The organism is Rhizobium sp. NPDC090279 (assembly GCF_044769665.1).
In the GTDB taxonomy this organism is placed as follows: domain Bacteria; phylum Pseudomonadota; class Alphaproteobacteria; order Rhizobiales; family Rhizobiaceae; genus Rhizobium.
In genome coordinates this window covers 1-111,404 of sequence record NZ_JBIVYI010000004.1, presented here as the reverse complement: position 1 = coordinate 111,404, position 111,404 = coordinate 1, and the positions used below count along the sequence as shown (strand labels likewise).

At 60.4% G+C, this 111,404-nt stretch carries 110 protein-coding genes, 1 pseudogene and 2 riboswitches (1 of these 113 running past the window's edge); of the genes and pseudogenes, 61 read left to right on the top strand and 50 right to left on the bottom strand.

Features of this window, described 5'->3' with window-relative positions:
- Nucleotides 1–4,053, bottom strand: the 5' portion of a protein-coding gene (locus ACIQWP_RS11245; RefSeq protein WP_402786439.1) for a hypothetical protein. It extends 2,841 nt beyond the left edge of the window; the window shows 4,053 of its 6,894 coding nt (coding positions 1–4,053); its start codon is at nt 4,051–4,053; the stop codon falls past the left edge of the window.
- A 493-nt stretch (nt 4,054–4,546) separates the two neighbouring features.
- Between ACIQWP_RS11245 and ACIQWP_RS11240 the strand changes: the two genes are divergently transcribed.
- Nucleotides 4,547–4,915 (top strand): Hpt domain-containing protein, encoded by a 369-nt coding sequence (locus ACIQWP_RS11240; RefSeq protein ID WP_402786436.1) that lies wholly within the window; start codon nt 4,547–4,549, stop codon nt 4,913–4,915.
- A 149-nt stretch (nt 4,916–5,064) separates the two neighbouring features.
- Nucleotides 5,065–5,385, top strand: a complete 321-nt coding sequence (locus ACIQWP_RS11235) for a 2Fe-2S iron-sulfur cluster-binding protein (protein WP_402786433.1) — start codon at nt 5,065–5,067, stop codon at nt 5,383–5,385.
- A gap of 456 nt (nt 5,386–5,841) precedes the next feature.
- Here ACIQWP_RS11235 and ACIQWP_RS11230 read toward each other — a convergent pair whose 3' ends face one another.
- A complete protein-coding gene (locus ACIQWP_RS11230; RefSeq protein ID WP_402787568.1) occupies nt 5,842–6,453 on the bottom strand; it encodes a DUF922 domain-containing Zn-dependent protease in 612 nt (203 codons plus the stop codon).
- A 92-nt stretch (nt 6,454–6,545) separates the two neighbouring features.
- Between ACIQWP_RS11230 and folP the strand changes: the two genes are divergently transcribed.
- The 3 genes from folP to folK all read left to right on the top strand — a co-directional run bounded on the left by folP (nt 6,546) and on the right by folK (nt 8,359).
- Nucleotides 6,546–7,415, top strand: a complete 870-nt coding sequence (gene folP, locus ACIQWP_RS11225) for a dihydropteroate synthase (RefSeq protein ID WP_402786430.1) — start codon at nt 6,546–6,548, stop codon at nt 7,413–7,415.
- Between the two features lie 61 nt (nt 7,416–7,476).
- Entirely contained in the window at nt 7,477–7,848 is a 372-nt protein-coding gene (gene folB, locus ACIQWP_RS11220; protein ID WP_402786427.1) for a dihydroneopterin aldolase, read from the top strand.
- Nucleotides 7,841–8,359, top strand: a complete 519-nt coding sequence (folK, locus tag ACIQWP_RS11215; RefSeq protein WP_402787565.1) for a 2-amino-4-hydroxy-6-hydroxymethyldihydropteridine diphosphokinase — start codon at nt 7,841–7,843, stop codon at nt 8,357–8,359. Before folB ends, folK begins: the two co-directional genes overlap by 8 nt.
- A gap of 68 nt (nt 8,360–8,427) precedes the next feature.
- Here the strand turns inward: folK and ACIQWP_RS11210 are convergent, their stop codons facing one another.
- From ACIQWP_RS11210 to ACIQWP_RS11195, 4 genes are all read right to left on the bottom strand, one after another.
- The gene (locus ACIQWP_RS11210) at nt 8,428–8,979 is read right to left on the bottom strand and encodes a hypothetical protein (RefSeq protein ID WP_402786424.1); all 552 of its coding nucleotides are present in this window, start codon (nt 8,977–8,979) and stop codon (nt 8,428–8,430) included.
- A gap of 104 nt (nt 8,980–9,083) precedes the next feature.
- Complete coding sequence (locus ACIQWP_RS11205) at nt 9,084–10,175, bottom strand: YcjF family protein (RefSeq protein ID WP_402786421.1); 1,092 nt, start codon at nt 10,173–10,175, stop codon at nt 9,084–9,086.
- Nucleotides 10,172–11,647, bottom strand: a complete 1,476-nt coding sequence (locus ACIQWP_RS11200) for a YcjX family protein (protein WP_402786418.1) — start codon at nt 11,645–11,647, stop codon at nt 10,172–10,174. The genes ACIQWP_RS11205 and ACIQWP_RS11200 overlap by 4 nt, the downstream gene beginning before the upstream one ends.
- A 120-nt stretch (nt 11,648–11,767) precedes the next feature.
- A complete protein-coding gene (locus ACIQWP_RS11195; protein WP_402786415.1) occupies nt 11,768–12,259 on the bottom strand; it encodes a SixA phosphatase family protein in 492 nt (163 codons plus the stop codon).
- Nucleotides 12,260–12,539: 280 nt separating this feature from the next.
- Between ACIQWP_RS11195 and dksA the strand changes: the two genes are divergently transcribed.
- Nucleotides 12,540–12,959, top strand: a complete 420-nt coding sequence (dksA, locus tag ACIQWP_RS11190; protein ID WP_402787562.1) for an RNA polymerase-binding protein DksA — start codon at nt 12,540–12,542, stop codon at nt 12,957–12,959.
- 93 nt (nt 12,960–13,052) lie between these two features.
- Here dksA and ACIQWP_RS11185 read toward each other — a convergent pair whose 3' ends face one another.
- Nucleotides 13,053–13,979, bottom strand: a complete 927-nt coding sequence (locus ACIQWP_RS11185; protein ID WP_402786412.1) for a flagellar biosynthetic protein FliO — start codon at nt 13,977–13,979, stop codon at nt 13,053–13,055.
- A 393-nt stretch (nt 13,980–14,372) separates the two neighbouring features.
- On the opposite strand from ACIQWP_RS11185, the gene cckA reads away from it, so the two are divergent.
- A complete protein-coding gene (gene cckA, locus ACIQWP_RS11180) occupies nt 14,373–16,991 on the top strand; it encodes a cell cycle histidine kinase CckA (RefSeq protein WP_402786409.1) in 2,619 nt (872 codons plus the stop codon).
- A 247-nt stretch (nt 16,992–17,238) separates the two neighbouring features.
- The gene (gene trpS / locus ACIQWP_RS11175) at nt 17,239–18,258 is read left to right on the top strand and encodes a tryptophan--tRNA ligase (protein WP_402786406.1); all 1,020 of its coding nucleotides are present in this window, start codon (nt 17,239–17,241) and stop codon (nt 18,256–18,258) included.
- A gap of 61 nt (nt 18,259–18,319) precedes the next feature.
- On the opposite strand, the gene ACIQWP_RS11170 is transcribed toward trpS, so the two are convergent.
- Both ACIQWP_RS11170 and ACIQWP_RS11165 read right to left on the bottom strand, forming a co-directional pair.
- Complete coding sequence (locus tag ACIQWP_RS11170) at nt 18,320–19,246, bottom strand: pseudouridine-5'-phosphate glycosidase (protein WP_402786403.1); 927 nt, start codon at nt 19,244–19,246, stop codon at nt 18,320–18,322.
- 46 nt (nt 19,247–19,292) lie between these two features.
- Nucleotides 19,293–20,237 (bottom strand): carbohydrate kinase family protein, encoded by a 945-nt coding sequence (locus tag ACIQWP_RS11165; protein WP_402786400.1) that lies wholly within the window; start codon nt 20,235–20,237, stop codon nt 19,293–19,295.
- Nucleotides 20,238–20,476: 239 nt separating this feature from the next.
- Here ACIQWP_RS11165 and recA point away from each other — a divergent pair, with 239 nt between their 5' ends.
- The 3 genes from recA (at nt 20,477) to ACIQWP_RS11150 (ending at nt 25,385) form a co-directional block, all read left to right on the top strand.
- Nucleotides 20,477–21,562, top strand: coding sequence for a recombinase RecA (recA, locus tag ACIQWP_RS11160; protein ID WP_112797567.1), 1,086 nt, complete (start codon nt 20,477–20,479; stop codon nt 21,560–21,562).
- Nucleotides 21,563–21,736: 174 nt separating this feature from the next.
- Nucleotides 21,737–24,397 (top strand): alanine--tRNA ligase, encoded by a 2,661-nt coding sequence (gene alaS / locus ACIQWP_RS11155; RefSeq protein WP_402786396.1) that lies wholly within the window; start codon nt 21,737–21,739, stop codon nt 24,395–24,397.
- 136 nt (nt 24,398–24,533) lie between these two features.
- Nucleotides 24,534–25,385 carry a GyrI-like domain-containing protein gene (locus ACIQWP_RS11150; protein ID WP_402786393.1) on the top strand — a complete coding sequence of 284 codons (852 nt, stop codon included), beginning with the start codon at nt 24,534–24,536 and terminating at the stop codon, nt 25,383–25,385.
- 46 nt (nt 25,386–25,431) lie between these two features.
- Here the strand turns inward: ACIQWP_RS11150 and ACIQWP_RS11145 are convergent, their stop codons facing one another.
- Together ACIQWP_RS11145 and ACIQWP_RS11140 are read right to left on the bottom strand one after the other, a co-directional pair.
- Nucleotides 25,432–26,058, bottom strand: coding sequence for a glutathione S-transferase family protein (locus ACIQWP_RS11145; RefSeq protein ID WP_402786390.1), 627 nt, complete (start codon nt 26,056–26,058; stop codon nt 25,432–25,434).
- Between the two features lie 121 nt (nt 26,059–26,179).
- Nucleotides 26,180–27,394 carry an NADP-dependent isocitrate dehydrogenase gene (locus tag ACIQWP_RS11140; RefSeq protein ID WP_402786387.1) on the bottom strand — a complete coding sequence of 405 codons (1,215 nt, stop codon included), beginning with the start codon at nt 27,392–27,394 and terminating at the stop codon, nt 26,180–26,182.
- Between the two features lie 222 nt (nt 27,395–27,616).
- On the opposite strand from ACIQWP_RS11140, the gene ACIQWP_RS11135 reads away from it, so the two are divergent.
- The 14 genes from ACIQWP_RS11135 to ACIQWP_RS11070 all read left to right on the top strand — a co-directional run bounded on the left by ACIQWP_RS11135 (nt 27,617) and on the right by ACIQWP_RS11070 (nt 40,214).
- The gene (locus ACIQWP_RS11135) at nt 27,617–28,222 is read left to right on the top strand and encodes a hypothetical protein (protein ID WP_402786384.1); all 606 of its coding nucleotides are present in this window, start codon (nt 27,617–27,619) and stop codon (nt 28,220–28,222) included.
- 224 nt (nt 28,223–28,446) lie between these two features.
- Nucleotides 28,447–29,289: an RNA methyltransferase gene (locus ACIQWP_RS11130; protein WP_402786381.1), complete on the top strand. Its 843-nt coding sequence runs from the start codon at nt 28,447–28,449 to the stop codon at nt 29,287–29,289.
- On the top strand, nt 29,270–30,070 hold the full coding sequence (gene murI / locus ACIQWP_RS11125; protein ID WP_402786379.1) for a glutamate racemase: 801 nt from the start codon (nt 29,270–29,272) through the stop codon (nt 30,068–30,070). The genes ACIQWP_RS11130 and murI overlap by 20 nt, the downstream gene beginning before the upstream one ends.
- A gap of 3 nt (nt 30,071–30,073) precedes the next feature.
- Nucleotides 30,074–30,538, top strand: a complete 465-nt coding sequence (locus ACIQWP_RS11120) for a GNAT family N-acetyltransferase (RefSeq protein WP_402786376.1) — start codon at nt 30,074–30,076, stop codon at nt 30,536–30,538.
- 72 nt (nt 30,539–30,610) lie between these two features.
- On the top strand, nt 30,611–31,756 hold the full coding sequence (locus tag ACIQWP_RS11115; protein WP_402786373.1) for an alpha-hydroxy acid oxidase: 1,146 nt from the start codon (nt 30,611–30,613) through the stop codon (nt 31,754–31,756).
- Nucleotides 31,757–31,886: 130 nt separating this feature from the next.
- Nucleotides 31,887–33,404, top strand: coding sequence for a helicase HerA domain-containing protein (locus ACIQWP_RS11110; protein ID WP_402786371.1), 1,518 nt, complete (start codon nt 31,887–31,889; stop codon nt 33,402–33,404).
- A gap of 67 nt (nt 33,405–33,471) precedes the next feature.
- Complete coding sequence (locus ACIQWP_RS11105) at nt 33,472–33,807, top strand: hypothetical protein (protein WP_402786368.1); 336 nt, start codon at nt 33,472–33,474, stop codon at nt 33,805–33,807.
- Nucleotides 33,808–33,810: 3 nt separating this feature from the next.
- Nucleotides 33,811–34,626, top strand: coding sequence for a hypothetical protein (locus tag ACIQWP_RS11100; protein ID WP_402786365.1), 816 nt, complete (start codon nt 33,811–33,813; stop codon nt 34,624–34,626).
- Between the two features lie 232 nt (nt 34,627–34,858).
- A complete protein-coding gene (rpsD, locus tag ACIQWP_RS11095; protein ID WP_402786362.1) occupies nt 34,859–35,476 on the top strand; it encodes a 30S ribosomal protein S4 in 618 nt (205 codons plus the stop codon).
- Nucleotides 35,477–35,548: 72 nt separating this feature from the next.
- Nucleotides 35,549–36,478 carry a glutaminase gene (locus ACIQWP_RS11090; protein WP_402786359.1) on the top strand — a complete coding sequence of 310 codons (930 nt, stop codon included), beginning with the start codon at nt 35,549–35,551 and terminating at the stop codon, nt 36,476–36,478.
- Nucleotides 36,479–36,539: 61 nt separating this feature from the next.
- Nucleotides 36,540–37,427, top strand: coding sequence for a tRNA 2-thiocytidine(32) synthetase TtcA (gene ttcA, locus ACIQWP_RS11085; RefSeq protein ID WP_402786357.1), 888 nt, complete (start codon nt 36,540–36,542; stop codon nt 37,425–37,427).
- Nucleotides 37,428–37,500: 73 nt separating this feature from the next.
- Complete coding sequence (locus ACIQWP_RS11080) at nt 37,501–38,328, top strand: inositol monophosphatase family protein (RefSeq protein WP_402786354.1); 828 nt, start codon at nt 37,501–37,503, stop codon at nt 38,326–38,328.
- 16 nt (nt 38,329–38,344) lie between these two features.
- Nucleotides 38,345–39,169 carry an inositol monophosphatase family protein gene (locus ACIQWP_RS11075; RefSeq protein ID WP_402786351.1) on the top strand — a complete coding sequence of 275 codons (825 nt, stop codon included), beginning with the start codon at nt 38,345–38,347 and terminating at the stop codon, nt 39,167–39,169.
- A gap of 115 nt (nt 39,170–39,284) precedes the next feature.
- The gene (locus ACIQWP_RS11070; protein ID WP_402786348.1) at nt 39,285–40,214 is read left to right on the top strand and encodes an adenylate/guanylate cyclase domain-containing protein; all 930 of its coding nucleotides are present in this window, start codon (nt 39,285–39,287) and stop codon (nt 40,212–40,214) included.
- 19 nt (nt 40,215–40,233) lie between these two features.
- Here the strand turns inward: ACIQWP_RS11070 and ACIQWP_RS11065 are convergent, their stop codons facing one another.
- From ACIQWP_RS11065 to grxD, 3 genes are all read right to left on the bottom strand, one after another.
- Complete coding sequence (locus ACIQWP_RS11065; protein ID WP_402786345.1) at nt 40,234–41,517, bottom strand: multidrug effflux MFS transporter; 1,284 nt, start codon at nt 41,515–41,517, stop codon at nt 40,234–40,236.
- Nucleotides 41,518–41,530: 13 nt separating this feature from the next.
- Entirely contained in the window at nt 41,531–42,763 is a 1,233-nt protein-coding gene (locus ACIQWP_RS11060) for a multidrug effflux MFS transporter (RefSeq protein WP_402787559.1), read from the bottom strand.
- A 140-nt stretch (nt 42,764–42,903) separates the two neighbouring features.
- Entirely contained in the window at nt 42,904–43,239 is a 336-nt protein-coding gene (gene grxD / locus ACIQWP_RS11055) for a Grx4 family monothiol glutaredoxin (protein ID WP_402786342.1), read from the bottom strand.
- A gap of 382 nt (nt 43,240–43,621) precedes the next feature.
- On the opposite strand from grxD, the gene ACIQWP_RS11050 reads away from it, so the two are divergent.
- On the top strand, nt 43,622–43,924 hold the full coding sequence (locus ACIQWP_RS11050; protein WP_402786339.1) for a hypothetical protein: 303 nt from the start codon (nt 43,622–43,624) through the stop codon (nt 43,922–43,924).
- Between the two features lie 223 nt (nt 43,925–44,147).
- Nucleotides 44,148–45,347 carry a hypothetical protein gene (locus ACIQWP_RS11045; RefSeq protein WP_402786336.1) on the top strand — a complete coding sequence of 400 codons (1,200 nt, stop codon included), beginning with the start codon at nt 44,148–44,150 and terminating at the stop codon, nt 45,345–45,347.
- Here ACIQWP_RS11045 and ACIQWP_RS11040 read toward each other — a convergent pair.
- From ACIQWP_RS11040 to ACIQWP_RS11025, 4 genes are all read right to left on the bottom strand, one after another.
- The gene (locus tag ACIQWP_RS11040) at nt 45,333–45,566 is read right to left on the bottom strand and encodes a BolA family protein (RefSeq protein WP_004108912.1); all 234 of its coding nucleotides are present in this window, start codon (nt 45,564–45,566) and stop codon (nt 45,333–45,335) included. The genes ACIQWP_RS11045 and ACIQWP_RS11040 overlap by 15 nt on opposite strands.
- Before the next feature lie 15 nt (nt 45,567–45,581).
- Entirely contained in the window at nt 45,582–47,813 is a 2,232-nt protein-coding gene (purL, locus tag ACIQWP_RS11035; protein WP_402786332.1) for a phosphoribosylformylglycinamidine synthase subunit PurL, read from the bottom strand.
- 171 nt (nt 47,814–47,984) lie between these two features.
- On the bottom strand, nt 47,985–48,593 hold the full coding sequence (locus tag ACIQWP_RS11030; RefSeq protein ID WP_402786329.1) for an acyloxyacyl hydrolase: 609 nt from the start codon (nt 48,591–48,593) through the stop codon (nt 47,985–47,987).
- 122 nt (nt 48,594–48,715) lie between these two features.
- Complete coding sequence (locus ACIQWP_RS11025; RefSeq protein WP_402786326.1) at nt 48,716–50,134, bottom strand: PLP-dependent aminotransferase family protein; 1,419 nt, start codon at nt 50,132–50,134, stop codon at nt 48,716–48,718.
- Between the two features lie 42 nt (nt 50,135–50,176).
- Here ACIQWP_RS11025 and ACIQWP_RS11020 point away from each other — a divergent pair, with 42 nt between their 5' ends.
- A complete protein-coding gene (locus ACIQWP_RS11020) occupies nt 50,177–50,485 on the top strand; it encodes a DUF1127 domain-containing protein (RefSeq protein ID WP_402786323.1) in 309 nt (102 codons plus the stop codon).
- Nucleotides 50,486–50,528: 43 nt separating this feature from the next.
- Here ACIQWP_RS11020 and ACIQWP_RS11015 read toward each other — a convergent pair whose 3' ends face one another.
- From ACIQWP_RS11015 to ACIQWP_RS10985, 7 genes are all read right to left on the bottom strand, one after another.
- A complete protein-coding gene (locus tag ACIQWP_RS11015) occupies nt 50,529–51,062 on the bottom strand; it encodes an AAA family ATPase (protein WP_402786320.1) in 534 nt (177 codons plus the stop codon).
- Nucleotides 51,063–51,142: 80 nt separating this feature from the next.
- Nucleotides 51,143–51,550 (bottom strand): hypothetical protein, encoded by a 408-nt coding sequence (locus ACIQWP_RS11010; protein WP_402786317.1) that lies wholly within the window; start codon nt 51,548–51,550, stop codon nt 51,143–51,145.
- A gap of 122 nt (nt 51,551–51,672) precedes the next feature.
- Nucleotides 51,673–52,344, bottom strand: coding sequence for a phosphoribosylformylglycinamidine synthase subunit PurQ (purQ, locus tag ACIQWP_RS11005; protein WP_402786314.1), 672 nt, complete (start codon nt 52,342–52,344; stop codon nt 51,673–51,675).
- Entirely contained in the window at nt 52,341–52,898 is a 558-nt protein-coding gene (locus tag ACIQWP_RS11000; protein WP_402787556.1) for an RNA 2'-phosphotransferase, read from the bottom strand. Before ACIQWP_RS11000 ends, purQ begins: the two co-directional genes overlap by 4 nt.
- Nucleotides 52,899–52,906: 8 nt before the next feature.
- Nucleotides 52,907–53,149 (bottom strand): phosphoribosylformylglycinamidine synthase subunit PurS, encoded by a 243-nt coding sequence (gene purS / locus ACIQWP_RS10995; RefSeq protein WP_069613006.1) that lies wholly within the window; start codon nt 53,147–53,149, stop codon nt 52,907–52,909.
- A 17-nt stretch (nt 53,150–53,166) separates the two neighbouring features.
- Nucleotides 53,167–53,931 carry a phosphoribosylaminoimidazolesuccinocarboxamide synthase gene (purC, locus tag ACIQWP_RS10990; RefSeq protein ID WP_004108877.1) on the bottom strand — a complete coding sequence of 255 codons (765 nt, stop codon included), beginning with the start codon at nt 53,929–53,931 and terminating at the stop codon, nt 53,167–53,169.
- A gap of 267 nt (nt 53,932–54,198) precedes the next feature.
- Nucleotides 54,199–54,753 carry an alpha/beta hydrolase gene (locus ACIQWP_RS10985; protein WP_113229915.1) on the bottom strand — a complete coding sequence of 185 codons (555 nt, stop codon included), beginning with the start codon at nt 54,751–54,753 and terminating at the stop codon, nt 54,199–54,201.
- Nucleotides 54,754–54,921: 168 nt separating this feature from the next.
- Here ACIQWP_RS10985 and ACIQWP_RS10980 point away from each other — a divergent pair, with 168 nt between their 5' ends.
- Both ACIQWP_RS10980 and ACIQWP_RS10975 read left to right on the top strand, forming a co-directional pair.
- Nucleotides 54,922–55,722, top strand: a complete 801-nt coding sequence (locus tag ACIQWP_RS10980) for a DUF2189 domain-containing protein (protein ID WP_402786307.1) — start codon at nt 54,922–54,924, stop codon at nt 55,720–55,722.
- 85 nt (nt 55,723–55,807) lie between these two features.
- Nucleotides 55,808–56,182: pseudogene (locus tag ACIQWP_RS10975) on the top strand (low affinity iron permease family protein); the annotation flags it as partial.
- An 88-nt stretch (nt 56,183–56,270) separates the two neighbouring features.
- Here the strand turns inward: ACIQWP_RS10975 and ACIQWP_RS10970 are convergent.
- The 5 genes from ACIQWP_RS10970 to ACIQWP_RS10950 all read right to left on the bottom strand — a co-directional run bounded on the left by ACIQWP_RS10970 (nt 56,271) and on the right by ACIQWP_RS10950 (nt 60,675).
- A complete protein-coding gene (locus ACIQWP_RS10970) occupies nt 56,271–56,681 on the bottom strand; it encodes a hypothetical protein (protein WP_402786305.1) in 411 nt (136 codons plus the stop codon).
- 215 nt (nt 56,682–56,896) lie between these two features.
- Nucleotides 56,897–58,198, bottom strand: a complete 1,302-nt coding sequence (gene purB, locus ACIQWP_RS10965; RefSeq protein WP_402786302.1) for an adenylosuccinate lyase — start codon at nt 58,196–58,198, stop codon at nt 56,897–56,899.
- Nucleotides 58,199–58,317: 119 nt separating this feature from the next.
- Nucleotides 58,318–58,731 carry a hypothetical protein gene (locus ACIQWP_RS10960; protein ID WP_402787553.1) on the bottom strand — a complete coding sequence of 138 codons (414 nt, stop codon included), beginning with the start codon at nt 58,729–58,731 and terminating at the stop codon, nt 58,318–58,320.
- Between the two features lie 94 nt (nt 58,732–58,825).
- Nucleotides 58,826–59,512 carry a ribulose-phosphate 3-epimerase gene (gene rpe, locus ACIQWP_RS10955; protein WP_402786299.1) on the bottom strand — a complete coding sequence of 229 codons (687 nt, stop codon included), beginning with the start codon at nt 59,510–59,512 and terminating at the stop codon, nt 58,826–58,828.
- 80 nt (nt 59,513–59,592) lie between these two features.
- Nucleotides 59,593–60,675 carry an ABC transporter substrate-binding protein gene (locus tag ACIQWP_RS10950; protein ID WP_402786296.1) on the bottom strand — a complete coding sequence of 361 codons (1,083 nt, stop codon included), beginning with the start codon at nt 60,673–60,675 and terminating at the stop codon, nt 59,593–59,595.
- 168 nt (nt 60,676–60,843) lie between these two features.
- On the opposite strand from ACIQWP_RS10950, the gene ACIQWP_RS10945 reads away from it, so the two are divergent.
- From ACIQWP_RS10945 to ACIQWP_RS10915, 7 genes are read left to right on the top strand one after another with little or no spacing between them, the layout of a single operon-like run.
- Nucleotides 60,844–61,338 carry a flavin reductase gene (locus tag ACIQWP_RS10945; RefSeq protein ID WP_402786293.1) on the top strand — a complete coding sequence of 165 codons (495 nt, stop codon included), beginning with the start codon at nt 60,844–60,846 and terminating at the stop codon, nt 61,336–61,338.
- A 19-nt stretch (nt 61,339–61,357) separates the two neighbouring features.
- The gene (locus ACIQWP_RS10940; protein ID WP_402786290.1) at nt 61,358–62,287 is read left to right on the top strand and encodes an AAA family ATPase; all 930 of its coding nucleotides are present in this window, start codon (nt 61,358–61,360) and stop codon (nt 62,285–62,287) included.
- A gap of 3 nt (nt 62,288–62,290) precedes the next feature.
- Nucleotides 62,291–63,538: a VWA domain-containing protein gene (locus ACIQWP_RS10935; RefSeq protein ID WP_402786287.1), complete on the top strand. Its 1,248-nt coding sequence runs from the start codon at nt 62,291–62,293 to the stop codon at nt 63,536–63,538.
- Between the two features lie 7 nt (nt 63,539–63,545).
- Complete coding sequence (locus ACIQWP_RS10930) at nt 63,546–63,875, top strand: XdhC family protein (RefSeq protein WP_047633158.1); 330 nt, start codon at nt 63,546–63,548, stop codon at nt 63,873–63,875.
- On the top strand, nt 63,875–64,582 hold the full coding sequence (locus tag ACIQWP_RS10925; protein ID WP_402786283.1) for an XdhC family protein: 708 nt from the start codon (nt 63,875–63,877) through the stop codon (nt 64,580–64,582). The genes ACIQWP_RS10930 and ACIQWP_RS10925 overlap by 1 nt, the downstream gene beginning before the upstream one ends.
- Entirely contained in the window at nt 64,579–66,213 is a 1,635-nt protein-coding gene (locus ACIQWP_RS10920) for an NTP transferase domain-containing protein (RefSeq protein ID WP_402786280.1), read from the top strand. The genes ACIQWP_RS10925 and ACIQWP_RS10920 overlap by 4 nt, the downstream gene beginning before the upstream one ends.
- A 3-nt stretch (nt 66,214–66,216) precedes the next feature.
- Nucleotides 66,217–66,537: a TfoX/Sxy family protein gene (locus tag ACIQWP_RS10915; RefSeq protein WP_402786277.1), complete on the top strand. Its 321-nt coding sequence runs from the start codon at nt 66,217–66,219 to the stop codon at nt 66,535–66,537.
- A gap of 59 nt (nt 66,538–66,596) precedes the next feature.
- On the opposite strand, the gene ACIQWP_RS10910 is transcribed toward ACIQWP_RS10915, so the two are convergent.
- The 6 genes from ACIQWP_RS10910 to ACIQWP_RS10885 all read right to left on the bottom strand — a co-directional run bounded on the left by ACIQWP_RS10910 (nt 66,597) and on the right by ACIQWP_RS10885 (nt 72,223).
- Nucleotides 66,597–67,229, bottom strand: a complete 633-nt coding sequence (locus ACIQWP_RS10910; RefSeq protein ID WP_402786274.1) for a DapH/DapD/GlmU-related protein — start codon at nt 67,227–67,229, stop codon at nt 66,597–66,599.
- A gap of 69 nt (nt 67,230–67,298) precedes the next feature.
- Nucleotides 67,299–67,721 (bottom strand): NUDIX domain-containing protein, encoded by a 423-nt coding sequence (locus ACIQWP_RS10905; protein ID WP_402786271.1) that lies wholly within the window; start codon nt 67,719–67,721, stop codon nt 67,299–67,301.
- A gap of 36 nt (nt 67,722–67,757) precedes the next feature.
- A complete protein-coding gene (locus ACIQWP_RS10900; protein ID WP_402786268.1) occupies nt 67,758–69,278 on the bottom strand; it encodes a DEAD/DEAH box helicase in 1,521 nt (506 codons plus the stop codon).
- 197 nt (nt 69,279–69,475) lie between these two features.
- A complete protein-coding gene (locus ACIQWP_RS10895) occupies nt 69,476–70,792 on the bottom strand; it encodes a peptidoglycan DD-metalloendopeptidase family protein (RefSeq protein WP_402786265.1) in 1,317 nt (438 codons plus the stop codon).
- Nucleotides 70,793–70,905: 113 nt separating this feature from the next.
- The gene (locus ACIQWP_RS10890; protein ID WP_402786262.1) at nt 70,906–71,736 is read right to left on the bottom strand and encodes a ferritin-like domain-containing protein; all 831 of its coding nucleotides are present in this window, start codon (nt 71,734–71,736) and stop codon (nt 70,906–70,908) included.
- Between the two features lie 4 nt (nt 71,737–71,740).
- A complete protein-coding gene (locus tag ACIQWP_RS10885) occupies nt 71,741–72,223 on the bottom strand; it encodes a peroxiredoxin (RefSeq protein WP_402786259.1) in 483 nt (160 codons plus the stop codon).
- Between the two features lie 128 nt (nt 72,224–72,351).
- On the opposite strand from ACIQWP_RS10885, the gene ACIQWP_RS10880 reads away from it, so the two are divergent.
- Nucleotides 72,352–75,771 (top strand): DUF3971 domain-containing protein, encoded by a 3,420-nt coding sequence (locus ACIQWP_RS10880; RefSeq protein WP_402786256.1) that lies wholly within the window; start codon nt 72,352–72,354, stop codon nt 75,769–75,771.
- A gap of 55 nt (nt 75,772–75,826) precedes the next feature.
- Here the strand turns inward: ACIQWP_RS10880 and ACIQWP_RS10875 are convergent, their stop codons facing one another.
- Nucleotides 75,827–76,153, bottom strand: a complete 327-nt coding sequence (locus ACIQWP_RS10875; RefSeq protein ID WP_402786253.1) for a hypothetical protein — start codon at nt 76,151–76,153, stop codon at nt 75,827–75,829.
- 173 nt (nt 76,154–76,326) lie between these two features.
- Here ACIQWP_RS10875 and ACIQWP_RS10870 point away from each other — a divergent pair, with 173 nt between their 5' ends.
- The gene (locus ACIQWP_RS10870; protein WP_402786251.1) at nt 76,327–77,196 is read left to right on the top strand and encodes an alpha/beta fold hydrolase; all 870 of its coding nucleotides are present in this window, start codon (nt 76,327–76,329) and stop codon (nt 77,194–77,196) included.
- Between the two features lie 188 nt (nt 77,197–77,384).
- A complete protein-coding gene (locus ACIQWP_RS10865) occupies nt 77,385–78,041 on the top strand; it encodes a Type 1 glutamine amidotransferase-like domain-containing protein (RefSeq protein ID WP_402786248.1) in 657 nt (218 codons plus the stop codon).
- A 104-nt stretch (nt 78,042–78,145) separates the two neighbouring features.
- Here ACIQWP_RS10865 and tyrS read toward each other — a convergent pair whose 3' ends face one another.
- A complete protein-coding gene (gene tyrS / locus ACIQWP_RS10860) occupies nt 78,146–79,402 on the bottom strand; it encodes a tyrosine--tRNA ligase (RefSeq protein WP_402786245.1) in 1,257 nt (418 codons plus the stop codon).
- A 297-nt stretch (nt 79,403–79,699) separates the two neighbouring features.
- Here tyrS and ACIQWP_RS10855 point away from each other — a divergent pair, with 297 nt between their 5' ends.
- Complete coding sequence (locus ACIQWP_RS10855) at nt 79,700–82,072, top strand: caspase family protein (protein WP_402786242.1); 2,373 nt, start codon at nt 79,700–79,702, stop codon at nt 82,070–82,072.
- A gap of 179 nt (nt 82,073–82,251) precedes the next feature.
- Nucleotides 82,252–82,767, top strand: coding sequence for a GNAT family N-acetyltransferase (locus ACIQWP_RS10850; protein WP_402786239.1), 516 nt, complete (start codon nt 82,252–82,254; stop codon nt 82,765–82,767).
- A 13-nt stretch (nt 82,768–82,780) separates the two neighbouring features.
- Here ACIQWP_RS10850 and ACIQWP_RS10845 read toward each other — a convergent pair whose 3' ends face one another.
- Nucleotides 82,781–83,458, bottom strand: coding sequence for an alpha/beta hydrolase (locus ACIQWP_RS10845; RefSeq protein WP_112797490.1), 678 nt, complete (start codon nt 83,456–83,458; stop codon nt 82,781–82,783).
- Nucleotides 83,459–83,691: 233 nt separating this feature from the next.
- Here ACIQWP_RS10845 and ACIQWP_RS10840 point away from each other — a divergent pair, with 233 nt between their 5' ends.
- The 9 genes from ACIQWP_RS10840 (at nt 83,692) to ACIQWP_RS10800 (ending at nt 91,898) form a co-directional block, all read left to right on the top strand.
- Entirely contained in the window at nt 83,692–84,858 is a 1,167-nt protein-coding gene (locus ACIQWP_RS10840; RefSeq protein ID WP_402786235.1) for a cysteine desulfurase family protein, read from the top strand.
- Nucleotides 84,859–85,004: 146 nt separating this feature from the next.
- Nucleotides 85,005–86,474 carry a Fe-S cluster assembly protein SufB gene (gene sufB / locus ACIQWP_RS10835; protein WP_402786232.1) on the top strand — a complete coding sequence of 490 codons (1,470 nt, stop codon included), beginning with the start codon at nt 85,005–85,007 and terminating at the stop codon, nt 86,472–86,474.
- Entirely contained in the window at nt 86,474–86,842 is a 369-nt protein-coding gene (locus ACIQWP_RS10830) for an ADP-ribosylation/crystallin J1 (protein ID WP_402786229.1), read from the top strand. Before sufB ends, ACIQWP_RS10830 begins: the two co-directional genes overlap by 1 nt.
- A gap of 64 nt (nt 86,843–86,906) precedes the next feature.
- Nucleotides 86,907–87,662: a Fe-S cluster assembly ATPase SufC gene (sufC, locus tag ACIQWP_RS10825; protein WP_402786226.1), complete on the top strand. Its 756-nt coding sequence runs from the start codon at nt 86,907–86,909 to the stop codon at nt 87,660–87,662.
- Nucleotides 87,663–87,684: 22 nt separating this feature from the next.
- Nucleotides 87,685–88,959: a Fe-S cluster assembly protein SufD gene (gene sufD, locus ACIQWP_RS10820; RefSeq protein WP_402786223.1), complete on the top strand. Its 1,275-nt coding sequence runs from the start codon at nt 87,685–87,687 to the stop codon at nt 88,957–88,959.
- A gap of 15 nt (nt 88,960–88,974) precedes the next feature.
- Entirely contained in the window at nt 88,975–90,216 is a 1,242-nt protein-coding gene (locus tag ACIQWP_RS10815; RefSeq protein ID WP_402786220.1) for a cysteine desulfurase, read from the top strand.
- 11 nt (nt 90,217–90,227) lie between these two features.
- Nucleotides 90,228–90,608, top strand: a complete 381-nt coding sequence (locus ACIQWP_RS10810) for an SUF system Fe-S cluster assembly protein (RefSeq protein ID WP_402786217.1) — start codon at nt 90,228–90,230, stop codon at nt 90,606–90,608.
- Between the two features lie 76 nt (nt 90,609–90,684).
- Entirely contained in the window at nt 90,685–91,074 is a 390-nt protein-coding gene (sufA, locus tag ACIQWP_RS10805; RefSeq protein ID WP_402786214.1) for a Fe-S cluster assembly scaffold SufA, read from the top strand.
- 131 nt (nt 91,075–91,205) lie between these two features.
- Nucleotides 91,206–91,898, top strand: a complete 693-nt coding sequence (locus tag ACIQWP_RS10800; protein WP_402786211.1) for a ZIP family metal transporter — start codon at nt 91,206–91,208, stop codon at nt 91,896–91,898.
- Nucleotides 91,899–91,925: 27 nt separating this feature from the next.
- On the opposite strand, the gene ACIQWP_RS10795 is transcribed toward ACIQWP_RS10800, so the two are convergent.
- From ACIQWP_RS10795 to gcvT, 5 genes are all read right to left on the bottom strand, one after another.
- Nucleotides 91,926–92,192: an addiction module antidote protein gene (locus tag ACIQWP_RS10795; protein ID WP_402786208.1), complete on the bottom strand. Its 267-nt coding sequence runs from the start codon at nt 92,190–92,192 to the stop codon at nt 91,926–91,928.
- Between the two features lies 1 nt (nt 92,193).
- Nucleotides 92,194–92,814 (bottom strand): alpha/beta hydrolase, encoded by a 621-nt coding sequence (locus ACIQWP_RS10790; protein ID WP_402786205.1) that lies wholly within the window; start codon nt 92,812–92,814, stop codon nt 92,194–92,196.
- 147 nt (nt 92,815–92,961) lie between these two features.
- Nucleotides 92,962–95,826, bottom strand: a complete 2,865-nt coding sequence (gene gcvP / locus ACIQWP_RS10785; RefSeq protein ID WP_402786202.1) for an aminomethyl-transferring glycine dehydrogenase — start codon at nt 95,824–95,826, stop codon at nt 92,962–92,964.
- On the bottom strand, nt 95,826–96,188 hold the full coding sequence (gene gcvH, locus ACIQWP_RS10780; protein ID WP_402786199.1) for a glycine cleavage system protein GcvH: 363 nt from the start codon (nt 96,186–96,188) through the stop codon (nt 95,826–95,828). The genes gcvP and gcvH overlap by 1 nt, the downstream gene beginning before the upstream one ends.
- A 27-nt stretch (nt 96,189–96,215) precedes the next feature.
- Nucleotides 96,216–97,352 carry a glycine cleavage system aminomethyltransferase GcvT gene (gcvT, locus tag ACIQWP_RS10775; protein ID WP_402786196.1) on the bottom strand — a complete coding sequence of 379 codons (1,137 nt, stop codon included), beginning with the start codon at nt 97,350–97,352 and terminating at the stop codon, nt 96,216–96,218.
- A gap of 71 nt (nt 97,353–97,423) precedes the next feature.
- A riboswitch (glycine riboswitch) is annotated at nt 97,424–97,501 on the bottom strand.
- A gap of 3 nt (nt 97,502–97,504) precedes the next feature.
- Nucleotides 97,505–97,588, bottom strand: a riboswitch (glycine riboswitch).
- 168 nt (nt 97,589–97,756) lie between these two features.
- Between gcvT and ACIQWP_RS10770 the strand changes: the two genes are divergently transcribed.
- The 8 genes from ACIQWP_RS10770 to ACIQWP_RS10735 all read left to right on the top strand — a co-directional run bounded on the left by ACIQWP_RS10770 (nt 97,757) and on the right by ACIQWP_RS10735 (nt 104,096).
- The gene (locus ACIQWP_RS10770; RefSeq protein ID WP_402786193.1) at nt 97,757–98,290 is read left to right on the top strand and encodes a copper chaperone PCu(A)C; all 534 of its coding nucleotides are present in this window, start codon (nt 97,757–97,759) and stop codon (nt 98,288–98,290) included.
- A gap of 186 nt (nt 98,291–98,476) precedes the next feature.
- Nucleotides 98,477–99,475, top strand: a complete 999-nt coding sequence (locus ACIQWP_RS10765; RefSeq protein WP_402786190.1) for an RluA family pseudouridine synthase — start codon at nt 98,477–98,479, stop codon at nt 99,473–99,475.
- Nucleotides 99,472–100,125, top strand: coding sequence for an HAD-IA family hydrolase (locus ACIQWP_RS10760; RefSeq protein WP_402786187.1), 654 nt, complete (start codon nt 99,472–99,474; stop codon nt 100,123–100,125). The genes ACIQWP_RS10765 and ACIQWP_RS10760 overlap by 4 nt, the downstream gene beginning before the upstream one ends.
- A gap of 9 nt (nt 100,126–100,134) precedes the next feature.
- Nucleotides 100,135–100,920 (top strand): ATP12 family chaperone protein, encoded by a 786-nt coding sequence (locus ACIQWP_RS10755; RefSeq protein WP_402786184.1) that lies wholly within the window; start codon nt 100,135–100,137, stop codon nt 100,918–100,920.
- 69 nt (nt 100,921–100,989) lie between these two features.
- Nucleotides 100,990–101,460 (top strand): hypothetical protein, encoded by a 471-nt coding sequence (locus ACIQWP_RS10750; RefSeq protein WP_402786181.1) that lies wholly within the window; start codon nt 100,990–100,992, stop codon nt 101,458–101,460.
- A 63-nt stretch (nt 101,461–101,523) separates the two neighbouring features.
- Complete coding sequence (locus ACIQWP_RS10745; protein WP_402786178.1) at nt 101,524–103,056, top strand: acyl-CoA carboxylase subunit beta; 1,533 nt, start codon at nt 101,524–101,526, stop codon at nt 103,054–103,056.
- 123 nt (nt 103,057–103,179) lie between these two features.
- A complete protein-coding gene (locus ACIQWP_RS10740) occupies nt 103,180–103,572 on the top strand; it encodes a DoxX family protein (protein WP_402786176.1) in 393 nt (130 codons plus the stop codon).
- A 137-nt stretch (nt 103,573–103,709) separates the two neighbouring features.
- Complete coding sequence (locus tag ACIQWP_RS10735) at nt 103,710–104,096, top strand: DoxX family protein (RefSeq protein WP_402786173.1); 387 nt, start codon at nt 103,710–103,712, stop codon at nt 104,094–104,096.
- A gap of 10 nt (nt 104,097–104,106) precedes the next feature.
- Here the strand turns inward: ACIQWP_RS10735 and sugE are convergent, their stop codons facing one another.
- The 6 genes from sugE to ACIQWP_RS10705 all read right to left on the bottom strand — a co-directional run bounded on the left by sugE (nt 104,107) and on the right by ACIQWP_RS10705 (nt 110,186).
- Nucleotides 104,107–104,421: a quaternary ammonium compound efflux SMR transporter SugE gene (gene sugE, locus ACIQWP_RS10730; RefSeq protein WP_402786170.1), complete on the bottom strand. Its 315-nt coding sequence runs from the start codon at nt 104,419–104,421 to the stop codon at nt 104,107–104,109.
- Between the two features lie 153 nt (nt 104,422–104,574).
- On the bottom strand, nt 104,575–105,408 hold the full coding sequence (fghA, locus tag ACIQWP_RS10725; protein WP_402786167.1) for an S-formylglutathione hydrolase: 834 nt from the start codon (nt 105,406–105,408) through the stop codon (nt 104,575–104,577).
- Complete coding sequence (locus ACIQWP_RS10720; protein WP_402786164.1) at nt 105,405–105,872, bottom strand: YaiI/YqxD family protein; 468 nt, start codon at nt 105,870–105,872, stop codon at nt 105,405–105,407. Before ACIQWP_RS10720 ends, fghA begins: the two co-directional genes overlap by 4 nt.
- A gap of 70 nt (nt 105,873–105,942) precedes the next feature.
- Entirely contained in the window at nt 105,943–107,070 is a 1,128-nt protein-coding gene (locus ACIQWP_RS10715) for an S-(hydroxymethyl)glutathione dehydrogenase/class III alcohol dehydrogenase (RefSeq protein WP_047633454.1), read from the bottom strand.
- Between the two features lie 89 nt (nt 107,071–107,159).
- A complete protein-coding gene (locus ACIQWP_RS10710; RefSeq protein WP_402786158.1) occupies nt 107,160–109,169 on the bottom strand; it encodes an acetyl-CoA carboxylase biotin carboxylase subunit in 2,010 nt (669 codons plus the stop codon).
- A gap of 81 nt (nt 109,170–109,250) precedes the next feature.
- The gene (locus tag ACIQWP_RS10705; RefSeq protein WP_402786155.1) at nt 109,251–110,186 is read right to left on the bottom strand and encodes a DMT family transporter; all 936 of its coding nucleotides are present in this window, start codon (nt 110,184–110,186) and stop codon (nt 109,251–109,253) included.
- 218 nt (nt 110,187–110,404) lie between these two features.
- On the opposite strand from ACIQWP_RS10705, the gene ACIQWP_RS10700 reads away from it, so the two are divergent.
- Both ACIQWP_RS10700 and ACIQWP_RS10695 read left to right on the top strand, forming a co-directional pair.
- Nucleotides 110,405–110,827: a helix-turn-helix domain-containing protein gene (locus tag ACIQWP_RS10700; RefSeq protein ID WP_402786152.1), complete on the top strand. Its 423-nt coding sequence runs from the start codon at nt 110,405–110,407 to the stop codon at nt 110,825–110,827.
- 104 nt (nt 110,828–110,931) lie between these two features.
- The gene (locus ACIQWP_RS10695) at nt 110,932–111,312 is read left to right on the top strand and encodes a hypothetical protein (protein ID WP_402786150.1); all 381 of its coding nucleotides are present in this window, start codon (nt 110,932–110,934) and stop codon (nt 111,310–111,312) included.
- Nucleotides 111,313–111,404: the final 92 nt, after the last annotated feature.

Genomic DNA, 111,404 nt, shown 5'->3' with positions numbered 1-111,404 from the left:
GGTCATGCCGTCGATCGACTGGTTGAGGTTGGACGAGAAGGTCTCGGCCGAGCGCGCGATGTCGCCGGCGGCCTGCTGGATACGGCCGGCAATATCGCCCGCACCGCTGTTCAGGCGCTCTTCCAGAGTCCGTGCGCTGGTGTCGATGGTCTGGCGCAGCGAAGCCTCGCGATCTTCGAGCGACATCTCCAGCATGCTGGCGCTGGTGGCGATCGACGTGCCGATGGCGGTCGCTTGTTCCATCAGCGTGTTGTCGATCTGCGCATGGGCGTCGCGCAGAGCAAGGTTGATGGCGCTGCTGCGGTCTTCCAGCGTCGAGCGCATGCGCTCATAGGCCGAGGCGAGGTTCTGATCCATCTGCGACAGACCGGCACCGAGGGTGTTTTCGAGCTGGCGAGTGGTGCTGCCGAGCACGGTCTCGACGCGATCGCTGTTGCTGCCGAGCATTTCGGACAGGGCGTCCGTATGCGCGGTCAGCGAGCGATCAAGGCGAGCCTGATTCTCGCTGTAGGCGGCGCGGATAGCATCCGCCTTGTCGCCAAAGGCGCCGGCGACGCGGGATTCCGCGCCGGAGACGCTATCGAGAAGCGCGTTGGCGCGCTCTTCCAGAGTGCTCTCGAAGCGGTTCTGGTTTTCGGCGAGCGAAATTGCAAAGGCCATGCTCTTGTCGTCGAGCGTGTTGGTCAGTGCTTCATGGCCGCTGGTGACGGTGTGGGCAATGGCCTTGGCGCTATTGGTAAGAGTGTCTTCGAGCTTCGCTTGGTTTTCCGAAAGGGCGATAGCCAACGCCATCGTCCGGTCGTCCAGGCTGTTGACGATCCTGTCGTGGGTGCCGGCAACGGTTTCGGAGAGTGCGTCCAGTCGGTTCGATACGGCATCCTCGAGCCGCGACTGGGTGTCGGAGAGCGAAATGGCAAGAGCCATCGCCTTGTCGTCAAGTGCGTCGGCAAGAGCATTGTGGTTGCTGGTAAATGCGTTGTTGATCGCCTCGGCGCGGTTGGCAAGCGTCGCCTCGAGACGTGACTGCCCGGAGGTCAGCGCGGCAGCGAGGGCACTGGTCTTGCCGTCGAGCGTATCGGCAACGCGTTCGGCGTGGCCGGAGACGGTATCCTCAAGACGGGCCTGAGCTTCCGACAGCGCGATGGCGAGCGCCATCGTCTTGTCGTCCAGCGTGTTGCCGACACTTTCCGCATGGCCGGAAACTGCGTTTTCAAGGCGGGCCTGGCTTTCGGAAAGAGCAATGGCCAATGCCATCGTCTTGTCGTCCAAGGTGTTCGCAACGCTTTCTGCGTGCCCGGCAATAGTGCTCTCCAGGCGCGATTGAGTTTCACTGAGCGCAATGGCGAGCGCCATCGTTCTGTCGTCGAGCGCTTCGGTCAAAGCATTATGGTTGCCCGCAAATGCCTTGATGATCGCCTCGGCGCGGTTGGCGAGGGTTTCTTCAAGGCGAGACTGGCCGGAGGTCAGCGCGGCGGCGAGGGCACTGGTCTTGCCTTCGAACGTATCGGCGACGCGGTCGGCGTGACCGGCAACCGTTTCTTCCAGACGGGCCTGGCTCTCGGAAAGCGCGATGGCGAGCGCCATCGTTCTGTCGTCGAGGGCGTTGGTGACGCTTTCGGCATGACCGGAGACGGTGTTTTCCAGACGAGCCTGACCTTCGGCAAGCGCACGCGCCAATTCCTTGGTCTTGGCATCCAGCGTGCCGGCAACATGTTCGGCGTGCCCGGAAACGGTGTCTTCCAGGCGGGATTGGCTCTCGGCAAGCGCAATGGCAAGCGCCATCGTCTTGTCGTCGAGCGTATCGGCCAGCTTGCCATGGGTATCGGCCATGGCGGTGTTGATGGCATCGGCGCGGCTCGCGAGCGTGTTTTCCAGGCGGAGCTGGCTCTCGGCCAGCGAAATCGCGAGCATGGAGGTGCGCTCGTCGAGGGCGGCGGTCAGATGTTCGTGGGAGCCGCTGACCGCGCTGGTAATCGCTTCCGAACGCTCGGCAAGCGTCTGCTCGAAACGGGACTGGTTGTCGGCCAGAGCGCCGAACAAGGCGTTGCTACGAGCCGCCATGACGGCATCGACGCGTTCGTGCGCGGAACCGAGCGCCTGGGTGATCTCGCTCGTGCGGGCAGAGAGCGTATTGTTGATCTCGTTGGCGCGGCCGGTGAAGGCCGAGGTGAGCTCTTCCGTGCCGCTTTGCAGCGCGGTCGAGACCTCCCGCGTAACGCCTTGCACGGCCGAGGTGAAGGCGCCGGCATGTGAGGCAAGCGTGGTGTTGAATTCGCTCGTGCCCGAAGTCAGGGCGGAGGAAATGCCTGTCGTTGCGTTCTGCAGCGCGGCGGTGATCTCGTTCGCCCTGGAGCCGATCGCGCTTTCCAGCACTTCCTGGCCGGTTGCCAGCGTCGTTGCCAGTGCGAAGGACTGGTCGGTCAGATGCGAACCCAGGCGGTCGATGCTTGACGTCAGGATGCCTTCCAGCGCGTCCGAATTGCTACCGAGCGACTGGTTGATGCGGGCAAGGCTTTCAGAAAGCTTGGTGTCCAGGCTGCCGGCGCGCTTGTCGAAGGCCGAAGTGAATTCCGATACGCGTTCGTCGAAGGCCGTCGAAAGCTGTGCGATCGTCGACTGGAAACGCTCGTCGAAGAAGCCGGAGCGCAGGTCGATATCCATGATCGCGTCATCGGCCGTCGACTGCAGGCTCTGACGGAAGGTTGCGCCCTTTTCGTCGAGCGCGGTGTTGAGGCGGGACAGAACATTGTCAAGCGTGCCCGTAATAGACCGCTCGCCGCCGGTGAGGCTTTCGCTGATTTCACGGGTACGCGCAACCAGCGTTTCGTTGAGCTGGCGCGCACGTTCGTTCAGCGCGGAGTTCAGCTTCTCGGTGTTCGCATCGAGCGTCGAGGCGCGGGTTTCGAACTGGCCGAGCAGCTCCTTGCCGCGGTCGGCAAGGGTCGACGACAGGGATTCCAGGCGTGTATCGAATTCGTGGCTGAGAGCGAGGCCCGAGGCATTCAGGTTCTGCAGCAGGTTGTCGGTCTTGGCGGCAAGCAGAGTGCCAAGGGCCTGGACGGCGGAATCCGACTTCTCCATCAGGGCGGCTGCGCGCGTATCGATCATCGATGCGAAGGCTTCGCCCGAGGTGGAGAGGCGCACCGCGATTTCTTCCGTCGCCAGCGACAGGTCTTCCTTGATCTGATCGTGGACGCCGGCGATCGACGAGCGTATCCGCTCGGCGTGGTTGACGATGGCGTCGCGCTCGGTGCCCAGCTCATGGACGAGGCCGCGCACGCGCAATTCGTTGTCGGCGTAGCTGCGCTCCAGCGCATTGACTTCGCTGTGGACGAGGGTCTCAAGCTCGGTGGCGCGCGCAATGGTGCGCTCGATGCCTTCGTTCATCGCCGAGACTTCGCGGCGAACGGCCTGGCCGACGGTCATGATGCGCTCGGACGCGATCGTTTCCGGCTCGACGAGGCGCAGGGCAACTTCCGCCATGGAGCGGGCCGCGTTGCGCATGTCGTGCGCACGCGAAATCATCATGCCGAAAGCATAGAAGAGCAGTACCGGAACGACGATGCCGACGATGCAGGCGATGACGCCTGGCAGGGCGGCAAGATCCGCGATCGAGTGGATATTCCGGATCTGGGTGCCGTAAAGCATGAAGGCGAGGCCGGCGCCGCCGATGATCCAAAATAGCGAAAAGATCGTGGCGTTTCGCACCGCATGGCTCTGGGAGGCTCCGTCGAGCGCCCTCAATATGCTTGCGGAGCTCGCCCGGCTGCCGTCATTGGCGGCCGCAAGGTTCGGGCTCTTCGGCGCCTCGGCAGGACGGGGCGGGGCGGCGGGGGCGGCGGTGCTGCGGGCGCCACCATTCTTGCGGGCGGTATCATCCCTGGTCTGCTTTATCGGCTGTTTCGGCGGTTCAGACACTTTTTGCTCCGGGACATCGGGCGTAGCGCCGCTGCGAGACTCCAAGCTCTCGTCACTGAAATCGATCTGCAAAGCTTCGTCCAATGCCTGAAAGGCCTTGTCCTCGACCGACTCGATGTACTTTTTGTTCGCCATGCGGTTACGCCTCGTTACAACTCACTCGGGCTTGCCGTGCCTTTTCCGATAATTCCGCCGCGTCCGGAAAAGACGAACCCTGCCTCCCGTGGGGTCCTCCGCCTTCGGTCAACACCGAGCTTGGATTTCCCATTACATTTCAGGGTGGATAACTGGTTTTTCAAACGGATGTTATGAAAACATTACCATCATCCACTTCCTGGGCAAAGGCATGTGCCATCTACCCAATTTACTAGTATCGTAGTGACACATTCCCCCAGTCATGACAATTAATTCCACCTTAAAGACAGTGGATCGTTAAGGCGCCATTAACCCTGTTTGCCTGTTCAAAGCCATGAAAAGCCAAGATTTTGAGCATGTTTAACGCACGTTAACCATGTCCGGAGTTTTCGGCCCTCAATGTGCCAAAATTTAACTGGATGGCCATGCCCGGGCCGCAACTATGCGGCAGGTTCCTAAAACAGTCATAGATAAAAGACGAGAGCATTGGCACATGGCAGCTTTGAACATCGCGTTTGAATCTCCGGACAATTCGCGGGGCGCGGCCCCATCGCGGGAGCGGGCGATCGATCTCGTTCATCTCGGCAAGCAGACGATGGGCGACAAGGCGCTCGAAGTCGAGGTGCTGCAGATGTTCGCACGGCAGGCTCGTTCGTGCCTGCAGGAGATCGGCAGCGGCGATCCCAAGCGCATAGAGGCAGCATCGCACAAGCTGAAGGGCGCCGCGAGCAGCGTCGGCGCTTTCCGCGTGGCGGATGCGGCGGGAGCGCTGGAAAGCAATATCGGCGATGCCGCACGCATGGCGGCGGTCACCAGCTGCGTCATCGAGGCCGAAAACTTCATTCTGAAGCTTTCGCGCTGAACCGATCCGTTCAAAAATAACCGAAGCGCATCCTTGCGCCGCCAGACGGGTGCAACCGTTTCGGCGGCGCAAATGTTGACTGCCCCAGCGATTTGTTGGAAGTAAAATTCCGATCGTCCTTCATTCACGAAATATCGGAATTCACCCACATGACCAAATTGACCATCGTCGCCTTCGACGGCACACGCTTTGACCTCAATGTCGACGAGGGCTCGACCGTGATGGAAAATGCCGTGCGCAACTCCGTTCCCGGCATCGAAGCGGAATGCGGCGGCGCGTGCGCCTGTGCCACCTGTCATGTCTATGTCGACGAGGAATGGACCGAAAGGGTCGGCAGCCCGGAAGCCATGGAAGAAGACATGCTCGACTTCGCCTTCGACGTGCGCCCGACTTCGCGGCTCTCCTGTCAGATCAAGATGAAGAGCGCGCTCGACGGGCTCGTCGTGCATGTGCCGGAGCGCCAGGCCTGACGCCTCGTCTCCAGCGTGCAGCCGCTGCTGATCCGTTGCCGATATCGGTGGAAAATCTCGTCGAACGTCCAGCGCCCAAAAAGATGCCCCGCTCAGCTGGTGCAGCGAGCGAGGCGAGGCGGGCGCATCACCACAGGCAAGGGAGGAAACACCTGCGGCTTGAGGACGCGCCAGGAGAACAACTTAGCGCATGCTTTAAAAAACAAACCCCAACTGCGCCGAAGAGCGAAAAAACCCGCCGCCGCAGGTACTCAAACTGGTCCTTTTGCGACACTCGCCCGGCAATGTTCGAATCAACCAGTGCGTTTGTCTCTGTAATTGATAGGAAAAACCTATTTCAGATTCTCGTAAAGTTCAAAGAGCGACGAGATCAGACGATTCACAGGATATAGTGACCGTTTTCCCACAATTGACGCTTGCTCTGTCGCCATCAGGGCGGAATGGCGGCTTCGCGACCTATTGCCGGCTACGATAGTGGAGCAGCCTCTGCATCCGGCTGGGGAAGTTGATCGCTTCGATGCGGTCGAAACGTGCCTGATCGGCATCGTGCCGTGCGGTTTCCCGCTCGGTCACTTCGTTGGCCTTATCCTGGAGCGCATCGCAATTGCTGGCGGATGGCAAAGACAGGATCTGCCGTTCCATTTCTCGCGCATGCTGGCGAGCGATCTCGACATGCCGATCCTCGTGGCGACGGATATCGGCGGCTAATGTGTTCCAGATCATGGATAGCTGCTTGGTGGCATGTCGCCGGTCGCGCCAGCGCGGCAGGATGATTTCCGTATCCACCGTGATCTTGACGTCGGAAATGCGGCAGCGCCCGTTCGCTTCGCTATAGGTCGCATTGCCGCCGAAGCGGATTTTCGTTGCGCCGGGATGGTGGCTGCTGGACCCCATGGCCAGGGGACCGCGCTGGTTCAGGGCTGCGTCGAGCTCGTCGGCGGTGTTGCCCTTGATGTCGAAATAGGAAATGGACTTGCGGGCGATAACCTCGGCATCGGCGACGCCGGGTAGGCAGAACACGAGCAGCAAGGCACAAGAAAGACTGAACTTATGGGATGCAAGCGGCATTCGTGTCGCTACCATGTTGAACTTCCGTGAACCTTGCGGCATAGCCACTGTGAGCGCAATATCAAGCGCAAGGTTTTTTCCTTTTCAATGGGATGGGACGGTTCGTGACGGAACTTCGCAGCCAAATATGGCATGTCGCGCATGGCCGGAGCATCGAGCTCGGTGGGCGGAGCGTCATCATGGCTATCGTCAATGTGACGCCGGATTCCTTTTCCGACGGCGGGCATTATGAAGCCGTCGATGCGGCGGTTGCCCATGCGCTGGCTTGCGTCGAGGAAGGTGCCGGCATCATCGATATTGGCGGCGAATCAACCAAGCCAGGTGCTGCCTCCGTCAATGCCAGCGAGGAGCAGGGGCGGGTGCTGCCCGTCATCGAAGCCTTGCGCAGCAAGACCGACGCGCTGATCTCGGTCGATACCTATCGTGCCGATACGGCGCGGCTGGCGATCGGGGCGGGCGCGCATATCGTCAACGACGTCTTCGGTCTGCAACGCGAACCTGATATTGCAGCGGTGGCGGCGCAAACGGGTGCCGGGCTCTGCATCATGCATACGGGCCGTGACCGGCAGAAGCTGCCTGACGTGATCGGCGATCAGGTTTTCTTTCTCAATCGCTCCCTGGAGATCGCCGCAACGGCCGGCGTCGACAGGCAGACTATCGTGCTCGATCCAGGCTTTGGCTTTGCCAAGGAGAATGCCGAGGAGAATCTGGAGCTGATGGCACGTTTCAATGCCCTGCTGCGTTTCGAGCTGCCTTTATTGGTCGGCACCTCGCGCAAACGGTTCGTCGGCACGATAACGGGTCGCGACGCGGCAGATCGCGATGTCGGCACGGCCGCCACCAGCGCGATCCTGCGACTGCAGGGGGCCGCGATATTCCGCGTGCATAATGTCGCAATCAACAGGGACGCGCTGGCGGTTGCGGATGCTATTCTCAGGACACGCGCGAGACTTAAAGCATAATGCTCGAACCCAGGGAGCGGTTTTCAGACCCGATCGTGCCTGTTCGAAACGGAGAGACGCCATGAGCGCTGTGACATATACTATTACCCTGCAGAATTGCGCCTTCTTTGCCCGACACGGCGTTCATGACGAGGAGGAATTCCTCGGCCAGCGCTTTTTCGTCGATGCCGAGCTCGATGTCGAAGCCGGCGACGCGCTCGAGCGCGATTCGATCGACGATACCGTCAACTACGGTATCGCCTTCACCGTCATCGAGGAGATCGTGACTGGACGCCGCCGCTATCTGATCGAAGCGTTGGCGCTCGATGTGGCAAAGGGGCTATGCCGGCGTTTTCCGAGTATCCGACGCGCCAAGATTACGGTGCGCAAGCCCAATGCCCCGGTTCCGGGTGTCCTCGATTACGTGCAGGTGAGCGTTGAGCATTTTGCCTGAAGGTGTATCAGTGCGGGCGACGCTCGGTCTGGGCGGCAATCTGGATAATCCGGTCCGTGCCATGGCGCTCGCCTTGCGGACGCTGGATCAGCGCGCCGATTGCCAGATAGTCTCGGTGTCGCGGCTTTATCGCACGCCGCCCTGGGGCAAGACCGACCAATCCTTCTTTTACAATTCCTGTGCGGCCATCGACACCACGCTGGCGCCGGAGGAGCTGCTCGAAGTGTGCCTCGATATAGAGCGGCAGATGAAGCGGGTTCGGATCGAGCGCTGGGGGCCGCGGACGATCGATATCGACGTTCTGACCTATGGAGATCTGGAACAGGCCGAACCGCTGCTCACCATTCCGCATCCGCGAATGGTCGAACGTGGTTTCGTTCTGATGCCGCTTGCCGATTTTGCCTCCGGCCTTGTGGTGAAGGGCCGTGCCATCAGCGAATGGTTGCGAGATGTCGATGTTGAAGGCATCGAGATCGCGGACGAAGACCGCGACTGGTGGCGGACAGCCTGAGCTCAGTTACACAAAAAGAGAGGCCGGCAGCTTGCCGGCCTCTCTTTTTATCAATTGAGGTATGAGACTTACTGGATCGATCCGACGGCCATCTGGTCGACGTCGGCGCGCTTCAGGGTAACGCCGATGACCGGCACCATCTGTTCGCCGACCTTCACCGAGATGGTGACGTTCATCGATTTGCTGTCGGGAACGCGGGCGATCATGGCGCCGTTCAACTTCTGGCGGTTCAGTCCGAGGACGACGGTGTTGTCGTTGACCGTGCCTGACGTGACGTCGAGGCCCTTGCCGGCTGCGCCATCCAGGAACTTTCCGCTGTAGGAACCGCCGCTCTGCGTAATTTCGGCAGACATCGGCTGCTGGAAGACGCCGACGCGGCAGGTGCCGTCAAGCTTGACGCCCGCATTGCCGTTGTCAGACGGCTTGCCCGTCAGGTTGCAGGTGAATTTCGTGCCCTTGTACTTGCCGGCGACGATTTCGCCAGGGCCGCTCCATGTGCCTGATATCGACTGGAAGAAGGCCTTGTCGCGGGGTGCCGCGTCGGCTGATTGCGCCCAGACGCCGGTGGTGATGGCTGCGGCGGCAAGGCTGCTTACAAGAAGAAATCGACGCGAAAACATGGACATTCCCTAGCGAGGCGAGACCGTGAAACTGGTTGTCACTTTTGCCCGAGAATGGTTAATGCTTGGTTTCCGGAGCGTCAAAGTCCCTAATTTGCAGGTCATCACGCTGGATTGCGGCCCGTGACGTTCGGCGTGAGGTCGCCGGCGAAATCGGTGATGCCCGGCCGCTTGAGCGCCTTGAACGGAAGCGGCCGGCAGAGATCCATCGCCGCTATCCCGATCCTCGCCGTCATCATGCCGTTGACGACGCCTTCGCCAAGGCGAGCGGACAGTTTCGATGCCAGACCATGGCCTATCAACTGCTGGACAATGCTGTCGCCGACGGCGATGGAGCCGGTGACGGCGAGATGGGCGATCACATCGCGCATCAGCCTGACCATGCCGAGCGTGCCGGGTCTGCCGCCATAGAGTTCGGCCATGGAGCGAACCAGTTTTGCCGCTTCATAGAGGACGTAGAGAATATCGACGAGGGCACGCGGACTGACGGCGGTCACGACCGAAACTCGCTTCGAAGCGCCGAGAATCAGCGCTCGCGCCCGGCGGTCCAATGGGCCGAGAAGCTCGCGTTCCGCGAGGTCGATCAGCTGCGGCGCATCGATGATGTCGTCTTCCGCCGCCTTTAGGGTCGCCCGGCCTTTTGCCGTATCAGGGTTCGCTTCCAGAAGGGTGCAGAGACGCTTGACCAGCGCTTTGGCGCGGGCCGGTCGGGTCTCGACGATGGCGGCTTCCGCCTCGGCCTTGATGGTCTGCACGGCGGCGAGCCGCATGATTCCCGCCGTCTCGCGGATGACGATGGCAAGCACGGCCAGAATGCCGACGGCAACGACCGTAACGGCAGTGTAACCGAGCCAGTCGGCCCGGCTGAACAGATCGCGAATGAGCTGATCCGTCCAGAGGCCAAAGGCGAGCGACACCAGGATTCCGAGCGCGCCGAGCGCCACCTTGCCGAAGGAAAATCCCTTGCGGCGAGGCTTGGCAATGGCGTTTCCGTCCGAATCACCGCCGAGGGCCGGATTGATGAATGGATCTTCCGCGTCGGGCGTGAGCACGATGTCGGTGCCGAAGCTCTGCGGCTTGCGTATCACGGGCGAGACAGCCTTTGTGCTCGCCTCTTTTCTGGAGCCCTCCGGTTCCAGCGTGAAAGCGGCGGGGCGTCGGTTGCCGTTCGGCTCGTTTTCGGTCGATTTCGTCATGCGAGACGGTCTCCGAACAGGAACTGCATGGCGCGGTCGAGGCGGATATGCGGCACCGAAAGCTTGATGCCTTCGCCGGTTTCGTCCAGCTCCGGCGGGCGGAACCGCACGACATTCACCTCGGGCAGATTGACCTTAGCCCCATTCGATTCAAGGGCTTCGAACAGCCAGCGGGGATTTTCCGGGAGGTCGCCGGGGAAGACCGCCGTCTTGCGATTGCCGTCGAATATCTCGTCGGCAATGGTTTCCCCGTCCATCGGTGTGCCGACGATGACGGGAAGGATCTGTCCGTCGCGGGTCACGGTTGCCTCGCGGGTCGCGCGCACCGAGGCGATGGCCATGACATCGATGCCGGCACCCGCCATACCGATGCGCTCTATGGCGCGGTCGACGAGACGGCGCGTCAGTGCCTCCAGCCGATCATGACTTTCATGATGGAGATGGTCGGCCTTGGTGGCGGCAACCAGCACGCGGTCGATGCGGCGGCCGAGCAGAGAGGAGAGAAGCGAGTTGGTGCCGGGGCGGAAGCAGGCCAGCACGTCGGTCAGCGCGCGCTCCAGATCCTGAACCGCCTCCGGGCCGCGATTGATGGCCTGCAGGGCGTCAACGAGAACGATCTGCCGGTCGAGGCGGGCGAAATGCTCGCGAAAGAAGGGTTTGACGACGACGGTCTTGTAGGCCTCGTAGCGCCGCTCCATCATCGCCCATAGCGATCCCTTAGGCGCATTGCCCTCAGGCGGCAGCTTCAGCGGCGCGAAGGTGAGGGCAGGTGAGCCGTCGAGATCGCCCGGCAAGAGGAAACGGCCGGGCGGCAGCGTCGAGAGCGAGCGCTCGTCGGATTTGCAGGCTTTCAGGTAGTCCGCGAAGGCCGTCGCGAGGTCGCGTGCCTTCATTTCATCCGCAGGCGCGGCGATATCGGCCGCTTCCGTCATCACCAGCCAGTGACGGGAGAGTTCGGCGCGAATGCCGGTATTCGCGAGCGCCAGGGTTTCCCCGCTGAAGGTGCGGAAATCCTTGGCGAGCAGCGGCAGGTCCAGCAGCCATTCGCCGGGATAATCGACGATGTCGATCGACAGGCGCCCGGGCGAAAACAGGCGGTTCCAGCCGCTGGCGCTTTGGTAATCCAGCGTGATGCGCAGCTCGGAGATCGCCCGCGTCGAATCCGGCCAGATGCGGTCTTTGACCAGCGCGCGAATATGATCCTCATACTGAAAGCGCGGCACCGCGTCATCGGGCTGCGGCTCGAGGCGAACGGCGGAGACGCGACCGGATTGCACCGGCTCGAACAGCGGCAGGCGGCCGCCATTCAGGAGATTATGCACCAGCGAGGAGATGAAGACGGTCTTGCCCGAGCGGGAGAGGCCCGTGACGCCCAGACGGATTGTCGGGTTGACGAGGCCGGCGGCGCGATCGGCAAGATTGTCAAAGGCGATCAGAGCGTCGTCGGTAAAAGAGGTCAGGCTTGGGGGCAAGGCGAGGTCCCTGGATGGCAGCGTGACCGTGAATATAGGGATGGAAGCTTGCGCCGAAAAGATGAGCGGATATGTGTCTCCAATCAGCGGCGAGGGCGGCGGCTCATGTCGGCGAAGTCGCTATTCGGTGACAAAATCGGTCAAGACCCAGCCCGACGGTGTCGGGTCGATTACGGCAAGGCCGGCCGTGGGGAAGCCGCGTGGAAGAGCATCGGCCAGGGCTTCTTGCCCGATCAGAGCGGCGAGCGTTAGCTCGATGATCGGGTTATGCGCGACCAGCATGACCGAATCCTGATCGGTCTGCGCCGAGATGAGCGACAGGTAGATCTCCCGGGAGCCATTGTAGAGGGCGTCGACGAAACGGAACTCCGTCGACGGTGTGACGGCGCGGCGCATGGCCTCGGCAGTCTGGCGGCAGCGCAGGGCGGTGGATGAAATGACGAGGCTCGGCTTGTAGCCCTTGTCGACCGCTTCCTCCGCGACGATCTCCGCCGCCGCATAGCCATTGTCGCTCAAGGGACGGTCGAAATCCTTCTGTCCGGGTGTGGCCTGCCGGGCCTCCGCATGACGCAGAAGATAGATCCTGGAAGGAGGCGGCGAAATGCTGGTCATGGCAAGATCCCGAAGCTCGATTTGCCCAATGAGGTAGCGTCTGTTCACATGCGCAGTCAACTGCGAGGCGATCGGCCGGAAGGCAAAATGTTGCGCGCTCACGGGAAGGTTACGAGTGCCACGAATCCGGGCCGACAAGAAGAAGTGATGAAAAAATAGACCCTTAGCTGAATTTTATGACAAATTTAAAAATTAGTTGACAACGTCTATTTGGCTTGAATCGGCACTATTGGTTGGGATATACACCCCGCAATATGAGATGTTCTTCAGGAGAATCGCGTTGAGTGAGAAGATCGATCTTAGCAGTTATGTACCCTCGGAGGACGAGGACTTCATGAATCTGAACCAGCGCGCCTATTTTCGAGCGAAGCTGGTAGCATGGAAAAACGATATCCTTAGAGAAGCGCGCGAAACCCTGGATCATCTGGCTGAGGAAAGCGCAAATCATCCTGATCTCGCCGATCGGGCTTCTTCGGAAACCGACAGAGCTATCGAGCTCCGGGCTCGCGACCGCCAGCGTAAACTCATTTCCAAGATCGATGCAGCATTGCAGCGTATTGAAGATGGTACCTACGGCTATTGCGAGGAAACGGGCGAACCGATCGGCCTGAAGCGTCTGGACGCTCGTCCGATTGCGACTTTGTCGATCGAGGCGCAGGAACGTCACGAGCGCCGCGAAAAGGTCTATCGCGACGAGTGATGCTGGTATCGGTTTCGACTTGGCTTACAGAATAAAGGCACGATGGATATCTCCACCGTGCCTTTTTTGATTCCGACTTTTGAGGTCGCGACTTTATTTGTCGCGGCTGACGCTCATCTCCCCGAAGATGCGCGCGACTTCCTTCTGAAGAGCGCTGTCGGCCCCAGTCATCGGTGCTAGTTCGGGTTCGACACGTTTCGCCGGGTTTGGAATTGGGGATGGCGCCGCACTCGGCTGCTGCTGCACCTGCCGCGGCACTGGCGCATTCGGAATGATCCGCTCGGCGGTCAAATTCTTCGACATTTCAGCTTCGAGTATGCGCTGGAAATCATTGCCGGGTTCGGCGGCAGGTGTCGGTGCGAGGGTGGGTTCGACCGGCGCCGGGCGAGCGGCGGCGGGTTGCTGTTGCGGCAAGACGACGTGGCGGGCAGCATCCAGTATGTCGGCGGCTTCGGCCTCGCTGATCGCAGGAGCGGGCTGAGGTGCCGGTTGCGGCGGCTTGACGGCAGCGGGTTGCGGGCGCTCGGCCACACGCGGCGCCGGGGCAGGCTCCGCCGCAGGTGCAATGCTGGGCTCGTTGCGCAAATAGGCTTCGATCTTGTCCTCGGCGGATCGCTGGCGCTGCGGAAGCGCCGCCGGAGGCGCTTCGAGCTCCGCCGCCTTCTGCGGCGGCTGCAGGTCTTCATATGCCACGGGAGCCTCGACGGATGTTGCAGCCGCTCCCGTCCGCGTCGCATCGGAGATGCCCGATTCGATGACGATGTCGGTGGGGCCGCCGATCATGATCAGGTGTTCGACGCCGTCGCGCCGGACCAGGACGAGCCGGCGGCGGGCGTCGACGGCGGCAGCATCCAGCACCTGCAGCCGAGGCTGGCGGCTCTTGCCGCCACGCACAAAGGGAGAAGGCGCCCGATTGCGCATGATCCACAGAATGCCGATCAGCACCAGCAGGGCGATGCCAACGCCGCCAGCTGCGAGAAAGAAACGGCTGCCATAGGCTCCGGCGATATCGTCCAGCATGTCGAGATACTCCGTAATTTGTCACCGATGTCGCGGCCTACAGCGCCGCGCGTCACGTATGACGCGCAAAGGTCGCTGTAGTACTTTAAATCCGCTGCATAATTTTATCCTCAAATCGATTCCGATTTAAGGAATTATGCAGTAGGCGCAACTACGGCGGGTAATGCTTTGACCATGACCCTTCTATACAGCGATCATATGAACAGGATTGCGCCGGAGACAAGATGCGATTGCAGGCTGTTGTGCTCTATTGCTTGTGAATTCAAGCCTTTCTAGCCCGGCAAAGCTTTTTGCGGATGACGCAAATTGGTAAAGAAGATTCGAAAGGTCCGACTCCAGCGACCCCCAACGTGTATGACATGTCGCGAGGAGAACGGCTGACAAGAGGGGTTTATGACGAAGCAGCGTCCATCCGACGAGTATAGCGTGCCGCTGGTGGATCGCGGAGTTCGTTCGGGAACCGCGCTGCGCATCATATTGCTGGCGCTGGTTCTCGTGGCCGCGGCGGCCGCCTTTGTCATCTTCAAGAGCCAGCTCGACAATGAGGCTGTTCTGGGCGGCCTCGGCATTCTTGCCATGGTCGGCATCTTCTTCCTCGTCTCCTCGATCATCGGCTTCGTCGAGGTCATGCCGCAGCCGCAGTCCGACAGCCTGGCTCGCTCCTTTCTCAACAGTCACCCGGACGGGACGCTCATCACCGACGAGAAGGGACGCATCGTCTACGCCAATGCCGCCTATGGCCGGCTGACCGGCGCGACCAAGGCGACGGAAGTGCAATCTCTGGAGATGCTGCTGTCGCGAAACCGGGAGTCCAACGAGGCTCTCTATCGTCTCGCCAATGGCCTGCGTGACGGCAAGGAGGGATCGGAGGAATTCCGCCTGCTGACGCCGCTGGGTCCGGCCGAGCGAAGCGGCAAAGGAGCCCATTGGTATCGGCTGAAGGCGCGCGTGCTGCCGCCAGAGCAGGGCAGCAGCAAGGTGCTGCATATCTGGCAGGTCACCGACATCACTTCGGAACGCGACGACCAGGAGCGCTTCTTCAAGGAATTGCAGAATGCGATCGACTATCTCGACCATGCCCCGGCCGGCTTCTTTTCAGCAGGTCGCAAGGGCGAGATATTCTATCTCAACGCGACGCTTGCCGAATGGCTGGGCTTCGACCTGACGAAGTTCGTGCCGGGTTCGATGACAATCGGTGATCTGGTGGCTGGCGAAGGGCTGGCGCTCATCCAGTCGGTACAGGCCGAACCGGGGTTGAAGAAGACAGTGACGCTCGATCTCGATCTTCGCCGCTCCAATGGCCAAAGCCTGCCAGTGCAGCTCGTCCATAGCGTCACCTCGATGCGCGATGGCGCTCCGGGCGAAAGCCGCACCATCGTCCTGACCCGGCAGAACGGCGGCGACACCGAGCAGTCGGCCTCGGCGGCGTCGATGCGCTTCAGCCGCTTCTTCAACAACACGCCGATGGCGATTGCTTCCGTCGACGGTACCGGACGTATCCTGCGCACCAATGCACCGTTCCTGAAGCTTTTCTCGGATCTGGTTTCGCGCGACGATATCGAGCGCGGCGCTGCGCTGGAGACAATCGTCAACGACAGCGACCGGCTGCGGCTGCAACAGGCGCTGGATGCCGCCAAGGATCGGCAGGGCGATATTCCGCCGATCGATTCGCGCAATCCGAAAGATGAGGCGCGGCACTTCCGCTTCTACATCAACGCGGTGATCGACCAGACCGATGAAGCGCCGGAAGAGGCCGCCATCGTCTATGCTGTCGAGGTGACCGAGCAGAAGGCGCTCGAAACGCAGATGGCGCAGACGCAGAAGCTCAACGCCGTCGGCACGCTGGCAGGCGGCATCGCGCATGACTTCAACAACGTGCTGACCGCCATTCTCCTGTCTTCCGATCACCTGCTGCTGCAGGCGCGACCCTCCGATGCCAGCTTCGCGGATCTGATGGAAATCAAGCGCAACGCCAATCGTGCCGCCGTGCTGGTGCGGCAGTTGCTCGCCTTTTCGCGCAAGCAGACCATGCGGCCGACGGTTCTCAACCTGACCGATGTGATCGGCGATCTGCGCATGTTGGTCGACAGGCTGCTGTCGGGTACGCATGTCAAGCTGGATGTCGACTATGGGCGTGATCTCTGGCCCGTCAAGACTGATCTCTCGCAGTTCGAACAGGTGCTCATCAATCTTTGCGTCAATGCCCGCGACGCCATGCCCGGCGGCGGCTCGCTGACGCTGCGCACCCGCAATCTGCTTGCGGCCGATGTCAGCGCCTTCAACTATCCCTATCTGCCGCATGAGGACATGGTTCTCGTCGAGGTCAGCGATACGGGGACGGGTATCGCGCCTGAAATCATGGACAAGATTTTCGAACCCTTCTTCACGACGAAGGAAGTGGGCAAGGGCACGGGCCTCGGCCTTGCGATGGTTTACGGCATTGTCAAGCAGTCCGGCGGCTACATCCAGCCGGAATCGGAAGTCGGCAAGGGAACGACCTTCCGCATTTTCCTGCCGCGTCACATCGTCGAAATGCCCGCCGTGACGGAAGCGAAACCGCCGGAAAGCCGCGATGTCGTGGCGATGGACCAGAGCGTTGGGATCGCGGCCTCTTCGGAAGAGCCGGCCGATCTCACCGGCAAGTCCGCTGTCGTGCTGCTCGTCGAGGATGAGGAGGCGGTGCGTCGGGGCGGCAAGCGCATGCTTGAGACACGCGGCTATACCGTCTACGAGGCGGGCTCCGGCGTCGAGGCGCTCGACATCATGGACGAGCTCGACGGGCAGGTGGATGTCGTCGTATCCGACGTCGTCATGCCGGAAATGGATGGGCCGTCACTGCTGCGGGAGCTGCGCAAGAAATATCCTGACATGAAGTTCATTTTCGTCTCGGGCTATGCGGAAGATGCCTTTGCCCGCAACCTGCCGGCCGATGCACAGTTCGGCTTTCTGCCTAAGCCGTTTTCGCTGAAGCAGCTTGCCGTCGTGGTGCGCGAGACGCTGGATAAGAACTAATTGTCGCGCAAGAGTGTGCAGTTGAGGGGCGATTTTCACCTCTTCTGTTGATGAAAGCAGTGCAAAGATGCTATCAGCCTGCGCATGATCGACCTTGCCAAGCCCATTTGCCAAATGTGGTGGCGCTCCTTCTAGGAGCGGCAGTCGTTATGTCTTGAAATCGACCCTGCCGCCGTGATCCGGCAGGCATTGGTCTATTTCCGTTTTCCCTTCCTGATTGCGGCGGCTCCTTTTGCGGAGCAACGAAATGTTTTCCCCTATCGATACCCGTCCCGTCATCCTGACGGGCGACCGAACCACAGGACCACTCCATCTCGGCCATTATGCCGGGTCGCTGAAGAGCCGCGTCGCACTCCAGCATAGCCATCGGCAATTCCTGCTGCTGGCGGATAACCAAGCGCTGACCGACAATGCCGGCGATCCCCAAAAAGTGCGTCGCAACGTGCTTGAAGTGGCGATCGACTATCTCGCCGTCGGTATTGATCCCACGCTGACGACGATCTGCGTTCAGTCCGCCTTGCCGGCGCTGGCGGAACTGACGCTGCTCTATCTGAATTTCGTGACGGTCAGCCGGCTGGAGCGCAATCCGACGATCAAGACGGAGATCCAGCTGCGCGGCTTCGAACGTGATGTGCCGGCCGGCTTTCTCTGCTATCCGGTCGCGCAGGCGGCCGATATCACCGCCTTCAAGGCGACGGTGGTTCCTGTCGGTGAAGATCAGGCACCGTTGATCGAGCAGACCAACGAGATCGTCCGCCGCCTCAACCGGCAGATCGGACGCGATGTTCTCGTCGAGGCTGCGGCCATGGTGCCAAGCGTCGGGCGCCTGCCAGGCGTCGACGGCAAGGCGAAGATGAGCAAATCCCAGGGCAATGCCATTCCGCTTTCGGCCTCGCCGGACGATATCAGCGATGCGGTGCGGCGCATGTATACCGATCCGGATCATCTGCACGTAAACGATCCAGGCAAGGTCGAGGGAAACGTCGTCTTCATCTATCTCGATGCCTTCTGCGAGGACCGGCAACTGTTCGAAGAGATGAAGGCGCGATATCGTCGCGGCGGTCTTGGCGACATCGCGGTGAAGAGACATCTGGAAGACATGCTGCAGGCGCTGCTCGCGCCGATCCGCGCGCGCCGCGCTCGCTATGTAGCCGAGCCGGACTATGTCATGGGAATCGTGCGCGAGGGCACGCGAAAGGCGAGGGAGCGCACGGAGGCGACGCTTGCCGAGTTGCGATCTGCCCTGGGCCTGTTCTCCCTGATCTGAAAAAGAGAACGGCCGGGCGATCTATTGAAGCGCCCGGCTGTTCCTGTGACTTAGGTTCTAACTATTCCGCGAGAGCGACAGCGATTTCTGCGGCCAGGCGCGCATTGTTCTCGACAAGCGCGATATTGGTCTTGAGGCTGCGGCCTTCGGTGATGTCGAAGATCGTGCCGAGCAGATACGGCGTCACCGCCTTGCCAGTGATTTCGTCGCGCTCGGCGCTGTCGAGGGCTCGCTCGATATAGATTTCCATTTCCTCGCGCGGGATCTCGTCGGCTTCCGGAACGGGATTGGCGATCAGCATACCGCCATCGATGCCGAGTTGTTCGCGCGTCGTCTGGAAATTGGCGATTGCGGCGGGGCTGTTCAGTGTCAGAGGGCTCGGCAGGCCGGACGAGCGCGACCAGAAGGCCGGGAATTCCGTGCTGTCATAGGTGACGACGGGCACGCCGCGGGTTTCCAGCACTTCCAGCGTTTTCGGAATGTCGAGGATCGCCTTGGCACCGGCGCAGACGACGATGACGCCGGTGCGGGAAAGCTCTTCAAGATCGGCCGAGATATCGAAGCTCTCTTCTGCGCCGCGATGCACGCCGCCGATGCCGCCGGTGGCAAAAACCTTGATCCCGGCGCGGGCGGCGGCAATCATCGTGGCGGCGACCGTGGTTGCGCCCGTGCGCCGCTCGGCAATGGCAAAGGCGAGGTCGGCGCGCGAGACCTTCATTGCGCCTTCGGTCTTGGCCAGCGCTTCCAGCTCTTCCGGCTCAAGGCCGATGTGCAGGGTGCCGTGGATGACGGCAATGGTTGCCGGGACTGCACCTTCCTGCCGGATGATTTCCTCGACGCTGCGGGCCATCTCGATATTGCCGGGATAGGGCATGCCGTGGGTGATGATGGTCGATTCCAGGGCGACGAGCGGTGCGCCGCGCAGCTTGGCGGCAGCAACTTCCTTCGAATAGGAGATCGGAAGCAGTGGCGAGATAGGCTGGGTCATTGTCGTTTCCAATTCACTGAAACAGTATACGCGTTTTGAACAGGCTTCATGACAGAATTTCGGCCTTGGGAACAAGGGCCAACGTCGCCTTCAGCAGCTCGGGAGAGAGATTTTCCGCCGTGGCGAAGGGCGACTGGACGGTGATCGCGGCTGCCGCCGCGCCATGACGGATGGCCTCCGCGAGATCGTGGCCGGCGAGCAGGGCGGACAGAACACCCGAGGCAAGCGAATCTCCCGCCCCGGTGACATCGGCGACATCGTCGACAATGGGCGGCTGCAGGCTGACGATGGCGTCACGCGAGAATGCGATCAGCGCGCGCTTGCCACGGGTGATCACGCCGTTGCGCAGACCAAGCGCCCGTAGTCCATTCACCCATTCGCGCGGGTCTTCCGGACGGCTTTCTGTCAGGGCGGCGGCCTCCGCCTCATTGAGGAACAGGTGGTCGATGCCGGCAAGGCTCGGCTTCAACCGCACGACTTTGGCTGGCGAGATGGCGATAGCGGCGACAGGCTTGCCGCAAAAGGCGGCTCTTGCCGCTATCGCGCCCAAGGTTTCGGCCGGCAGATTGGCATCGCAGAGAACAAGATCGGTCTCTTCGAAGGCGTCGCGAACGGCGCGAATCGCCAGGCGTCTCGGAACGAACAGCCTGTAGAGCTCCATGTCGGCAAGGGCGATGACCAAATTGCCGTCATTCTCGAGGATCGCCGTGTAGCTCGGCGTCTTGCGATCGAGGAAGACGAAGGGCTTGTCATCGATACCGGCGTGGCTGGCGGCTTCCGCCACCATCTCGCCAGAGGGGTCGCCGCCGCGTGGAGAAATCAGCTTTACGTCGAAGCCGAGGCGGGCGAGATTTCTGGCTGCATTGAAGCCGCCGCCGCCCGGCTCTTCGAACCATGCGCCGGGATTGCTGGCGCCGGGCGCCGTCTCGCCGAAGATGCGGCCGCGCCGGTCTATATGGGCGCCGCCAAGAACGAGAATCTTTTTCGCCATATGGTTTTCCTCAGCAATCGAAAGAGCGAATCGAGCGACGCGATCCCATGCCCGAACCGGTCCCTCCGGATCGGTAAGTATCTGGGAAGAAAGAAGAAAACAAAAGTAGAACGGAATTCATTTTACCTTTTTCTTTCAATTGCTTGTTGTGCTCTTGCGATAAGAGAACAAATAGAGTACAGAATTCTCATCGGCGGCGACATTGCTAGAGCGGCTTCAATAACCTAAAGGTGGATCGAATGTCTCAGAATTCTTTGCGGCTTGTAGAGGACAAATCGGTGGATAAAAGCAAGGCACTTGAAGCGGCACTCTCTCAAATTGAGCGGTCGTTCGGCAAGGGCTCGATCATGAAGCTCGGCTCTAACGAGAACGTGGTCGAAATCGAAACGGTTTCCACCGGCTCTCTGAGCCTCGATATTGCGCTTGGCATCGGCGGCTTGCCGAAGGGGCGCATCATCGAAATCTACGGGCCGGAAAGCTCGGGCAAGACGACGCTGGCGTTGCAGACCATTGCAGAGGCGCAGAAGAAGGGCGGCATCTGCGCCTTCGTCGACGCTGAACATGCGCTCGATCCGGTCTATGCCCGCAAGCTCGGCGTCGATCTGCAGAACCTCCTGATCTCGCAGCCGGATACGGGCGAACAGGCGCTTGAGATCACCGATACGCTGGTACGCTCCGGCGCCGTCGACGTTCTCGTGGTCGACTCGGTCGCCGCATTGACGCCGCGCGCCGAAATCGAGGGCGAGATGGGCGATAGCCTGCCCGGCCTTCAGGCTCGTCTGATGAGCCAGGCGCTGCGCAAGCTTACGGCTTCGATCTCGAAGTCCAAGACCATGGTGATCTTCATCAACCAGATCCGCATGAAGATCGGCGTGATGTTCGGCTCGCCGGAAACGACGACGGGCGGCAACGCTCTGAAGTTCTATGCCTCGGTTCGCCTCGACATCCGCCGCATCGGCGCGGTCAAGGAGCGCGAAGAGGTGATCGGCAACCAGACCCGCGTCAAGGTCGTCAAGAACAAGATGGCGCCTCCCTTCAAGCAGGTCGAATTCGATATCATGTATGGCGAAGGCGTTTCCAAGACCGGCGAACTGGTCGATCTCGGCGTCAAGGCCGGCATCGTCGAAAAGTCGGGCGCCTGGTTCTCCTATAACAGCCAGCGCCTCGGCCAGGGCCGCGAAAACGCGAAGATCTTCCTGCGCGACAATCCGGATCTGTCTCGCGAGATCGAATTGTCCCTGCGCCAGAATGCCGGCCTGATCGCCGATCGCTTCCTGCAGAACGGCGGTCCCGATGCCGACGATGGCGACGCCTCCGGGGAATAAGGACTTCCCGGAACAATTCCCGATCCAAGATCGAGACTAAAAAATCCAAACCGGCCGCATTGTCCAAGGGATGTGCGGCCGGTTTCGCTCGTGCGGCTGGACAGGGCCCGGAGCGAACGATAAAAGCCTCTGACTTTGACGCAAGTTGCTGACGGCAGTACTGAAGGGCCCCCTATGAGCGGTGTGAATGAAATCCGGTCGACCTTCCTCGACTATTTTAAGAAAAACGGCCACGAGATCGTGCCGTCGAGCCCGCTGGTGCCGCGCAACGATCCGACCTTGATGTTCACCAATGCCGGCATGGTGCAGTTCAAGAACGTCTTCACCGGCCTGGAGCAGCGTCCCTATACGACAGCCTCGACGGCGCAGAAATGCGTTCGCGCCGGCGGCAAGCACAACGACCTCGACAATGTCGGCTATACCGCCCGCCACCACACCTTCTTCGAGATGCTCGGCAATTTCTCCTTTGGCGACTATTTCAAGGAGCGCGCCATCGAGCTTGCCTGGAACCTGATCACCAAGGAATTCGGCCTCGATGCCAAGCGCCTGCTGGTCACGGTCTACCATACCGATGATGACGCCTATAACCTCTGGAAGAAGATCGCCGGTCTTTCCGACGACAAGATCATCCGCATCGCCACCAGCGACAATTTCTGGGCGATGGGCGATACTGGTCCGTGCGGTCCCTGTTCGGAGATCTTCTACGATCACGGCGATCACATCTGGGGCGGACCTCCGGGCTCTCCGGAGGAGGACGGCGACCGTTTCATCGAGATCTGGAATCTCGTCTTCATGCAATTCGAACAGATCACCAAGCAGGAGCGGGTCGATCTGCCGCGCCCCTCGATCGACACCGGCATGGGTCTCGAGCGCGTTGCCGCCGTGCTGCAGGGCAAGCATGACAATTACGACATCGACCTGTTCCGGGCGCTGATCGAAGCTTCCGAAGAGGCAACGGGCGTCAAGGCCGAGGGCGAGCATCGCGCCAGCCATCGCGTCATCGCCGACCATCTGCGCTCTTCCGCCTTCCTGATCGCCGATGGCGTGCTGCCGTCGAACGAAGGCCGCGGCTATGTGCTTCGCCGCATCATGCGCCGCGCCATGCGTCACGCGCAGCTGCTCGGCGCCAAGGAGCCGCTGATGTGGAAGCTGCTGCCTGCGCTGATCCAGCAGATGGGCCGCGCCTATCCCGAGCTGGTTCGCGCCGAAGCTTTGACATCCGAGACGCTGAAGCTCGAAGAGACGCGTTTCCGCAAGACGCTGGAACGCGGCCTGTCGCTGCTGAATGACGCCACCTCGGACCTGCACAAGGGTGACAGCCTCGACGGCGAAACCGCCTTCAAGCTCTACGACACCTACGGCTTCCCGCTGGATCTGACGCAGGACGCGCTGCGCGCCCGCGGTATCGGCGTCGATATTTCCAGCTTCACCGATGCGATGGAACGGCAGAAGGCAGAGGCGCGTTCGCACTGGACCGGCTCCGGCGACAAGGCGACCGAGACCATCTGGTTCGAGCTCAAGGAAAAGCACGGCGCGACCGAATTCCTCGGCTACGATACGGAAGTAGCCGAAGGCGTCATCCAGGCAATCGTCAGGGACGGCGTTGCCGTCGACAGCGCCTCGGCTGGCGACAAGGTACAGATTATCGTCAACCAGACACCATTCTATGGCGAATCCGGTGGCCAGATGGGCGATACTGGAGCCATCTCCGGCGAGAGCGGCAAGCTGACGGTAGGCGACACCCAGAAGAAGGGTGAAGGCCTTTTCGTTCACATCGCCGAGATTTCGGAAGGCACGATCAAGGTCGGCGACGCCGTTGTGCTGACGGTCGATCACAACAGGCGCTCGCGCCTGCGCGCCAACCATTCCGCCACCCACCTGCTGCACGAGGCTCTCCGTGAAGTGCTCGGCACCCATGTCGCCCAGAAGGGTTCGCTGGTCGCGCCCGAGCGCCTGCGCTTTGACGTTTCGCACCCGAAGCCGATGTCGGCTGAGGAGCTGAAGGTCGTCGAGGAGATGGCGAACGAGATCATCTTGCAGAATTCGCCTGTCACGACCCGCCTGATGAGCGTCGACGATGCGATCGCGGAAGGGGCGATGGCGTTGTTTGGCGAGAAGTATGGCGACGAAGTCCGCGTCGTGTCGATGGGGCAGGGTGTGCGTGGCGTCAAGACCGGCAAGCCCTACTCGGTCGAGCTTTGCGGTGGCACGCATGTGTCCGCCACCGGCCAGATCGGCCTCGTGCGCATTCTCGGCGATAGCGCCGTCGGCGCCGGCGTTCGCCGTATCGAGGCGGTAACGGGTGAATCCGCGCTTGCCTATCTCGCCGATCAGGACGAGCGCGTGAAGACCCTCGCCTCGACGCTAAAGGTTCAGCCGGCCGATGTCGTCTCACGCGTGGAAGCCTTGATGGACGAGCGCCGCAAGCTGGAGCGCGAATTGGCGGACGCCAAGCGCAAGCTCGCCATGGGCGGCGGCCAGGGCGGTTCGGCCGATGCGGTCCGCGAGATCAATGATGTCAAGTTCCTCGGTAAATCCGTTTCCGGCGTCGATCCGAAGGATCTCAAGGGCCTTGCGGATGAAGCCAAGGCAAGCCTCGGCTCAGGCGTCGTTGCTCTGATCGGCGTCTCCGAAGACGGCAAGGCCAGCGCCGTTGTTGCCGTTACCGAAGATCTGATCGGTCGTTTCAGTGCCGTCGATCTCGTGCGCATCGCGTCGACCGCTCTCGGCGGCAAGGGCGGCGGCGGCCGTCCGGACATGGCGCAAGCCGGCGGCCCGGATGGCGCCAAGGCTGACGAAGCGATCGAGGCCATTGCTGCGGCACTTGCTGGCTAATACGCTGATTTCGTATTTCCAATTCAAATGGCGGATGCTTCGGTATCCGCCATTTTTCTTTGTCCAGGCAACTCCGCAGGATTTGTCAAATCGGGTTATGGTCTTGTTGGGCCGATCGATTTGCAAGGGGTTTGACATGGGTGGTGGAACGGCGTGGACGCTTTACGAGACCAGGCTGCGGCGGGTTTCGGCCTATATCCACGAACATCTGGATGACGAGCTCGACATGGAAAAGCTCGCCGAGATCGCCTGCATGTCCAGCTATCACTGGCACAGGATCTATCGGGCGATCTATGGCGAGACGGCGGCGGCAACCGTCAAGCGGCTGCGGCTGCATCGCGCCGCCGGCGATCTCGTCAACACCCGTCTATCCGTCAGCGACATTGCAAAGCGGTCGGGCTATCCCAACCTCCAATCGTTCAATCGCATCTTCAGATCCGTCTACGGCATGCCGCCGGCGCGATATCGGAATGAGGGAAGCCACACGATCTTCGAACCCAGCACCCAAGGAAGGATCACTGTTATGTTCGACGTTACGCTTCGCACCATTTCCCCGATGTCACTCGTCGGTGTCGCTCATCGCGGCTCCTACATGCAGATCGGCCAGGCTTTCGAGACGCTTTTCGGCACCATCTTTGCCCGCGGCCTTGCCGGTCCCGACATGCGCATGATCGGCGTCTATCTTGACGATCCCGATGTCGTCGAGGCGGATAAGCTGCGCTCCTTCGCCTGCGTCACTGCCGGCGAGGGAATGGCGGCCGAAGCGCCGCTGGAGCGTCGTTCTCTCGATGGCGGCGAATATGCCGTGCTGCGCCACAAGGGGCCCTACGCAAACATGCACAAGGCCTATCAGTGGCTCTATGCGCAATGGCTGCCAGCCTCCGGGCGGCAGCTCCGCGATACCGTCATGTTCGAGGAATACATCAACAATCCGCGCGACGCGTCGCCGACGGAATTGCTTACGGATATTTATATGCCGCTGAAATAGCGGCATACGGCATCGATCGAGGATTTCCTCTCAATATGTTGTATTTTCAGCTGTTAGCCGGCTTCGGCATGGCTGCATTGTCGATCTCGTTGCCGCGGCGATAGGCGTCGCGGTCACTCACGCGGCTCCAGTAGTCGATGAAGGCCGGGCGCTTCTCGATCGTCCCGAAATTCAGCCCATAGCCAACATGCGAGCCGACATAGACGTCGGCGGCCGTAAAGCGGTCGCCGGCAATGAAAGGCGAGGTGGTGATCGCGTGCTCCATGGCATCGAGCACGTTTGCGAAGCTGCCGCAGCCGGCCATGCGCAGGCGCTCCGGTGGGACTTCGAAGCCGAGGGCGCGATTGGTGACGGCCATCTCGAATGGCCCTGCTGCAAAGAACATCCAGCGGAAATAGCGGCCACGCTCGGCGGCAGTCGGAGCTAAGCCGGCTTGCGGGAAGGCTTCGGCCAGATAGGCACAGATGGCCGCGCCTTCGGTGACAACGGTGTCACCATGCTTGATCGCCGGCACCTTGCCCATGGGATTTACCGAGAGATATTCCGGCGCCTTCATCGTCGTGCCGTAGTCGAGATACTCGGTGCGGTAGGGCTGGCCGGTCTCCTCCAGCATCCAGCGGGCGATACGGCCGCGCGACATCGGGTTGGTATAGAAAACGAGTTCTTCGGCCATTTGTCTCTCTCCCTTTTGTTGCGCGCATTGTTGCCATCGGTTCGGCCCATGGGCAAGATTCCCGGCAAAAGAAAACCCGGCGCTGAGGCCGGGTTCTCTCTGGTTCCGATGTCGGCGAGGCTTAGGCAGCCATCGCCTTCTGCAGGTTCTCGTCGATCTTGTCGAGGAAGGCGGTGGTCGAGAGCCACGGCTGATCCGGGCCGATGAGCAGCGCCAGATCCTTGGTCATGAAGCCGGCTTCGACGGTGTCGACGCAGACCTTTTCGAGCGTGGATGCGAACTTGGCGAGTTCTGCATTGTCGTCCAGCTTGGCGCGATGGGCGAGACCACGGGTCCAGGCGAAGATCGAGGCGATCGAGTTCGTCGAGGTTTCCTGGCCCTTCTGGTGCTGGCGGTAATGGCGGGTCACCGTGCCGTGGGCGGCTTCGGCTTCGACCGTCTTGCCGTCCGGCGTCAGGAGAACCGAGGTCATCAGGCCGAGCGAGCCGAAGCCCTGGGCAACCGTGTCGGACTGGACGTCGCCGTCGTAGTTCTTGCAGGCCCAGACATAACCGCCGGACCACTTCAGCGCGGAGGCGACCATGTCGTCGATCAGGCGGTGCTCGTAGGTGATGCCGGCTTCGTCGAACTGAGCCTTGAATTCGTTCTGGTAGACTTCCTCGAAGATGTCCTTGAAGCGGCCGTCATAGGCCTTGAGGATGGTGTTCTTCGTCGACAGGTAGACCGGCCACTTGCGCATCAGGCCATACATCATCGAGGCGCGGGCGAATTCGCGGATCGATTCGTCGAGATTGTACATGGCCATGGCAACGCCGGCGCCCGGTGCGTCGAAGACATCCCTTTCAATGACCGTGCCGTCTTCGCCGACGAATTTGATGGTCAGCTTGCCCTTGCCGGGGAACTTGAAATCGGTGGCGCGGTACTGGTCGCCGAAGGCGTGGCGGCCGACGACGATCGGCTTGGTCCAGCCCGGAACCAGGCGCGGAACGTTCTTGCAGATGATCGGCTCGCGGAAGATCACACCGCCGAGGATGTTGCGGATCGTGCCGTTCGGGCTCTTCCACATCTGCTTCAGGTTGAATTCCTTGACGCGGTCTTCGTCCGGCGTGATCGTCGCGCACTTGATGCCGACGCCGTGCTTCTTGATGGCGTTGGCGGCGTCGACGGTGACCTGGTCGTTGGTGGCGTCGCGGTTTTCGACCGAGAGGTCGTAATAGTCGATATCGATATCGAGGTAGGGGTAGATCAGTTTGTCTTTGATAAACTGCCAGATGATGCGAGTCATCTCGTCGCCATCGAGATCGGCAACGGGGTTAGCGACCTTGATCTTCTTCATACTTCTGCCTCGTTTAAGCTGATGGGACCGGATGGTCCTGTGGTGAATGTGAAGTCCCGAGCGCTATAACACCGCAAGCTCCGAACGCAAAGCCGATAGAGCCGCCAGCGTCGCGTTTTTGGTCATTTGTGACGTCACTCGCTTTTTACTATCGAGCCATTGCCAAAGCGATCGATGGGTCTAATGTCGCCGATGTTTTGCCTGTCGCAACGGAATCATATCATGCAGAAATTTGCCGCATCCGCTCTTGCCTTCACGCTCTTTCAGTTTTCCCTTGGCGCGCATGTGGCGCTGGCCGCCGATGCGACGACACCGGTCAAGGCCATCATGGATGCAACCGTTTCGAACTGGGCGGGCGGCGATAGCGACTGGCAGGATATCTTCGACGAGAGCAAGCTCAAGGACTTCTACAGCAAGGATTTCGCTGCGAAATACGAGGCCGCAGCACAGTTTCCTGCCGCCGACGAGGACGGGATTTCACCGTTCGACTATGACGTGATCGTCAATGCCCAGGATGCCTGTCCGCTGGAAGACTTGAAGGTCGCCGCCCAACCGCCCGCGGGGAATGTCACCGAGGTACTGGCGACATTCAAGAAGTCCACCTGCATGGGATCGGACGCCGACTATCAGAAGACGACCACTGTGCGTTTCGAAGTCATCCAGGAGGGCGGCAAGCCCGTGATCGATGATATCATCACGATCGACGACAATGGCAATCCCAGCGCGCTGAAGTCAGTCATGCAGGATCTCGTAAAGCAGCAGCAACAACAGCCCACCGACCAGCAGCAGCAACCTTCGGATCAGCAAAAGCCGGCCAATCCGCAATAATCTGGTGCGGTTCACTTTGCTGGTGTTGCGCAAAAACCTTGCCGAGCGGCTGGTGTCTCGCTATTGCGACCCCGGAGCCGGATGATTTCAGGTCTGTTTGTCCTGAAATCATCCGGCTCCGGAATCAGGGAATAGAGCATGATGTCGTCCGAAAACCGCTGACACTTTTCAGCAATCATGCTCGAATTGGCGCGACTGGGGTCGCGCGCGGAGAGTTAGGCATCATGGCAGGCACGAACAGCGAACGTCCACTTCTGGCCGAGGGGCCGGCCATCATTCTGGTCGAACCGCAAATGGGCGAGAATATCGGCATGGTGGCGCGCGCCATGGCGAATTTCGGCCTTGTCGAGTTGCGCCTCGTCAATCCCCGTGACGGCTGGCCGAACGAGCGAGCGCAGGCAACCGCCTCCAAGGCAGATCATATCATCGAGGCGACCAAGGTCTACGAGACGCTGGAGCAGGCGATTGCTGATCTCAATTTCGTCTATGCGACGACCGCACGGGAGCGAGACGGCTACAAGCCGGTGCGATCGCCTGTCGTTGCGGCGGAAACTCTCCGTGCAAAATTCAAGGAGGGCGAGGGCACCGGCATTCTTTTCGGGCGCGAGCGCTGGGGCCTGACCAACGAGGAAGTGGCGCTGGCCGACGAGATCGTGACCTTCCCGGTCAACCCGGCCTTCGCTTCGCTGAACATCGCCCAGGCCGTATTGCTGATGTCCTATGAGTGGATGAAGTCGGGCATGGAGGATCTGGGCGCCGTGCCGTTCCAGGCGCTTGAGCAGCGGCCTTCGACGAAGGATCAGCTTTTCGGCCTCTTCGATCAGCTCGAGGAGGCGCTGGACGCGCGCAATTATTTCCATCCTGCCGGGAAAAAGCCGAAAATGGTCGACAATCTCCGCGCCGTCCTCTCGCGCCGGGCGTTTACCGAACAGGAAATCAGCGTCTTGCGCGGGGTGATCTCGTCTCTCGACCGCTTCACGCGGAAATCCCCGCGCGGCAGCGGCTCCCATCCCAGGTCCTCCAAAACGCCCAAGGAAACAACGAACGATGACAGCAGCGGCGAATGAGCTGAAACCGATCCTGGTGTTCGATTCAGGGATCGGTGGTTTGACCGTGCTGCGTGAGGCGCGGGTGCTGATGCCGGAGCGCGGTTTCATCTACATTGCCGACGACGCCGGCTTTCCCTATGGCGGCTGGGAGGAACAGGCGCTGAGGGAGCGCATCGTCGATCTCTTCGCGAAGCTGCTTGCGCAATACGATCCGGAAGTCTGTATCATCGCCTGCAACACGGCCTTCACGCTTGTCGGCGCCGATCTGCGCGCTGCTTTTCCGCAGATGACGTTCGTGGGCACGGTGCCGGCGATCAAGCCGGCTGCAGAGCGGACGCGCTCGGGCCTTGTTTCGGTGCTGGCAACGCCCGGTACTGTCAAGCGCGCCTATACGCGCGATCTGATCCAGTCCTTCGCGACGCAATGCCATGTGCGGCTTGTCGGATCGCAGAACCTTGCGCGTCTCGCTGAGGCCTATATTCGCGGCGATACCGTAGCGGACGAAGCTGTCATGACTGAGATCGACCAGTGCTTCGTCGAGATGGATGGCCGCAAGACCGACATCGTCGTGCTGGCCTGTACGCATTATCCCTTCATGGCCAACATCTTCCGCCGGCTCGCACCCTGGCCGGTCGACTGGCTCGATCCGGCCGAGGCGATTGCAAGGCGTGCCCGCAGCTTGGTGCCGCAGGTGGCCGACGCCGTTCATCCCGATAATTTCGACTTTGCGGTCTTTACCTCCGGCGCGCCGGATTTCCCCACCCGCCGGCTGATGCAGGGTTTTGGGCTCAGGGCTTGATGAATGACTGACAAGATTTCGTTGCGTAAACTTGATCTGGCGGACATGCCTGCAGCAGCAGCCGTTCATCGTGCTTCCTTCAATGAGCAGCTGCCGACGCTTGCCGGAGCTCATACTCCCGAAGAAGACGTTGGCTTCTGGAGCGCCGTTGTTTTCAAGGACTGCCAGATCTGGGGCGCGGAAGCGGATGGCCGCCTCGTCGGCGTCATCGCCTTCCTCGAGGATTGGATCGACCAGCTCTATGTTCTGCCTGAGGTGCAAGGGCGCGGCATCGGCAGCCGCCTGCTCGATGTCGCCAAATCTGCCTATCCGGTGTTGTCGCTCTGGACATTCCAAAGGAATGAGCCGGCACGCCGCTTTTACCTGAAACACGGCTTCTTCGTGGTTGACGAGTCGGACGGGGCAGGCAATGAGGAAAGGGAGCCGGATGTGCTTTACAGATGGGAGGCACGCCTGCATCGGCTTTAGTTCAAGCCGAATTGGGTGACGGAATATTGGGAGTTCGATAGTTTATGTCTTTTGAGAATGCCGAGGTCAGCCATGCGCCTGCGTGAGTGCCACAACTTCCATGATTTTCGCCTTCTCGCGAAAAAGCGTCTTCCCGGCCCGATCTTCAACTATATCGACGGTGCTGCCGACGACGAGGTGACGCTGCGGCGAAACACGTCGAGCTTCGAAAGCTGCGATCTCGTTCCCAACGTTCTGCGTGGGGTCAGCGAGATCGACATGTCTGTCACCGTCATGGGACAAAAGCTCGCCACACCCTTCTATTGCTCGCCGACGGCGCTGCAGCGGCTCTTCCATCATCAGGGCGAGAATGCGGTCGCTGCCGCAGCGGCTTCGCTCGGCACGATGTTCGGCGTTTCCTCGCTCGGCACCGTCAGCCTTGAGGAAATTCGCAAGAAGCACGCGGGGCCGCAGGTCTATCAGTTCTATTTTCACAAAGATCGCGGGCTGAACCGGGCGATGATGGAGCGGGCGAAGGAAGCCGGCGTCAACGTGATGATGCTGACGGTCGACAGCATTACCGGCGGCAATCGCGAGCGCGATCTTCGCACGGGCTTTTCCATTCCGTTCAAGCTCAATCTCGCGGGTCTCACCCAGTTTGCCATCAAGCCCGCCTGGGCGCTGAACTATGTGACGCACGAGAAATTCCGTCTGCCGCAGCTCGACGAGCATGTGGACATGAGCGGCGGCGCCATGTCGATCGGCAAGTATTTCACCGAGATGCTCGATCCGTCGATGAACTGGAACGACGTCGCCGAGATGGTGAAGCACTGGAACGGGCAGTTCTGCCTGAAGGGCATCATGTCGGTCGAGGACGCCAAGCGCGCGGTCGATATCGGATGCACCGGCATCGTGTTGTCGAACCATGGTGGTCGGCAGCTGGACGGCTCGCGCTCCGCATTCGACCAGCTGGCCGAGATCGTCGATGCGGTCGGCCACCGCATCGATGTCATGATGGATGGCGGCATCCAGCGCGGCACGCATGTCCTGAAAGCCCTGTCGCTCGGCGCCAAGGCTGTCGGTCTCGGCCGCTTCTATCTCTATCCGCTGGCCGCTGCCGGTCAGGCGGGCGTGGAGCGGGCACTCCGGCATCTGCGCACCGAGGTCGAGCGCGACATGAAGCTGATGGGCTGCACCTCGGTCAGCGAGCTATCGCGGGCAAACCTGCGGTTCCGCTGACATCTGCAATCGCCTGTGGGTTTTTTCAATCCACGGGCGCGAAGCACGGAAATCTTTGCTAGACGGAGGCGCGTCCTTTCAGAAAGATGGGACGCATCCACATTTGATTCTTGCTCATAGGGGAAGTGCATTGCAGGTCGGCATCGACATGGGAACGGCGTCCGGCGGGACCAGCGCCCAGCTCGATATCGAGGAGCTGCTGGCAACCCGTTTGCTTGTGCAGGGCAATTCCGGTTCCGGAAAATCTCATCTATTGCGGCGTCTGCTCGAGCAGTCGGCGCAATGGGTCCAGCAGGTCATCATCGATCCTGAAGGCGATTTCGTCACGCTCGCTGATAAGTTCGGGCATGTGGTCGTCGATGGCGAGCGCACTGAAGCCGAGCTTGCCGGCATCGCCAACCGTATCCGCCAGCATCGCGTCTCCTGCGTGCTGACGCTGGAAGGTCTCGATATCGAGCAGCAGATGCGCGCTGCCGCCGCCTTCCTCAACGGCATGTTCGATGCCGATCGCGAATTCTGGTATCCGGTGCTTGTCGTCGTCGACGAGGCGCAGATGTTCGCGCCTTCGGTCGGCGGCGATGTCTCGGAAGATGCGCGCAAGATGTCGCTCGGCGCCATGACCAATCTGATGTGCCGTGGCCGAAAGCGCGGCCTTGCCGGCGTCATCGCCACGCAGCGTCTGGCGAAGCTCGCCAAGAACGTTGCGGCAGAAGCTTCCAACTTCTTGATGGGGCGTACCTTCCTCGATATCGACATGGCGCGGGCAGCCGATCTTCTCGGCATGGATCGCAGGCAGGCGGAAATGTTCCGCGATCTGAAGCGCGGCAACTTCGTCGCGCTCGGACCGGCCTTGTCGCGGCGGCCGCTGCCGATCACCATCGGCACCGTCGAGACCTCGGCGCGTTCCTCAAGCCCGAAGCTGATGCCGCTGCCGGATGCGCCGCAGGATGTGGAAGATCTGATCTTCACGCCGGACCCGGAAGAGTTTTCCAAGGCCATCGTTCGCCGGACGGCGCCCGCGCCGCGCCCGACGACGGATATTCTGGCCGAGCTGTCGCGTTCCGTGCCTGCGGCAAGTCCGGCTCCCGCTGAGGCGAGGGTCAGCCAGCCCGAGATATCGAGCGAGGATCGTGAGGCGAGGGTGAGCGCCGTGCTGTCAGAAATCCTCGACGACCCGGCTTCCGGGTTTCGAACGGATTCGATGCTCTACCAGGAATTCCTAGTTCGGCTGCGCATGCGCCGCGTTGCCGGCGCACCGATGAGCCTCTCGGAGTTCCGCCGCCGCGTGGCGATTACGCGCTCCGGCGCTGACGAAGGGATCATGGCGACCGAACAATGGGCAACGGCGCTTTCGCTCTCATCGAGTGTGACAGATGACTTGCAGGGCGTGTTTTTGATGCTGGCCAAGGCCGCCATCGGCGGAGAGCCATGCCCATCCGATGCCCGTATCGCCCGCGCTTACGGCACGCATTCGGCGCGGCGCGCTCGTCGCCTCCTCGGCTATTTCGAGGAGCAGGGGAGCGTCGTCGTTCACACGGATTTCTCTGGCAAGCGCATCGTCGCCTTTCCCGACATGGGATCGCAGACTGCGCCCGGTGATGCCAATGCGCCTGATCTCGATGGCGGCGAGCAGGCGGCGGCGGAATAGCGTTAACGGCGATCGTTGACCCGTATCCGGGATACGCCTATATTCATCTCCAACCGGAGATGAGCCAATGGCCGTGCGCGACAGAATTCAGCGATATAGGGAAAGTGGAGGAGCATCCGACCTGGTGAGGGTGGAGGTTCTGGTTCCGGCTATCCGTCGCAACGATATCCTATCGCACGCTGCCGAGATGCGTGCTGAACACCGGCAAAGGAAAGAACGTCTTCAGCGGAATCTCGATGAGGCGCTAGCTCGTTATGGCGTTCGCCTATTGGACAATATCGACTTGGATCGACTTCCAGACCTTGCGCTGAAATCGAAAGTGGTGGCTGACGCGTTGATAGAGCGTGGCGATGCACGCGCTTTTGTTCTGGGGCGGCGCATGCTGGGTGAGATCGGACGATAGGCGATGGCGCTTACGAAGCTGCAAAGAGAGATTCTGGCTTCCATTGCGAAGAACCGCTCCCAAACGAGCTATGTCGCGGGCGGACTTGTTCTGAACATGAATTGGCCCCGCCTATCTGACGACATCGATATATTCCAAGATACTGATGAGGAGATAGGTCCAGCCGCAGACCGCGATATGGAAACGCTCAAGTGTGATGGTTTCCGTGTATCTATCGAGGTGAATGTCTACGGTTGCGTCGAAGCCGAGATTTCCAAGGCGCATGAGAATACGCTTATCCAATGGATGAGCGAAACCCGTACTCGTTTTTTCCCACTCATTCGGGATGAAGAATGGGGGGCGAGGCTTCACCTCGCGGATTTAGCCGTCAACAAAATCCTGGCGGCATCGACGAGAACGAAGCCGCGAGATTTCGTTGACTTGGTGATGATCGATGAAAGAATGTCTCCACTCGGTGCGGTCATCATGGCCGCGTCGGGGAAGCCGCCGCATTATTCTCCAATCAGGACAATCGACGAAATTCGGCGGAGAGGGCTGTCGGTTTCGACTGATGAGTATGATTCCGTGAAAGGCCTCCCGATCGATTTCACGGCCAGTGTCATTCGAGAAAGGCTGGTCGAAGCGCTTGATCGAGCAGAGAGTTATGTTCGGTCGGCACCTGCCGATATTGTCGGTCTTCTTGCCGTTGATTCCAAAGGTCTGCCCGTTCAGGTTTCGGCGTTGAATGAGGCAGGCGTGCAGTTTCGAAAGGCGACATCTGAGCATGATTTGATGCCGTCATTGCCGAATGTCCCGGAAGATTGGGCGCCTGACAGATAGCTGCCTGAAACCACGTTTCTTGTCATTACCGCTGTTGACAATTTCATGACGACCGCCTAAAGACCGCCTCAACGCCGGGCAGAAATGTCCGGTGTTTCATTTGACATGTCCCGTGGCTTTCTCCGTTCGCTAATGTGAGAAGCCTGTCAGAGCTCGAAAACGGAGTTCAGAGGAGGGCGTGTTTCCTTCGCGGTTCGGCAACGGGCCGCGGCAACGTTTGAAAGGAAATGCGATGAGCAAGCGCGAATCGTCCAAGTACAAAATTGACCGCCGTATGGGCGAAAACATCTGGGGCCGTCCGAAGTCCCCGGTTAACCGTCGCGAATATGGCCCGGGCCAGCATGGCCAGCGCCGCAAGGGCAAGCTTTCGGACTTCGGCGTGCAGCTGCGCGCCAAGCAGAAGCTGAAGGGTTACTACGGCGACCTGCGCGAGAAGCAGTTCCGCGCTATCTTCGCTGAAGCTGACCGTCGCAAGGGCGACACCTCGGAAAACCTGATCGGCCTGCTCGAATCGCGCCTCGACGCGATCGTCTACCGCGCCAAGTTCGTTCCGACCGTCTTCGCAGCCCGTCAGTTCGTCAACCATGGCCACGTCACGGTTAACGGCGTTCGCGTCAACATCGGTTCGTTCCGCTGCAAGGCTGGCGACGTCATCGAAGTTCGCGAAAAGTCCAAGCAGCTCGTAACGGTTCTGGAATCGATCTCGCTCGCAGAACGCGACGTTCCGGACTACATCGAAGCCGATCACAACAAGATGGTTGCGACCTTCGCTCGCGTTCCGACGCTCGGCGATGTCCCGTACGCAGTTGTCATGGAACCGCATCTGGTCGTCGAATTCTATTCGCGTTAACAGGCGGATATCTTTCCTGATGAATGGAAAAGCCGCTCCTTTCGAGCGGCTTTTTTGTCTTTGGAGCGCCTTATGACCGATTTGCAGGCCATTCTCGACGGCATTCACGCGGAGCTTTCGCCACGCATCGGCGAGGGCAAGGTTGCCGATTACATTCCGGAACTGGCAAAGGTCGATCCGAAGCAGTTCGGCATGGCGATCGCCACGGTGAACGGCGATGTCCACAGCGTCGGTGACGCAGACACTCCTTTTTCCATCCAGAGTATCTCCAAGGTCTTCATGCTGACGCTGGCGCTTGGCAAGGTCGGTGAAAGCCTTTGGAAGCGGGTGGGGCGCGAACCCTCCGGCACGACCTTTAACTCCATCGTCCAGCTGGAGCGGGAAGAGGGCATACCGCGCAATCCCTTCATCAATGCCGGCGCGATCGCCGTCAGCGATGTCGTGCTGGCGGGGCACGAGCCGCGTGAAGCGATCGGCGAACTGCTGCGCTTCGTGCGCTATGTGGCAGATGACGAGACGATCAGCATCGATGACAGGGTCGCACGCTCCGAGACACAGACCGGTTATCGCAATTTCGCGCTGGCGAATTTCATGCGCGCCTATGGCAATATCCACCATCCGGTCGAGCATGTGCTCGGCGTCTATTTCCATCAATGCGCGCTTTCGATGAGCTGCCAGCAGCTTGCCAAGGCGGGGCTTTATCTTGCCGCGCGCGGTAGCAACCCGATCACCGGGCATTCCGTGGTCTCGCCGAAGCGGGCGCGGCGCATCAATGCCTTGATGCTGACCTGCGGCCATTATGATGGCTCGGGCGACTTTGCCTATCATGTCGGCCTGCCGGGTAAGAGTGGCGTCGGCGGCGGCATTCTGGCGGTGGCGCCGGGCATCGGCTCGATTGCCGCATGGTCGCCGGGCTTGAACAAGGTCGGCAATTCCCAGCTCGGCGCTGTCGCGCTGGAAATGCTGGCGGCGCGTACCGGGTGGTCCGTGTTCGGCGATTGACACCCATGTCTTCTCGCCCCGCTTTCTGCTATCAGCGTGGCGAGATGCAAGGAATGACGGAATGAATATCGCGACCACTGTGAAAGACGAAATCGATATCGAAGCGGAAGATGGCGGCTCTGCCGTTCATCCGATGTTTTCCGATGCTCCGCGTTCCGTCTCCTTCAACAAGCTGCGCAAGCGTCTGTTGCGGCAGGTGCGCCAGGCTATGGATGATTTCCAGATGCTGAAGGGCCAGAAGCGCTGGCTCATCGGCCTTTCCGGCGGCAAGGATTCCTACGGTCTGCTGGCGCTGCTGCTTGACCTGAAATGGCGCGGCCTGCTGCCTGTGGAGCTGGTTGCCTGCAATCTCGACCAGGGGCAGCCGAATTTCCCGAAGCACATTCTGCCCGACTATCTGACGAAGATCGGCGTCACTCATCGCATCGAATATCGCGACACCTATTCCATCGTGAAGGAGAAGGTGCCGGAGGGCGCCACCTATTGCTCGCTCTGTTCGCGTCTGCGTCGCGGCAATCTCTATCGCATCGCCCGCGAGGAGGGCTGTGACGCGCTGGTGCTTGGGCATCATCGCGAAGATATTCTCGAAACCTTCTTCATGAACTTCTTCCATGGCGGTCGCCTGGCCTCCATGCCGGCAAAGCTTCTCAATGACGAAGGCGATCTGATGCTGCTGCGCCCGCTCGCCTATGCGGCGGAGGACGATCTCGCCAAGTTTGCCGCCGCCATGCAGTTTCCGATCATTCCCTGCGATCTCTGCGGCTCGCAGGACGGATTGCAGCGCAACGCTATGAAGGGCATGCTCGCCGATATCGAGCGGCGCATGCCGGGCCGCAAGGATACGATGCTACGCGCGCTGGCGCATGTGAACCCGTCGCACCTGCTCGACCCCAAGCTGTTCGATTTCGCTGGTTTGATGACACAGGGATCTTCCGGCGGTCCGGCGTAAATTCAGCGCTTTTGCCACACCGATGTCATCGAATCGGGCATAAGAGGAAGCCCTTTCAAAACAGAGGCTTCCGATGACCTTCTCCGATACGGATTTCGACTATGTGATGACGATCGTTGCCGAAGCGGCGGCAAAGGAAATCCTGCTGCGCTTCCGCAATTTGGATGATGGCGACATATCGGAGAAGACCTCGGCTATCGATCTGGTGACCGAGGCCGATCTTTCGGCCGAGCGGCACATCACCGCGGCGCTGAAGACCCGTTTTTCGAAGGCTGTCATCGTGGGCGAGGAAGCCTATGAGGCTGACAAGTCCGTCGTGCCGGCGCTGGCGCATGCGGAGTTGGCTTTCACCATCGACCCCGTGGACGGCACGTTCAATTTCGCTGCCGGACTGCCCGTATTCGGGACGATTGTGGCCGTTATCGCCAATGGCGAGACGATCGCCAGCATCATCCATGATCCCGTGCTCGGCGACACCGTGACTGCCATGAAGGGTGGCGGCACTTTTATGCGCCGGCAAACCGGGCAGGCGAGGCGGCTTTCGGTGGCTGCTCCCTCGTCCTTGGACGCGATGACCGGGGCTATATCCTGGGGACACATGGATGAGCCGGACCGGTCGCGCATCTGCAGCAATCTGTCGAAGACCCGCATGGTTTTCTCGCTCAATTGCTCGGCTTACGAATATTGGATGGTGGCGTCAGGCAAGTGGCATTTCATTGGCCATTCCAAGTTGATGCCCTGGGATCACCTCGCTGGAGTGCTGGCGCACCAGGAAGCGGGCGGCTATACCGCCAAATTCGATGGTACGCCCTACAGACCTGGCGAGACGACGGGCGGCATTATTTCTGCGCCGGATGAGGAAAGCTGGCGGGTGATCCGCCGCGAGATCATTGGCGCCTGACGCGAAAGGAAAAAGCATGACATCGCTCGTTGACGTTACCACGCTTGCTCATGTGCTGCGCCGCGCGGCACAGACGGAGATCCTCCCGCGTTTTCGCAGGCTCGGCAGCGACGATGTCCGCGCCAAGAGCGAGGCGACGGATCTGGTGACGGAAGCCGACGAGCGTGCCGAGCATATGATAAAGGCCGAGGTCGCGCGGCTCTGGCCCGAAGCTTTGTTCATCGGTGAGGAATCGGTTGCTGCCGATCCGTCGCTATTGAAGAAACTTGCGGATGCCGATCTCGCCATCATCGTCGATCCCGTCGACGGGACATTCAATTTCGCTGCCGGTATTCCCGCCTTCGGTGTCATGGCTTCGGTCGTGTCGAAGGGAGAGACCGTCGCCGGCATCATTTTCGATCCGATGGGTGATGACTGGGTGCTGGCGGAACGCGGCAGCGGCGCATGGCTGCGGCGGCCGGATGGCGAGACATTGCGATTGAAGGTGACGCAGCCGGTTCCGCTGGAAGAGCTGGTCGGCATGGCGGCCACCGGCTTTCTACCCAAGGAAAAGCGCGCCGAAATCATGGGCAATCTTGCAAAGGTGCGCTACACGACCTGCTATCGATGCGCGGCCCATGAATACCGCACACTCGCGGGCGGCTATGTGCACTATCTGATGTACAACAAGCTGATGCCCTGGGATCATCTGGCGGGATCGCTGATATCAGCCGAAGCCGGCGCCTATGTTCGCCGTTTCGACGGTTCGCCCTACCTGCCGCATCATCTCGATGGCGGGCTGCTGATAGCTGTCGACAAGGATACCTGGGAACTGCTGCGGCGTGAAGTCTTCACCATTTAAGGTGAGCCGCGCGATCCGATAAGCGAAGCGGCCACTTGGAAAGTGGCATGGGGAAGGCTATCTTCTTGACAAAAGGCAGGAGCCTTGGTGGGTGCCTGCCGTCGGGATGAGGTCGATGTCCGAAACAAGCCGTAAGCTGACCACCATCTTCTGCGCCGACGTGCAGGATTACACGCGCCTCATGGGGAAGGACGAGGAAGGGACGCTATCGACCCTTCGCCGTTACCGCGATGCGATGAAACGGCTGATTGAGGCGCATGGCGGCCGGGTCATCAACACCTGGGGCGATGGTGTCTTTGCCGAGTTTCCAAGCGTCGTCGAAGCCGTGCGCGCGGCGATCGATACGCAAAACGAGCTTGCCGGCTACAATGCGGTAAGCGATCCCGACAAGAAGATGCTGTTCCGCATCGGCCTCAATCTCGGCGACGTGATCGCGGATGGTGATGACCTCTATGGCGATGGCGTCAATATCGCTGCTCGGCTGCAATCGCGCGCCGTGCCCGGCGGCATCGTCATTTCCAACACGGTCTATGACCAGGTCCGCAACAAAGTGGCGGTCGGCTTCGACTTTCTCGGTCAGCTCGACGTCAAGAATATCGAGGGCGGCGTGCCGAGCTACGCGGTGCGGATCGGCGGCGTGCAGGTTGTCGATACCTCGTCCGACTATCGTTCGGCGCCGGAACCGGCTCCTGTGCGGGCGCCCGAGGCTGTGGCGCAGGAGCCCGCGTTGCGAGACTGGCGGCGCAGTTATGGCGCGTCGCTTGTCGTCTGCGCCGGTCTTGCCGTACTCAATCTGCTCACCTGGGATGGCGAGTTCTGGGCGAAATGGCCCATACTGATCATTTTGTGGGTTACGGCGTATCGCTATGCTCGCAGCAACAGGCCGGTCGATATGGCGATTGCCAGCCTTGTCATCACCGGCATCGGCATCGTCGCGATCAATCTTTTCACCTGGCACGGGACGCCCTGGGCGATATGGCCGCTCTTCGGGCTCGCGATCGCCGCCGCGCTGCGCTGGGTCAGACGTCCGCGCAGCGGCGTTTAACAAAAGAAGGTCACGTCGCTCAGACGTGACCCATGCCGGGCTCCAGCGCCGGCGTATCGCCGGGATGGGTGAAAAGCTTGCCGCGCTCCGCCCACAGCGTCGCCAGGATCGACAGCACACCGAATATGGTGAAGCCAGCCATCAACGGCTGCGCAGTGCCATCGAACATCTGACCGACCACACCACCGATGAGAACGCCGACCGTGGTGGACACAGAGCTGGTGATGGCGGCGGCTGTCCCGGCCAGGTGGCCCATCGGCTCCAGGCTGATCGCCATGCAGTTGGTGGTGATGACGGCAAACATCATCAGCATGATCGAGATCAGTACGTAGATGAAGGTGAAGCTCGGTTGGCCGAACATGCCGACCACGTAACCCACAGCGCCCAGAACGGTGAAAACGATCATGGCTGCGTGGGAGATTCGTCGCATGCCGAAGCTGCGGACGAAATAGCCGTTGGCGAACTGCGCGACGGCGGTGCCGGCCGCCGTAGCCGCAAAGGCGATCGGGAACGTGTCCCCCAGGCCATAGACTTCGCCGAAGACCTGCTGCACCGAAACGATGTAGGCGCAGATGACGCCGGTATAGAGCGTCAAGCCGATCATGTAGCCGCAGGTGATGCGATTGGTCAGCACGGTCTTGAAGCCGGACAGCACGGAGGCGACCGACAGCGGCAGGCGCTCTTCGACGGGCAGCGTCTCCTTCATGCGGAAGAAGGCGATGAGAAAGAGCCCGGCGCTGGCGATGCCGAGCAGGATGAAGATCCACTGCCAGTTCGAATAGGCGACGATCATCTGGCCGACGAAGGGCGCGACCATCGGCATGATCATGAAGACGATCATGACGTAGGACATGACGCGCGCCATTTCGCGGCCGCCGAAGCAATCGCGCACGATGGCAAGCGTGGTGATACGCACGGCTGCGGCGCCGACGCCCTGCGCAAAGCGCATGGCGAGCAAGGCAAACAGGCTGCCGCTCCAGGCCGCCGCAAACAGTGTCACCGTATAAAAAGCCAGGCCGCCGAGCAGTATGTATCGCCGGCCATAAGTGTCCGACAGGCTGCCGAAGAACAGCTGGCAGATGCCGAAGCCGAGGAAATAGACGCCGATGACCAGCTGCGTGTCATTCGGGTTGGCGACATGAAGCGACTGGCCGATATTCGGCAGCGCCGGCAGCATGCTGTCGATGCCCATGGAGATGCTGGCCGTCATCAGGGCGATCGTGAGGATGAATTCCACGATGCCGAGGCCGATGCGGCTGGAGCCGGACTGCGCCGGCTGTTGTGATTGGGGCGGGGTTGTCATGCGAATATGCCTGTCAATGTAAAGCGAGGGACTGATCGGCCGGCGGCGGCGCGTTGTGCGGGCGGAACAGCTTTCCCTTTTCAGCGATCAGCACAAAGACAACGCCAATGAGGGACACGGTGAAGTAGCCGATAACCATCGGCGTCGCCGTGCCGTTGTAGAACTGTCCGATGCAGGCGCCGATCGATGCTCCGCCGACCGTGCTCATGAAGCCGAGTACGGAGGAGGCCGTGCCGGCGACATGGCCGAGCGGCTCCATCGCGAGAGAGTTGAAATTGGAACCGATCCAGCCGAACTGGAACATGGCCAGCGCGAAAAAGACCATGAACAGCGGGAACGGCATCGGTGCAGGCCCGTAGAGCTGCACCAGCAGCCAACAGAAGGTGATCGCGACAAAGCCGAGCAGGGCCGTGTGCGACAGCCGGCGCATGCCGAACCGGCCGACGAACTGAGAGTTGACGAAGGACGACAGGGCCATGAAAGCCGCAACGCCGCCAAACGCCAGTGGCGTATAGACGCCAAGGCCGTAGATATTGTTGTAGATCTGCTGGGCGGAATTGATGAAGCCGAACAACGCGCCGAAGAGGAACGTGCTGGCAAGGGTGTAACAGAGCGCTACCCGGTCCGTCAGAACGATCTTGAAGCCAGAAGCGACAGATTTCACGGTCAGCGGACGGATATTTTCAGGCTTGAGCGTCTCCGGAAGCCGGAAGTACATCCAGACACCGACGAGCGTTGCCATGGTGCCGATAAAAACGAAGATCATGTGCCAAGTGCTGACCAGCATGATGACTTGGCCGCTTCCCGGCGCGATGACCGGAACGATCATGAAGACCATCATGATGAGCGACATCACTTCGGCCATCAGGCGGCCGCCGAAGACGTCGCGGACGATGGAGACAGTGATGACGCGGGTTGCCGCCGAGCCGAGGCCCTGAATGAAGCGGAGCGCCAGCAGACCGGCAAAGGACGGAATGAGGGCGATACCGAATGCCGAAATGACGTAGATGATGATGCCGATCAACAGCGGCACGCGGCGGCCGAAGCGATCCGACAGAGGACCATAGATGAGCTGCGCCGAACCAAAGCCGATCAAATAGGCGGTTACGACATATTGCCGATGATTTTCGTTCATGACGCCGAGGCTGGAGCCGATCTGCTGCAGCGCGGGGAGCATGATGTCGATTGCGAGCGAATTGATGGCCATCAGGAAGGCTGCGAGTGCGATGAACTCGCGTTTGCCCATGGGCAGCTGCCCATGGGACATGGCCTGGGATGAAGTCGTCACGGTTTTATTCCCATAAACATGTCAAGGGCGCCGCCCGCCGGCAGCGCCTTATCGATCAAATTGAACTATGGAAACCGGACGTGTAGCCCGGTGCCCGGTCAGGCGGCGCCGCGAACGCTGATGCCGTTTTCCTGGAAGTGCTGCTGCAGCTCGCCGGCCTGGAACATTTCGCGGACGATATCACAGCCGCCGATGAACTCGCCCTTCACGTAAAGCTGCGGAATGGTCGGCCAGCTGGAGTAGTCCTTGATGCCCTGACGGATCTCGGCGTCGGCAAGGACATTGATGCCCTTATAGTCGACACCGATATAGTCGAGAATCTGGACCACCTGGCCGGAGAAACCACACTGCGGGAACTGAGGCGTGCCTTTCATGAAGAGAACGACGTCGTTGTTCTTCACTTCATTGGCGATGAATTCCTGAATGCCGCTCATTGTCCAGTTCCTTTCACATGCGGGGTCAAGGTCCGCAGCGTTACATCTGTCCCTTAAATAGCAAGCGGCCGGCAAGATTTCCAGCCGCAAAACATACGCGCCGTCTTTTTCATCGCATGAATGGGTTTTCGGTATTAGCGCTTGGGCAAGATGACCGAATTGGTCGATTGGCCAATTTTTCTGAACAGTGCGTTTTGAAAACGCCTCTTCAACTCCGAGCGTGAACAACACACTTAAATATTAAGCAAGGGATGATTAATATTAGGCTGCTATCTAATTTACAAGCGGTCGGTATGTTTGTTAGAGTTCGTCGATTGATGCGATTTGGCGCGTATCGGTCCCTTGTGAGCATTGCAATCGCATTTTTGAGGGAGCGGCCACCATGAGCCACCATCACTATTCCGACGGGCAGGTTGGCGAAGAGCGGGAATTTTACAGCTCTGAGGATACGAGCGAAGGTGAACGGGAATATTATGAGCATGTGCGCACGCCGAGAGCGTCTATCCTGAACAGTACGGTAACCGTGAGCGCCATCGTGCTCGTTCTCAGCATCGCCTTCGGCTACCGTGCTTCGACCGCACCGACGCCGCAACCGACCATGCCGCCGATCGTCGAGAAAATCATGACGGCGCCGCCGGTAGACCCCTGTGCGGAAAACTCTCCATATCCGGGCCGGGAATGCTGATGCATCACAGCCTTGATCTTTTCATCCCTCGGCCGGGCGGCAAAGCCGGTTGAGGGTGACGCTGCGTTTGCTCCCTGTGGGCTGACGCGGTCGCAGGCGATTGTGCTATGTTTTTGTTTTCGGATGATTTGTCGCGGGTTGCCATGAAAAAGCCGGCAGGGCGTGTTCATGGCGATTGCCAATTCTTACGAATGCTGCTGGTGCCCTGGGGACAGACTAAAATATGAATCCTATCAAGAAGAGGGTGGTTCTCCACTTCCCCGGCTTTGAGCCGTTGGACGCTGCCGCGCATCGCGCTCGCTACGAGCGTTCGGCCCGGCAGAGCGCCGCCGTCTGGGGTTTCTCCACTTCCGTGGGGGAGTTGAAAAATTTCGGGCGGGCGCCGTATTTCGACGTGATCGCGATGGCTGCCGACTGGGAGACGCAAAGCCGCATTCATATCGTCGATCATAACGAGCTGGTTGCCGCCCTGAACGGCCGACCGTTCTTCACGCGGCTGATGCAGGGTTATCTTGCTGCCGCGAAAGTTGCGGTTTCAGGCGGCATGGTCGGTTATTTCCGCCATGCGTGGCGCTTCGGCCTGTTCTTCATCTTTCCGTTTCTGCTGATGCTTTTAGGGCTGCTTCTCAGCCTTTCGATCGCGTTTACGCCATTCCTGTTCGGGCTGCCGGCCTGGAGCCATATCGGCAGCATCGCTCTCGCCGTCGCCTTCTTCGTCTATGTCTTCCTGCCGCAGGCCGAAAAGCTGCATACTCTGCATCTCTTCTCCGACTGGGAGATGGCTGTCGCGATGGCGGGGCTGAACGGGATCGGTGCCGAACAATGGCTGGAGGCGAGCGCCATCAGCGTGCGTCAGGCTCTGGATGAACCCGACGTCGACGAATTCGTCATCTCCTCGCATAGCATGGGTTCGTCCGTCGCGGCACACGTGGTCGGCCTGCTGCTCGAGCGCGAGCCGGACCTGCTCCAAGGCAAGCGCGTAGTGTTTACGACGCTTGGCAGCGCCATTCTGCAATGTGCCCTCATGCGGCCAGCATCGGTGCTGTGCTCACGCGTTGGGTTGATCGCACGCTGCAAGGAAATCTTCTGGCTCGACGTTCACTGTCTGACCGACGCGATCCATTTCTATAAGGCGAAGGTTGCGGCCATTTGCGGGCATCCGGATGCCGAGCAAGCGACGATCCTGCTCATCCGCTTCAAGCAGATGCTGTCGGCAAAGCATTATGCCAAGATCAAGCGCGATTTTCTGCGGGTCCATCGGCAATATGTACTCGGTCCGGACGTAAAAGCCTTCTTCGATTTCACGCTAATGACCGCCGGGCCGCTGCCGGCCTCGGATTTCGCTGAGTTTTCAGTGAAGAAGATGCCGGAGCTGACGTTCAACTCCGGCGAGGAAGCGCAGGCGCTCTCAATCGGGCGCTGAAGTCTGCAGCGCAAGGGCGTGCAGCACACCGCCCATATTGCCCTTCAGGGCATCATAGACCATCTGGTGCTGCTGCACGCGGCTCTTGCCGCGAAAGGCTTCCGCGACAACTTCGGCGGCATAGTGATCGCCATCCCCGGCCAGGTCGCGAATCGTCACCTTGGCGCCGGGAATGCCGGCCTTGATCATGTCTTCGATATCGCCGGGGTTCATGGGCATGAGTGGTACCTCGATTTATTCAGCGGCAGCGAGCGCGCTACCGTCCATGAAGGCAGGAAACCACGATTCATGCGCCGCGCGCAACTGTTCAACCGGAAGCGTTAACAGGCCATCGATGACAAGCGCATCGCCGCCAACGGTTCCGAGACGGCGGAAGGGCACGCCGGCGCTTTCCGCATTGATGCAGACGAAATCGGCGACATCGGCTGGTACCGCGATGACGTAGCGGGCCTGATCTTCACCGAAAAGTGCCGCATGAGGCGGGGTCCGGCATTCGGCGAGGTCGATGCGCAGGCCCTTGCCTGACGCCATCGCCATTTCGGCAAGCGCCAGCGCCAGACCGCCGGACGAGATGTCGTGGCAGGCCGTGACCTGGCTGTTGCGAATGGCGGAGCGGACGAAATCGCCGTTGCGGCGTTCGGCGAAGAGATCGACCTCCGGAGCCGGGCCGTCCGTTAAGCAGAGAATATCGCGCATGTAGATCGAGGAGCCGAGATGGCTGCCGTCGAGGCCGATCATCAGGACGTGGTCGCCTGCGGACGCGGAGCCGATGCGGGCCATCGTCTTCCAATCCGGCAGCAGACCGACACCGGCAATGGTCGGGGTGGGCAGGATGGCGACGCCGTTGGTCTCGTTGTAGAGCGAGACGTTGCCCGAGACGATCGGGAAATCGAGCGCGCGGCAGGCCTCGCCTATGCCTTTAATCGCGCCGACGAACTGGCCCATGATTTCGGGCTTTTCCGGATTGCCGAAGTTCAGGTTGTCGGTGGCGGCCAGTGGTTCGGCGCCGGTCGCCGTGATGTTGCGCCAGCATTCGGCCACGGCCTGTTTGCCGCCTTCGAACGGATCGGCTTCGACATAACGCGGCGTGACGTCGGACGAGAAGGCGAGAGCCTTGGTCGGATGACCCTCGACGCGCACGACACCGGCGTCGCCGCCGGGAAGCTGTAGCGAATTGCCCTGGATCAGCGTGTCGTACTGCTCGTAGACCCAGCGCCGGCTGGACTGGTTGGCAGAGCCGACCAGCGTCAGCAGCGTCTGGCCGTAATCTTCCGGAGCGGCCACGAGATCGGCGGGCAGGGCGGCGCGCTTGTCGGCTTCCCGCCACGGGCGGTCGTATTCCGGAGCCTGATCGCCGAGATCCTTGATCGGCAGGTTGGCGACTTCCTCGCCTTGATGGATGACGCGGAAGCGCAGATCGTCGGTCGTCTTGCCGACGATGGCGAAATCCAGGCCCCACTTGACGAAGATCGCCTTGGCGACGGCTTCCTTTTCCGGCTGCAGCACCATGAGCATCCGCTCCTGGCTTTCCGACAGCATCATTTCATAGGCTGTCATGTGCTCTTCGCGCACCGGCACCTTGTCGAGCTCGAGCTCGATGCCGAGGTCGCCCTTGGCGCCCATTTCGACGGCGGAGCAGGTGAGGCCGGCCGCACCCATGTCCTGGATGGCGATGACAGCGCCGGTCTGCATCAGTTCCAGGCAGGCTTCCAGCAGGCACTTTTCGGTGAAGGGGTCGCCAACCTGAACGGTCGGGCGCTTTTCCTCGATCGATTCGTCGAATTCGGCGGAGGCCATCGTTGCGCCGCCGACGCCGTCACGGCCCGTCTTGGCACCGAGATAGACGACCGGCAGGCCAACGCCCTTGGCTTCCGAGAGGAAGATCGCGTTGGACTTGGCAAGGCCGGCCGCAAAGGCGTTGACCAGAATATTGCCGTTGTAGCGTGCATCGAATTCGACTTCGCCGCCGACAGTCGGAACGCCGAAAGAGTTGCCATAACCGCCGACGCCAGCAACGACGCCAGAGACGAGATGGCGGGTCTTCGGATGGTCCGGCTCACCGAAACGCAATGCGTTCATGGCAGCGACCGGGCGCGCACCCATGGTGAAGACATCGCGCAGGATGCCGCCGACGCCGGTCGCGGCACCCTGGTAGGGCTCGATATAGGAGGGGTGGTTGTGGCTCTCCATCTTGAAGACGACGCAGTCGCCATCATCGATATCGACGACGCCGGCGTTCTCGCCGGGACCCTGGATGACGCGCGGTCCCTTGGTCGGCAACGTGCGAAGCCACTTCTTGGAAGACTTGTACGAGCAGTGCTCGTTCCACATGGCCGAAAAGATGCCAAGCTCGGTAAAGGAAGGCTCGCGGCCGATCAGATCCAGAATGCGCTGATATTCATCCGGCTTCAGGCCGTGGGCGGCAATCAGTTCGGGGGTGATCTGGATCGAATTGGAAATGGTCATGGGCGCTCGAGGGTCCTTGCCTGGAAAGGGTTTGAAGGCCGGTCAGGGGATCGAGGTCTCTTTAGCGCAAGTCAACCTGTCGTGCGACAGGAAAATCGCCGGCGTTCACAACACGCCGGCACTTATTGATGCCTGAATGTAGGTGCGACCTTTGACGGCCGTCTCCGATCATCAGAATTTGTAGCCGACCATGAGGCCGACACGGGTCATGCCGCCGTTGTGGCCGTCGCAAAGATTGGCATTCGAGGAATGCGCAATCTGCGCCATCATGTTCCAATGGCTGTCGAAATTGTATCCGAGCCCGGCATATTCGCGGAAAAGAAAGCGACAGCCAAGCATCGGGCCGTGTTCTCTCCAGTTATCGATATTGCCGTTATGCCACGTTCCACCGAACCCGACTTCCGTGAAGATGCCGTTGCTATGGGTCAGCGTCCAGGAAAGGCCACCATAGACCTGCGTCGCAGAGCCCGCTGTGCCGATCGATGTGCCGAGGTGAATACGCGGATGGGTAAGCTGATCCTTCCAGTCGGCGGTCGGGTTATAGCCGAACGGATTGAAGAGTACCTGGACATCCGGAAACACACCGTTCTCGTGCTCATTACCGTTTTGGATAGAGCCGCTTGCGCCGAAACGGAGTTCGTCGAAGATCTTGACTTGAGGGGCAGGGGTAGCCGCTACTGTGTCCGCAGCGCTTGCGACGGACTCACCTGCAACGAATACCGAACTGACTGCCAGAAAACTCGTAACTAAACGCTTGCTCACAAAGCCTACAATAGCCATGCACTCCCCCTAGTGTGGCGGGCGAATCCTCACTTTCATTGATAGAATGTTAGTGTGCTAAGTGTCGAGATGGTGAAATTGCATTTGCGCAAGATGTCTGTCGATAAATTAGTAAGGCTTGCTTAAATGTGACTATCGTAACCCGACGAGCCGTTTTCCAACAACCTGCGTAATGTCATGAAGCCCATGGCGACATCTTCTCGCTGTGGCGGCGACGAAAAGGCGACGCGGACCCTGTGGAAAACCCGCTCGATTCGAGCGGCCTTGAACTCGTCTTCATCGTCGATCAGCACCCCTTCGGTGAGGGCGGCGTTCTTGAATGTGCCGGAGAGCCACGGCTCGGGCAGCTTCAGCCACAGGAATGGCAGGTGCGGATGCGAATTGAACTCGAACCCGGCCAATGCTTCACGCGCCAGCTGCTCGCGCGCCTTGATTTCTTCGACCGCCTTGCGGCGCAATTCCAACGCATGGCCACCAAGCACGAGCCGGGCACAGGTTTCTGCCAAGATGAAGGGCAGGCCGCCCGTCGTCATCTTGTGGGTGACCTTGATGCGCTGGGCGAAATGCGGCGGGCAGGCGACCCAGCCGCCGCGCACACCCGCCGTCACCGATTTCGACAGGCTGCTGACGACGAAAGTCCGCTCCGGCGCGATGGCGGCCATGAGCGGGTTCTGGTCGCCGGTCATGCCGCCATAGAGATCGTCCTCGATCAGCCAGACGCTATGCCGGCGCGCGATGGCGGCGATCGCCCGGCGTCTCGCCTCGGGCATTGTCACCAGCGTGGGATTGTGAGCCGTCGGCATCAGGAAAGCGAGGCGCGGATGCTGCTGCTGACACAGGCGCTCGAAATCTTCGGGGATCATGCCATGCTCGTCCGAATCCACCAGGATCGTGCGACGCCCGAGCAGGCGCGCTGCACGGCTGATCTGCGTATAGGTGAGGTTTTCGAAGACGATCTTGTCGCCCGGCGAGGTGACGGCTGAAATGACGGCAATGGCGGCGGCATGCGCGCCGAGCGTCGGCACGATCGTATCGATCGCCGGTTTCCAGCTGTTGCGCGCGAGCCAGATCTGTCCCGCCTCGAACCAGCTCGCCGGGAAGTTCCGCGAATAGGAGGAGATTTCCGTCTGGTGCTCGTTGCTGATGTCGGCAAACAGCCTGCCGATGATCACGCCTTGGCCGATATCGGGGGCGGCGGTCGTGTCGAAGCGGATCTTGGCATCAGGCGTATTCAGGCCGCGCGTGCCGGCAAGCGCCTGGGTAATCGGATCGACGAGTTCGATCTGCTTGCCGTTCGAACGTTCCAGCACGTAGGTGCCGCGGCCAACTTCGCCGGCAACGAGGCCGCGCTCATGCACGAGCGCATACGCCCTGCTCACCGTGCCGATGGTCACGCCGATGTCATAGGCAAGATTGCGCTGCGGCGGCAGCTTCGTGCCCGGCGGCAGAACGCCATGGGTAATCGCGTTTTCGATGGCATCGGCAACGCGGATGTAAACCGGGCCGCTTCCGCTGGAAATGTCAGGTAGCCAATTTGTCATAATGACAATTTCTTAGATTGTCTCCATCATTGAGTCAATACTATGAGTCAATTTGTACCGTTTGGCTCGGTGCGCCTGAGTTGTCACCATGATATGGAAATGAAGATGAGTACAATGGGTACAATCTGTTCGACTGAAGCGGGAGATGCTCGCTCGGTGGATATGGGAATCGGAGCGGCACAGCCAAGGCCGCACATAATGCGTCGGCTCTGGGCGTCTTACAGGCATTGGCTGGAGAAACGCGAGGGCCGTCGGGTCCTAAGGGATCTGACTGATGAGCAGTTGCGCGACATTGGCTTGACGCGTCGCGAGGCGGCCACCGAGGCTAGTAAGTCGTTCTTTTGGGATTGAGAAGGCGATGCGGGCTTGTCCCAATGTCAGGCCTGCCTGCCGCCTATTCGAGACCCAGAACGGAATGAACGAAGTCAGCGCGTTCTTCGACGCCGACCTTCGGCAGGACATGGACTTCGTAGCCGAGCGTCGGATAAGCCGCGCTTAGCCGTTCATATTCCGCAACCGCTGCCGAGAGATCATGCCTGCGCTCGCGATCGCCGACATAGATCTCAGGCCAGGGCGGCGTCAGGAAGGCATGTCTGTTGTAGCGATGCAATTGGCCGAGTGAGATCAAGGCTGGCTCGCCGGTAAGGTGCTCGAGTGCCGACGCGGCATCGATCAGACCTCTGTCGAAAAAGACCGTTCCGGGTATTTTCGCTGCTTCCTCGCGGTCGGCAAGCGACATGGCGATTGCCCGGCGGGCAAATGCCGGCGCATCCACCCATGGCAGGGCCGAGCCATCGCCTTCCAGTTCCTCGATGACGATGCGACGCCCCGGCTCTTCGACGACGTGGTGACCACGGCGCTTCAGCGCCTCCAGTAAAGTGGATTTGCCGCCGCCGGAGCAGCCTGAAAGAATGACAAATCTGTCCATGACAATGATCCCTGATATGGGGCACGCCATGCTTCGGCTGCGGGGTTGCCGCTAAGGCTGAAAGGCCTCAGGCCACCGGCCTAGCTGCAGGCCTTCGAACCCGAAGCCCAGCGATTGACGTCGCCCGTGATACGGCCGCCTGAGGCGCCGCCCATCATCGGACCGAAGGCCTGCAGCTGTGCGGGATTGCCTTCCGCTTGCACAACGAGCGACGGCCGGCCGGTCGGATGTTTCTTGTCGACCACGAGGATGCGCGGGCGACCGGTGAAGGAATTGAGCTCCGGAGACAACTGGTAACCGGTGAAGGCCGGATCGGACGACTTGAACCAGCAGGCGCTGGCATTGAGCATGACGCGTTCCATCGTCGACAGGGCGCTGTGATCCGTCGCATTGATGCTCGGCGGGCGCGGGCCGCACGAGGTCACCAGCAGGCCAAGCATCGCAATGGCGGCGGCGGAGTAAAATCCTGTCGGGAGGCTAGGGCGCATCAATCTCTTTCCAATGAGGCGGTTAGGGCTGGTCTGCCGAAATTTGCCGGCTCGCTTTCCGGCGCCCTGCTGTTTTATGCAAAGACGCCGATTTTATGGTTCCTGTGCGGGGTCGGCTGCTATCAGGCAGCAATCACGCCGAGCGCAGAGGCGAAGAGGCCGCGGCCGTCGCTGCCGCCATGGGCCGCTTCGATCAGGTTTTCCGGATGCGGCATCATGCCGAGTACGTTGCCCTTGGCGTTCATCACGCCGGCGATATCGTTGACGGAGCCGTTCGGATTGGTGCCTTCGGCATAACGGAAGACCACCTGGCCTTTGTCCTCAATCGCCTTCAGCGTTTCGGCGTCGGCGAAATAGTTGCCGTCATGATGGGCGACCGGGCTGCGGATGATCTGGCCCTTGGCATAGGCGGCCGTGAAATCCGTTTCGGAATTGACGACTTCGAGCTTCACTTCACGGCAGACGAACTTCAGCGAGGCGTTGCGCATCAGGGCGCCGGGCAGCATGCCGGCTTCCACCAGGATCTGGAAACCGTTGCAGACGCCGAGAACCTTGACGCCCTTGTCGGCCTTATCCTTGATCGCCTGCATGATCGGCATGCGCGCTGCGATCGCGCCGCAGCGCAGATAGTCGCCATAGGAGAAACCGCCGGGAATGACGATCAGGTCGACATCCGGGATTTCGGTCTCGGTCTGCCAGACCGTCACCGGCGCATGACCGGAAATCTTGGTCAGCGCCGCGATCATGTCGCGATCACGGTTGAGGCCGGGGAGTTGGACGACTGCTGATTTCATGATGCTGGTCCCGCAAGAGGCGAAAGATACTGGCTTGGAACGTGATCGGTGAGCCATACTCCATTGTCGCTGACAAAGAAAGAATGACCTTCCGAGTGCATGCGCGCCGCATCGATTTCAAGGATGACATAGCCACCCTTCCGTCTCGTTGCGACGATTTTGGCTGTTTCTATATCCGGCGACAGATGAACATGATGGCGCTGCATCTTCTTCAGTCCCGAACTTCGGATTGCCGACCAACTTTCAAGCGATGTTCCGTGGAATAGCTTCGATGGCGGCGTCGCTGAATTCAACGCCAGATCCACGGTCACGCTGTGGCCCTGCGCTGCACGGATACGGTCGTCCAGCAACGTGAAGCGCTTCTTCGAATTGGACTCGATCACGTCGAGGATATCGGCTTCGGTGACATCGAAGCGGTCAAGAACCGCCTTTTTCAAATCGTTGAAAGGCACCCACCCTTCCGAATCTAGCGACAAGCTGGCTTCATCGGGCGCATGCCTCAGCACGTAGCTCATGAACTTCGAGATGTCGGTCTGGACTTTGGTGGATGCCATCACTGCTATCAGTCGATCGAAATGCTGAAGTTCTCGATCACCGTGTTGGCGAGGAGCTTTTCGCACATGGCCTTCAGATCGGCTTCGGCCTTGTTCTTGTCGGTGCCTTCCAGCTCGAGATCGAAGACCTTGCCCTGGCGGACCTGATGGACGCCGTCAAAGCCAAGCGCGCCAAGCGCGCCCTCGATTGCCTTGCCCTGCGGATCGAGAACGCCGTTCTTCAGCGTGACGGTTACACGAGCCTTGATCACGATTGTCCTTCCTGAACTTACTTGACGAGAACCGGTCCCGTGCCGCGCACGGGTTCGTTTTCATTGATGATGCCGAGGCGGCGAGCCACTTCGGAATAGGCTTCGAGCAGGCCGCCCATGTCGCGGCGGAAACGGTCCTTGTCCATCTTCTCGTGGGTTTCGATGTCCCAGAGACGGCAAGAGTCCGGCGAGATTTCGTCGGCGAGGATAATGCGCATCATGTCGCCTTCGAAAAGGCGGCCGCATTCGATCTTGAAATCGACGAGCTGGATGCCGACGCCGAGGAAAAGGCCGGTCATGAAATCGTTGACGCGGATGGCAAGCGCCATGATGTCGTCGAGCTCGGCGGGATTGGCCCAGCCGAAAGCGGTGATGTGCTCTTCGGAGACCATCGGGTCTTCGAGCGCATCGGACTTGTAGTAGAATTCGATGATCGAGCGCGGCAGCACCACGCCTTCCTCGATGCCGAGGCGCTTGGAGAGCGAGCCCGCGGCGACATTGCGCACGACGATCTCGAGCGGAATCATCTCCACTTCCTTGATCAGCTGCTCGCGCATGTTGAGGCGGCGGATGAAGTGGGTGGGAATGCCGATCTTGTTCAGATGGCTGAAGATATACTCGCAGATGCGATTGTTCAGAACACCCTTGCCATCGATGACTTCGTGTTTCTTCTTGTTGAAGGCGGTAGCGTCGTCCTTGAAGAACTGGATCAGCGTGCCCGGCTCGGGTCCTTCATAAAGGATCTTGGCCTTGCCCTCGTAGATACGGCGGCGACGGTTCATTGGTATTGTTCTCTGTCTTTGGCGCTCATGGGATAGCGCAAGTGGATCGTATGTGGGCGTCCCCATAACGGATAAGAAGCGAATTCACAATCCGCCTGCGCCTCCTTCCTCGCAATTCCGGCCCTGGCGGGGTGCCAATGCTGGGAATCGGGGTCCATTCATCGCCTGTTTTACAGGCTTTTATCTGACGATGGAATGAAGGTGCCCGGTACTTCACAGGCTAGTGAGGCAAGGTACGCCTCTATCCGTCGTCAGGCATCGATAATACTACGGCTTCAGCTGGCTGAGAAACTTGGCAAAGACCATCGTGCCTTCAGGCCAGGGGCCGTGGCCGGATTCGGTGTTGATGTGGCCGGCCTCGCCGGCATCGATCAGCATCGAGCCCCAGCTGTTGGCGATGTCATCCGCATGCTCGTAGCTGCCGAAGGGATCGTTGCGGCTGGCAATCGTGATCGACGGAAACGGCAGCGGATCGCGCGGATAGGGGCCGAACGTCATCAGATGCTTCGGCCGGATATCCGGATTGGCGACATCGGGCGGCGCCACGAAGAAGGCGCCCGCGACCTTGTTGCGGAAATGCGGGATCGCGTGAATTACCGAGGGAACGCCGAGCGAATGCGCGACCAGCACCACCGGCTTGTCCGAGGCGTTCACCTCTTCGGCAATGCGGGCCACCCAATCATCGCGCACGGGCTTTGACCATTCCGCCTGTTCGACGCGCCGCGCGGTCGAGAGCTTCTGCTCCCAGCGCGTCTGCCAGTGGTCGGGGCCGGAATTCGTATAGCCGGGGATGATGAGGATGTTTGCGTCGGAAGCTTTCATGATCGCGCCGATGTGGAAAAGGTGAACCCAACTGTCAAGGGAAAAAGGCGACAATTGCGGCAAAATTTGCTAGCATCGCCGTTGCCGGTAGCGAATGACGATGTCGGCAACCGTTTTGCCGCCATCTTGCACCGCCAGCCGAGCACCACGGTTGAGGAGGAGAGCATTATGACGGCCTTTCACGTCATGGCCGGAGCGGACCACACTTTTACGCGTCCCGCCATCCGTAAGATCGGTATCGCCGATCTCGTCGATGCCCTGAAAATGGGGCTGGACGATTTCAGCGAAAAACCATCGCATTATGTCTTCTTGTGCCTAATGTATCCGATTGCCGGCATTGCGCTGGCGATCTGGAGTACCGATCAGAATCTGCTGCCATTGCTGTTTCCGCTGATGTCCGGCTTTGCCCTGCTCGGGCCTTTGGCCGCGATCGGCCTCTACGAGATCAGCCGGCGGCGGGAAAAGGGGCTGGATACATCGTGGAGCCATGCGTTCGACGTGCGCTTCTCGCCGGCCTTGCCGTCGATGATCGCCGCCGGCCTCATGTTGTTCGGCCTGTTCATCGTCTGGCTCTTCGTGGCGCAGAACATCTACTTCATCTATTTCGGCGATGGCGTGCCGCCTACGCTTTCATCCTTCGTCTCGAGCGTGCTGACGACGCGCGAAGGCATGTCGATGATGCTTTGGGGCGATCTGATCGGCTTTCTCTTTGCGCTCGTCGCGCTGGCGACCACGGTGGTTACGTTCCAGTTGCTGCTGGACCGTGATATCGGTGTCGTTGCGGCAATCGATGCAAGCATCCGGGCCACGCTGACCAATCCGGTGCCGATCGCTGTCTGGGGCCTAATCGTGGCGGCGCTGCTCGTTATCGGCACCATTCCGATCTTTGCCGGGCTGGCGGTCGTCATGCCGGTGCTTGGTCATGCGTCCTGGCATCTCTACCGCAAGCTGATTGCGGCGGAAGGCTAGCAGCCGTCGTTTTGGGCAGCGAGCTGCTATGGTTGGAACCGCAGCGCGGTTTTCACGTTGATCCGCATCACAGGAGGTGCGGATCATGGCTCGCCTTACGCATATTTTCACCCGTTTTGCGGTCGTGGTTTCGGAATGGACCGGCAAGCCGGCCATTTTTGTGTTGGCCTTGCTCTCTGTCGTCCTCTGGGGCGCAACGGGACCGATCTTTCACTATTCAGACACATGGCAGCTGGTCATCAATACCAGCACCACCATCGTCACCTTCCTGATGGTCTTTTTGCTCCAGAACGCGCAGACGCGCGACACGCGCGCCATTCAGGCCAAGCTCAACGAGCTGATCGTGACGAGTGCGGCCGAGAACCGTTTCGTCGGAATCGAAAATCTTGACGAGGAGGATTTGAAACATCTGGACCGGCTGGTGGAAAAGGCGGCCAAGCGGCCTCGAAGCGGCCGAAGAGGATCGGCGCGAAAATGAAATTACAGGAAACTATCCGCAAAGCGAAAGCCATGCCTAAAGTGCGGCCCAGGCTCGAAATTCTCGCGGTTCAAAGATCATCGGGCTTCACAATGCGATAACGGTCGTTGCGATCAAGCTCATCGGCGTCGACAGATACCATGGAGCGTGCTCCGGTCTTGGACACGAAAATGAACGAAAATGGATCAGTCGTGGCGTCGTTCGCGAGAAGCAATGATCTTTCGAGTAGTTGCGCCAGTCGTGCGCCGCTCTCGATGATATCCGGCTGTCGAAAATCCTCCGATAGATAGATCGTCACGAGTTGCGAATATTCGCCCGGCGATCCGTCATGGACGACGCAAGTGATCGGTGCATTCTGCATGTTCTCGATGCCGTGGACGATATCCACGCTCTCTACGTCCTCGCTGAGCACGGCTGCGACACAGCGCTCCAACAGCTCATCGTCTGCGGGATATTCCAGGGCTGCGTCGAACCAGATCATCGTTTGCGCGTCCGGTTTGAAGATGCGGCTGCATTTTTCCCGAGTTCATATTTTGCGCTCATCGAAGGTTCTCGCGCGTTCGGAAGCTGGCGGTCACTCCTGAATCGTTACCATTCATCACGGATGAATGGAGGTGCAACCTTACCCTAAAACAGAAGAAGCGACACGTTGTTCGCGCCGCTCCCTTGAATTTCTACTGTTAGATCGGCCGGAGATTAGCCGAAAACCCGCTTGAAGATCGTATCGACATGCTTGGTGTGGTAGCCGAGATCGAATTTCTCGCGGATATCAGCTTCCGAAAGAGCCGCGCGCACTTCCTGGTCGGCCAGCAGCTCCTCGAGGAAGTCCTTGCCTTCTTCCCAGACCTTCATGGCGTTGCGCTGGACGAGGCGATAGGAATCCTCGCGGGAAACGCCGGCCTGGGTCAGTGCCAAAAGCACGCGCTGCGAATGAACAAGTCCGCGGAACTTGTTCAGATTCTTCATCATATTGTCCGGATAGACGAGAAGCTTGTCGATGACGCTGGTCATGCGCGCCAGCGCGAAATCGAGTGTGACGGTCGCATCCGGGCCGATCATGCGTTCGACGGACGAGTGCGAGATATCGCGTTCGTGCCAGAGGGCGACATTCTCCATGGCCGGCATGGCGAAGGAGCGAACCATGCGAGCAAGGCCGGTCAGGTTTTCCGTCAGTACCGGATTGCGCTTGTGCGGCATGGCGGACGAGCCCTTCTGGCCCGGAGAGAAATATTCTTCCGCTTCCAGAACTTCCGTGCGTTGCAGATGACGGATCTCGGTGGCCAGACGCTCGATCGAGGAGGCAACGACGCCGAGGGTAGCGAAGAACATCGCGTGGCGGTCGCGCGGGATGACCTGCGTCGAGACCGGCTCCGGCTTCAAACCGAGGGCAGCGGCGACATGCTCTTCAACGCGGGGATCGATATTGGCGAAGGTGCCGACGGCGCCGGAAATCGCGCAGGTGGCGACTTCCTCGCGGGCAGCGATCAGGCGCTGTTTGCAGCGCTCGAATTCGGCATAGGCAAGCGCCAGCTTGATGCCGAAGGTGATCGGCTCCGCATGAATGCCGTGCGAGCGGCCGATGGTGATTGTGTCCTTATGCTCGAAGGCACGGCGCTTCAGCGCTTCCAGCAGCTTGTCGATATCGGCAAGCAGCAGGTCGCTGGCGCGGACGAGCTGGACGTTGAAGCAGGTGTCGAGCACGTCGGAAGAGGTCATGCCCTGGTGGACGAAACGGGCGTCAGGACCAACGATTTCGGCCAGATGCGTCAGGAAGGCGATGACGTCGTGCTTGGTAACGGCCTCGATCTCGTCGATGCGGGCGACATCGAAGGTCGCCTTGCCGCCCTTTTCCCAGATGGTGTCCGCTGCCGACTTCGGGATGACGCCGAGAGCTGCCAGCGCGTCACAGGCATGGGCCTCGATCTCGAACCAGATGCGAAACTTGGTTTCGGGCGACCAGATGGCGACCATTTCCGGTCGGGAGTAGCGCGGGATCATGGGCTCAAAGCTTTCTTGGCTGACGGAAAGGGAAAACTCGTCGCCCCCATAACAAAGACGGGCGGCAATCACAATGTTTCAAGGGCACAATGTTTGTCGGACCAATCTTTCGCGAGGCTTCAACGCGCCCGCCGCGCAAGATAGGCTGAAACGACGATCAGGCAAAGCAGGCCGAAAGGCAGAAACAGGGTGATGCCGAGGACGGCGAACTGGTAGACGGCGCTGGCGCCGGTAAAGAGAAACTGGAACGTCCAGATGAGCGAGCCGAATGGCGCGTGCCAGCGCGAATAGAACCAGCGATAGTCCATGGCGAAGAGAAATGCGGTCATGGTCGCGGTGCCGATCGAGAGCACCAGAAAGAACCCGGCAAAACGCGCGCTGGTCGGCTTCCGGCGGGTGAAGCGCCGAGCAAGCGGCACGAGAACGGGCCAGGAGAGGGCGGCGCCGAAGAAATAGACGAGCGTGAGGGCTGTTACGTGGCTGGTCAGAAGGCCGTTGCGCAAATAGAGGGCTGCCAGTACGGACGCGGCCATGGCCACACCCCAGCCGACCGCGGCGCCGACGGCTTCGAGGCAATGCGATGCGACGGTCCGTGTCCGGCCCGTCGCGTTGATAGCGTCGGTCGGATTAGTTTGATCCAACGCGGCCTCGTTCGGCGGCAGCGCGGAGGTCGCCGACCGTCTGCCGATAGGCCTCTACCGATTCGCCCTTGAAGATGGCGGAACCGGCAACGAGGACATTGGCGCCGGAAGCCGTGATGAGGGGCGCGGTATCGACAGAGACGCCGCCGTCGACTTCGAGCTCGATCGGTCTGTCACCGATCATGGACTTGGCGTTGCGGATCTTGTCGGCCATGGCGGGAATGAACTTCTGTCCGCCGAAGCCCGGATTGACGGACATGATCAGGATCAGGTCGATGTCATCGAGCACGTTTTCCAGAATGGAAAGCGGCGTTGCCGGATTGAGGGTGACGCCGACCTTCTTGCCGAGATGGCGGATCGTCTGCAGCGAACGATGCAGATGCACGCCGGCTTCGGCATGGACGGTGATGCGGTCGCAGCCGGCTTTGGCGAAGGCTTCGAGATAGGGATCGGCCGGCGAGATCATCAGGTGGCAGTCGAAGGTCGCGGTCGTGTAGGGACGCAGCGCCTTGATGACATCGGCGCCGAAGGAGATGTTCGGCACGAAATGGCCGTCCATGACGTCAAGGTGAATCCAGTCGGCTCCGGCTTCGGTCACATCCTTGACTTCCTGGCCGAGCTTGGCGAAGTCGGCTGCGAGAATGGAAGGGGCAATGCGGATCGGCAAGGTCATGGCTAAGCTGAACTCCATATGTTTTTCGCGTCTGGATTAGCACCGCTCTTGAGGGCGAACAACCGTCCGAGCGGTTCAACTCAATTCGACGGCGTCGTCACCGGCACGAACGCATTGCCGCGCCATTCCAGCAGGCGATAGGGGTTTTCGGTCAATTCGTGGTTCTGTCCGAAGGAGATCGGGCCGATCGCCGTCTGGAACACCGTTCCGACGAGCTTGTCTGATATCGGCTTGTTGTCCGCCTTGGCGCCTTCCGCCGCCTGGCTGGCGATCTGGGCAGCGGCGGCAGCCGGCAGAATATAGCCATCCGGCTCGATGCCGGCGGCGCGCATCGCCTCTGCGGCCTGTTGTGCCGCCGGCAGGCTTGCGTAGTCTGGCAGCGCAATCGCCTGCACGCCCTCCAGCAGCGGAACGGGCGTATCGGCGGCGCGCATGGCGTCGCCGCCCATCAGGGCCAGTGGGATGTTCTCGCTCTTGGCGTCACGGGCGATGACGGCGACATCGCTGCGGTCGCCGCCGACGAAGACGCGTGTCGCGCCCGCTTTCTTCAAACGGCGCACGAGCGCGATCTGCTGATCCTGACCGGGGCGGTATGTGTCGGTGAAAACCGGCTTCAGTCCTCTTTCCTCGAGCGCGTTGCGAATTGCGCCGACGAGTTCGCGGCCGTGGATCGTGCCGTCGTCGATCAGCGCCATAGGCTCCGCAGCCCAGTTTTTCAGGATGGTGCTGATGGCCAGCGCGGCCTCGGCACTATCAACCGGTGCCAGGCGAAATAGCGGCCAGCCGTTTTTCAGCGCATCTTCCATGAGGATGCGCGAGCGCACGGAAACGGTGATGACGGGAATGCTGGCATCCTTGAGGCGTGGCAAGGCGCCCTCCAGGGTCTCGGTGCAGAGAAAGCCGATTGCGACCTGTGCCTTGGCGGCCACCAGCGCTTCGGCAGCGGCCCGGCCGCCATCTTCCGTGCAGGGTTCGTCGACGACGGTCGCCGTATCCTTTTGGGCCTGGATCTGGAAATTTGCGCCGGCGATGATCTGGGCGCCGAGCGTCGCGAAATTACCGTCCTGCGGTGCCACGACGCCGATGTGAATTCCTGCGGCATAGCTGCTGCCGGCCGCCGAAAGCAGCGCAAACAGGAGCGGAAGGCGACGCAGTACGTTCATCGATGGAGTATCCCGGACAATTTTCCTGCTCTATTTATCCGTCTCAAGGGCATCGTCAAAGAAAAAGCAGCAAAATCGCTCTGTTTTCAATAATGCTATTGTAGAAAAGCTAACACCTGATCGTCATATTGAAAGACAGGCAAGCACGACTCAACAAAGGAGACGTTGGTGCTAGACAGGCAACGTATGGACCCGGCGCTTTATCGCGATGCCATGAGCCGTTATGCCGGCCACGTACAGCTGGTGACGACGGCGCTGGGTGCAGAGCGGCGCGGCGTGACGATTACGGCTGCCTGCTCGGTATCGGACAGCCCGGCAACGGTCCTGATCTGCCTCAACAACAGCAACGAAAAGAACGAGATCTTCTTCAAAAGCGGCATCTTCGCCCTGAATACGCTCGGCGCGGATCACCAGTCACTCGCCGACGCTTTTTCCGGCAAGACGCAGCTGACCGTCGACGAACGTTTCGCGGCCGGCAAGTTCGAGACGCTCGTGACCGGTGCGCCGGTGCTTGCCGATGCGCTTGCCGCCTTCGATTGCCGCGTGCTCGAGATCAAGCAGGCGTCCACGCACAACATCATCTTCGGCGAGGTGATGGCCATACGCTACAGCGAGCCAAAGCCGGCATTGCTCTATATGAACCGGGGCTATCACGCGCTATAACTCCTGCAAGGGAGTTATCATGGCGGATCAGACATTACCTTCGCTACCGAGTTCGATCGATGAGACGATGGCGCTGCTCGGCGCCCACGACTATCTGGCCGGACGCGCGCTCGGCACGGTCCTTTTTCTCGCATTGAAGATGAAGCGGCCGCTCTTTCTCGAGGGCGAGGCCGGGGTCGGCAAGACCGAAATCGCCAAGGTCTTGGCCAAGGCCCTCGACCGGCCGCTGATCCGTCTGCAATGCTATGAGGGGCTTGATGTTTCCTCGGCGGTCTATGAATGGAACTATCCGGCGCAGATGCTGGAAATCCGCCTTGCGGAAGCATCGGGTCTGACGGACCGCGACCGCATCGAAGCTGATATCTTCTCCGAGCGTTATCTCATCCGTCGGCCGGTGCTGCAGGCGCTTTCGGGCGTCGGCGGACGTGCGCCCGTCTTCCTGATCGACGAGCTGGATCGGACCGACGAGGCTTTCGAGGCGTTCCTTCTGGAAGTGCTGTCCGATTTCCAGGTGACGGTGCCGGAACTCGGCACGATCCGCGCCGCCGAACCACCCATCGTCATCATCACCACCAACCGCACGCGCGAAGTGCATGACGCACTGAAGCGGCGCTGTCTCTACCATTGGGTCGATTATCCGCAGGCCGAGCAGGAACTCGAAATCATCCGCCGCAAGGTGCCTGATAGCAACGAAGCGCTCTCGCGCCAGATCGTCGCTTACGTGCAGAAGCTGCGCACGCTCGATCTCTTCAAGAATCCGGGCGTTGCCGAGACGATAGACTGGGCGACCGCTTTGACGGAGCTCGACCGGCTGGCGCTCGATCCCGACACAATTTCGGATACTTTGGGCACATTGTTGAAATACCAGGATGATATCGCTCGCATCCAGGGCGCCGAGGGCAAGCGCGTCCTTGATGAAGTGAAATTGGAGCTGCTTGCAGCAGGTTAAGTCATGAAACCGGGTGGGCAAGATGGCATCATCGCTACGTCGTCACCAACCAGTGACGGGCGCCTCGCCGACAATATCGTGCTGTTCGGCCGAACGCTGCGCAAGGCTGGGCTGAAGATCGGACCGGGCGCTATTGCCGACGCCATCGAGGCGGTCGAGGCGATCGGCATCGGTTCTCGCGAGGAGTTCCATGCGGCCCTGTGTTCGATCTTCGTCAAGCGGCATGAAGATCTTGCCGTGTTCGACGAGGCATTTCGGCTGTTCTGGCGCTCGCGCGATCTCGTTGCGAAGATGATCGCGATGATGTCGCCCGTCGCGCCAGATCATCGGGAGAAGGAAAAGCCGAAGGCCGGTGAGAGCCGGGCGAGCGATGCGCTTTTGGGCGACCGCAATGACCAACGCCCGCAGCGCGAGGCGCCTGACATCGAGATAGATGCGCGATTTACCAGCTCCGGCAGTGAGGTTTTGCGCCATCTGGATTTCGCGCAGATGTCGGCGGCGGAAATTACCGTCGCCAGGAAGGAGCTTGAAAAGCTGCGATTGCCGCTGGACCGCGTGCGGACGCGCCGCTTCGCGCCATCCCGCACGCCGGCCAAGATCGATCCGCGCGCGACGATGCGCTCGGCCCTGCGCACAGGAGGAGCGCTGATCCTGCCGCGCTTTCGGCGACCGAAGGAAATACAGCCGCCGCTTGTGGTGCTCGCCGACATCTCCGGCTCGATGAGCCAGTATACGCGTATCTTCCTGCATTTTCTGCATGTGCTGACAGAGCGGCGCCGGCGCGTGCATACGTTTCTGTTCGGGACGCGACTGACCAATGTGACCAGGGCGATGCGCCACAAAGACCCAGATCAGGCGCTGGACGAATGCGCAGCGGCGGTGCGCGACTGGTCGGGCGGGACAAGGATCGGCGAGACATTGAAGGAATTCAATCTGATATGGGCGCGCCGGGTGCTGGGACAGGGCGCGATCGTGCTTTTGATCACCGATGGGCTCGAGCGCGAAGGTGTGGCATTGCTCGCCGAGGAGACGGATCGTTTGCACCGTTCCTGTCGCCGGCTCATCTGGCTCAATCCGCTGTTGCGTTTCGAGGGTTTCGAGGCGCGGGCCCGTGGTGTAAAAGCCATGCTCCCGCATGTTGACGAATTCCGTCCCGTTCACAATCTATTATCTCTGGCCGATCTCGTATCGGCCCTCACGGCCGGCCGCGCGGACGCCTATGATCCGCGCCGGTTTCTCGGCAAGCAATGAGGCTCCGATGTCAGATATATCCGAAAGTCTGGACCCGCTCGTAATTGCGGAGGAATGGGTGTCGGCAGGTCGCAACGTGGCCATGGCGACCGTTGTCGATACCTGGGGTTCGGCACCACGGCCTTCCGGCAGCCATCTCGTGATCGACGGCGAGGGTAATTTTCATGGTTCCGTTTCCGGCGGCTGCGTCGAAGGCGCCGTTATCACCGAGGCGCTCGACGTCATCGAGACCGGCAAGTCGCGTATGCTGGAGTTCGGCGTTGCCGACGAGACCGCGTGGCGGGTCGGTCTTTCCTGCGGCGGCCGCATCCGTGTCTATGTCGAAAGGCTCGCCTGATGGACCGTCAGATACTGGCGCGGCTGAATGAACTTCGGCGCAAACGGCAGGCGGCGATCCTGATTACGGATCTCTCTGGAGGGCCGGATAGGCTTATCGTCGAAGGCGACGGCCTGGAAGGCGCTTTGGCCGATGCGGCGTCATCGGCGTTTCGCTCGGGCAAGTCGGCAGCGCTCGAGATCGATGGGCAAAGCCTGTTCCTCAACGTCCATCTGCCGCCACCGCGCATCGTTGTCATCGGTGCTGTCCACATCAGCCAGGTTCTGGCGCGGATGGCTGCCCTTGCAGGCTTCGACGTGACGATCATCGATCCGCGTACCGCCTTTGCGACGCCGGAGCGCTTCGAGGCCCTCGATTTGATTGCCGACTGGCCTGTGGATGCGCTGAAGGAGCGGCCGCTCGACAGTTACATGGCGCTGGTCGCCGTGACCCACGATCCGAAGATCGACGACGAGCCGATCGTTCAGGCGCTCAAGACCGGCTGTTTCTACGTGGGCGCGCTCGGCAGTCGCAAAACGCATGCCGGCCGCCTGGAGCGTTTGAAGCGGGAGGGTTTGAGCGAAGTGGAGCTTGCGCGCATCCATGCACCGATCGGACTTCCCATCGGTGCCGCAAGCCCGGCCGAGATCGCGGTCGCCATCCTGGCGGAGATTATCGGCTCCCTTCGCGGGCGCGATGTATCATCGCCAAAGGGCACCCATCCATGATCTTCAGCGAATTTTCGACGATGGAAGCGGAAGGTGCGGTTCTCGCGCATTCCATTCGGCTGTCGGACGGCAGTTTTTCCAAGGGCCACAGGCTTGGTCACGGCGATATAGAGCGTTTGACGGCCGCCGGGATCGAGCGCGTCATTGCCGCGCGCATAGAGCCCGGCGATCTCATGGAGGATGAGGCGGCCGACCGGCTGGCGCGGGCTGTGGCACCCGACCATCTCACCTTCTCCGAGGCGACGACGGGACGGGTGAATGTCTACAGCGCTGTCGATGGCCTGTTCGTTGCAGATCGCGCGGCAGTCGATCGGATCAACAATCTCGATCCGGCCATTACGCTCGCCTGTCTCGCGGACCATGTGCCGGTTCGCACCGGCGACATGGTCGCAACCTTTAAGATCATTCCGCTTGCCGTTTCCGGGGCGAAAGTGGCAGCCGGCGTCGAAATTCTGCGGCGTATGCCGGTTTTCGAGGTCAAGCCGTTTCTGCCGCATGCCGTTTCGTTGGTTGCCACGGAGTTGCCTTCGCTGAAGGCCTCGGTCATGGACAAGACGGCACGGATTTTGTCGCAGCGACTGCAACCCTCCGGCAGCGCGCTGCAGCGAGAGGAGCGCGTTGCTCATCGGGCGGCTGATGTCGCCGACGCGATCTGTCGCGGTCTTTCGGCACGCGACCGGCTACCGAAGCTGGTGATCGTTTTTGGGGCGTCGGCCGTCATCGACGCCGGCGACGTCATTCCCGAAGCGATACGGCTTGCCGGCGGCGAGGTCATCCAGGTCGGCATGCCCGTCGATCCCGGCAATCTTCTGGTGCTCGGGAGAGTTGGGGATGTCCATGTCGTCGGGGCGCCCGGATGCGCGCGCAGCCCGAAGGAGAATGGTTTCGACTGGGTGCTGGATCGCATATTAGCCGGCGAACGACCGACGCCGCAGGATATCACCGGCATGGGCGTGGGAGGGTTGCTTATGGAAATACAGTCACGGCCGCGACCGCGCGAGATTGCCACCAAGCCGTCGTCCGAGATATCGGTTGCCATCGTCCTGCTGGCCGCCGGGAAGGCGAGCCGGATGGGCGAGGGCGGTTCGCACAAGCTGCTGGCGGAATTCGATGGCGTGCCGCTGGTGCGCCGCTCGGCATTAACGGCCATTGCCAGCGGAGCGTCCGATTTGGTCGCCGTCACCGGGCACCGCCGCGATGAGATCGAAGATGCGTTGCGTGGCCTTGCCGTCGAGGCGGTCTTCAATCCGGATTATGCCACCGGCATGGCCAGTTCGCTCGTTGCGGGTATTGGCACGCGGACGGCGCAAAAGGCCGATGGCGTTCTCGTCATGCTGGCCGATATGCCCGGCGTCAACGACGACGATCTGAAGACCTTGATGGCCGCCTTCCGTGGGGCGAACGCCCAAGCGATCGTGCGGGCGGTATCGGGCGGCAAGCGCGGCAATCCCGTCATCCTGCCGAGATCGGTTTTTAATGCCGTGATGCGGCTGGAGGGCGATGTGGGTGCCCGGCATATCATCGAGACATCGGGGCTTCCCGTCATTGACGTGGAGATCGGCGAGGCGGCACATCTCGATGTCGACACGCCCGAGGCCGTTGTCTCGGCGGGCGGGGTTTTGAAGGGGTAGGGAATGGACAATATCGATATCGAGGAGATGTTTCGGTCGCTCGGGCCGATCGCCATCAAACGGATGTTCGGCGGCAAGGGCATCTACCATATGGGGCGCATCCTGGCGCTCGAAGTGGATGATGAGATTCTGCTGAAGGCCGACGAGGTAAGTGCCTCCGAATTCGAGACGGCCGGCGCGCGGCGCTGGGCCTATGAAGGCAAGAAGGGCAAGGCCGTCAACATGCCTTATTGGTCGATACCCGACGACGCTTTCGATGATCCTGATGTCATGGCGCGTTGGGTAAGGCTTGCCTATGAGGCTGCATTGCGCGCGGAAAAATAAGCAGGATTATAAAAAAGCGCCGCACTTGCCGACGAACACCGCCGACCGTGATTATCGTGCTATCCCCAGCGCGCGCAAAAGGCATCGATGTCGCTCGACTGAAAGTCCGCAAGCCGCTGCATGATCGTTTCGAAAGGCCAATCCCACCAGGCGATAGACGCAAGCTTTTCGGCAGTGGCTCGCGTGAACCGCTCGCGAATGAATTTGGCCGGAACGCCGCCGACGACCGTGTAAGGTTCGACGTTTTTGGTGACGACCGCTCCTGCGGCGAGAACAGCGCCGTCCCCCACGACTACGCCCGGCAAGACAATGACGCCATGGCCGATCCAAACGTCGTTACCGATGATGGCGCGGTCTTGCTTGCGTTGCTCGAAGAACAAAACGTCACGCACGGCGTCCGCCGAGTAATATTCTGGACAATAGGTGAAGCGGTGCATGGAGGGGCGATCCATCGGGTGATTGGGCGCGCCGATTCGGACCTCTGCCGCAATAGCGCAGAATTTTCCAATCGTTGCATCACCAACGATGCATCGCGGTCCCAAATAGGAATAATCCCCGAGGTCGACCGTGTGCAAAGATGTGTCCGCCAAGACCTCACAGCACCTGCCAATATTCGAATCTCTGATGCGTGCAGTTTGATGGATCACGGTTTCCGCGATCTTGGGGCGATTTCCTTGTGAGGTCGGCTGCATGGGAGGTCTCCGGATTTCGGCCTGCCTAACCGGAGACGATGAAGGGCATGTGACGCAAGGCTTTGGACGTCAGCGAAAATCTTCCTCGCTCAGATGCGCGATGGTTGCTCTTGCGAAATCTGAAAGCTGAGCCGGTAACTCGTGACGACCGAACCAGCCGAAATCGGAGAGCTTGTCGGGTTCCATCAGGCGAGGTTGGCCGGAAAAGTCCCTGCAGATGTAGATCAGCGAGATCCAGTGCTGGCGGTCAGCCTCGACGATGACTTCTTGCGTGCAGAGATAGTCGATCCTGCCGATCGAAAGGCCGCTTTCCTCTTCCGCTTCGCGGATAGCGGCCCTGGCAGCCGGCTCCATGTGGTCGACCTTGCCGCCGACGATGCTCCAGAAGCCGGCTTCCGGTGCCTTGAGCCGGCGATAGAGCAGAAGCTTGCCGTCCCGCAAGATTGCGAGACCGGTTCCTAGTCCTGGGAAATCGATGCCGGGCTTGCCCATGCGTACATCCCGAGATGTGCGGCTAAATGGGAGCTATCAGGCCTTGGCGCTTGCCACGATGAGCATGAAAGCAGGGATATCGTCACCGAAGCCGACCGGGGTCGGGCCGTCATCATGGTCACGGTAGCGGTTGCGGCGCTCGCGATTGTCATCGTTGGCAGCAGGGAAGGGCCGGTTGTTGTTATTGCGAGAACCGTTGTTGGATTTGTTGTTGTTCTCGGACTTGCGCTCGTTTCTCACGCTTTCAGCCTTTGCTGGTGCTGCTTCGATCACTGCGACGCCATTATCCTCGACGTCGATATCAGATTTATGACTCGAGGCACTCCGGCCCCTGGGGCTGCGATCACGCTCGCGGCCTCTGCCTTTCGGCTCGCGACGGCGAGAAGAACGATTGTCGTCCCCACCTTCTTCGGCCGGCGGCAACGCCGACAGATCGCCGTTCAGCCACTGCACGTCCTCGCCGATCAACTTCTCGATGGCGTCGACATGCTTGGTGTCACGCTTCGTGACGATGGTGAATGCAGCGCCGGAACGACCGGCGCGGCCGGTTCGGCCGATGCGATGGACATAATCTTCCGAATGGATCGGAACATCGAAATTGAAGACATGGCCGACATCGGGAAGATCGAGACCACGTGCCGCGACGTCGGAAGCGACGAGAAGCTGGATCTGGCCGTCGCGGAAGTTCTGCAACATCGTCGTACGCGAGCGCTGATCCATGTCGCCATGCAGGGCGCCGACTGAAAAGCCGTGGCGTTCGAGCGAACGGAAGAGATCAGCCACGTCCTTCTTGCGGTTGCAGAAGATGATGGCGTTCTTGAGATCCGTCTGGGCGCGGATGAGATCGCGCAGCGTGGCGCGCTTCTCGTAGTCCTTGCCATGCGAGGCGACGAAGCGCTGCGTCACCGTCTTGGCCGTCGATGCCGGCTTGGCGACCTCGACACGCTCCGGGTTTTGCAGGAAGCGGTCGGCCAGCTTCTGAATTTCGTTCGGCATCGTGGCCGAGAAGAACAGCGTCTGACGCGTAAACGGAATAAGCTTGGCGATGCGCTCGATATCCGGGATGAAGCCCATATCCAGCATGCGGTCGGCTTCATCGATGACGAAGATCTCGACGGCGCTCATCAGCAGCTTGCCGCGCTCGAAATGGTCGAGCAGGCGGCCAGGCGTGCAGATCAGCACATCGGCGCCGCGTTCCAGCTTGCGATCCTGGTCCTCAAAGGAGACGCCGCCAATCAGCAGGGCGATGTTGAGGCGGTGGTTCTTGCCGTATTTCTCGAAGTTCTCGGCGACCTGCGCCGCGAGCTCGCGCGTCGGTTCCAGAATCAGCGTGCGCGGCATACGCGCACGAGCGCGGCCCTTTTCGAGCAGCGTCAGCATCGGCAACACGAAGGAGGCCGTTTTGCCGGTTCCGGTCTGGGCAATGCCGCAGATGTCGCGGCGCTGAAGCGCAAAGGGGATCGCACCGGCCTGGATCGGAGTCGGTGTCGTGTAACCCGCGTCAGTCACCGCGGAAAGGACTTTTTGGCTCAAGCCAAGGTCAGCAAATGTTGTCAAAGGGAAAACTAATTCCGTCTTGGTTCGGTCGAACACCATGAGTCGACACGCAGGAATGTGCCGCAATGCAGCGCGACATAGAACCAAATACCCGGGAAGTCAAGGAAAGCAGGCGCTTCAACAGACCTGAAGTTCATTCATAACGCAATTTTTGGATTAGCGCCATCTTTGTTGCGCGTTTGTCACAATTCACGCAGCTAAATTGCGCCCAATCCGCTGATGTAACTTGCAAGTTTCGTGCCGGCACCGATGAAATACATGGGGTCTATCGGATGCCCGTTCTCGCGCACTTCATAATGAAGATGCGTTCCCGTCGAACGTCCGGTACTGCCGGCAAGACCGATCGCATCGCCAGCGCCGACCTTGTCGCCAACTTTGACGAGCACCTGCTCCATATGTCCATAGCGGGTGGAGATGCCGTCGCCATGGTCGATCTCGACCATGTTTCCGTAACCACCGGTCCATCCCGCCGAAATCACCTTGCCGGGAGCTGTGGCCCTGATCTTCTCGCCGGGACTGAAATGGAAATCGGTGCCGGTGTGGAGCGCCAATGTGCCGAAGAAGGGGTCCTTGCGGTTGCCGAAGGGGCTGGTGACGAGCTTGCCCGGCGCAGGGTTGCGAAAGGGCAGACTTTCGGCTGCGCCCCGCACCGTCTCCAGATGCGTCAGCGCGCTATCGAGATCAGCCATGGATTGTTCGAACTGATCGACATTTTGCGGTGGGACGTAAGGGCCGCCAACGCCGCCGTCCGCATCCTCGCCGCCGGCGCTCGCGATCTCGTTTGGAACTTTGACCCCGACATTCTGCATGATCGACTGGATCTCGCCCGCGGTTTCGGACGCATCGGCCGTGAGGTTGCGGATTCGCGACAACTGATCCTGTTCGATATGCTTCAGGGACAGCGTTACCTTGGAAAAGACCCGGTCTGCGCGGTCTGCAACTGTTTCCGGGGCAGGGACGTAGGCGAGCGTGGAGTTGTCGGGCGTTGCGTCCGCTGGCTTGCCGCCGAGGAGAAGCTTCTCGATCGCCTTCGGCGTGGTCAGTTGGGCGTGCTCGTTCTTGGGGGTAGCCACACTCGCATCCGGATGCGGGCTCTTGTCCGAGAGGCCGGAGCTTTCCGCCCTGTCGAGCAGAGTGCTGAGCTTGCCGTTGCGTGATGAGAGCTGCTGTTGCTGCTCGATCAGCTTGTCGACCTTTTCTTCCACGACCTGCTGATCGAGAAGCTGGCGGGAGGTGACGCGGTCGACCTGGGCGCGCAGCGCGGCGATACGATCCTCATAGTCGTATTGCATGCGCGCCTGACGCGCCATCGTTGCGCCGATCAAATCGTCGCGAAGAACGAGGTAGGACGTCGCGACGAGATAGCCGATCGAGAAAATCCCGACCAGACAGACGGCAACGGCGGCCATCCATGGGCGCACGGTCATGTGGCGCACCGTATCGCCGCTGGCGAGGATAATGGTATGATGTCGCTGTTGTTTGCCGAAAACCCGGTTCTGAGGCTTTGCTGTCACCGAGAATCTCCCAATCAATGCCTGAGGCACTGGATGGAAGTACACGCCATTATGGTTAACGAATACTTTCCGGGCTGCGGCTAGAAACCGGAAAGTTCTTTTATATTGGCACCTTATGCGCTGCTTGTTGAGGTCAGCGAACGATAGAAGGAAGGTGTCAATCCGGCTTCCGCCCGGGCGATATCGTTGAACGGGGCTTTTAGCGAACCGCGGAAGTTGGCGCGCACCAGTTCCTGGAACGTGCGGGCCGGATCGCGTTTCTCCCGCGCGCATAGGAAACGGAACCATTTGGCGCCGACGGCGACATGGCCTTTTTCGTCGTTGTAGATGACATCGAGAACCGCCGCGCTCTCCAGATCACCGGTTTCGCGCATCTTCGCCTGCAGGGCCGGCGTCACGTCCAGACCCCTGGCTTCGAGGATCAGTGGTACGACGGCAAGACGGGCGGTTAGATCGGTGCGGGTCGCATGAGCCGCCTGCCAAAGGCCGTCATGGGCGGGTAGATCGCCATAGTCGGCACCGAGTTCGCGCAGACGCGCCCGCACCATGCGGAAATGCTTGGCTTCCTCGAAGGCGACCTGCATCCAACCATCGAAGAACGAATTGGGTACCGGACCCGTCGCGAAGCGCGCGACGATATCGAGCGCCAGATCGACGGCATTCAGCTCGATATGGGCGATGGCGTGCAATAGCGCGATGCGGCCCTTGAGCGTATGCAGCGAGCGCTTCTTCATATGCTTGGGTGGTACAAGCTCCGGCTTTTCGGGCCGGCCAGGCCGATCGGCGAGCGGCGGGTCGAGCGGAGACCGCAGAGACAAGGTGCGGGCAAACCAGCGCCTTGCCGATTCCTGGGCAAGCTCGGTCTTGAGATCGAGGTCGGCCGATCGGATGGCGGCAATGGCGCCGCCGCGCAGCGACGTGATCGTTTCGGGACTGCCAGACATGCCGTCAGAGTCCCCTTGCTGCGGCCAGAACGGCTTCGGCGTGTCCTGCGACCTTGACCTTGTCCCATATCCCGGCGATGCGGCCATCGGCACCGATCAGGAAGGTCGAGCGCACGATGCCCATATAGGTGCGGCCATACATGCTCTTTTCCCGCCAGACGCCGTAGGCCGTTGCCATGGTCTTTTCCTCGTCGGAGGCGAGCGGCACGGAAAGCGCGTGTTTCTTGACGAATTTGTCGTGGCTCTTGACGGAGTCCGGCGAGACACCGAGAAGGGCGACGCCGGCTTTGGCGAAGTCGGCGGCAAGCGCCGTGAAGGAAATCGATTCCGTCGTGCAGGCGGTCGTATCGTCCTTGGGATAGAAATAGATCACCAGCGGTTTCCCAGCAAAATCGGCGAGGCGAACGTGATTGCCGCCATCGCGCGGAACATCGAAATCCGGTGCCTTGTCGCTAATGCTGAGCTGAACTGGGATAACTTCCGCCACGGGAAAACCTTTCTTTTGCCGGTTTTTTAGATGACACTTGAGGCAAGCCATATATACTGCCCGCGTGTGCCGTCCAATGGGACGCAGCGTCACCAACAAAATTGTATAAGCGAAAGGCACGCGCAGGAGTGATCCGAGGCGAAAAGGTAACATTCCGCAAAAAGGATCTCGTGTCGCTCGACCATCTGCCGTCCGCTCAGGTCGACGATCCGCTGATCGTGCACGTGCCGGAGCGCGCTCGCCGCAGCCGCTCACATGTTTGGCATGTCTGCCGCATGACGCTGGTTTTCTTTGCATTTCTTGCCATTGTCGCCGGTGCCGTCATCGCGACCATCGAAGGCGGCATTTTCGATGCGCCGCTGTCCCAGAAGGCGCAGACGGCTCTCGATCGCGCCATCGGGCCGCGCTACAAGGCGGAGGTCGGCGCCACGGTGATCCGGTTTACCTCCGACCTGCGGCTGGCGCTCGAGGCACGCGACGTCAATGTCGTGGATCAGGAGAGCGGCAAGCATCTGTCGACGATGTCGATCGTCAACATGGAGCTGGACCCGCTGGCCCTGATCGAGGGCCGGGTGGAGGTGGCAAGCGTTGCGGCGGAGGGCATTGCGCTCGATACCTCGCTCCTGCCGCAGGGCGATCCGGTCGATTGGACCGCCTTGCGCGTCGATGCCTTGCCTAAAGCCCTGAATGCGGCCTTCGACAATCTCGATTTCCTGGAGCATTTCGTGCAGCGCGGCGGCACGAATTCCGTGCGTATTTCCGGCTTTTCGATGAAGCTGGCGCGGCAGGAAGGCGAGCCGATTTCTCTCGTCGTCGACAATCTGACCTTCGAGCGCTCTGCGCCGAATTCTCTGCACCTCTATGGCCAGGTCGCACTCAACGGCTCCGTGGCACTCCTGGATGTGCGGGCGGATCAGAAGGAGGCCGGTCACAGCTCCTCGCTGACGGCCAGGGTATCCAATCTCGATCTCAAGCCGCTGACAATGACCTACGATCCGAACGGTACGCCGCGACAGGGTTTCATGACCTTCGCGGACGTCACGCTTTCGGCTGTCAAGGGCGAGACAGGTGCCGATGCGAAGCTGAGTGCCGCCATCAACGTACAGCCCGGTGTCCTCTATATGGACCATGATGTGCAGCAGCTGACACAGGCCAATATCAACCTCGCCTACAACTTCGATCATCAGACCCTGGAGGTTGCGCCGTCGACAGCGCAGTTCCTGAAGACCATCGTGCCGTTTTCCGGCGCGCTCATCGATCTCGATCGCGTGGATGCCAATGCAGGCAAGGGTTTCGGCATCGACTTCGTGATCAAGAACGGCGCCGCCGCTTCCTCTCTCTCGGAGGAGAAGCCCGTCAGCTTCGATGGTCGCGCCACGGGACGGTTCTTTTCCGCGACCAAGGAATTCCAGTTCGATAATCTCGGCATATCGACGCCGCAGGGCGCGCTTTTCGGCTCTCTGCACATGAAGCTCGGCGACAGTTCGCCGGAGATCAGCTTCGGCGGTCGTGCGGACAAGCTCGACACGACGGTTGTCAAGCAGCTGTGGCCCTTCTGGATGGCTTCAAAACCCAGGGCCTGGGTCGAGGGCAATCTCTTCGGCGGCTCGGTCACCAATGCTGTCATTTCGGTCTTCATTCCGGCCGGGCGGCTGCGGGAAGCGTCGCAGACCGGCAAGCTGCAGCTTGGCAAGAACGAGCTTCATATCGCCTTCGACATCGCGGGGACGCGGATGAATGTTCCCGGCGAAATCCCGCCTTTGCGCGATACCAAGGCCCATTTCGATCTGACCGGCCCGAATATGGCCGTCTCTATCGAGACGGCCACCTCCTATTTCTCGAGCGGGCGTAAGATTACGCTCAGCGATAGCGGCTTCTCGATCCCCGCGACCTACGACAAGCCGTTGATGGCCGATCTCGACCTGACGATAGCGGGCTCCGGCGACGCGATCGGCGAACTTCTGACCTACAAGCCTCTTGAAGTGCTGCAGCGGACCGAGTTCAAGCCGGAGAATTTCAACGGCAAGATCGTCGCCAAGGTCGATGCCAGGATAGGGTTGATCAAGGATCAGCGGCCGCCGCCGCCCGACTGGCAGGCGAAGCTCAGTCTCGACAATGTCGATCTGTTGAAGCCGATGAACAATCGCAAGATCGACAATCTGACCGGCGAGATTTCGGCCGATCCGCAGTCCGTGCATTTGCAAGCCCAGGCCCAGATCGACGGCATTCCCGCCCAGATCGACATGGTCGAGCCGACCGACAGCAAATCCACCGTCAAGCGCGCCCGCGTCATCACCGCGACGTTGACCGATGCGCAGCGCAGCACCGTTCTGCCCGGACTTCGCGACCTGATCGACGGGCCTGTCAAAGTGGAACTGACACGCATCGACGACGATCGCCAGGGCGTCAAGGTCGACCTCGGCAAGGCGGCCCTGACCCTGCCCTGGGTCGGCTGGTCGAAGGGCAGCGGCATTGCGGCAACGGCGCAGTTCGAGGCATCCGGCCCCGACAATCAGACAACGCTCAAGAATTTCACGCTCAAGGGCGATGGATTCGGCGCCAGCGGCGATCTGCTGATTAGCAAGGGGAGCCTTACCTCGGCAAACTTCGACAGCGTGAAGCTCTCCGCGCTCGATGATTTCGCGCTCTCGCTGAAGCGGGGCAAGAGCGGCGGCTACGACGTTGCCGTATCGGGCAATTCAGCCGACATACGCCCGATCCTCGCGCGCCTGAAATCATCAACGTCGGGCGGCCAGCAAAGCTCTGACGGAGACGCTTCCGCGAGCGCGACCGTTCGCGCCAATATCGACAAGGTCATCGGCTTCAATGACGAGACCATGGGCAACGTCAAGGGCGTCTATTCGATCACAGGCGGCAAGACGACGGCCGCTGATTTTTCCGGCGTCACCCGCAGCGGAGAAGCGCTCGTCACTCAGATGAGCAAGGGCAGTAACGGCGTCATCCGTATCACAAGCGGCGATGCCGGCGCGGTTGCACGCTTTACCGACCTCTACAAGCATCTGAAGGGTGGGCTGCTCAATCTGTCGCTGCGCTCGATTGGGCAGGATGATTGGGACGGATCGCTCGATATTCGCAACTTCGCCATCATCGACGACAAGAAGCTCTCGACCATCGTGTCGACACCGAGCGGCAAGAATGGCAAGAGCCTGAATTCGGCGGTGAAGCAGAATATCGACACGCGCTCGCAGAACTTCGAGCGAGGCTTTGCCCGGCTTGTCATGCGTGACGGTGTGTTGTCGGTGGAGAACGGTGTGGTGCGCGGGGCGCAGGTGGGTGCGACCTTCCAGGGAACGCTGAAGGATGCCAACGGCAAGATGGACATGACGGGAACCTTCATGCCCGCCTATGGTTTGAACCGGCTGTTCGCGGAAGTCCCGATCGTCGGCTTCATCCTCGGCAATGGCAGTGATCGCGGTCTCATCGGCATCACCTTCAGGCTGACTGGCACGCTGGAGAAATCGAACCTGCAGATCAATCCTCTCTCGATCATCGCGCCGGGTGTTTTCAGGCAGATATTCGAGTATTGACGCGGCGCGAAACTGAGGCTGCTTCCTTGCCATAACGAAGAGGCTGCAAGGGCGGCTATTTTTCTTCCGCCAATCGCTCGCGTATACGCTCCGGCCCACCGATCATGCGTCGGGCGAACGGTCGATCGGGGTTTACGATGCGCCAAAACGGAGCGGTGCTATTTTGGCTGATCTGCACCAAATGTCGCTGGACAGTGACCGGGCAGCAGGCATCCGCGCCATATTGCTCGGCAAGCGCCTGCCTCATTCCCGCAATATCGGACAATTGCCCCGGGGGCGCTGCCCAGAGGGCGCGGGCAATCATTTCCTCGCTGGGAATCAACATGCTTTGCGTAAGGCTTCGGCCCTTGCGCCTCGTCTTAATCACCGGCAGTTCATCCATAAGTCACCTCTGGAGTTGGGATCTTAACACAGGACGAACGGGCAGGCCGCGATCCGACATTGCAAGTGCAGAAAACTTGTCGAGGTTCGGTCTCGAACTCATAGACCGGTGGCTTTCAAACGTCGCAGTATCGGGCAGAACATTCTGGCGTCGCGTTTCTGTCGACGTTCCAAATGAGCTATGGCACCCTCATAGACATGACCCAAAGCAAATCGTGCCTTGCAAGCTGGACGACTGACAACTGCAATGCAAACGGCATCGACATTCATTATCGGCGAACGGGCGGCGCTTGTCCTCCGCTGGTTGCGCTGCATGGGCTGCTTGGCAGCGGCGCGTGTTTGGCGCCGTTGGCGCGCGTGTTGGAGACCGGCTTTGATGTCGTTTTGCCGGATGCCCGGGGCCATGGAAAATCCAGTGCGCCCGCAAGAGGATATTTGTATGGCGATCTGGCAGGCGACGTCGTCGAGCTCGTGAAGAGATTGAATCTAAGCGCTCCAATATTGCTCGGCCATTCGATGGGAGGCATGACCGCTGCTGTCGCCGCTCGCGAACTTGGGGCAGGGGTTTCGGGCGTCATTCTGATCGATCCAACCTTCATAAGTCCAGAGCGGCAGCGCGAGGTTTTTGAAAGTGATATTGCAGAGGAACAGCGGCGATCACTCGTTTCGAGCAGGGCCGATCTGCTTGACCAGGCGCGCGTTCGACACCCATCTCGGTCGGCGGAGATTTTGGAATGCCTGGTTGACGCAAGGCTTCAGACCAGCATGTCCGCATTTGAGGTGCTCACACCTCCAAATCCTGATTATCGCGAACTTGTGCAAGGCATAAGCGTGCCGATGCTTCTCGTGATCGGAGATAGGGGGATCGTCTCGTTGGATACAGCCCGCGAGCTGCAAAAACTCAATCCCTTGCTTCGATATGAACTGATCACTGACGCTGGTCACGGCCTCCCATACGATCAGCCCGAGCGATTGGGAACGGTGATCATGCCCTTCCTGCGGCTGATGTCCGTCTTCCATGCGGGGGCAGCCTTCGGCAAGTGACCTGAATATGCAGATCAATCCGCTATCGATTGCTGCGCCGAGTGTCTTCAGGCAGGTATTTGAATACTGACAGACAGCTATCGTCGGTCTCGACTGCAACAATTGTAATCTGGAAGCTGTATGCTCTCCTTTTCACCGCCAATATCGTCCGGCGGTATCGATCTTCGGCTGGGTGTAATTCTGTGAGAATGTATCTGTCCTCCTATCGCCTTGGCGATCATGCCGATCGATTGTTCGATCTTATGCGAGGGAAGCGGCGTGTCGGCATCGTTGCCAATGCTCTCGATTTTATTCCCGACGACGCGAGGCAACGATACGAAGCAACCATTTACAGCCCTGCACGGGAAATGTCGGATTTGGGCGCCAGGCCCGAGTATCTTGATCTCAGGGCGTACTTCGGGAAGTCCGATGCCCTGGAGCAGGCGCTGGAGGAAATCGATCTCGTTTGGGTTCTGGGCGGCAATGCTTTTCTTCTTCGTCGCGCCATGAGGCAAAGCGGATTTGACAATCTGATACTGAAGTTCCTTCGGGAAGATGCCATCGTCTACGGCGGATTTAGTGCCGGTGCTGTTGTTGCCACGGCGACGCTGAAAGGAATCGACCTCATGGACGATCCTCACGAACTTGTCGCGGGATACGATCCCACGATTACATGGGAGGGGCTGGGTCTCGTCGATTTCTCCATCGTTCCTCATTACAGATCGGATCATGGAGAAGCCGAGGCGGCGGAAAGGGCAGTCGCCTATTTTGAAGAGCGCTCGCTGCCATTTCGGGCAATTCGCGACGGTGATGCGATCGTGGTTGAAGGTGACACAATTTCCGTACTCTCCAATGCGTCGCGCTGAAAGCGGGATTGCCAGTCCATACGGGGAGGAATTGCCATCGGTAATAAGCAAAAGCCGGCGAGAGGCCCGCCGGCTTTCTACATTCTCATGTGCCGTCTGGCCGCTCAGGCGGCCGGGCGGATCAGGATATGCTTCTTCTTGCCGAGCGACAGCTTGATGATGCCATCGGCGGTGATCTCGCCCGTGCCGATGATCTTGCGCTCATCGCTGACCGCTTCGTCGTTGATGCGCACCGCGCCGCCCTGGACGTGGCGGCGAGCCTCGCCGTTGGAGGCGGCAAGGCCGGCGCGCACGATCAGAGCCAGCAGGCCAATGCCGGCTTCAAGTTCGGAAGCCGGAACATCGATAGACGGCAGGTTTTCGGACAGGCCGCCTTCCTCGAAGGTCTTGCGTGCCGTTTCGGCCGCCTGCTCGGCTGCCGCGCGGCCGTGAAGGATTGCCGTGACTTCGGTCGCGAGGATCTTCTTGACCTCGTTGAGTTCAGAACCGGCAAGCGCCGAGAGCCGCGCGATTTCACCCATCGGCAATGTCGTGAACAGTTTGAGGAAGCGCGGAATGTCGGCATCCTCGGTGTTGCGCCAATACTGCCAGAAATCGTAGACCGGCAGCAGGTCGGCATTCAGCCAGACAGCGCCGGAAGCCGATTTGCCCATCTTGGCACCGGAAGAGGTCGTCAGCAGCGGCGATGTCAGCGCGAACAGCTGCCTCGTCCCCATGCGGTGACCGAGGTCGATGCCGTTGACGATATTGCCCCACTGATCCGAGCCGCCCATCTGCAGACGGCAATCGTAACGCTTGGCCAATTCGACGAAATCGTAGGCCTGCAGGATCATGTAGTTGAATTCGAGGAAAGAAAGCGACTGCTCGCGATCGAGGCGCGTCTTCACACTGTCGAAGGACAGCATGCGGTTGACCGAGAAGTGGCGGCCAACGTCGCGCAGGAATTCGAGGTAGTTGAGCGAGCGCAGCCACTCGGCGTTGTTGATCATCAATGCCGCGTTGCCCGGCTTGTTGTAATCGAGATAGTTCGAGAAGCAGCGCTTGATCGAGGCGATATTGTCCTCGATCATGTCAACGGTCATGAGCTGGCGGGACTCTTCCTTGAAGGAGGGGTCGCCGACCATGCCGGTGCCACCACCCATCAGCGAGATCGGCCGATGACCGGTCGCCTGCATCCAATGCAGCATCATGATCTGAGTGAGGTGGCCGACATGCAGGCTCGATGCCGTCGGGTCATAGCCGATATAGGCCGTCACGGTTTCCTTGGCAAAGAGGTCGTCGAGGCCGGCCTCATCGGAAATCTGATGAATGAAGCCGCGCTCTTGCAGGGTGCGCAGGAAATCGGATTTGAACTCAGCCATGATCTTGGTCTTTCGAGGCCGCATCGACGGAGGAGGCGGCGAAGTCGCTGTTGTGAAAATGTTGCCGGGGGCGTTTAGCACCGATTTACCGACGCGTCATCATTTTGGTGCAGCGGGACATCAAGTTTCGGCCGGCATCGCGGATGGGACAGGAATTGTAAACGCCGCTTTTCAACGTCAAGAGACCGTAACATCGCCGCGAAGCCGCCGGGAATAAGCCGCGCATTCGCCCGAATCAAATCCTAGTCATTTCTTGTTGATCCCGTGCGCGCCACATGTTTCGTGAAAGAAACCGGTATGTCACTTTTGCTTTCGATGATGGGATTGTCATCCAAAAAGACGATCTGGGCATTTTTTGCCATGATTTTGGTTTTGGCCGGTATCGCTGCCGCGAACCCGGCCGAAGCGCAAGGTTCCCCTGAAAAGAGAATAGCGCTCGTCGTGGGCAATGCCGCCTACAAGGTAGGCGCGCTCCCGACACCTGCCAATGATGCCGGCCTGATCGCGCAAACGCTGCAGGCCGCGGGCTTCGATGTGATCGGCGCACGCGACCTCGACCAGAACGGATTGCGCGACGCGATGCGCGACTTTCTGACGAAAGCGAACGCATCAGGCCCTAACACCGTCGTCTTCGTCTATCTGGCGGGCTACGGTGTGCAATATCAGGGCGATAATTATTTCGTGCCAATCGATGCGCAGATCGCCAATGCCACGGATGTCCCCGTCCAGGCGCTCCGCGTGAGCGATTTCACCAAATCGCTGTCCGCCATCAACAACCGCGGCAGTATCGTCGTGCTGGACGCGGCGAGGGCCAATCCCTTCGTGCAGTCCAGTCAGCCGCTGGCCGGCGGCCTGGCGCTGGTTGATCCCGACGCCAACCAGCTGATTGCCTTCAATGCGGCGCCCGGCACGGTCGCCCCGCAGGAGGCCGGTCCGTACGGCTCTTATGCCCATGCGCTGGCGGAGATGATCCGTGTCGGTGGTCTGTCGCTCGACGACGTGTTCGATCGGACGCGCTTGCGTGTCGGCGATCTGACCAAGGGCGCCGAAATCTCTTGGGACGCCTCCAAATTCAAGAACGCATTCAACTTTTTCGATCGCGGTCCCAATGCGCCGGCCGCTCCGGTGTCCACTGTTGATGAGGTGGCAAACCGGACAAAACCGATCCGCGATTTCGACGAGCGGGATGCCTATTTTGCCGCGCTCGATCGCGACACGCTGCAGGGCTATGAGGACTTCCTCGCCGCCTATCCGAACGATTCCATGGTGAGGCGTGTGCGCGCCATCGTTGCCGCCCGCCGCGAGGCGATCACCTGGCGCGAGACCTGGATTGCCGACACGCCGGAGGCCTATTGGTCTTATCTGAGACGCTATCCGCGTGGTCCGCATGTCTGGGATGCACGTCGCCGTCTGGAGCATTTCGAGGCAGCCCTCGAGCCGCCGCCGTCCTTCGCCGTGATCGAATATGACGTGCCGCCGCCACCGCCTCCGGAAATCGTCTATGTCGACCGGCCGGTGCTTTATTTCGATGATGCCGACTTCGGCTATGCGCCGCCGCCGCCCGTCGTCTTCCTGGCGCCGCCGCCACCGGATTTCGTCGTGCTCGCGCCGCCGGTGCTCTCCGTCGATCTCTACGTATTGCCGGCGCCGGTCTTCGTTCCGGTCCCCGAATGGGTCGAGCCGCCGCGCGACATCGCGCCGCCGGAAAACAACATCATCTTCAACAACATCCACAATACGGTCGTGAACAACACGACGGTCATCAACAACAACAATACCGTGGTCAACGAGAATGGGGCTGCGCCCGCGGCACCTGGATTGACGACCGGGCAGAAGCTTGCTGGAGCTGCTGTCATTGCCGGCGCGGGTGCGGCTGCGCTGCATGTTGCCTTGCCGCCTTCGGTACAGAAGAAGGCCGCGGTGCTGCAAAAGCAGAATCCGGCCGCAGCGGCCAAGGCAACGCCTGGAGCGGCTCCGGCGGTGGCGCCCGTCGCCAAGCCGCAGGCCGGCAATGCCACCGCTCACACGCTTCCCGGCGCCAATGGCCAGCCGCTGCCGGCTGGCGGCAAGCTGCCGGGCAATCCCGGGACTGTCCCGGGAAAGCAGGCTCAACCGCCTCAGGCGGCACCCAATGCCGCACATAATCCGGCGGTTGCTGCTCAACCCGCCGGCCAAGGTACAAATGCCAACGCGCATGCGCTTCCCGGTTCGAAGGGGCAGCCGTTGCCGGCTGCCGGCAATACGCCTGCCGTGAAGGGTCAGAACCAGATTGCCAAGACCCCGGCACCGCAGGCAGCGCCGAGTGGTAAACCGAATGCGGTTGTTGCGGCACCGAAACCCAATGCCCACGGCTCGGCTTCGCCGGCCGTCGCCGCCAGGACGCCGGCGAAGCCGAAGGCGGTCAGCAACAACCAAGCTCGGGTGAACAGTCAGCCTCATGTCGCCGCCGCGCCGGCTCGGCGGGCCAATCCGGTTCCTGCGCAGCCCAGACCGGCGCCGCATGTCGTGGCACAGGCGAGGGCGGTCGCGCCGAAGCCGCAAGCTCAACCCAAGCCCCAACCGCAGCCGAAGGTCGTGCAGCAGCAGGTGAAGAGACAACCTCCGCCTCCGCCGCAGAAGCCGCCGGAAAAGAAGAAGTGCGGCGCTCCCGGTCTGCCTGCATGTCACTGACCGATGATATCAAGCGATAATCTGGAGGCCCGCTTCGGCGGGCCTTCGGATTCGGAATTGCCGCTTCATTGCCTTGTTGAAATCAGGCCGAGCGTTTAGCACTGACCCTTCGGTTGCCAATCGGCCCGGCCGCACACCTTGCGGCAAGCTGCAGATCCAATGCGAAAACAGGCAGGCAGATGAGTGACACCATCATACTCGAAACTCCGCGCCTCATTCTGACGATGTGGGGCAAGGGAGATGCGGAAGTGATTCGACAGCTGCATTCGACCATCGACATGACGCGCTATCTTTCCGGCGCCGCCCCTTGGACGCTGGAGAAGGCCGAGGAGCGGTTGAAAAGCTGGTTTGGCGAACAGGCGCGCGACGGCACGACCAAATACAAGATACTGCGGCGCGAGGACGGTCGTTTTATCGGTCGCGCCGGTTTTTCACGCTTTCAGGAAAGCGGTCGCGGCGAATTCGAACTTGGCTATTCCATCGAGAAGAGTGCCTGGGGCAATGGCTATGCAACCGAGATCGCAGGCGCGCTGGCGGACTGGTTCTTCAAACGCGGATTCGCCAATCACTTCATAGCATTCACGCATCCGGAGAACGTCGCATCGCAGCGGGTTCTCCGGAAGATCGGCATGGAATACCATGCGCCGATCGTCATCGACGGCGTTTCAGGTCTCAGTTTCAGAATGTCGCGCTAAGAGGCGAAATCGCTTACCGAATGCGCTTGGCGGCAGGTTCCGGCACCAGTTCGCCGTTGAGGCGACGATCGAGATAATCCTCGCATTCGCCCAGCAGCGTTTCGACCTGACCGTTGAAGAAGTGATTGGCGCCCGACACGATCTTATGCGTGATCAGGATACCCTTCTGGGTCTTCAGCTTCTCGACGAGGCCGTTGACGTCCTTTTCCGGGGCGACCTTGTCCGCGTCGCCGTTGATAATCAGGCCGGACGACGGGCAGGGAGCCAGGAACGAGAAGTCGTAGATGTTCGGCTGCGGCGCGATCGACATGAAGCCTTCGATCTCCGGACGGCGCATCAAAAGCTGCATGCCGATCCAGGCGCCGAAGGAATAGCCGGCAACCCAGCAGCTCTTGGAGTCTGGATGAAGGCTCTGAACCCAGTCGAGGGCCGATGCGGCGTCGGAAAGCTCGCCGGCGCCGTGGTCGAATTCACCCTGACTGCGGCCGATACCGCGGAAATTGAAACGGAGTGTGGTGAAACCGCGCTTCTGGAACATATAGAAAAGCTGGTAGACGACCTGATTGTTCATCGTGCCGCCAAATTGCGGGTGGGGATGAAGGATAATCGCGATCGGGGCGCTTTTTTCCTTGGAGGGCTGATAGCGGCCTTCAAGGCGACCCGCGGGGCCGTTGAAAATTACTTCGGGCATCGATACTCCGGCTCTTCTTTTTCTGCGTTCAAACCTAACGGCACGCAGCAAGTTGACTTGACGAATGCGCTCATCTTTTCTAGAACGCAGTTTAGAACAATTCGAAACTTGATGCGGTGCTCCGCGCGTTGTTTGCGCAACGGCTTGTGGAACGTGTCATAAGGCATGCACGGCTGAAATTTCAAGGAAAATGAGCCGGCGGCCGCAAAGCAAAGTCGCGCAGGAAGAAGATTATGGCGGCAACACGCCTCTATCTCGATTGGAATGCTACCGCACCGCTCCATCCGGCGGCCCGCGAAGCAATGCTGCGTGCGATGGATATTCAAGGCAACCCCAATTCCGTTCATGGGGAAGGTAGGGCGGCGCGCGCATCTGTCGAGGCCGCACGCCGGCAGGTTGCAGGCCTGACGGGCGCGGAACCCGCCCATGTGGTTTTCACCAGCGGCGCCACCGAGGCGGCCAATATGGTGCTGACGCCGGAGTTTCGCATGGGGCGGACGCCGCTTGCCGTCAGCCACCTTTATATATCGGCCATCGAGCATCCGGCCGTGCGCGAAGGCGGCCGGTTCGCCAAGGACAATGTCAGCGAAATACCCGTAACATCGGACGGTACGGTCGATCTCGCTATGCTGGAGGCCGTGCTCGCAGCCCATGACAAGGCCAGCGGCCTGCCGATGGTCGCCGTCATGCTCGCCAACAACGAGACAGGAATTCTTCAGCCCGTCGGCGAAGCGGCAAAGCTGGTTCTGGCCGCGGGCGGCCTCTTTGTGGTCGATGCGGTTCAGGCGGCCGGTCGGGTACCGCTCGATATCAATGCGATCGGCGCGGATTTTCTGATCGTATCGTCGCACAAGATCGGTGGACCCAAAGGAGTGGGTGCGCTTGTTTCGCGCGGCGAAGTGCTGATGCCGAAGCCGCTGATCCACGGCGGGGGCCAGGAAAAGGGCCATCGCTCGGGCACGGAGAACACGCTTGCCATCGTCGGTTTCGGTGCGGCTGCGGCTGCGGCGCTCAATGAGTTCGAAGACCGGAATGCCAGGATCGCAAAGCTGCGTGACCGGCTTGAAGAGGGCATGCGGCAGAGCGCGCCCGATGTCATTATTCATGGCGAGCAAGGTGCGCGCGTACCGAACACCAGCTTCTTCACCCTGCCGGGACTGAAGTCCGAGACCGGACAGATCGCCTTCGATCTCGAAGGTGTCGCGATATCGGCCGGGTCCGCCTGCTCTTCGGGCAAGGTCGGCGAGAGCCATGTGCTCGTGGCGATGGGATGCGACCCGAAACTCGGGGCTCTCCGCATTTCGCTAGGGCCGACCACAACCGAAGCGGATATCGATCGCGCAATCGCCGCGTTTGCCCGTATCGCGGGAAGGCGCAAGCTGGCGGGTGCGGCGGCCTGACGACCACAATTTTGCGGAAACCGAATTTTCCGCTTGCCAATCGGGGTGAAAAGTCCCTTTTGGCCGACTACATAGAGGGCAGACATAAGTCTGCCGTAACGTTGACAAGCTGCCGGACCTTGTATCCGGCAAGATTGGAGAACGAAATGCCTGCAGTCCAGGAAACGGTCGATCAGGTTCGCCAGATCGACGTGGACCAGTACAAGTATGGTTTTGAGACCATCATCGAAATGGACAAGGCTCCGAAAGGCCTGTCCGAGGATATTGTCCGTTTTATTTCCGCCAAGAAGCAAGAGCCGGAATGGATGCTGGAATGGCGTCTGGAGGCTTACCGCCGCTGGCTGACGCTGGAAGAGCCCACCTGGGCTCGCGTCGACTATCCGAAGATCGATTTCAACGACATCCATTACTACGCCGCGCCGAAGAATACCCCCGGCCCGACGTCGCTCGATGAGGTCGACCCGGAACTCTTGAAAGTCTACGAGAAGCTCGGCATTCCCTTGCGCGAGCAGGAGCTCCTTGCCGGCGTCGAGAAGCCGAAGATCGCCGTCGACGCAGTGTTCGATTCCGTTTCGGTCGTCACCACCTTCAAGGAAGAACTGAAGAAGGCCGGCGTGATCTTCATGTCGATCTCGGAAGCGGTTCGCGAGCATCCGGATATCGTGCGCAAGTATCTCGGCTCTGTCGTGCCGACCTCCGACAATTTCTACGCGACGCTGAATTCGGCCGTCTTCACCGACGGTTCCTTTGTCTTCGTGCCGAAGGGCGTTCGGTGCCCGATGGAGCTGTCGACCTACTTCCGCATCAACGAGAAGAACACCGGCCAGTTCGAGCGCACGCTGATTATTGCCGAAGAGGGGGCCTATGTCTCCTATCTCGAAGGCTGCACCGCGCCGCAACGCGACGAAAATCAGTTGCACGCCGCCGTCGTCGAGCTGGTGGCTCTGGATGATGCCGAGATCAAGTATTCGACCGTCCAGAACTGGTATCCAGGCGACAAGAACGGCAAGGGCGGCATCTACAATTTCGTCACCAAGCGTGGCGATTGCCGCGGCCATCGCTCCAAGATCTCCTGGACGCAGGTCGAGACCGGTTCCGCGATCACCTGGAAGTATCCGTCCTGCATCCTGCGCGGCGACGACAGCCGTGGCGAGTTCTACTCGATCGCGGTCTCGAACGGCCATCAGCAGGTCGACAGCGGCACCAAGATGATCCATCTCGGCAAGAACACGTCGAGCCGCATCGTCTCCAAGGGCATCGCCGCCGGCGTGTCGCAGAACACCTATCGCGGCCAGGTCTCGGCGCATCGCCGCGCGACCAACGCCCGCAACTTCACGCAGTGCGACTCGCTTTTGATCGGCGACAAGTGCGGCGCGCATACGGTGCCCTACATCGAGGCGAAAAATTCGACGGCGCAGTTCGAGCACGAGGCGACCACCTCGAAGATTTCCGAAGACCAGCTGTTCTACTGCCTGCAGCGCGGGATACCGACCGAAGAAGCGATCGCGCTGATCGTCAACGGCTTCGTCAAGGAAGTGCTGCAGGAGCTGCCGATGGAATTCGCCGTCGAAGCGCAGAAGCTGATCGGCATCTCACTGGAAGGCAGCGTCGGGTGATGGCGACTGCGGACACGGTCACGCTCTTTCGGCCAGTTGGATTGGAAGAGCTGAAGCTGATCGAAGAGAGCGGCTGGAAGGCCTTCCCGCCACGCCTTCCGGATCAGCCGATCTTCTATCCGGTTACCAATGAAAACTATGCCGCGCAGATTGCGAGGGATTGGAATACCAAGGTCGGCTCGCGCCGCGGTTATGTGACCAGTTTTGATGTAAATGCCGCCTATGCATCACGCTTTGAGCGCAAGATCGTCGGCGGACGAGAGCATGAAGAGCTTTGGGTGCCGGCAGAAGAACTCGATGAATTCAATCGCAATATCGTTGGTGCGATTGTCGTCACGCAAAGTTTTTCGCCGGCAGAAGAGCGGTAAATTTATAGAGACAATCACCGCTGGTTAGATCGCCGATCACCAGGGTGGGACGAAGGAAACGAATATGCTTGAAATCAAGAACCTGCATGCCCGTATCGCCGAAGACGGCACCGAGATCATCCGTGGCCTGAACCTGACGGTGAAGGCAGGCGAAGTTGCCGCCATCATGGGCCCGAACGGCTCCGGCAAGTCGACGCTGTCCTATATCCTTGCCGGCCGTAGCGACTATGAAGTCACCGAGGGCGAGATCCTCTATAATGGTGAGAGCATTCTCGAGCTCGACGCTGCCGAGCGTGCTTCCAAGGGCATCTTCCTAGCCTTCCAGTATCCCGTGGAAATCCCCGGTGTTGCCACCATGCAGTTCCTGAAAGTGGCTCTGAACGAGCAGCGCAAGGCGCGCGGTGAATCCGAATTGACGACGCCGGACTTCCTGCGCCGCGTCAAGGATGCTGCGGCCAAGCTGCAGATCAACATGGACATGCTGAAGCGCCCGCTCAACGTCGGCTTCTCCGGCGGTGAAAAGAAGCGCGCTGAAATCCTGCAGATGGCGCTGTTGCAGCCGCAGCTTTGCGTGCTCGACGAAACCGACTCAGGCCTCGACATCGATGCGCTGAAGATCGTCGCCGATGGCGTCAACGCGCTGCGTTCGCCTGACCGCGCCGTGATCGTCATCACCCACTATCAGCGCCTGCTCGACTATATCGTTCCGGACACCGTTCACGTCCTCTACAAGGGCCAGGTCATCAAGTCCGGCGACAAGACGCTGGCGCATGAACTCGAAGCCAATGGCTATGCCGACATCATCGGAGCTGCAGCCTGATCGAGGCGGAAAGGACACGTCGATGAACATTCAGACGACGAACCGCCTGACAGCAGCCGAGACGGCGCTGATCGAGGCGTATAACGACCAGATGGGCGATCTACCCGGTGACGGCGAAGTGTTCGCCGTCCGTGACCGCCTGCTCGACGAGCTGAAGACCGCAGGCCTGCCGACGCGCCGCGTCGAGGCATGGCATTACACCGATTTCAAGAATCTGCTGCGTCTGGTGCCGAGCGATATCGGCAAGGGTCTTGCCGTAGCCTTGCCACCGACGGTCGAGGGATGTCCGGTCATTGCCGTTCTCCAGGGCAAGGCAAGCGAGAAGGCTGCCGTCAAGGGTCTGGCGATCGGCCGTTACGCCGATAGCCTGGCTGACGGCACGGCCGCCGCCGGTCTGGAGGCAATCGACAAGGACGACGCCATCGGCCGCATCAATGCCAGCTTCGTACGCGATGGCTACGTCATCGATCTGCCCGATGGCACCGAACTGGAAGCGCCGCTGGAAGTGCAGTTCGTCCACGCCGGTGGCCAGATCCACAGCCGCCTGCCTGTATCCTTTGGGGCCGACGTCAAGGCAACTGTCATCGAGCGTCATCAGGCGGTCGAAGGCGCGGCTGCGCTGGTTTCGTCTGTCAGCGAAGTGAAGATCGGCAAGGGTTCTGAGATCACCTGGATCATCCTGCAGGAGCAGGGCAGTGAGGATACGCATCTCGGTCAGCTCCGCATCGATCTCGGTGCCGACGCGAAGCTCAGGCTGTTTGTCATCAACGCCGGCGGCAAGCTGGTGCGTCAGGAACTGTACATCAAGGTCGCGGGCGAGGGCGCCGATCTGACGCTGCGCGGCATCAACCTGCTCGGTGGCGATACCCATACCGACGTGACGATGGTGCTCGGTCACGACGTTCCGAACACCGGTTCCACTGAAGTCATCCGCAACGTGGTGTTTGATCGCGCACGCGGCGTGTTTCAGGGCATGATCCGGGTTGCACCGGATGCGCAGAAGACCGATGCCAAGATGGCCTGCAACACCCTGCTGATGTCCGACGATGCCGAATTTTCGGTCAAGCCGGAACTCGAAATCTTCGCCGACGACGTGCAGTGCGGCCATGGCGCCACTGTCGCCGATATCGACCGGAACCATCTCTTCTATCTGATGGCCCGCGGCATTCCGGAGAACAAGGCGCGCGCCATGCTGGTCAACGCCTTCGTGGCCGAGATCGTCGAGGAACTGGAAGACGAGGCCCTGGTCGAGGCGCTGGAAGGCGTTATCTCCGCCTGGCTGGAAAAGCACGCCTGATTGGAGGCAAAGCTCGTGGACAAGATCGTGCCGGCAACGGCCTATGACGTCGAAGCCATTCGCCGGGATTTCCCGATCCTGGCGAAAACGGTGCATGGCAAGCCGCTGGTCTATCTCGACAACGGCGCCTCCGCGCAGAAGCCGCAGGTCGTCATCGATGCCATCTCGCATGCTTATTCCAACGAATATGCCAATGTGCATCGCGGCCTGCACTTCCTGTCCAATGCGGCGACGGAAGCCTATGAAGCGGCTCGCGAAAAGGTGCGCCGCTTCCTGAATGCGCCGTCCGTCGATGATATCGTCTTCACCAAGAACTCGACCGAGGCGATCAACACGGTCGCTTACGGCTGGGGCATGCCGAAGATCGGGGAAGACGACGAGATCGTCGTCTCCATCATGGAGCATCACTCCAACATCGTTCCCTGGCATTTCATTCGCGAACGGCAGGGCGCGAAGCTCGTCTGGGTGCCTGTCGATGACGAGGGCGCGTTCCATATCGAGGATTTCGAGAAGAGCCTGACGGCGCGCACCAAGCTCGTCGCCATCACGCATATGTCGAATGCGCTCGGAACGGTCGTTCCGGTAAAGGAAGTCTGCCGGATCGCGCATGAGCGCGGCATTCCGGTATTGATCGACGGCTCGCAGGGCGCCGTGCATATGCCAGTCGACGTACAGGACATCGATTGCGACTGGTACGTCATGACCGGTCACAAGCTCTATGGTCCGTCGGGTATTGGCGTGCTCTACGGCAAGAAGGACAGGCTTGCCGAGATGCGGCCTTTCCAGGGCGGCGGCGAGATGATCTTCGACGTCACCGAGGAAAACGTTACCTACAACGAGCCGCCGCATCGTTTCGAAGCCGGCACGCCGCCGATCGTTCAGGCGATCGGTCTTGGCTACGCGCTCGATTACATGGACGGTATCGGCCGGGAAGCGATTGCACGCCATGAGGCTGAACTTGCTGCCTATGCGGCGGAGCGGCTGAGGGATATCAATTCGCTACGCGTCATCGGCACGGCGCCCGGCAAAGGCGGAATTTTCTCCTTCGAGCTCGCGGGCATTCATTCACACGACGTCTCGATGGTGATAGACCGCCAGGGCGTTGCCGTTAGGGCAGGGACGCATTGCGCCCAGCCGCTCTTGAAACGCTTCGGCGTTACCTCCACATGCCGTGCATCGTTCGGCCTGTACAATACGCGCGCCGAGGTGGATGCTTTGGCGGATGCGCTGGAATATGCGCGCAAGTTCTTTGCCTAAGGAGGCAAGTGATGTCACTCGACGAAAGCGAACAGAAGATCGACGTACGCGAAGGGATCGTGCATTCCAGCATCCCCGAAGATGAGCTGGCACGCCTCAGCGACGACATCATTTCTGCGCTGAAGACGGTCTACGATCCGGAAATTCCCGCCGACATCTTCGAACTCGGTCTTATCTACAAGATCGACATCGAAGACGACCGCATGGTGAAGATCGTCATGACGCTGACCGCGCCCGGATGCCCTGTTGCCGGCGAAATGCCGGGCTGGGTTGAGAATGCTGTCGGCGCCGTTGAAGGTGTTTCCGGTGTGGATGTCAGCATGACCTTCGATCCGCCGTGGACGCCGGATCGCATGTCGGAAGAAGCGCAGGTTGCCGTCGGCTGGTATTGAAGCTTTAGGCCGCCGGCTTTACATTGAGACTCGAAGCGCCGGATCTTGACCCCGGTTGCGGAAGGAGAATGAGCCCATGGGCTTTGCAATCATGAGCATGACGGATGCGGCATCTGCCCGCGTCAAGGCGATTGTCGAGAATTCCGGCCCCGATGCCAAGGGCGTTCGCGTCGGCATCAAGAAGGGCGGCTGCGCCGGGATGGAATATACCATCGATCTGGTGACCGAGCCGAATTTGAAGGACGACCTGATCGAGCATGATGGCGCCCGGGTCTGGGTCGAGCCGTCAGCCGTTCTTTATCTGCTCGGCACCCAAATGGGCTTCGAAACCACGACGCTGCGTTCGGGCTTTACCTTTACCAATCCGAACCAGACATCGGCCTGCGGCTGCGGCGAATCCGTCGAATTGAAGCCTGCCGATCTCGCCGCCTTGGCGGCTCAGCGCCAGGCCGCGCAACCCGCTTAAAGCAGACTATTCCGTATTCCCCCTCGCTGCGTTCCATGCTTTGATCGCCGCACGCTGGGGTTTTCTGCGTCGTCTCCCTGGCTAGCCGGCTGAGCCGGATAAAATCGGCAGGGCGAGCGGCGAGGGATCTTATGGCGGCATCGGCATGGGTTTACACATTGATCCCGGCAACGGCCGCGATTGCGGGCGCCGCGGTTGCGGTCAACACGCGACCAGGCCCCAATCTCGTCAGCGCCATACAGCATTTTGCCGCCGGCGTCGTCTTTGCGGCGGCCGCCGGTGAGATCCTGCCCGATGTCATGCATCGAGGCTCTCCCTTGGCGACTGTCATCGGCGGTGCGATTGGCGTCGCCGTCATGCTGCTGGTGAAACAACTGGAAAACCGGGCCAAAGGCCCGGTCGGTCTGCTCGCGGCCATCGGCATCGATATTTTGATCGATGGCCTCGTGCTCGGTATCGGATTTGCGGCTGGCCCGAAGGTCGGCCTGCTGCTCACGATCGCCCTGACGATCGAGGTGCTGTTCCTTGGCTTGACGGTGGCGAACGAGCTTGGCGAGAGTATCCGCTCTCGCGCCAGGATCGTCGCAATTACGGCCGCGCTTGCACTCCTGTTGCCGATCGGTGCTTTGCTCGGGACGCCGATCGCGTCGCTGCCCGACCCCATCCTGACTGGATTTTTTGCGTTCGGGCTGATCGCGCTTCTCTATCTCGTCACCGAGGAGCTTTTGGTCGAAGCCCACGAAACACCTGATCGTCCTTGGGTGACGGCCATGTTCTTCGCGGGCTTTCTCGTGCTTCTTCTGCTCGAAGAGGCGATAGGCTAACGATATTCAGAATTCCGATTGCCGACTTTAGTTCGCGGCCGGCACCGGCGTCAGCTTGAGGCCGAGCGCCTTGACGACTTTCAGGATGGTTGCGAATTCCGGATTTCCGTCACCGCTGAGCGCGCGATAGAGCGCCGAGCGGTTCATGCCCACATCCTTGGCGAGTTTGCTCATGTTGCGCCTGCGGGCCAGTTCGCCCAATGCCTTGGCGATCGATGCGGGGTCGTCCGTTTCGAAGGCGGCTGCGATGTAGCTGTCGGGATTGTCGGTGCTCAGGGACGTGTCCTGGTTCATGTCATGGGCCTTTCCGTATGAGCCAATCGCGGATGATGCCGATCTCGTCCTGATTGACGTCGTGACCGGTTGCCAGCACATGTGCGCTGACATCCGCGCCGGCATTTGCAAATTGATTTTTCATGAGATCTGCGTCGCCGGGGTTGCGCCGCCGATCGTCTGCGCCTGATGTGATCAGGATCGGCAATGCGGTCAGGGACGGAAAATGAGCGTCCGGCGCTGGCGAGAGCGGCCGCATCAGGATCGCCGCAGAAGCCAAGTGAGGCGCTCGAAGAAGAATGGACGCAGCCATGATCGCGCCATTTGAGAAGCCGAGCAGGACGGGTGGGTGCTTCAGTCTATTGTCTTCCAGCGCGGATGCGATGAAACCGCAAATGTCATTCGTGCGCCTGTCAAGATCGGCATGATCCAGGCTGCGATCCGGATGGCGACAGAAGAAAGCGAAGCCTGATTCCCAAATCACCGGACCGCGCAGTGCCATATATGGCCGTTGCGGCGCGACAGCGTTGGCAAGCGAGATAAGTGAGGTTTCGTCCTGGCTGCTTCCGTGCAGGAGAAGCAGCGGGGATGAAAGGTATTCTCCTCGCCCGGCGACGAAATGAAATTCCGGTTGTTCCGGCATAAATCTGTATTCCAGGCCCCGTTGCCGCATCATCGAAAACGCCGCGCATCCGTTCGGACACGCGGCGTTTTCATAGACAAGTTTCGCAATAGATTTATGTCTGTTTGCAGCGAAGCGACTGAACCGCTTCGCTTTTTCGCAAAAAACCTATTCCGCGGCCTCGGCGTAGGATTCCAGCGGCGGGCAAGTGCAGATCAGGTTGCGATCGCCGTAGACATTGTCGATGCGATTGACGGGGGACCAGTATTTGTCCACCCGGAAAGCGCCTGGCGGGAAGCAGGCCTGTTCGCGGGAATAGGGACGATCCCATTCGCCAACAAGGTCTTCCACCGTGTGCGGTGCGTTCTTGAGCGGATTGTTGGTCTTGTCCATCCGGCCCTCTTCGATATCGCGGGCTTCCTGGCGGATCGCCAGCATGGCCTCGCAGAAGCGGTCGAGTTCGGCCTTCGTCTCCGATTCGGTCGGCTCGATCATCAGCGTTCCGGCAACCGGCCAGCTCATGGTGGGTGCGTGGAAGCCGCAATCGATGAGGCGCTTGGCGACATCGTCGACGGTGACGCCGGCGCTTGCGACCAGCGGGCGGGTGTCGATGATGCATTCATGCGCCACGCGTCCGTCCTTCGACTTGTAGAGGACGTCGTAAGCGCCCTTCAGCCGGGTCGCGATATAGTTGGCGTTGAGGATCGCCACCTTCGTCGCCTGTGTCAGGCCTTCGCCGCCCATCATCAGGCAGTAGCTCCAGGAGATCGGCAGGATGGAGGCCGAACCGAAGGCTGCCGCCGACACCGCGCCGCTGCGGCCGTCCGTTTCCGGATGACCGGGCAGGTGGGGCGCCAGATGTGCCTTGACGCCGATCGGACCCATGCCAGGGCCACCGCCGCCATGCGGAATGCAGAAGGTCTTGTGCAGGTTGAGGTGGCTGACGTCGGAACCGATGTCGCCGGGGCGCGACAGGCCGACCATGGCGTTCATGTTGGCGCCGTCGAGATAGACCTGACCGCCATGCTTGTGCACGAGATCGCAGATCTCCTTCACCGTTTCCTCGAAGACGCCGTGCGTCGAAGGATAGGTGATCATGCAGCAGGAGAGGTTGTCGGCGTATTGCTCGGTCTTGGCGCGGAAGTCGGCCATGTCGATATCGCCGTCGTCGCTGACCTTGACGACCACGACCTTCATGCCCGCCATCTGCGCCGAAGCAGGGTTGGTGCCGTGCGCGGAGGTCGGGATGAGGCAGATGTCGCGATGACCCTGGCCATTGGCAATATGGTAGTTGCGGATGGTCAGTAGGCCGGCATATTCGCCCTGCGCGCCGGAATTCGGCTGCATGGAGAAGGCGTCATAACCGGTCACGGAGCAAAGCTTCTCCGTCAGATCGTCGATCATTTCGCGGTAGCCCAGCGCCTGATCGGCCGGCACGAAGGGATGGATGTCCGAAAACTCCGGCCAGGTGATCGGCAGCATTTCCGCCGTGGCGTTCAGCTTCATGGTGCAGGAGCCGAGCGGGATCATCGAGCGGTCGAGCGCCAGGTCGCGGTCCGAAAGACGACGGATATAGCGCGTCATCTCGCTTTCGGCGCGGTTCATGTGGAAGATCGGGTGCGCCAGATATTCACTGGTGCGCAGCAGGGTCTTCGGCAAGCGGTAGGACGGTTCGAAATCGGCGATGCGGAAATCGCCGCCGAATGCGCGCCACACGGCCTCGACCGTCGCCGGGCGCGTGCGCTCGTCGAGGCTGATGCCGATCTTCGTTTCACCGACCTTGCGCAGGTTGACGCCTTCGGCGACGGCCGCGCGCAGAATCAGACCCTGCATATGGCCGACCTCGACAGTGATCGTGTCGAAGAAAGTCTCCGGCTCGACGGTATAGCCGAGCCTTTCCAGGCCCTTGGCCATCAGCACGGCCTTCTGGTGAACCTGCTGGGCAATAGCCTTCAGGCCCTGCGGACCGTGGAAGACCGCATACATGGAGGCCATGACGGCGAGCAGCACCTGCGCGGTGCAGATGTTCGACGTCGCCTTTTCGCGGCGGATATGCTGTTCGCGGGTCTGGAGCGACAGGCGATAGGCACGGTTGCCGCGCGCATCGACCGAAACGCCGACGAGACGGCCCGGCATGGAGCGCTTGTAGTCGTCCTTGACGGCCATAAAGGCCGCATGCGGGCCGCCATATCCCACAGGCACGCCGAAACGCTGCGACGAGCCGATAGCGATATCGGCGCCCATTTCGCCTGGAGACTTCAAGAGCGTCAGGGCGAGAAGATCAGCCGCCATGATGGCGATGGCGCCGGTCTGGTGCAGGCGCGCAATCAGGCCGCTGAAGTCGTTGATGTGACCATGCGTGCCCGGATACTGGAAGATCGCACCGAAGACATCGACCGGATCGAGGTCGGTGAAGGGGGTGCCGACGACGACGGTCCAGCCAAGCGGCTCGGCGCGGGTCTTGATCAGTGCGATGGTCTGCGGATGGCAGTCAGCATCGACGAAGAAGGCCTTTGCCTTGGACTTGGCGACGCGTTCCGCCATCGCCATGCCTTCGGCCGCGGCCGTCGCTTCATCGAGCAGCGATGCGTTGGCGACATCGAGGCCGGTGAGGTCGCTGATCATCGTCTGGTAGTTCAGCAGCGCCTCGAGGCGGCCCTGGCTGATCTCAGGCTGATACGGCGTATAGGCCGTGTACCAAGCCGGATTTTCCAGAATGTTGCGCTGGATGACCGGCGGCGTGATCGTGCCGTAGTAGCCCTGGCCGATCAGAGACACCAAAACCTTGTTCTTGTTAGCGGTCTCGCGCAGGCGGTCGAGCGCTTCGCGCTCCGTCATCGGAGCGCCCCAGGCGAGCGGTGCCTTCTGGCGGATTGCCGGCGGCAGCGTCGCGTCGATCAGGCCGTCGAGGCTCTTGTAGCCGATCACCTTGAGCATATCGGCCATCTCGGAGGGAGACGGGCCGATATGGCGACGATTGGCAAAGTCGTATGGCTGGTAGTCGGTGAATGTGAATTCCGTAGGCGTCGTCATTACCCGATCAGCTCCTTGTAACCGGATTCATCAAGAAGACCATCAAGATCGCTGACATTCTTCAGCTTAAGCTTGAAGAACCAGCCGGCACCCATCGGATCGGAATTGACGAGGGCCGGATCGGCGGTGATGGCTTCGTTGACTTCAGTGATCTCTCCGTCGAGCGGACAATAGACTTCAGAGGCCGCCTTGACGGATTCAACGGTTGCCGCGTCGCCACCCTTGGAAAAGCTGGCGCCGACTTCAGGCAGTTCCACGAAAACGAGATCGCCGAGCTGCTCGGCGGCATGGGCGGTGATGCCGACCGTCGCGACATCGCCTTCGACCTGCAGCCACTCATGTTCTTCGGTGAATTTCAGCATGGGTAATATCCTCTCTGGAAAAGACGTTCAGCGTTTGTAGGTAGGCTTGATGAAAGGCAGGGCGCTGACGACAATGGGCAGGTATTTGCCGCGTACTTCAGCGTAAACGGTGGTGCCGGGTGCGGTGAAATCGGTCGGCACATAGCCCATGGCAACCGGGGATTCGACGCTCGGGCCGAAACCGCCCGAGGTCACTTCGCCGATTTCGGTTTTGCCTTCGGCATCGGCATAAAGTTTGGCGTGACCGCGCACGGGCGCCTTGCCCTCGGGCTTCAGACCGACGCGGCGACGCGAGGTGCCACCATCGAGCTCGCCGAGAATGCGGCTTGCGCCCGGAAAACCGCCGGCGCGTGCGCCACCGGTCTTGCGGTTTTTTTGAATGCCCCATTCGAGCGCGCCTTCGATCGGCGTCGTCGTCTGGTCGATATCATTGCCATAGAGGCAGAGCCCGGCTTCGAGGCGCAGCGAGTCACGGGCGCCAAGGCCGATCGGCTGCACGTCCGGATGTTCCAGCAGCCGCTTGGCGATATCCTCGGCCTTGTCTGTTGGCACCGAGATTTCGAAGCCGTCTTCGCCGCTATAGCCGGAGCGCGACACCAGGCAGGAGACATCGTGGAGGCGACAATGGCGCACGTCCATGAACTTCATGTAGGCGATATCGGCCCAGAGTTCCGCAAGCACGTCGACGGCGCGCGGTCCCTGCAGGGCGATCAGAGCGCGATCAAGTAAGGCAACTTCGCAGCTATCGCCGATATGATCTTGAAGATGCTTGAAATCCTGCTCTTTGCAGGCGGCGTTGACGACGACGAAGAGATAGTCGTCCATATGGGTGATCATCAGATCGTCGAGGATGCCGCCCTTGTCGTCGGTGAAGAAACCGTAGCGCTGGCGGCCTTCGGCGAGGCCGAGAATATCGACCGGCACGAGGCTTTCGAGCGCAAGCGCCGCGTCCTCGTATTTTCCGGAGCGGGCGCGGATCGTCACCTGACCCATATGCGACACGTCGAACAGGCCGGCATTCGATCGGGTCCAGAGATGTTCCTTCAGAACGCCGGGAGCATATTGCACCGGCATGTCGTAGCCTGCGAACGGCACCATGCGGGCACCGAGCGATACATGCAGGGCATGAAGGGGTGTTGTCTTGAGGGCAGCGGTCTCGTCCAAATGACGCCTCCGGGTTTTGCGCTCGTCTCGAAGCGCAGAGCTCACAATTTCGGCGTGACTACGCCTGACGATGAGCCCCCTCTGTCTGTTTGCCTGAGATTGTTATCCCTTCGGCGAACGCTCGCGCGCTTCTCTCCAGAGTTCCGTCTGCCCCTTGCTGGTCCTTTGGCCTGAGAGTTTCCGGGGCGGTTGCTCCTTCGGCACCGGCTTGCACCGGATTCTCCCAACAAGGTCGAGAGCCATTATCCGGTCCCGGTCGGAGATGGCAAGGGGCAAATGTCGCCGCTAAACAAATTTTTGTCGCGCCGATCAATCCTGCGTTTGGCAATGAATACGGGCCTTTGCAACAACGGCCGGAGCGGCTATCCCTTCAGCTCGCTTGAGGAGACGGGCAGGAGATGATCATGGACCGCAACCATACCGCAGCATTATTGATTTCGTTCGCCGCGTTTTCGCTTTATCAAGGCGGAGCGATGGCACAGGACAGCGGCGCGATGAAGTCCATGCCTGGTATGCATATGGATGCCGCCGCAGCGCCTTCCGGTTCCGCCGCCGCCAAGCTCGGCGATCTCGATATCAGCGGCGGCTATGTTCGCGCCATGCTGCCCGGCCAGCCCGTCGGCGGCGGTTACATCACCATCCACAATACGGGCAAGACAGACGACAAGCTGACCTCCGTGACCTCGTCGTCCGCCGGCAAGGTGGAATTGCACGAGATGAAGATGGATGGCGAGATCATGAAGATGCGTGAGATCAAGGGTGGCATTTCCATTCCGGCCGGCGCCACGGTGACGCTCGCGCCCAATACGATGCACATGATGTTCAAGCAGGTAAGGACACCCTTCAAGCAGGGTGGCACGGTCCCCGTGATGCTGATGTTCGACAAGGCGGGCATGGTCGATGTCAATCTGCCTGTCGTCTCGGCTAGGGGAAACTGAGCCAGAAAATCATTCGGCCGTACAATTCCGGTTTCCACTTTTCCTCGAAATGCTCTAAAGCCACGTCAAAAGGCCGGGAATTCCCCGGCCGCGGGGCCGATGGTCCCATGGTTTGAATAGGCATGATCCCGTCCAACGCGCGTTTGGCATTTCCCGGAACATGCTGCGGTATTTGAAAGAAGAAGAATGGCCGGGATTGAACATATACAGGTCGAGCCTGAAGAAGCCGGCATGCGCCTTGACCGCTGGTTCAAGGTGCATTTCCCAGGGCTTGGCTTTGGTCAATTGCAGAAGCTGCTGCGGTCCGGCCAGGTGCGCGTCGATGGCGGCCGCGTCAAGACGGATGCGCGCGTGCAGCCGGGTCAGGTGGTGCGCGTGCCGCCGCTCGATGTCGACGCCAAGGGCTCGAAGAGCGGCCCCATCGCCAGCAACGACCTCAAACACGCCGGCGACGGCGAGCTTCTGGCGCGCATGCTGCTGCATGAAGACGACAAGGTCTATGTCTTGAACAAGCCGGCCGGCCTCGCCGTGCAGGGCGGTTCCGGCCTGACACGTCATATCGACAAGATGCTCGAAGCATGGACGAGCAAGAAGGGCGAGAAGCCGCGCCTGGTACATCGTCTCGACCGCGACACGTCGGGCGTTCTCGTCATTGCGCGTACCCGCGGAGCCGCGCAGAAGCTGACTGCGGCGTTTCGCGAGCGTGACACCAAGAAGACCTATTGGTCGCTGGTCAAGGGCGTGCCGCGCAAGCACGAGGACAAGATTTCGACCTGGCTGGTGAAGGAAGCAACGGCCGATGGCGACCGCATGCGCATCGCCAAGCATGGTGAGGAGGGTGCGGATCACGCCATCTCCTACTATCGCGTGCTCGAAACCGCGGCTCAGAGCCTCGCCTGGCTGGAGATGGAGCCCTATACCGGCCGCACCCACCAGCTGCGCGTCCATGCGCTGCACATGGGTCACCCGATCATCGGCGACCCCAAATATTTCGATGACGATCCGAACTGGGATTTCCCGGGCGGCGTCCAGAAGCGGCTGCATCTGCACGCACGTCACATCGATATTCCGCATCCGAACGGCGGCCGCCTACGCGTTACGGCACCTCTGCCGCCGCATATGGTGCAGACCTGGAACCTTCTCGGACTAGACATGGCATCGGCAGGGGAGCCGGACGACGAATGAAACTGGTTCTTTTCGATTGCGACGGCACGCTGGTCGATAGCGTGCGGTTGATCCACGAGGTCATGGCGCGAACTTTCGTTGCCTTCGGCTACAAGCGCCCCGACGTTTCCGCTACCAAGTCGATCATTGGGCTCTCGCTTGATATCGCCATCGCACGCATGCAGGGCAAGCCGCATGTCGACGAGGAAGCGATCGCCATGACGGCGCACTACAAGTCGATCTTCCCCGGCGTCCGTGACGAGGCGGATATGCAGACGCCGCTCTTCGACGGCATCAAGCCACTGATCGAGACGCTTGCCGCACGCGAAGAACTGCTGCTCGGCGCCGTCACGGGCAAGTCCCGTCGCGGCCTGACCCATATTCTTGAGGCCAACGATTTCACACGCTATTTTGTTGTCTCGCGTACCGCCGACGATTGCCCGTCGAAGCCGCATCCGGCGATGGTGACGGAATGCTGCGATGAAACCGGCACGGACCCACACGATACGATCGTGATCGGCGATGCCATCTACGACATGCAGATGGCGAAGGCGGCGGGTGCAACGGCCATTGGCGTCGCCTGGGGTTATGCCTCCGTCGAAGAGCTGCTGGCGGCCGGCGCTGATGCCATCGCCCACCATCCGAACGACCTGTTGAGCCATATTCTCTGAGGTGACGCCATGCGCGACCTGTTGAACGATCTTTCCGAAGGACTGAGCCACCCCGATCCGATCCGCCGCGCGCAGATCCAGATGAAGAAGCCGCTGCCCAAACGCTTCTACAAGGAGGTGACGATCAGCGCGGACGAGGGTGCTCACGCCATCGCGCTTGACGGCAAGGTGATAAAGACGCCGGCAAGGCGTTCCCTGGCTCTGCCAACCGAAGCGCTTGCCAGGCTGGTGGCAGGCGAATGGGCGCGGCAGGTCGATGTGATCGATCCCGCGACCATGCCGGTCACGCGCCTCGTCAACACGGCAATCGATGGTGTTGCGGCGGAAAGCCAGGCCGTGTTCGACGAAATCGTGCGTTTCTCGGGAAGCGACCTGCTCTGCTACCGGGCAGACGGGCCGGAACGGCTCGTTGAGCGGCAATCGGAGCGCTGGAACCCTGTGATCGAATGGGCGGCGCGCGACTTCGGTGCCCGCTTCATCCTGGCCGAAGGCGTCATGCATCAGGACCAGCCGGCCGAAGCGATCGCAGCCTTTGCCGCAGTGTTGGGCAAGTACCATACGCCGATGGAGCTTGCGAGCCTTCACACAATCACGACGCTCACCGGCTCGGCGATCCTGGCGCTTGCCTTTGCCGAAGGATTCCTGCCGCTTTCCGAGGTCTGGTCGCTTGCCCATCTCGATGAGGACTGGACGATCGAGCACTGGGGCAGCGATGAGGAAGCTGAACATCGCCGTGCACAACGTTTTGAGGAATTTCAGGCCGCGACCGACGTTTTTTCTGCGCTTCGCAGTTGAATATTGTTGGATTCCAGTCCTTTATATCGATCTGCATATCTTGCGGGTTTGAAAGTTGGGGCAGGGATCATGTTGTTGTTGAGGCCGAGAGCCGTATCGGCGCTCGTGGGATGTTTGGCACTGGCCGCGTGTTCAAGCTGGTCTGTCGATCCCCCACCTCCAACCTATGACGTGCGCAGTGCCACCGTTGTCGCCGATCAGGCTCTGCCGCCGGTGTCGCCGGCGCTGGTTGCCGCCGTCAATGATCGCGTGAATGCTGCAATTGCGGCAACGACCCATAATGCAACCCTGCCACAAGTTGCCGTCACCATTCGTCTGAGCGATGTGCGCAGAGCGCGCGGCTTCAACCGTGATCGCTCCAGCGCCAAGATCAATATCGACGCGGCATCCATGGATGGCGGCTCGGTAATCGCCATGGCGTCTTTCGAAATCAGAACAGTCGCTCCCGATCCGGCCACGGCCGACGAACTGCTGGCGGAGGACATCGCCGCCCGCGTCCGCTCCATCTTTTCGCTGACCATGCCGCGGCTGGCGAACTGACACGATAGCTTCAAAGAGGGCTCATGCCATGCTAAGCCCGAGCAGCCAAGGAGAGAGGGCCGCATGAAGGAAATCCTGCAGGAACTGGAACGTCGTCGCGAGATCGCAAGGCTCGGCGGCGGACAGGTGCGCATCGATGCGCAGCATGCGCGCGGCAAGCTGACGGCGCGTGAGCGTATCGACATCTTTCTGGATGAAGGCTCCTTCGAAGAGTTCGACATGTTCGTCGAGCATCGCTCGACTGATTTCGGCATGGACAAGAGCAAGATCGCTGGTGATGGCGTCGTGACCGGCTGGGGCACGGTCAACGGCCGTACCGTTTTCATTTTTGCCAAGGATTTCACAGTTTTCGGTGGATCTCTTTCGGAAGCACATGCGGAAAAGATCACCAAGGTACAGGATATGGCGCTGAAGAACCGGGCGCCGATCATCGGTATCTACGACGCCGGCGGCGCCCGCATTCAGGAAGGCGTGGCGGCACTCGGCGGCTACGCCGAGGTCTTCCAGCGCAATGTGCTTGCCTCCGGCGTCATTCCGCAGATTTCCGTCATCATGGGCCCATGCGCGGGCGGTGACGTCTATTCTCCGGCCATGACGGATTTCATCTTCATGGTGCGCGACACCTCCTACATGTTCGTTACCGGGCCTGACGTGGTGAAGACCGTCACCAACGAGACCGTTACCTCCGAGCAGCTCGGCGGAGCCTCGGTTCACACGACGAAATCCTCGATCGCCGACGCCGCCTACGACAATGATGTCGATACGCTCTTGCAGGTGCGCCGTCTCATCGATTTCTTGCCGCAATCGAACACCGCCGCGGTGCCCGAGATCGAGTGCTATCAGTCCGTGACCGAGCCGGACAACTCGCTCGATACGCTGATTCCGGCCAATGCCAACAAGCCGTACGACATCAAGGAGCTGATCCTGAAGATCGCGGATGAGGGCGATTTCTTCGAGATACAGGATAGTTTTGCCAAGAACATCGTCTGCGGTTTCGGCCGCATAGAAGGTGCGACGGTCGGCTTCGTTGCAAATCAGCCGATGGTGCTCGCCGGCGTTCTCGACAGCGATGCGTCACGGAAGGCCGCGCGCTTCGTGCGCTTCTGCGATTGCTTCAATATCCCCATCGTTACCTTCGTCGACGTGCCGGGCTTCCTGCCGGGGACGGCGCAGGAATATGGCGGGCTGATCAAGCATGGCGCCAAGCTGCTCTTTGCCTATGCCGAAGCGACCGTGCCGAAACTGACGGTCATCACCCGCAAGGCCTTCGGCGGCGCCTATGACGTCATGGCTTCAAAACATCTGCGCGGCGATCTTAACTATGCCTGGCCGACGGCACAGATCGCCGTCATGGGTGCCAAGGGTGCCGTCGAGATCATCTTCCGCAAGGACATTGCCGATCCGGAAAAGATCGCTGCTCATACGAAGATGTATGAGGACCGCTTCCTGTCGCCGTTTGTCGCGGCCGAGCGCGGTTATATCGACGAAGTGATCATGCCGCGCTCGACCCGCCGGCGGCTGGCGCAGGGCCTCAGGATGCTGCGCAACAAGGATTTGACGAATCCCTGGAAGAAGCATGACAACATCCCGCTGTAAGTCTGTGACAACAAGTCACAGATTTTACACGGAAATTTGATTGGACGTCAGAAGCCGTGTTTTCACGTTCATGCCAGTCCACTCTATTGCTTCCTCGTGGGGGAGTTAAAACTGGAGTTTAACATGGCGCTTTCCGATCGGCTGAATCAATATCAGCCCTATGCTCTTACCGTATTGCGTATCGTCACCGGCGTATTGTTCATCGAACATGGCTTGCAGAAGCTTCTAGGCTTTCCGCCCGGTGGTCAGTTCCCAAGCCCGCTGCCGACCCTGATTCTGGTTCAGGGCATCATCGAAATCGTTGGCGGATTGGCAACGATCATCGGCTTCTTCACCCGGCCGGTCGCATTCATCCTGTGCGGCAACATGGCCGTTGCCTATTTCATGGCGCATTACCCGAAGAATTTCTTCCCGGTCAACAATGGCGGTGACGCGGCGATCCTTTATTGCTTCATCTTCCTGTTCCTGATCTTCGCAGGGCCGGGCCTTCTGGCGATCGACAACAACAAGAAGTAAACAGCCTCTTCGTCGGGTTCGGCTGATCGCCCGGTCCGGCGAATAAATTTGTCTCTCGCGTGTTCACTCCGTTGTCAGCGAAACGAGAGCACTTTCAACAGGATCTCCTTCGCATCCCCTATCGAACGGAGATCCTCATGTCACTTTCCGAACGCTTGTCGCCCCATCAGCCCGCTGCCCTCGCTATTTTGCGAATCATGACGGCGCTGTTGTTCATCGAACACGGCACGCAGAAGCTCTTCGGCTTTCCGCCGGCGCCTTACGCGATCACGACGCTATTCTTTGTCGCGGGAATCATCGAGCTTGTCGGCGGCACTCTCATCCTGCTCGGACTTTTCACCCGTCCCGTCGCCTTTCTGCTCAGCGGCGAGATGGCGATTGCCTATTTTACTGTCCACATGCCGATCAATTTCTTCCCGGCCAACAATCAGGGCGATGGGGCGATCCTGTTCTGCTTCATTTTCCTGTTTCTGGTGTTTGCCGGACCGGGAGAGTGGGCGCTGGACAATCGCCAGCGCCGGTGATCGCGCCTTGTCAGGCGACGAATTTGAGGCCGGCGATGCCGGCCACGATCAAGCCGATGCAGAGCAGCCGGACGACGGTTGCGGGGTCGCCGAGCAGCCATATGCCGAGCAGGACGGTGCCGACCGTGCCGATACCGGTCCAGACGGCATAGGCGGTGCCCATCGGCAGGGTCTTTACCGCAAGGCCGAGCAGCGCGATGCTGATGACCATCGATATGACGGTGAAAACCGTCGGCGTCAGCCGCGTGAAGCCATCGGTATATTTCAGGCCGACTGCCCAGCCGATTTCAAACAAGCCTGCAAGGAAAAGCAGGAACCAAGCCATTTTTACGCTCCTTTGTTAAGAGCGAGGCCGTCCCCGCGGATGTTTACGGCCGGTTTTGGATACCCGCCGCCGCAGTCGTCTGCGTGTTTCCTATATGCCTTTGTCGTTAGCGCTTTTCAAGCTTTTGAGTGCATGGCTGCCATGCCACCCGTTTCACGCTAGCCTTTCCGCATGCCACTTCAGATGGTCGTCCATGAAGGTCGAAATGAAGTAATAGGAATGGTCGTAGCGCTCGTGCATGCGCAATGTCAGGTCGATGCCGGTGCTCTTGATCGCCTCTTCGAACAGCCATGGGCGCAGGCCTGTTTCGAGAAAGTTGTCGGCCTTGCCCTGGTCTATCAGGAACGCGGGGAAGCGGGCGCCATCTTCGACGAGCGAGCAGGCGTCGTAGCGCCGCCAGGCGGTCCTGTCGCTGCCCAGGTATTTTTCAAGCGCGGGTGCTGACCAATCGGCCGTCGACGGCTGTACGATCGGGGCAAACGCCGAGCAGCTCTTGAAGCGATCCGGCTTTTTCAGCGCGATCGTCATGGCACCATGGCCGCCCATGGAGTGGCCGAATATGCCTTGGCGATTCATGTCGGCTCGAAATTGCTTGGCGACGATCGCGGGCAGCTCCTCGGTGATGTAGCTGTACATCCGATAGTTCTCGGCCCAGGGCGTCTCGGTGGCGTCGAGATAGAAGCCGGCGCCCTTGCCCATCTGCCAATTGGTCAGCTCGTCCGGTACATCATTGCCGCGCGGGCTGGTGTCCGGGCAGACGATAATCAGGCCGAGTTCTGCGGCCATGCGCCGATATTCGCCCTTCTCCATGACGTTGGCATGGGTGCAGGTGAGGCCGGAAAGATACCAAAGGACCGGACGCGGCTCCTTGATCGCCTGCGGCGGCACGAAGACGGCGAAGGTCATTTCGCATTTGCAGGCTTCGGACTCGTGCGAAAAGACGCCCTGCATGCCGCCGAAGGCGGTATTCTGGGAAATGATGTTCAAGGCTGTTCTCCGGGCGATGATTGATGTGCTTTCGCACGCCGGCAGAGCCGGTCGAAGGTTTCGAGGAAGGCGGAGCGATCGCGCGGCGAAAAGGCGGCGTTGTAGCCCTTGCTCTCGCCGGTTTCGCGAAGATGTGCGCCGAGATCGCGCATGGCAGTCGCCATGCCGATATTCGTCTTGTCGAAGACACGACCGGTTGGTCCCGTTACCAGCGCTCCCATCGCGACACAGCGACCTGCAAGCGGCACGTCGGCGGTCACGACGATATCACCGGCAACAGCATGTTCCGCGATCCAGTTGTCGGCGGCATCGAAGGCGTTGGAGACGATTACGTTATGCACCATAGGGTCCCGCGATGGCCGCAGCCCGGAATTGGCGACAAAGGTAACCTCGATGCCGTGGCGTTCGGCAACCTTCAGGATTTCCGGCTTGACCGGGCAAGCATCAGCATCGACGTAGATCATAAATCTCTATCTTTTCAGAGATATGCGGCATGTTTCTCACATGCCGCATATCATACCGTTTGCGCAAGCGTCAGTAGATGACGACACCCCGGACACTCTTTCCGGAGTGCATGAGGTCAAAGCCCTTGTTGATGTCTTCGAGCGGCATGGTGTGGGTGATCATCGGATCGATCTCGATCTTGCCCTCCATGTACCAGTCGACGATCTTCGGCACGTCGGTGCGGCCACGGGCGCCACCGAAGGCCGTGCCCATCCACGAGCGGCCCGTCACCAGCTGGAACGGGCGCGTCGAGATTTCCTGGCCGGCGCCGGCAACGCCGATGACGACGGACTTGCCCCAGCCGCGATGCGAGGCTTCCAGTGCCTGGCGCATCACCTTGGTGTTGCCGGTGCAGTCGAACGTATAGTCGGCGCCGCCGATCTGGTCGGCACCGCGCTTCGTCATGTTGACGAGGTAGGGCACGATATCGTCGCCGACTTCTTTCGGATTGACGAAATGCGTCATGCCGAAGCGCTCGCCCCAGGCCTTCTTGTCATTGTTGAGATCGACGCCGATGATCATGTCGGCGCCGGCAAGCCGCAAGCCCTGGATGACATTGAGGCCGATACCGCCGAGACCGAAGACGATCGCTGTCGCGCCCATCTCGACCTTGGCGGTGTTGATGACGGCGCCGATGCCCGTCGTTACGCCACAGCCGATATAGCAGATCTTGTCGAAAGGCGCGTCCGGATTGACCTTGGCAACCGCGATTTCCGGCAGCACGGTGTAATTGGCGAAGGTCGAGCAGCCCATATAGTGATGGATCTTGTCCTTGCCGATCGAGAAGCGCGAGGTGCCATCCGGCATCAGGCCCTGGCCTTGAGTGGAGCGGATCGCGGTGCAGAGGTTGGTCTTGCGGCTGAGACAGGACGGGCATTCCCGGCATTCGGGTGTATAGAGCGGAATGACGTGATCGCCCTTCTTGACCGAAGTCACCCCCGGTCCAACGTCGACGACGATGCCGGCACCCTCATGGCCGAGGATGGCAGGGAACAGACCTTCCGGATCGGCGCCCGACAGGGTGAAATCGTCGGTATGGCAGATGCCGGTCGCCTTGACCTCGATCAGCACTTCGCCAGCCCTCGGTCCCTCAAGCTGAACCGTCATCACCTCAAGCGGTTTGCCGGCCTGCACCGCTACGGCTGCTCTTACGTCCATCGTCTCATCCCTTCATGCTATGGTTTGGTCCGCGCGACATTTGCATGGGCGCGCTAGACGGCTCAAGCGAAATTAATGCCGTATTTTGATCAGGAAAATTCCATGATCACCGCATCGACGGCGAGGCTTTCGCCGGGCCTGGCGTTGATTTTGCCGATCACCAGGTCGCGTTCGGCGCGCAAAACGTTTTCCATCTTCATCGCCTCAACGATGGCCAGCGTCTCGCCCGCCTTGACCTCCTGGCCCTCGGAAACGGTGATCGCCACCACCAGACCAGGCATGGGGCAGAGGAGCAGCTTCGACGTATCTGGCGGTAATTTGACCGGCATGAGTTTGTCGAGCTCGGCCTGACGCGGCGTGAATACCCTGGCCCTGACGGAGATGCCCTGCCAATCGATGCGCAGGCCATTCAGCACTGTGCGGATCTGGGCGGTCAATTTACGGCCACCCACGGTGCCGACCCAGACAGAATCACCGGGACGCCAGTCGGTTGCGACGGTCACGGTCCTGTCATCAACCCGCATGTCCATCTCGAAAGGAATGGTCACCACGCCTTCGATCAGCGTCACGGGCAGGTAGGCCGCGGCGAGCTTGACGATCCAGCGCTCCCGCAACGGCGCGGCCGCGGGGCGCAACCGGTCGCCAAAGCGCTCGCGGCGGTTGGATTCGATCAGGCTGCAGGAGAGAGCGACGGCCGAAAGCAGGGCGGTCTGCTCCTCATCCGGCGCCACCGGCGCAAAGCCTTCCGGATATTCCTCAGCAATGAAGCCGGTGGAGAGACGACCCTCGCGCCAGCGCGGATGCTTCATGAGTGCCGAGAGGAACGGCATGTTGTGCTCGATGCCGTCGACGACGAAGCCATCCAAGGCTTCACCCATCGCTTCAATCGCCTCCAACCGCGTCGGAGCCCAGGTGCAGAGCTTGGCGATCATCGGATCGTAATACATGGAGATCTCGGCGCCCTCGAAGACGCCGGTGTCGTTGCGGACGACCGATTTTTCCGTCCTGCCTTCGCGCGGCGGGCGATAGCGCGTCAGACGACCGATCGAGGGCAGGAAATTGCGGTAGGGGTCTTCCGCGTAGAGGCGGCTTTCGATCGCCCAGCCGTTGAGCTTGATATCAGCCTGCTTGAACGGCAGTTTTTCGCCGGCGGCAACGCGGATCATTTGCTCGACGAGATCGATGCCGGTGACAAGCTCCGTCACCGGATGCTCGACCTGCAGGCGGGTATTCATTTCAAGGAAATAGAAATTTCGGTCACGATCGACGATGAACTCGACCGTGCCGGCGCTTTGATAATCGACGGCCTTGGCAAGCGCCACCGACTGCTCGCCCATGGCCTTGCGCGTCGCTTCGTCGAGGAACGGCGAGGGCGCCTCTTCCACGACCTTCTGGTTCCGGCGCTGGATGGAGCATTCGCGCTCGCCGAGATAGACGACGTTGCCGTGGGCATCGGCCAGCACCTGGATTTCGATGTGCCGGGGGTCGACGACGAACTTCTCGATGAAGACGCGGTCGTCGCCGAAGGAGCTTTTCGCCTCCGAACGGGCACGCTCGTAACCATCCCGCACCTCGTCCTTGCTCCAGGCGATGCGCATGCCCTTGCCGCCGCCGCCGGCGGACGCCTTGATCATCACGGGATAGCCGATTTCGCCGGCAATCCGCTCAGCATGATCGGCGTCATCGATGATGCCGAGATGGCCCGGAACGGTGGAGACCTTGGCGGCATTGGCGAATTTCTTCGATTCGATCTTGTCGCCCATGGCTTCGATCGCCTTCGGCTTCGGGCCGATGAAGACGATGCCTTCCTTCTCCAATGCAGCGCAGAATGAGGCGCGCTCGGAGAGGAAGCCGTATCCTGGATGAACGGCTTCGGCGCCGGTCTCCTTGCAGGCGGCGATGATCTTGTCGGCAATGAGATAGCTTTCGGCGGCGGGCGCCGGACCGATATGGACTGATTCATCGGCCATTTCGACATGCAGGGCATCCCGATCCGCATCGGAATAGACGGCGACCGTGAGGATGCCCATCCGGCGCGCAGTCTTGATCACGCGGCAGGCGATCTCGCCGCGATTGGCGATCAGGATTTTCTTGAACATGCAATCTCCGCCCAAATACTCTATTCAGTCAGTGTTTTAGCCATAAATTGCGCTGTCGGTCCATGCGCAAGATGTCTGCGCTTATGCGGTTTTTTCCAATCTCGACTGAACGCGCTCCCGCCAGATGATGAAGAGACCGGAGCCGACGATGATAGCGATGCCGATCCATTTGGAAAGATTGGGGAAATCGCCGAAGATCGTATAGCCGAGAACGGTGGCGGAAATGATCTCGAAATATTGGAACGGGGCAAGCAGAGAGATCGGCGCCAGCCGGAAGGCCCTGACGACAAGCATATGCGCATAGCCTGAAATCGAACCCAGAATCAGCAGAAGCACGAGGCCAAGCACAGAGGCGGGCAGGGAAGGTTCGAAATCGGCAATGCCGGCTGTCGAACCGGCGAAGAGAGCGAATGCCATGAACAGCGTGCCGCCGGCGCCCGCCATGATCTGCATCGTCAACGGCGAATCCGCCTCGCCGACAGCGCGGTTCATGAAGAGATAGAGCGCATAGAGAAAGGCGCAGGCGACGGGGAGCAACGCCTTCAAGCCGAAGATCGCGAAGCTCGGCTGAATGACGATCATGGCGCCGCCAAAGCCTATGGCGATCGCCAGCCAACGCTTCCAGCCGACCCTGTCGCCGAGGAACAGAGCCGAAAGCGCCGTCAGCATGAAGGGTTCGACGAAATAGATCGCGAAGACATCGGCAAGCGGCATGTATTTGACCGCCGCGAAGAACAGCAAGCTTGCGGCTCCATGCAAGGCGCCACGCAACAGGTTCATCCAGGGGCGTTTGGCCGAAAAGGCTGACCTGCCGGTCGTGGTCGCCAGCAGCGGCAGCATGCACACAAGCTGAAAGAAGAAGCGATAGAAGGTCACCTGGCCAGGCGACATGCCTTCGAAACTCGCCATGTACTTGGCGATCGCATCCATCGTCGGCAGCAGGATCATGGCGCTTGCCATGATCGTCATGCCTTTGAGCGGATTCTGCTGCGTGGAAACGGTTGAGACGAGGGGCATGGACCAACATCAAACACAGGAACGGCATGCAATCAAGGCGCGATCAGGCGCCGGCCGCAAGGTGCGCAGGCAGTCCTTGGAAAATGTCACATTTTTCCAATTGGGACAGATCGCCATGGCGAGATGACGCCCTTAGACCTATCTGGAGCTTCGGAAACGGCTAAAACATGAAGGCGCCGCGCAAAATCGCTGGCGCGGCCAGGAAAGGGATCGCACCGATGTTCAAGCCCGAACAAGAGACGACCGTTTTTTCGGATGAAGGCGACGATACGCTCGGCGGGCGCTTGTCGATGGCCCGCGATGCAGCGGGAATCAGCCTCGAAACGCTGGCCAGCCAGCTCGGCGTCAGCGAGGAGACGATGCTCGCATGGGAATCCGACCGCGCCGAGCCCAATCCGTCCGCTCTGGTCAAAATGTCGGCTTTGTTCGATGTTTCTCCGGCATGGCTGATGACCGGATCAGGCGACGGACCTGGGGAGGACAGCGACGAGCGCGCCTTGGAAGCCGTCCGGAATGAGCTTTCGCGGCTGCGGACGGCCTATCAGGAGATCGGCCGGCTAATCGAGACGACGACCAACCAGCTCGAACGCCTCGATCATCAGATAAGGCTGCGCAATCTCAGCAAGGACGTGGCGCATTGACCTTTCGCCCCAAGACATTGACGTTCAGGTTGTTCTGAACGGAACCGGGGTGGGAATCCATACGACGGGGCTGCGTGGAGGACTGTTAGCTGTTGTTATGGAACATGAGCAAGGTCGCCTGTGAGATAGCGTCCTTTGAGTGTCCTTCCGCCCCGTTCAAGATAATAGTTCGGTTCCCCATCTTTGAAATGCCAAATCACGTCTCGGATCGTTCCCTGACCGCCGCTAAACGCGACGCTGTCTCCAACGTGAAAATTCGGCGATGCAATGAGCCTCAAGCACTCTTCTCGGACTTGAAACCGTTCCGCGCCGAATTCAATATCTGCCCATCCGTTTCGACGAGCGATTATTCGAACCACACGTTGATGCAGGTTCAGAAGTCGCGGGACGCTGCTAGACGCAGCAAGCCGCGGATCGGTTTCATTCGTCCAGAAGAGGATTGCCGATTCTTCTTTAACAGCGAGCATGAGGCGGAGGCCGACTGACGTGCCCCCGTTAAATTAGGCCATTTAGAACTGGAATTTTCCACTTATGATCCCTGCGGGGAAGAGAGGAGAATTCGATGAAGGCCTCGAAG

What these genes read in the sequence shown, in the direction of transcription:
- ACIQWP_RS11145 (WP_402786390.1), bottom strand. Translation starts at nt 26,058, where the DNA reads ATGGCCGAAGAACTCGTTTTCTATACCAACCCGATGTCGCGCGGCCGT.
- gcvP (WP_402786202.1), bottom strand. Translation starts at nt 95,826, where the DNA reads ATGACGACGCCTACGGAATTCACATTCACCGACTACCAGCCATACGAC.
- tyrS (WP_402786245.1), bottom strand. Translation starts at nt 79,402, where the DNA reads ATGGCTGAGTTCAAATCCGATTTCCTGCGCACCCTGCAAGAGCGCGGC.
- ACIQWP_RS10915 (WP_402786277.1), top strand. Translation starts at nt 66,217, where the DNA reads ATGGACAATATCGATATCGAGGAGATGTTTCGGTCGCTCGGGCCGATC.
- ACIQWP_RS10740 (WP_402786176.1), top strand. Translation starts at nt 103,180, where the DNA reads ATGGCGCTTTCCGATCGGCTGAATCAATATCAGCCCTATGCTCTTACC.
- ACIQWP_RS11170 (WP_402786403.1), bottom strand. Translation starts at nt 19,246, where the DNA reads ATGACCCAGCCTATCTCGCCACTGCTTCCGATCTCCTATTCGAAGGAA.
- ACIQWP_RS10855 (WP_402786242.1), top strand. Translation starts at nt 79,700, where the DNA reads ATGTCACTTTTGCTTTCGATGATGGGATTGTCATCCAAAAAGACGATC.
- ACIQWP_RS10715 (WP_047633454.1), bottom strand. Translation starts at nt 107,070, where the DNA reads ATGGACGTAAGAGCAGCCGTAGCGGTGCAGGCCGGCAAACCGCTTGAG.
- rpe (WP_402786299.1), bottom strand. Translation starts at nt 59,512, where the DNA reads ATGACCTTGCCGATCCGCATTGCCCCTTCCATTCTCGCAGCCGACTTC.
- ttcA (WP_402786357.1), top strand. Translation starts at nt 36,540, where the DNA reads ATGAATATCGCGACCACTGTGAAAGACGAAATCGATATCGAAGCGGAA.
- purQ (WP_402786314.1), bottom strand. Translation starts at nt 52,344, where the DNA reads ATGAAATCAGCAGTCGTCCAACTCCCCGGCCTCAACCGTGATCGCGAC.
- ACIQWP_RS10890 (WP_402786262.1), bottom strand. Translation starts at nt 71,736, where the DNA reads ATGTCTGGCAGTCCCGAAACGATCACGTCGCTGCGCGGCGGCGCCATT.
- ACIQWP_RS11050 (WP_402786339.1), top strand. Translation starts at nt 43,622, where the DNA reads ATGAGCCACCATCACTATTCCGACGGGCAGGTTGGCGAAGAGCGGGAA.
- ACIQWP_RS11020 (WP_402786323.1), top strand. Translation starts at nt 50,177, where the DNA reads ATGAGTCAATTTGTACCGTTTGGCTCGGTGCGCCTGAGTTGTCACCAT.
- ACIQWP_RS10910 (WP_402786274.1), bottom strand. Translation starts at nt 67,229, where the DNA reads ATGCAGCCGACCTCACAAGGAAATCGCCCCAAGATCGCGGAAACCGTG.
- ACIQWP_RS11065 (WP_402786345.1), bottom strand. Translation starts at nt 41,517, where the DNA reads ATGACAACCCCGCCCCAATCACAACAGCCGGCGCAGTCCGGCTCCAGC.
- ACIQWP_RS10700 (WP_402786152.1), top strand. Translation starts at nt 110,405, where the DNA reads ATGTTCAAGCCCGAACAAGAGACGACCGTTTTTTCGGATGAAGGCGAC.
- ACIQWP_RS10935 (WP_402786287.1), top strand. Translation starts at nt 62,291, where the DNA reads ATGAAACCGGGTGGGCAAGATGGCATCATCGCTACGTCGTCACCAACC.
- rpsD (WP_402786362.1), top strand. Translation starts at nt 34,859, where the DNA reads ATGAGCAAGCGCGAATCGTCCAAGTACAAAATTGACCGCCGTATGGGC.
- purC (WP_004108877.1), bottom strand. Translation starts at nt 53,931, where the DNA reads ATGAACCGTCGCCGCCGTATCTACGAGGGCAAGGCCAAGATCCTTTAT.
- ACIQWP_RS11205 (WP_402786421.1), bottom strand. Translation starts at nt 10,175, where the DNA reads ATGACGAAATCGACCGAAAACGAGCCGAACGGCAACCGACGCCCCGCC.
- ACIQWP_RS11240 (WP_402786436.1), top strand. Translation starts at nt 4,547, where the DNA reads ATGGCAGCTTTGAACATCGCGTTTGAATCTCCGGACAATTCGCGGGGC.
- ACIQWP_RS11185 (WP_402786412.1), bottom strand. Translation starts at nt 13,979, where the DNA reads ATGCTGGACGATATCGCCGGAGCCTATGGCAGCCGTTTCTTTCTCGCA.
- sufC (WP_402786226.1), top strand. Translation starts at nt 86,907, where the DNA reads ATGCTTGAAATCAAGAACCTGCATGCCCGTATCGCCGAAGACGGCACC.
- ACIQWP_RS10840 (WP_402786235.1), top strand. Translation starts at nt 83,692, where the DNA reads ATGGCGGCAACACGCCTCTATCTCGATTGGAATGCTACCGCACCGCTC.
- sufA (WP_402786214.1), top strand. Translation starts at nt 90,685, where the DNA reads ATGGGCTTTGCAATCATGAGCATGACGGATGCGGCATCTGCCCGCGTC.
- ACIQWP_RS10930 (WP_047633158.1), top strand. Translation starts at nt 63,546, where the DNA reads ATGTCAGATATATCCGAAAGTCTGGACCCGCTCGTAATTGCGGAGGAA.
- ACIQWP_RS11140 (WP_402786387.1), bottom strand. Translation starts at nt 27,394, where the DNA reads ATGAAGAAGATCAAGGTCGCTAACCCCGTTGCCGATCTCGATGGCGAC.
- ACIQWP_RS10760 (WP_402786187.1), top strand. Translation starts at nt 99,472, where the DNA reads ATGAAACTGGTTCTTTTCGATTGCGACGGCACGCTGGTCGATAGCGTG.
- purB (WP_402786302.1), bottom strand. Translation starts at nt 58,198, where the DNA reads ATGATCCCGCGCTACTCCCGACCGGAAATGGTCGCCATCTGGTCGCCC.
- ACIQWP_RS10905 (WP_402786271.1), bottom strand. Translation starts at nt 67,721, where the DNA reads ATGGGCAAGCCCGGCATCGATTTCCCAGGACTAGGAACCGGTCTCGCA.
- ACIQWP_RS11195 (WP_402786415.1), bottom strand. Translation starts at nt 12,259, where the DNA reads ATGACCAGCATTTCGCCGCCTCCTTCCAGGATCTATCTTCTGCGTCAT.
- folB (WP_402786427.1), top strand. Translation starts at nt 7,477, where the DNA reads ATGAGCGCTGTGACATATACTATTACCCTGCAGAATTGCGCCTTCTTT.
- ACIQWP_RS10790 (WP_402786205.1), bottom strand. Translation starts at nt 92,814, where the DNA reads ATGCCGGAACAACCGGAATTTCATTTCGTCGCCGGGCGAGGAGAATAC.
- ACIQWP_RS11135 (WP_402786384.1), top strand. Translation starts at nt 27,617, where the DNA reads ATGCAGAAATTTGCCGCATCCGCTCTTGCCTTCACGCTCTTTCAGTTT.
- ACIQWP_RS10870 (WP_402786251.1), top strand. Translation starts at nt 76,327, where the DNA reads ATGAGCTATGGCACCCTCATAGACATGACCCAAAGCAAATCGTGCCTT.
- alaS (WP_402786396.1), top strand. Translation starts at nt 21,737, where the DNA reads ATGAGCGGTGTGAATGAAATCCGGTCGACCTTCCTCGACTATTTTAAG.
- ACIQWP_RS10985 (WP_113229915.1), bottom strand. Translation starts at nt 54,753, where the DNA reads ATGAAAGCTTCCGACGCAAACATCCTCATCATCCCCGGCTATACGAAT.
- ACIQWP_RS11060 (WP_402787559.1), bottom strand. Translation starts at nt 42,763, where the DNA reads ATGGGCAAACGCGAGTTCATCGCACTCGCAGCCTTCCTGATGGCCATC.
- murI (WP_402786379.1), top strand. Translation starts at nt 29,270, where the DNA reads ATGACAGCAGCGGCGAATGAGCTGAAACCGATCCTGGTGTTCGATTCA.
- ACIQWP_RS10845 (WP_112797490.1), bottom strand. Translation starts at nt 83,458, where the DNA reads ATGCCCGAAGTAATTTTCAACGGCCCCGCGGGTCGCCTTGAAGGCCGC.
- ACIQWP_RS10735 (WP_402786173.1), top strand. Translation starts at nt 103,710, where the DNA reads ATGTCACTTTCCGAACGCTTGTCGCCCCATCAGCCCGCTGCCCTCGCT.
- ACIQWP_RS10960 (WP_402787553.1), bottom strand. Translation starts at nt 58,731, where the DNA reads ATGGCCGCGTCCGTACTGGCAGCCCTCTATTTGCGCAACGGCCTTCTG.
- ACIQWP_RS11015 (WP_402786320.1), bottom strand. Translation starts at nt 51,062, where the DNA reads ATGGACAGATTTGTCATTCTTTCAGGCTGCTCCGGCGGCGGCAAATCC.
- ACIQWP_RS10980 (WP_402786307.1), top strand. Translation starts at nt 54,922, where the DNA reads ATGACGGCCTTTCACGTCATGGCCGGAGCGGACCACACTTTTACGCGT.
- gcvH (WP_402786199.1), bottom strand. Translation starts at nt 96,188, where the DNA reads ATGCTGAAATTCACCGAAGAACATGAGTGGCTGCAGGTCGAAGGCGAT.
- recA (WP_112797567.1), top strand. Translation starts at nt 20,477, where the DNA reads ATGTCTCAGAATTCTTTGCGGCTTGTAGAGGACAAATCGGTGGATAAA.
- purL (WP_402786332.1), bottom strand. Translation starts at nt 47,813, where the DNA reads ATGACCATTTCCAATTCGATCCAGATCACCCCCGAACTGATTGCCGCC.
- trpS (WP_402786406.1), top strand. Translation starts at nt 17,239, where the DNA reads ATGTTTTCCCCTATCGATACCCGTCCCGTCATCCTGACGGGCGACCGA.
- ACIQWP_RS10745 (WP_402786178.1), top strand. Translation starts at nt 101,524, where the DNA reads ATGAAGGAAATCCTGCAGGAACTGGAACGTCGTCGCGAGATCGCAAGG.
- ACIQWP_RS10695 (WP_402786150.1), top strand. Translation starts at nt 110,932, where the DNA reads ATGAGCAAGGTCGCCTGTGAGATAGCGTCCTTTGAGTGTCCTTCCGCC.
- ACIQWP_RS11075 (WP_402786351.1), top strand. Translation starts at nt 38,345, where the DNA reads ATGACATCGCTCGTTGACGTTACCACGCTTGCTCATGTGCTGCGCCGC.
- sufB (WP_402786232.1), top strand. Translation starts at nt 85,005, where the DNA reads ATGCCTGCAGTCCAGGAAACGGTCGATCAGGTTCGCCAGATCGACGTG.
- ACIQWP_RS11040 (WP_004108912.1), bottom strand. Translation starts at nt 45,566, where the DNA reads ATGCCCATGAACCCCGGCGATATCGAAGACATGATCAAGGCCGGCATT.
- ACIQWP_RS10755 (WP_402786184.1), top strand. Translation starts at nt 100,135, where the DNA reads ATGCGCGACCTGTTGAACGATCTTTCCGAAGGACTGAGCCACCCCGAT.
- ACIQWP_RS11235 (WP_402786433.1), top strand. Translation starts at nt 5,065, where the DNA reads ATGACCAAATTGACCATCGTCGCCTTCGACGGCACACGCTTTGACCTC.
- ACIQWP_RS11030 (WP_402786329.1), bottom strand. Translation starts at nt 48,593, where the DNA reads ATGGCTATTGTAGGCTTTGTGAGCAAGCGTTTAGTTACGAGTTTTCTG.
- ACIQWP_RS11025 (WP_402786326.1), bottom strand. Translation starts at nt 50,134, where the DNA reads ATGACAAATTGGCTACCTGACATTTCCAGCGGAAGCGGCCCGGTTTAC.
- ACIQWP_RS11000 (WP_402787556.1), bottom strand. Translation starts at nt 52,898, where the DNA reads ATGGCATCCACCAAAGTCCAGACCGACATCTCGAAGTTCATGAGCTAC.
- ACIQWP_RS11230 (WP_402787568.1), bottom strand. Translation starts at nt 6,453, where the DNA reads ATGCCGCTTGCATCCCATAAGTTCAGTCTTTCTTGTGCCTTGCTGCTC.
- cckA (WP_402786409.1), top strand. Translation starts at nt 14,373, where the DNA reads ATGACGAAGCAGCGTCCATCCGACGAGTATAGCGTGCCGCTGGTGGAT.
- ACIQWP_RS11120 (WP_402786376.1), top strand. Translation starts at nt 30,074, where the DNA reads ATGACTGACAAGATTTCGTTGCGTAAACTTGATCTGGCGGACATGCCT.
- ACIQWP_RS11210 (WP_402786424.1), bottom strand. Translation starts at nt 8,979, where the DNA reads ATGTTTTCGCGTCGATTTCTTCTTGTAAGCAGCCTTGCCGCCGCAGCC.
- ACIQWP_RS10770 (WP_402786193.1), top strand. Translation starts at nt 97,757, where the DNA reads ATGGACCGCAACCATACCGCAGCATTATTGATTTCGTTCGCCGCGTTT.
- ACIQWP_RS10810 (WP_402786217.1), top strand. Translation starts at nt 90,228, where the DNA reads ATGTCACTCGACGAAAGCGAACAGAAGATCGACGTACGCGAAGGGATC.
- ACIQWP_RS10875 (WP_402786253.1), bottom strand. Translation starts at nt 76,153, where the DNA reads ATGGATGAACTGCCGGTGATTAAGACGAGGCGCAAGGGCCGAAGCCTT.
- ACIQWP_RS11100 (WP_402786365.1), top strand. Translation starts at nt 33,811, where the DNA reads ATGGCGCTTACGAAGCTGCAAAGAGAGATTCTGGCTTCCATTGCGAAG.
- ACIQWP_RS10950 (WP_402786296.1), bottom strand. Translation starts at nt 60,675, where the DNA reads ATGAACGTACTGCGTCGCCTTCCGCTCCTGTTTGCGCTGCTTTCGGCG.
- ACIQWP_RS10800 (WP_402786211.1), top strand. Translation starts at nt 91,206, where the DNA reads ATGGCGGCATCGGCATGGGTTTACACATTGATCCCGGCAACGGCCGCG.
- ACIQWP_RS10830 (WP_402786229.1), top strand. Translation starts at nt 86,474, where the DNA reads ATGGCGACTGCGGACACGGTCACGCTCTTTCGGCCAGTTGGATTGGAA.
- ACIQWP_RS11165 (WP_402786400.1), bottom strand. Translation starts at nt 20,237, where the DNA reads ATGGCGAAAAAGATTCTCGTTCTTGGCGGCGCCCATATAGACCGGCGC.
- ACIQWP_RS10705 (WP_402786155.1), bottom strand. Translation starts at nt 110,186, where the DNA reads ATGCCCCTCGTCTCAACCGTTTCCACGCAGCAGAATCCGCTCAAAGGC.
- ACIQWP_RS11045 (WP_402786336.1), top strand. Translation starts at nt 44,148, where the DNA reads ATGAATCCTATCAAGAAGAGGGTGGTTCTCCACTTCCCCGGCTTTGAG.
- ACIQWP_RS11130 (WP_402786381.1), top strand. Translation starts at nt 28,447, where the DNA reads ATGGCAGGCACGAACAGCGAACGTCCACTTCTGGCCGAGGGGCCGGCC.
- folP (WP_402786430.1), top strand. Translation starts at nt 6,546, where the DNA reads ATGGGACGGTTCGTGACGGAACTTCGCAGCCAAATATGGCATGTCGCG.
- sugE (WP_402786170.1), bottom strand. Translation starts at nt 104,421, where the DNA reads ATGGCTTGGTTCCTGCTTTTCCTTGCAGGCTTGTTTGAAATCGGCTGG.
- ACIQWP_RS11070 (WP_402786348.1), top strand. Translation starts at nt 39,285, where the DNA reads ATGTCCGAAACAAGCCGTAAGCTGACCACCATCTTCTGCGCCGACGTG.
- ACIQWP_RS10720 (WP_402786164.1), bottom strand. Translation starts at nt 105,872, where the DNA reads ATGATCTACGTCGATGCTGATGCTTGCCCGGTCAAGCCGGAAATCCTG.
- ACIQWP_RS10795 (WP_402786208.1), bottom strand. Translation starts at nt 92,192, where the DNA reads ATGAACCAGGACACGTCCCTGAGCACCGACAATCCCGACAGCTACATC.
- ACIQWP_RS10865 (WP_402786248.1), top strand. Translation starts at nt 77,385, where the DNA reads ATGTATCTGTCCTCCTATCGCCTTGGCGATCATGCCGATCGATTGTTC.
- ACIQWP_RS10850 (WP_402786239.1), top strand. Translation starts at nt 82,252, where the DNA reads ATGAGTGACACCATCATACTCGAAACTCCGCGCCTCATTCTGACGATG.
- ACIQWP_RS10920 (WP_402786280.1), top strand. Translation starts at nt 64,579, where the DNA reads ATGATCTTCAGCGAATTTTCGACGATGGAAGCGGAAGGTGCGGTTCTC.
- ACIQWP_RS10925 (WP_402786283.1), top strand. Translation starts at nt 63,875, where the DNA reads ATGGACCGTCAGATACTGGCGCGGCTGAATGAACTTCGGCGCAAACGG.
- ACIQWP_RS10750 (WP_402786181.1), top strand. Translation starts at nt 100,990, where the DNA reads ATGTTGTTGTTGAGGCCGAGAGCCGTATCGGCGCTCGTGGGATGTTTG.
- ACIQWP_RS11150 (WP_402786393.1), top strand. Translation starts at nt 24,534, where the DNA reads ATGGGTGGTGGAACGGCGTGGACGCTTTACGAGACCAGGCTGCGGCGG.
- sufD (WP_402786223.1), top strand. Translation starts at nt 87,685, where the DNA reads ATGAACATTCAGACGACGAACCGCCTGACAGCAGCCGAGACGGCGCTG.
- ACIQWP_RS11105 (WP_402786368.1), top strand. Translation starts at nt 33,472, where the DNA reads ATGGCCGTGCGCGACAGAATTCAGCGATATAGGGAAAGTGGAGGAGCA.
- ACIQWP_RS11010 (WP_402786317.1), bottom strand. Translation starts at nt 51,550, where the DNA reads ATGCGCCCTAGCCTCCCGACAGGATTTTACTCCGCCGCCGCCATTGCG.
- ACIQWP_RS10940 (WP_402786290.1), top strand. Translation starts at nt 61,358, where the DNA reads ATGGCGGATCAGACATTACCTTCGCTACCGAGTTCGATCGATGAGACG.
- ACIQWP_RS10970 (WP_402786305.1), bottom strand. Translation starts at nt 56,681, where the DNA reads ATGATCTGGTTCGACGCAGCCCTGGAATATCCCGCAGACGATGAGCTG.
- grxD (WP_402786342.1), bottom strand. Translation starts at nt 43,239, where the DNA reads ATGAGCGGCATTCAGGAATTCATCGCCAATGAAGTGAAGAACAACGAC.
- ACIQWP_RS11080 (WP_402786354.1), top strand. Translation starts at nt 37,501, where the DNA reads ATGACCTTCTCCGATACGGATTTCGACTATGTGATGACGATCGTTGCC.
- ACIQWP_RS11090 (WP_402786359.1), top strand. Translation starts at nt 35,549, where the DNA reads ATGACCGATTTGCAGGCCATTCTCGACGGCATTCACGCGGAGCTTTCG.
- ACIQWP_RS11115 (WP_402786373.1), top strand. Translation starts at nt 30,611, where the DNA reads ATGCGCCTGCGTGAGTGCCACAACTTCCATGATTTTCGCCTTCTCGCG.
- ACIQWP_RS10710 (WP_402786158.1), bottom strand. Translation starts at nt 109,169, where the DNA reads ATGTTCAAGAAAATCCTGATCGCCAATCGCGGCGAGATCGCCTGCCGC.
- ACIQWP_RS10765 (WP_402786190.1), top strand. Translation starts at nt 98,477, where the DNA reads ATGGCCGGGATTGAACATATACAGGTCGAGCCTGAAGAAGCCGGCATG.